General features: G+C 40.3%; 109 protein-coding genes, 1 tRNA gene, 6 pseudogenes and 3 riboswitches (2 of these 119 cut by a window edge). Of the genes and pseudogenes, 17 read left to right on the top strand and 99 right to left on the bottom strand.

Features of this window, described 5'->3' with window-relative positions; translation table 11 throughout:
• The 7 genes and pseudogenes from GT508_RS00275 to GT508_RS00305 all read right to left on the bottom strand — a co-directional run.
• A protein-coding gene (locus GT508_RS00275) for a YitT family protein (RefSeq protein WP_117596899.1) crosses the window boundary here: on the bottom strand, nt 1-9 show its 5' end (the start). It extends 867 nt beyond the left edge of the window; the window shows 9 of its 876 coding nt (coding positions 1-9); the start codon lies at nt 7-9; its stop codon lies off the left edge, out of view.
• 203 nt (nt 10-212) lie between these two features.
• Complete coding sequence (locus GT508_RS00280) at nt 213-1,400, bottom strand: Y-family DNA polymerase (RefSeq protein WP_161143312.1); 1,188 nt, start codon at nt 1,398-1,400, stop codon at nt 213-215.
• Entirely contained in the window at nt 1,391-3,985 is a 2,595-nt protein-coding gene (clpB, locus tag GT508_RS00285; RefSeq protein ID WP_161143313.1) for an ATP-dependent chaperone ClpB, read from the bottom strand. Before clpB ends, GT508_RS00280 begins: the two co-directional genes overlap by 10 nt.
• A gap of 338 nt (nt 3,986-4,323) precedes the next feature.
• Nucleotides 4,324-5,256, bottom strand: a complete 933-nt coding sequence (locus GT508_RS00290) for a hypothetical protein (protein WP_161143314.1) — start codon at nt 5,254-5,256, stop codon at nt 4,324-4,326.
• Nucleotides 5,249-5,494, bottom strand: a pseudogene (locus GT508_RS00295) (UDP-N-acetylglucosamine 2-epimerase); the annotation flags it as partial. The pseudogene GT508_RS00295 and the gene GT508_RS00290, both read right to left, overlap by 8 nt.
• Nucleotides 5,495-5,722: 228 nt before the next feature.
• Nucleotides 5,723-6,163 carry a hypothetical protein gene (locus GT508_RS00300; protein ID WP_161143315.1) on the bottom strand — a complete coding sequence of 147 codons (441 nt, stop codon included), beginning with the start codon at nt 6,161-6,163 and terminating at the stop codon, nt 5,723-5,725.
• Complete coding sequence (locus GT508_RS00305) at nt 6,141-6,539, bottom strand: response regulator (RefSeq protein ID WP_161143316.1); 399 nt, start codon at nt 6,537-6,539, stop codon at nt 6,141-6,143. Before GT508_RS00305 ends, GT508_RS00300 begins: the two co-directional genes overlap by 23 nt.
• 262 nt (nt 6,540-6,801) lie before the next feature.
• Between GT508_RS00305 and GT508_RS00310 the strand changes: the two genes are divergently transcribed.
• On the top strand, nt 6,802-7,518 hold the full coding sequence (locus tag GT508_RS00310; RefSeq protein WP_161143317.1) for a LytR/AlgR family response regulator transcription factor: 717 nt from the start codon (nt 6,802-6,804) through the stop codon (nt 7,516-7,518).
• A 547-nt stretch (nt 7,519-8,065) separates the two neighbouring features.
• A complete protein-coding gene (locus tag GT508_RS14530) occupies nt 8,066-8,839 on the top strand; it encodes an ATP-binding protein (protein ID WP_243144032.1) in 774 nt (257 codons plus the stop codon).
• Between the two features lie 4 nt (nt 8,840-8,843).
• On the opposite strand, the gene GT508_RS00320 is transcribed toward GT508_RS14530, so the two are convergent.
• The 4 genes from GT508_RS00320 to GT508_RS00335 form a co-directional block, all read right to left on the bottom strand.
• The gene (locus GT508_RS00320; RefSeq protein ID WP_138375479.1) at nt 8,844-9,599 is read right to left on the bottom strand and encodes a YibE/F family protein; all 756 of its coding nucleotides are present in this window, start codon (nt 9,597-9,599) and stop codon (nt 8,844-8,846) included.
• Entirely contained in the window at nt 9,593-10,729 is a 1,137-nt protein-coding gene (locus GT508_RS00325) for a YibE/F family protein (RefSeq protein WP_161143319.1), read from the bottom strand. Before GT508_RS00325 ends, GT508_RS00320 begins: the two co-directional genes overlap by 7 nt.
• 157 nt (nt 10,730-10,886) lie before the next feature.
• The gene (locus tag GT508_RS00330; RefSeq protein WP_161143320.1) at nt 10,887-11,537 is read right to left on the bottom strand and encodes a methylated-DNA--[protein]-cysteine S-methyltransferase; all 651 of its coding nucleotides are present in this window, start codon (nt 11,535-11,537) and stop codon (nt 10,887-10,889) included.
• A 56-nt stretch (nt 11,538-11,593) separates the two neighbouring features.
• Nucleotides 11,594-12,493, bottom strand: a complete 900-nt coding sequence (locus GT508_RS00335; RefSeq protein ID WP_055282425.1) for a LysR family transcriptional regulator — start codon at nt 12,491-12,493, stop codon at nt 11,594-11,596.
• A gap of 152 nt (nt 12,494-12,645) precedes the next feature.
• Between GT508_RS00335 and GT508_RS00340 the strand changes: the two genes are divergently transcribed.
• A complete protein-coding gene (locus GT508_RS00340) occupies nt 12,646-13,692 on the top strand; it encodes a YeiH family protein (protein ID WP_138375482.1) in 1,047 nt (348 codons plus the stop codon).
• Here the strand turns inward: GT508_RS00340 and GT508_RS00345 are convergent, their stop codons facing one another.
• The 7 genes from GT508_RS00345 to GT508_RS00375 all read right to left on the bottom strand — a co-directional run bounded on the left by GT508_RS00345 (nt 13,693) and on the right by GT508_RS00375 (nt 21,734).
• Entirely contained in the window at nt 13,693-14,712 is a 1,020-nt protein-coding gene (locus GT508_RS00345) for an alpha-hydroxy-acid oxidizing protein (RefSeq protein ID WP_118309230.1), read from the bottom strand.
• Nucleotides 14,713-14,736: 24 nt separating this feature from the next.
• Nucleotides 14,737-15,117, bottom strand: a complete 381-nt coding sequence (locus GT508_RS00350) for a hypothetical protein (RefSeq protein ID WP_118309229.1) — start codon at nt 15,115-15,117, stop codon at nt 14,737-14,739.
• A 1-nt stretch (nt 15,118) separates the two neighbouring features.
• The gene (locus GT508_RS00355) at nt 15,119-16,102 is read right to left on the bottom strand and encodes a Gfo/Idh/MocA family protein (protein WP_055282416.1); all 984 of its coding nucleotides are present in this window, start codon (nt 16,100-16,102) and stop codon (nt 15,119-15,121) included.
• Between the two features lie 130 nt (nt 16,103-16,232).
• Entirely contained in the window at nt 16,233-17,981 is a 1,749-nt protein-coding gene (locus tag GT508_RS00360; protein ID WP_161143321.1) for a S8 family peptidase, read from the bottom strand.
• 84 nt (nt 17,982-18,065) lie between these two features.
• Nucleotides 18,066-19,841 (bottom strand): hypothetical protein, encoded by a 1,776-nt coding sequence (locus GT508_RS00365; protein ID WP_192934759.1) that lies wholly within the window; start codon nt 19,839-19,841, stop codon nt 18,066-18,068.
• Between the two features lie 22 nt (nt 19,842-19,863).
• Complete coding sequence (locus GT508_RS00370) at nt 19,864-20,778, bottom strand: AAA family ATPase (protein ID WP_161143322.1); 915 nt, start codon at nt 20,776-20,778, stop codon at nt 19,864-19,866.
• Between the two features lie 86 nt (nt 20,779-20,864).
• Nucleotides 20,865-21,734 (bottom strand): LysR family transcriptional regulator, encoded by an 870-nt coding sequence (locus GT508_RS00375; RefSeq protein WP_055282372.1) that lies wholly within the window; start codon nt 21,732-21,734, stop codon nt 20,865-20,867.
• 150 nt (nt 21,735-21,884) lie between these two features.
• Between GT508_RS00375 and GT508_RS00380 the strand changes: the two genes are divergently transcribed.
• Nucleotides 21,885-22,787, top strand: coding sequence for a DMT family transporter (locus tag GT508_RS00380; RefSeq protein WP_055282371.1), 903 nt, complete (start codon nt 21,885-21,887; stop codon nt 22,785-22,787).
• Nucleotides 22,788-22,881: 94 nt separating this feature from the next.
• Here GT508_RS00380 and GT508_RS00385 read toward each other — a convergent pair whose 3' ends face one another.
• Nucleotides 22,882-23,505, bottom strand: coding sequence for a GDSL-type esterase/lipase family protein (locus tag GT508_RS00385; RefSeq protein WP_055282367.1), 624 nt, complete (start codon nt 23,503-23,505; stop codon nt 22,882-22,884).
• Nucleotides 23,506-23,690: 185 nt separating this feature from the next.
• Between GT508_RS00385 and GT508_RS00390 the strand changes: the two genes are divergently transcribed.
• Nucleotides 23,691-24,281 (top strand): HD domain-containing protein, encoded by a 591-nt coding sequence (locus GT508_RS00390; RefSeq protein WP_055282365.1) that lies wholly within the window; start codon nt 23,691-23,693, stop codon nt 24,279-24,281.
• A gap of 131 nt (nt 24,282-24,412) precedes the next feature.
• On the opposite strand, the gene GT508_RS00395 is transcribed toward GT508_RS00390, so the two are convergent.
• From GT508_RS00395 to GT508_RS00440, 10 genes are all read right to left on the bottom strand, one after another.
• On the bottom strand, nt 24,413-25,189 hold the full coding sequence (locus tag GT508_RS00395) for a sulfite exporter TauE/SafE family protein (RefSeq protein WP_055282363.1): 777 nt from the start codon (nt 25,187-25,189) through the stop codon (nt 24,413-24,415).
• Nucleotides 25,190-25,624: a MarR family winged helix-turn-helix transcriptional regulator gene (locus GT508_RS00400; protein WP_006426432.1), complete on the bottom strand. Its 435-nt coding sequence runs from the start codon at nt 25,622-25,624 to the stop codon at nt 25,190-25,192. It lies immediately after the preceding gene.
• A 186-nt stretch (nt 25,625-25,810) separates the two neighbouring features.
• Nucleotides 25,811-26,398 carry a thiamine phosphate synthase gene (locus tag GT508_RS00405; protein WP_330576862.1) on the bottom strand — a complete coding sequence of 196 codons (588 nt, stop codon included), beginning with the start codon at nt 26,396-26,398 and terminating at the stop codon, nt 25,811-25,813.
• A 53-nt stretch (nt 26,399-26,451) separates the two neighbouring features.
• Nucleotides 26,452-27,678: a 2-iminoacetate synthase ThiH gene (gene thiH / locus GT508_RS00410; protein ID WP_161143323.1), complete on the bottom strand. Its 1,227-nt coding sequence runs from the start codon at nt 27,676-27,678 to the stop codon at nt 26,452-26,454.
• Nucleotides 27,679-27,690: 12 nt separating this feature from the next.
• The gene (locus GT508_RS00415) at nt 27,691-28,479 is read right to left on the bottom strand and encodes a thiazole synthase (RefSeq protein WP_044924315.1); all 789 of its coding nucleotides are present in this window, start codon (nt 28,477-28,479) and stop codon (nt 27,691-27,693) included.
• Between the two features lie 44 nt (nt 28,480-28,523).
• On the bottom strand, nt 28,524-29,207 hold the full coding sequence (gene thiF, locus GT508_RS00420) for a sulfur carrier protein ThiS adenylyltransferase ThiF (protein ID WP_243144033.1): 684 nt from the start codon (nt 29,205-29,207) through the stop codon (nt 28,524-28,526).
• Nucleotides 29,208-29,212: 5 nt separating this feature from the next.
• Nucleotides 29,213-29,410 (bottom strand): sulfur carrier protein ThiS, encoded by a 198-nt coding sequence (gene thiS, locus GT508_RS00425; RefSeq protein ID WP_006426437.1) that lies wholly within the window; start codon nt 29,408-29,410, stop codon nt 29,213-29,215.
• Nucleotides 29,411-29,603: 193 nt separating this feature from the next.
• Nucleotides 29,604-29,709, bottom strand: a riboswitch (TPP riboswitch).
• A 90-nt stretch (nt 29,710-29,799) separates the two neighbouring features.
• Entirely contained in the window at nt 29,800-30,099 is a 300-nt protein-coding gene (locus GT508_RS00430) for a hypothetical protein (RefSeq protein ID WP_055194852.1), read from the bottom strand.
• A gap of 105 nt (nt 30,100-30,204) precedes the next feature.
• Nucleotides 30,205-30,561, bottom strand: coding sequence for a LysR substrate-binding domain-containing protein (locus GT508_RS00435; protein ID WP_161143324.1), 357 nt, complete (start codon nt 30,559-30,561; stop codon nt 30,205-30,207).
• A gap of 339 nt (nt 30,562-30,900) precedes the next feature.
• The gene (locus GT508_RS00440) at nt 30,901-32,019 is read right to left on the bottom strand and encodes a 5-methyltetrahydropteroyltriglutamate--homocysteine S-methyltransferase (RefSeq protein ID WP_161143325.1); all 1,119 of its coding nucleotides are present in this window, start codon (nt 32,017-32,019) and stop codon (nt 30,901-30,903) included.
• A 347-nt stretch (nt 32,020-32,366) separates the two neighbouring features.
• Between GT508_RS00440 and GT508_RS00445 the strand changes: the two genes are divergently transcribed.
• Both GT508_RS00445 and GT508_RS00450 read left to right on the top strand, forming a co-directional pair.
• Nucleotides 32,367-33,134 carry a DUF4866 domain-containing protein gene (locus tag GT508_RS00445; protein WP_161143326.1) on the top strand — a complete coding sequence of 256 codons (768 nt, stop codon included), beginning with the start codon at nt 32,367-32,369 and terminating at the stop codon, nt 33,132-33,134.
• The gene (locus tag GT508_RS00450; RefSeq protein WP_161143327.1) at nt 33,121-34,467 is read left to right on the top strand and encodes a threonine/serine ThrE exporter family protein; all 1,347 of its coding nucleotides are present in this window, start codon (nt 33,121-33,123) and stop codon (nt 34,465-34,467) included. The genes GT508_RS00445 and GT508_RS00450 overlap by 14 nt, the downstream gene beginning before the upstream one ends.
• Before the next feature lie 86 nt (nt 34,468-34,553).
• Here the strand turns inward: GT508_RS00450 and GT508_RS00455 are convergent, their stop codons facing one another.
• The 4 genes from GT508_RS00455 to GT508_RS00470 all read right to left on the bottom strand — a co-directional run bounded on the left by GT508_RS00455 (nt 34,554) and on the right by GT508_RS00470 (nt 38,771).
• Entirely contained in the window at nt 34,554-35,540 is a 987-nt protein-coding gene (locus GT508_RS00455) for a diaminopimelate dehydrogenase (protein WP_161143328.1), read from the bottom strand.
• Between the two features lie 235 nt (nt 35,541-35,775).
• A complete protein-coding gene (locus GT508_RS00460; protein WP_161143329.1) occupies nt 35,776-37,500 on the bottom strand; it encodes an ABC transporter ATP-binding protein in 1,725 nt (574 codons plus the stop codon).
• A gap of 105 nt (nt 37,501-37,605) precedes the next feature.
• Entirely contained in the window at nt 37,606-38,226 is a 621-nt protein-coding gene (locus GT508_RS00465; protein ID WP_161143330.1) for a DUF4317 family protein, read from the bottom strand.
• A gap of 17 nt (nt 38,227-38,243) precedes the next feature.
• On the bottom strand, nt 38,244-38,771 hold the full coding sequence (locus tag GT508_RS00470; RefSeq protein ID WP_161143331.1) for a 2'-5' RNA ligase family protein: 528 nt from the start codon (nt 38,769-38,771) through the stop codon (nt 38,244-38,246).
• A gap of 216 nt (nt 38,772-38,987) precedes the next feature.
• Here GT508_RS00470 and GT508_RS00475 point away from each other — a divergent pair, with 216 nt between their 5' ends.
• The 3 genes from GT508_RS00475 to GT508_RS00485 all read left to right on the top strand — a co-directional run bounded on the left by GT508_RS00475 (nt 38,988) and on the right by GT508_RS00485 (nt 40,628).
• Nucleotides 38,988-39,470: an RNA polymerase sigma factor gene (locus tag GT508_RS00475; RefSeq protein WP_161143332.1), complete on the top strand. Its 483-nt coding sequence runs from the start codon at nt 38,988-38,990 to the stop codon at nt 39,468-39,470.
• Nucleotides 39,460-40,053: a hypothetical protein gene (locus GT508_RS00480; protein WP_161143333.1), complete on the top strand. Its 594-nt coding sequence runs from the start codon at nt 39,460-39,462 to the stop codon at nt 40,051-40,053. Before GT508_RS00475 ends, GT508_RS00480 begins: the two co-directional genes overlap by 11 nt.
• A gap of 146 nt (nt 40,054-40,199) precedes the next feature.
• Nucleotides 40,200-40,628 carry an SseB family protein gene (locus tag GT508_RS00485; RefSeq protein WP_161143334.1) on the top strand — a complete coding sequence of 143 codons (429 nt, stop codon included), beginning with the start codon at nt 40,200-40,202 and terminating at the stop codon, nt 40,626-40,628.
• 268 nt (nt 40,629-40,896) lie between these two features.
• Here the strand turns inward: GT508_RS00485 and GT508_RS00490 are convergent, their stop codons facing one another.
• From GT508_RS00490 to GT508_RS00520, 7 genes are all read right to left on the bottom strand, one after another.
• Nucleotides 40,897-41,913, bottom strand: a complete 1,017-nt coding sequence (locus GT508_RS00490) for a glycosyltransferase family 2 protein (RefSeq protein WP_161143335.1) — start codon at nt 41,911-41,913, stop codon at nt 40,897-40,899.
• Between the two features lie 293 nt (nt 41,914-42,206).
• Nucleotides 42,207-44,135 carry a hypothetical protein gene (locus GT508_RS00495; RefSeq protein ID WP_161143336.1) on the bottom strand — a complete coding sequence of 643 codons (1,929 nt, stop codon included), beginning with the start codon at nt 44,133-44,135 and terminating at the stop codon, nt 42,207-42,209.
• Complete coding sequence (locus tag GT508_RS00500) at nt 44,120-45,640, bottom strand: hypothetical protein (protein WP_161143337.1); 1,521 nt, start codon at nt 45,638-45,640, stop codon at nt 44,120-44,122. Before GT508_RS00500 ends, GT508_RS00495 begins: the two co-directional genes overlap by 16 nt.
• Nucleotides 45,641-45,919: 279 nt before the next feature.
• Nucleotides 45,920-47,167 (bottom strand): 6-phosphofructokinase, encoded by a 1,248-nt coding sequence (locus GT508_RS00505; RefSeq protein ID WP_055282344.1) that lies wholly within the window; start codon nt 47,165-47,167, stop codon nt 45,920-45,922.
• 195 nt (nt 47,168-47,362) lie between these two features.
• Nucleotides 47,363-47,935 (bottom strand): hypothetical protein, encoded by a 573-nt coding sequence (locus GT508_RS00510; RefSeq protein ID WP_028086118.1) that lies wholly within the window; start codon nt 47,933-47,935, stop codon nt 47,363-47,365.
• A 23-nt stretch (nt 47,936-47,958) separates the two neighbouring features.
• Nucleotides 47,959-49,164, bottom strand: a complete 1,206-nt coding sequence (locus tag GT508_RS00515) for a sirohydrochlorin cobaltochelatase (RefSeq protein ID WP_028086117.1) — start codon at nt 49,162-49,164, stop codon at nt 47,959-47,961.
• Between the two features lie 209 nt (nt 49,165-49,373).
• A riboswitch (cobalamin riboswitch) is annotated at nt 49,374-49,546 on the bottom strand.
• A 205-nt stretch (nt 49,547-49,751) separates the two neighbouring features.
• Nucleotides 49,752-49,825: transfer RNA gene (locus tag GT508_RS00520), tRNA-Arg, on the bottom strand.
• A gap of 213 nt (nt 49,826-50,038) precedes the next feature.
• Here GT508_RS00520 and GT508_RS00525 point away from each other — a divergent pair.
• Entirely contained in the window at nt 50,039-50,890 is an 852-nt protein-coding gene (locus GT508_RS00525; protein WP_055282466.1) for a pyridoxamine kinase, read from the top strand.
• Between the two features lie 105 nt (nt 50,891-50,995).
• Here GT508_RS00525 and GT508_RS00530 read toward each other — a convergent pair whose 3' ends face one another.
• The 7 genes and pseudogenes from GT508_RS00530 to GT508_RS00555 form a co-directional block, all read right to left on the bottom strand.
• Complete coding sequence (locus GT508_RS00530; protein WP_243144034.1) at nt 50,996-52,294, bottom strand: glycoside hydrolase family 32 protein; 1,299 nt, start codon at nt 52,292-52,294, stop codon at nt 50,996-50,998.
• A complete protein-coding gene (locus GT508_RS14535; RefSeq protein ID WP_243144035.1) occupies nt 52,287-52,430 on the bottom strand; it encodes a hypothetical protein in 144 nt (47 codons plus the stop codon). The genes GT508_RS00530 and GT508_RS14535 overlap by 8 nt, the downstream gene beginning before the upstream one ends.
• A gap of 26 nt (nt 52,431-52,456) precedes the next feature.
• Nucleotides 52,457-54,017, bottom strand: a pseudogene (locus tag GT508_RS00535) (glucose PTS transporter subunit IIA).
• Between the two features lie 203 nt (nt 54,018-54,220).
• Nucleotides 54,221-55,270: a LacI family DNA-binding transcriptional regulator gene (locus tag GT508_RS00540; RefSeq protein ID WP_161143338.1), complete on the bottom strand. Its 1,050-nt coding sequence runs from the start codon at nt 55,268-55,270 to the stop codon at nt 54,221-54,223.
• 19 nt (nt 55,271-55,289) lie between these two features.
• Nucleotides 55,290-56,648, bottom strand: a complete 1,359-nt coding sequence (locus GT508_RS00545) for a GH1 family beta-glucosidase (RefSeq protein WP_161143339.1) — start codon at nt 56,646-56,648, stop codon at nt 55,290-55,292.
• Nucleotides 56,649-56,770: 122 nt separating this feature from the next.
• Nucleotides 56,771-58,477, bottom strand: a complete 1,707-nt coding sequence (locus tag GT508_RS00550; protein WP_161143340.1) for an ABC transporter ATP-binding protein — start codon at nt 58,475-58,477, stop codon at nt 56,771-56,773.
• The gene (locus GT508_RS00555) at nt 58,477-60,249 is read right to left on the bottom strand and encodes an ABC transporter ATP-binding protein (RefSeq protein WP_161143341.1); all 1,773 of its coding nucleotides are present in this window, start codon (nt 60,247-60,249) and stop codon (nt 58,477-58,479) included. The genes GT508_RS00550 and GT508_RS00555 overlap by 1 nt, the downstream gene beginning before the upstream one ends.
• Nucleotides 60,250-60,415: 166 nt before the next feature.
• Here GT508_RS00555 and GT508_RS00560 point away from each other — a divergent pair, with 166 nt between their 5' ends.
• Nucleotides 60,416-61,258, top strand: coding sequence for a LysR family transcriptional regulator (locus GT508_RS00560; RefSeq protein WP_161143342.1), 843 nt, complete (start codon nt 60,416-60,418; stop codon nt 61,256-61,258).
• Between the two features lie 4 nt (nt 61,259-61,262).
• Here the strand turns inward: GT508_RS00560 and GT508_RS00565 are convergent, their stop codons facing one another.
• From GT508_RS00565 to GT508_RS00615, 11 genes are all read right to left on the bottom strand, one after another.
• Complete coding sequence (locus GT508_RS00565) at nt 61,263-61,631, bottom strand: hypothetical protein (RefSeq protein ID WP_161143343.1); 369 nt, start codon at nt 61,629-61,631, stop codon at nt 61,263-61,265.
• 28 nt (nt 61,632-61,659) lie between these two features.
• A complete protein-coding gene (locus tag GT508_RS00570) occupies nt 61,660-62,247 on the bottom strand; it encodes a DUF2975 domain-containing protein (protein ID WP_022415222.1) in 588 nt (195 codons plus the stop codon).
• A 1-nt stretch (nt 62,248) separates the two neighbouring features.
• A complete protein-coding gene (locus GT508_RS00575) occupies nt 62,249-62,476 on the bottom strand; it encodes a helix-turn-helix domain-containing protein (protein WP_006427828.1) in 228 nt (75 codons plus the stop codon).
• Between the two features lie 282 nt (nt 62,477-62,758).
• Nucleotides 62,759-64,162, bottom strand: coding sequence for a uracil-xanthine permease family protein (locus GT508_RS00580; RefSeq protein ID WP_161143344.1), 1,404 nt, complete (start codon nt 64,160-64,162; stop codon nt 62,759-62,761).
• A 93-nt stretch (nt 64,163-64,255) separates the two neighbouring features.
• On the bottom strand, nt 64,256-64,972 hold the full coding sequence (locus GT508_RS00585) for a helix-turn-helix domain-containing protein (protein WP_161143345.1): 717 nt from the start codon (nt 64,970-64,972) through the stop codon (nt 64,256-64,258).
• A 181-nt stretch (nt 64,973-65,153) separates the two neighbouring features.
• Complete coding sequence (locus tag GT508_RS00590) at nt 65,154-66,104, bottom strand: hypothetical protein (RefSeq protein WP_161143346.1); 951 nt, start codon at nt 66,102-66,104, stop codon at nt 65,154-65,156.
• A 421-nt stretch (nt 66,105-66,525) separates the two neighbouring features.
• A complete protein-coding gene (locus GT508_RS00595; protein ID WP_117596791.1) occupies nt 66,526-66,768 on the bottom strand; it encodes an RDAC family protein in 243 nt (80 codons plus the stop codon).
• Nucleotides 66,769-66,773: 5 nt separating this feature from the next.
• Nucleotides 66,774-67,859 (bottom strand): MerR family transcriptional regulator, encoded by a 1,086-nt coding sequence (locus GT508_RS14780; protein ID WP_279283719.1) that lies wholly within the window; start codon nt 67,857-67,859, stop codon nt 66,774-66,776.
• Entirely contained in the window at nt 67,849-68,217 is a 369-nt protein-coding gene (locus GT508_RS00605) for a hypothetical protein (protein WP_161143348.1), read from the bottom strand. The genes GT508_RS14780 and GT508_RS00605 overlap by 11 nt, the downstream gene beginning before the upstream one ends.
• A gap of 121 nt (nt 68,218-68,338) precedes the next feature.
• Nucleotides 68,339-68,593 carry a hypothetical protein gene (locus GT508_RS00610; RefSeq protein ID WP_161143349.1) on the bottom strand — a complete coding sequence of 85 codons (255 nt, stop codon included), beginning with the start codon at nt 68,591-68,593 and terminating at the stop codon, nt 68,339-68,341.
• A complete protein-coding gene (locus tag GT508_RS00615) occupies nt 68,590-70,116 on the bottom strand; it encodes a Y-family DNA polymerase (protein WP_161143350.1) in 1,527 nt (508 codons plus the stop codon). Before GT508_RS00615 ends, GT508_RS00610 begins: the two co-directional genes overlap by 4 nt.
• Before the next feature lie 252 nt (nt 70,117-70,368).
• Between GT508_RS00615 and GT508_RS00620 the strand changes: the two genes are divergently transcribed.
• On the top strand, nt 70,369-70,695 hold the full coding sequence (locus tag GT508_RS00620) for a hypothetical protein (protein ID WP_161143351.1): 327 nt from the start codon (nt 70,369-70,371) through the stop codon (nt 70,693-70,695).
• A gap of 159 nt (nt 70,696-70,854) precedes the next feature.
• Here GT508_RS00620 and GT508_RS00625 read toward each other — a convergent pair whose 3' ends face one another.
• From GT508_RS00625 to GT508_RS00640, 4 genes are all read right to left on the bottom strand, one after another.
• Nucleotides 70,855-71,859 carry an ATPase P gene (locus GT508_RS00625; protein WP_161143352.1) on the bottom strand — a complete coding sequence of 335 codons (1,005 nt, stop codon included), beginning with the start codon at nt 71,857-71,859 and terminating at the stop codon, nt 70,855-70,857.
• A gap of 68 nt (nt 71,860-71,927) precedes the next feature.
• On the bottom strand, nt 71,928-72,482 hold the full coding sequence (locus GT508_RS00630; protein WP_442873219.1) for a carbon starvation CstA family protein: 555 nt from the start codon (nt 72,480-72,482) through the stop codon (nt 71,928-71,930).
• Nucleotides 72,483-72,536: 54 nt separating this feature from the next.
• Entirely contained in the window at nt 72,537-73,652 is a 1,116-nt protein-coding gene (ald, locus tag GT508_RS00635) for an alanine dehydrogenase (RefSeq protein ID WP_028086093.1), read from the bottom strand.
• 177 nt (nt 73,653-73,829) lie between these two features.
• Nucleotides 73,830-75,227, bottom strand: a complete 1,398-nt coding sequence (locus tag GT508_RS00640; RefSeq protein ID WP_028086092.1) for an alanine/glycine:cation symporter family protein — start codon at nt 75,225-75,227, stop codon at nt 73,830-73,832.
• A 348-nt stretch (nt 75,228-75,575) separates the two neighbouring features.
• On the opposite strand from GT508_RS00640, the gene GT508_RS00645 reads away from it, so the two are divergent.
• A complete protein-coding gene (locus GT508_RS00645; RefSeq protein WP_161143353.1) occupies nt 75,576-76,433 on the top strand; it encodes a MurR/RpiR family transcriptional regulator in 858 nt (285 codons plus the stop codon).
• Between the two features lie 43 nt (nt 76,434-76,476).
• Here GT508_RS00645 and GT508_RS00650 read toward each other — a convergent pair whose 3' ends face one another.
• The 22 genes and pseudogenes from GT508_RS00650 to GT508_RS14995 form a co-directional block, all read right to left on the bottom strand.
• Nucleotides 76,477-77,841: a diguanylate cyclase gene (locus GT508_RS00650; protein WP_161143354.1), complete on the bottom strand. Its 1,365-nt coding sequence runs from the start codon at nt 77,839-77,841 to the stop codon at nt 76,477-76,479.
• Nucleotides 77,842-77,915: 74 nt separating this feature from the next.
• Nucleotides 77,916-79,292 carry an MATE family efflux transporter gene (locus GT508_RS00655; protein WP_161143355.1) on the bottom strand — a complete coding sequence of 459 codons (1,377 nt, stop codon included), beginning with the start codon at nt 79,290-79,292 and terminating at the stop codon, nt 77,916-77,918.
• Nucleotides 79,293-79,461: 169 nt separating this feature from the next.
• Nucleotides 79,462-80,565, bottom strand: a complete 1,104-nt coding sequence (gene tnpB, locus GT508_RS00660) for an IS200/IS605 family element RNA-guided endonuclease TnpB (protein ID WP_028086089.1) — start codon at nt 80,563-80,565, stop codon at nt 79,462-79,464.
• A gap of 17 nt (nt 80,566-80,582) precedes the next feature.
• A pseudogene (tnpA, locus tag GT508_RS00665) lies at nt 80,583-80,989 on the bottom strand (IS200/IS605 family transposase).
• 80 nt (nt 80,990-81,069) lie between these two features.
• A complete protein-coding gene (locus GT508_RS00670; RefSeq protein ID WP_028086087.1) occupies nt 81,070-81,627 on the bottom strand; it encodes a chromate transporter in 558 nt (185 codons plus the stop codon).
• The gene (locus tag GT508_RS00675; RefSeq protein WP_028086086.1) at nt 81,624-82,190 is read right to left on the bottom strand and encodes a chromate transporter; all 567 of its coding nucleotides are present in this window, start codon (nt 82,188-82,190) and stop codon (nt 81,624-81,626) included. Before GT508_RS00675 ends, GT508_RS00670 begins: the two co-directional genes overlap by 4 nt.
• Before the next feature lie 528 nt (nt 82,191-82,718).
• Complete coding sequence (locus GT508_RS14855; protein WP_028086084.1) at nt 82,719-82,979, bottom strand: hypothetical protein; 261 nt, start codon at nt 82,977-82,979, stop codon at nt 82,719-82,721.
• Nucleotides 82,980-82,981: 2 nt separating this feature from the next.
• Entirely contained in the window at nt 82,982-83,404 is a 423-nt protein-coding gene (locus GT508_RS14860; RefSeq protein WP_028086083.1) for a hypothetical protein, read from the bottom strand.
• 9 nt (nt 83,405-83,413) lie between these two features.
• On the bottom strand, nt 83,414-83,854 hold the full coding sequence (locus tag GT508_RS00690) for a DUF4869 domain-containing protein (protein WP_028086082.1): 441 nt from the start codon (nt 83,852-83,854) through the stop codon (nt 83,414-83,416).
• Nucleotides 83,855-84,206: 352 nt separating this feature from the next.
• Nucleotides 84,207-85,631 (bottom strand): DUF4367 domain-containing protein, encoded by a 1,425-nt coding sequence (locus tag GT508_RS00695; protein WP_227097430.1) that lies wholly within the window; start codon nt 85,629-85,631, stop codon nt 84,207-84,209.
• Nucleotides 85,632-85,642: 11 nt separating this feature from the next.
• A complete protein-coding gene (locus GT508_RS00700) occupies nt 85,643-86,140 on the bottom strand; it encodes a sigma-70 family RNA polymerase sigma factor (RefSeq protein WP_117605803.1) in 498 nt (165 codons plus the stop codon).
• 912 nt (nt 86,141-87,052) lie between these two features.
• Nucleotides 87,053-87,694 carry a hypothetical protein gene (locus GT508_RS00705; RefSeq protein WP_118224236.1) on the bottom strand — a complete coding sequence of 214 codons (642 nt, stop codon included), beginning with the start codon at nt 87,692-87,694 and terminating at the stop codon, nt 87,053-87,055.
• 58 nt (nt 87,695-87,752) lie between these two features.
• Entirely contained in the window at nt 87,753-87,878 is a 126-nt protein-coding gene (locus GT508_RS14785) for a hypothetical protein (RefSeq protein ID WP_264292901.1), read from the bottom strand.
• A 26-nt stretch (nt 87,879-87,904) separates the two neighbouring features.
• Entirely contained in the window at nt 87,905-88,351 is a 447-nt protein-coding gene (locus GT508_RS00710; protein WP_264292902.1) for an ATP-binding protein, read from the bottom strand.
• A gap of 140 nt (nt 88,352-88,491) precedes the next feature.
• Nucleotides 88,492-89,124: an SdpI family protein gene (locus GT508_RS00715; protein WP_161143358.1), complete on the bottom strand. Its 633-nt coding sequence runs from the start codon at nt 89,122-89,124 to the stop codon at nt 88,492-88,494.
• A complete protein-coding gene (locus GT508_RS00720; protein ID WP_023923479.1) occupies nt 89,108-89,392 on the bottom strand; it encodes an autorepressor SdpR family transcription factor in 285 nt (94 codons plus the stop codon). Before GT508_RS00720 ends, GT508_RS00715 begins: the two co-directional genes overlap by 17 nt.
• Nucleotides 89,393-89,576: 184 nt before the next feature.
• Nucleotides 89,577-90,491: a C39 family peptidase gene (locus GT508_RS00725; protein WP_161143359.1), complete on the bottom strand. Its 915-nt coding sequence runs from the start codon at nt 90,489-90,491 to the stop codon at nt 89,577-89,579.
• 127 nt (nt 90,492-90,618) lie between these two features.
• Nucleotides 90,619-91,548 (bottom strand): hypothetical protein, encoded by a 930-nt coding sequence (locus GT508_RS00730; protein WP_161143360.1) that lies wholly within the window; start codon nt 91,546-91,548, stop codon nt 90,619-90,621.
• Nucleotides 91,526-92,947: an ATP-binding protein gene (locus tag GT508_RS00735; RefSeq protein WP_161143361.1), complete on the bottom strand. Its 1,422-nt coding sequence runs from the start codon at nt 92,945-92,947 to the stop codon at nt 91,526-91,528. The genes GT508_RS00730 and GT508_RS00735 overlap by 23 nt, the downstream gene beginning before the upstream one ends.
• Nucleotides 92,944-93,603 (bottom strand): response regulator transcription factor, encoded by a 660-nt coding sequence (locus GT508_RS00740; protein ID WP_023923471.1) that lies wholly within the window; start codon nt 93,601-93,603, stop codon nt 92,944-92,946. Before GT508_RS00740 ends, GT508_RS00735 begins: the two co-directional genes overlap by 4 nt.
• A 122-nt stretch (nt 93,604-93,725) precedes the next feature.
• Nucleotides 93,726-94,526: a CPBP family intramembrane glutamic endopeptidase gene (locus GT508_RS00745; protein WP_161143362.1), complete on the bottom strand. Its 801-nt coding sequence runs from the start codon at nt 94,524-94,526 to the stop codon at nt 93,726-93,728.
• Nucleotides 94,527-94,703: 177 nt separating this feature from the next.
• A pseudogene (locus GT508_RS14995) lies at nt 94,704-94,868 on the bottom strand (chromate transporter); the annotation flags it as partial.
• A 251-nt stretch (nt 94,869-95,119) separates the two neighbouring features.
• On the opposite strand from GT508_RS14995, the gene GT508_RS00755 reads away from it, so the two are divergent.
• On the top strand, nt 95,120-96,229 hold the full coding sequence (locus GT508_RS00755) for a methionine synthase (protein ID WP_161143363.1): 1,110 nt from the start codon (nt 95,120-95,122) through the stop codon (nt 96,227-96,229).
• A gap of 136 nt (nt 96,230-96,365) precedes the next feature.
• Here GT508_RS00755 and GT508_RS00760 read toward each other — a convergent pair whose 3' ends face one another.
• The 12 genes and pseudogenes from GT508_RS00760 to GT508_RS00815 form a co-directional block, all read right to left on the bottom strand.
• Entirely contained in the window at nt 96,366-96,542 is a 177-nt protein-coding gene (locus tag GT508_RS00760; protein ID WP_161143364.1) for a hypothetical protein, read from the bottom strand.
• A 73-nt stretch (nt 96,543-96,615) separates the two neighbouring features.
• On the bottom strand, nt 96,616-98,115 hold the full coding sequence (locus GT508_RS00765) for an HD domain-containing phosphohydrolase (RefSeq protein ID WP_055282277.1): 1,500 nt from the start codon (nt 98,113-98,115) through the stop codon (nt 96,616-96,618).
• A complete protein-coding gene (locus GT508_RS00770) occupies nt 98,108-98,296 on the bottom strand; it encodes a hypothetical protein (RefSeq protein WP_330576865.1) in 189 nt (62 codons plus the stop codon). The genes GT508_RS00765 and GT508_RS00770 overlap by 8 nt, the downstream gene beginning before the upstream one ends.
• Nucleotides 98,297-98,328: 32 nt before the next feature.
• A complete protein-coding gene (locus GT508_RS00775; RefSeq protein WP_161143365.1) occupies nt 98,329-100,389 on the bottom strand; it encodes an ATP-binding protein in 2,061 nt (686 codons plus the stop codon).
• Between the two features lie 30 nt (nt 100,390-100,419).
• Nucleotides 100,420-103,398 carry an ATP-binding protein gene (locus tag GT508_RS00780; RefSeq protein WP_161143366.1) on the bottom strand — a complete coding sequence of 993 codons (2,979 nt, stop codon included), beginning with the start codon at nt 103,396-103,398 and terminating at the stop codon, nt 100,420-100,422.
• Nucleotides 103,399-103,478: 80 nt separating this feature from the next.
• Nucleotides 103,479-103,814, bottom strand: coding sequence for a response regulator (locus GT508_RS14870; protein WP_117596764.1), 336 nt, complete (start codon nt 103,812-103,814; stop codon nt 103,479-103,481).
• A gap of 70 nt (nt 103,815-103,884) precedes the next feature.
• Nucleotides 103,885-106,752 carry a response regulator gene (locus GT508_RS00790; protein WP_161143367.1) on the bottom strand — a complete coding sequence of 956 codons (2,868 nt, stop codon included), beginning with the start codon at nt 106,750-106,752 and terminating at the stop codon, nt 103,885-103,887.
• A gap of 174 nt (nt 106,753-106,926) precedes the next feature.
• A riboswitch (cyclic di-GMP riboswitch) is annotated at nt 106,927-107,002 on the bottom strand.
• Between the two features lie 312 nt (nt 107,003-107,314).
• Nucleotides 107,315-108,115 (bottom strand): helix-turn-helix transcriptional regulator, encoded by an 801-nt coding sequence (locus GT508_RS00795; RefSeq protein WP_161143368.1) that lies wholly within the window; start codon nt 108,113-108,115, stop codon nt 107,315-107,317.
• A gap of 350 nt (nt 108,116-108,465) precedes the next feature.
• Nucleotides 108,466-109,695, bottom strand: a pseudogene (locus tag GT508_RS00800) (MFS transporter); the annotation flags it as partial.
• A 2-nt stretch (nt 109,696-109,697) separates the two neighbouring features.
• A pseudogene (locus GT508_RS15000) lies at nt 109,698-110,180 on the bottom strand (transposase); the annotation flags it as partial.
• The gene (locus GT508_RS00810; protein WP_161143369.1) at nt 110,159-110,305 is read right to left on the bottom strand and encodes a hypothetical protein; all 147 of its coding nucleotides are present in this window, start codon (nt 110,303-110,305) and stop codon (nt 110,159-110,161) included. The pseudogene GT508_RS15000 and the gene GT508_RS00810, both read right to left, overlap by 22 nt.
• A 190-nt stretch (nt 110,306-110,495) precedes the next feature.
• Nucleotides 110,496-111,818, bottom strand: a complete 1,323-nt coding sequence (locus GT508_RS00815; RefSeq protein WP_243144036.1) for a sulfatase-like hydrolase/transferase — start codon at nt 111,816-111,818, stop codon at nt 110,496-110,498.
• A gap of 240 nt (nt 111,819-112,058) precedes the next feature.
• On the opposite strand from GT508_RS00815, the gene GT508_RS00820 reads away from it, so the two are divergent.
• Nucleotides 112,059-112,925 (top strand): AraC family transcriptional regulator, encoded by an 867-nt coding sequence (locus GT508_RS00820; RefSeq protein ID WP_028087953.1) that lies wholly within the window; start codon nt 112,059-112,061, stop codon nt 112,923-112,925.
• Nucleotides 112,926-112,965: 40 nt separating this feature from the next.
• On the opposite strand, the gene GT508_RS00825 is transcribed toward GT508_RS00820, so the two are convergent.
• Genes GT508_RS00825 through GT508_RS00835 form a run of 3 tightly spaced genes read right to left on the bottom strand, consistent with a single transcriptional unit; the run spans nt 112,966 to nt 115,213 of the window.
• Nucleotides 112,966-114,078: an anaerobic sulfatase maturase gene (locus GT508_RS00825; protein WP_028087952.1), complete on the bottom strand. Its 1,113-nt coding sequence runs from the start codon at nt 114,076-114,078 to the stop codon at nt 112,966-112,968.
• Between the two features lies 1 nt (nt 114,079).
• On the bottom strand, nt 114,080-114,643 hold the full coding sequence (locus GT508_RS00830; RefSeq protein WP_028087951.1) for a chromate transporter: 564 nt from the start codon (nt 114,641-114,643) through the stop codon (nt 114,080-114,082).
• Nucleotides 114,644-115,213 carry a chromate transporter gene (locus tag GT508_RS00835; RefSeq protein WP_044925467.1) on the bottom strand — a complete coding sequence of 190 codons (570 nt, stop codon included), beginning with the start codon at nt 115,211-115,213 and terminating at the stop codon, nt 114,644-114,646.
• 117 nt (nt 115,214-115,330) lie between these two features.
• Here GT508_RS00835 and GT508_RS00840 point away from each other — a divergent pair, with 117 nt between their 5' ends.
• Nucleotides 115,331-115,343 carry the 5' portion of a LysR family transcriptional regulator gene (locus GT508_RS00840; protein WP_028087949.1) on the top strand. Its footprint extends 866 nt past the window's final position, so the window shows 13 of its 879 coding nt (coding positions 1-13); the start codon lies at nt 115,331-115,333; the stop codon falls past the right edge of the window.

The following is a 115,343-nucleotide window of genomic DNA, read 5'->3' on the forward strand; positions in this document are numbered from 1 at the left end:
ATTTTTCATTTCGATTCCTCCTGAATTTATTTATTTTTTTAATTTATATGAACATACAAAGAAAGCAGCCACAAATTATATGTAAATATAATTCGCAACTGCTCTTATGTTCATAACTGTAACAAAATTTCTTACACCTGTCAAGGGGTTTCCCCTTTACTCTATCTTTAATTTCGGCACACAAATACACTTTTAAGGACATATCAAAATTGTTACCATCCTTTTTTTACAATCCCGTCCCCATATTTTCCTTCTAATTTCTTCAACGCCTCTTTCAGATTCTTCTTTTTCTTCCTCGTCTCTTCGGATTCGAACTTCATATCGAACAGACTCAACTGCTCCGGTTCGCTTTCTTCCGATAATTTAGACGTCCGGATTCCAAGAAGTCTGATAGGTTCTCCGTTCCACAATTCACGGAATAATTCAATAGCGCTCCGGTAAATATCCTGATCCTGGTTCGATGCTTTCTCCATCTGCATCTGATGGGACACCTGATTAAAAGTGTGATACTTGATCTCCACACTGACCATTCCGGCTTTCTGCCTGGCTTTTCGCAATCGTTGACCCACGCTTGCAGCCAGATCTTTTAACACCGGCAATGCCTCTTTCTCTGTTGTCAGATCTTTTGGCAGTGTCGTAGAATTACCGACTCCTTTTGCTTCTGCCCGGACGCTTTCTACTTCCGAATCATCGAGCCCGTTGGCAAATTCCCATAACTTTCTTCCATGACTTTTCAGATGTAATTCAAGAATCGCCGGATCTGTATTCGCCAGATCTCCGATCGTATAGATTTCCAGCTTCTTCATCGTCTCTACACTGGAACGACCTGCCATAAATAACTCTCCGATCGGCAGCGGCCACATTTTCACCGGAACTTCTTCCGGGAACAGCGTGTGCACTTTATTCGGTTTTTCAAAGTCGGATGCCATCTTTGCCAGAACTTTTCTGGAAGATATCCCCACATTTACCGTGAATCCGAACCTTTTATACACCTCATCTTTAATTTCATTCGCACCTTCCACAGGAGATGTGAACCGGTCTGCGATTTCTGTAAAATCCATGTAACATTCATCCACACTGACCTGTTCTATATGTGTCGTGTAGGTACGAAGGAAATCCATAAGTCTCCGGCTGTATTCGCGGTACATCTGGTGATCCGGCGGATAACTTTTCAGATTCGGACACTTACGAAAGGCATTCGCAACAGGTTCCCCCGTACGAATGCCATATTTTTTTGCCGGAATGGATTTTGCCAGAACGATACCGTGGCGGGACTTCTGGTCGCCGCCAATGATCGCCGGTATCGTCCGGATATCCACTTTCGCTCCATTCTTTAGTTGTTCTACTGCAGTCCAGCTAAGATAAGCTGAATTGACATCTATGTGAAATATTATTCGCACACACTCTGACTCCTTGCCACAAGCTTACCGTCTTCCACATCTATGATGATCGTATCCTGTGCGCCTACGTCGCCCTGCAGCATCAGTTTTGCTGCCAGTGTATCGACGTGTTTCTGGAGGAATCGCTTCAGTGGTCTTGCACCATAATTCGGATCATATCCTCCGTCTACGACATATTTCTTCGCATCTTCGGTCAGGAAAATAGAAATCTCACGATCAGCCAGACGTTTGTTGACATCAGCTACTAATAAGTCAATAATGTCATAAATATTGTCTTTCGTCAATGGTTTGAACATGATCGTCTCATCCAGACGGTTCAGGAACTCTGGTCTGAAGTGTGCTCTTAAGTCTTCCATTACCGCATTCTGGCTCTCCTGGCTGATGTTGCCATTTTCGTCCATACCATCCAGCAGATACTGAGATCCAATATTGGATGTCATGATCAGGATCGTATTCTTAAAGTCCACGGTACGTCCCTGTGAATCGGTGATACGTCCATCGTCTAATACCTGTAACAGAATATTGAATACATCCGGATGTGCCTTTTCCACTTCATCAAACAATACGACAGAATATGGTCTTCTTCTGACTGCTTCTGTAAGCTGACCACCTTCATCGTATCCGACATATCCCGGAGGCGCTCCGATCAGACGGGACACGGAATATTTCTCCATATACTCACTCATATCGATACGTACCATGTTATTCTCATCATCAAACAGATTCTCTGCCAGTGCTTTTGCAAGCTCTGTCTTACCTACACCGGTAGGTCCAAGGAACAGGAACGAACCGATTGGTTTGGTCGGATCTTTGATTCCTGCTTTGGAACGGATGATGGCTTCTGTTACCAGTTCTACCGCTTCATCCTGTCCAATAACTCTCTTATGCAGTTCATCACCCAAATGTAAAGTCTTGCTTCTTTCGCTTTCATTTAATTTTGCAACAGGAATTCCAGTCCAACGGGATACGATTCTTCCGATCTCTTCATCATTGACACTTTCATGTACCAGTGAGAGATCTTCATCTTTTACTTTGGCTTCTTCATCCTCTAACTGTTTCTGGAGTTGTGGCAGTTTACCATACTGAAGTTCTGCAGCCTTTTCCAGATCATAAGAATGCTTTGCCTTTTCTATATCTTTATTAACCTGTTCAATCGCTTCACGGAGTTTCTGAACACGCTCGATACCGACTTTTTCATTATCCCATTGTGCTTTCTTTCCTGCAAATTCATCTCTGAGTTCTGCCAATTCCTGCTGTAAATGTTCCAGACGTTCTTTACTTAATCTGTCATCTTCTTTCTTCAATGCAGTTTCCTCAATCTCCATCTGCATAATCTTACGATTCAATTCATCCATCTCTGCCGGCATAGAATCCAGTTCTGTTTTAACCAGTGCACATGCCTCATCTACAAGGTCGATGGCCTTATCCGGAAGAAAACGGTCAGAAATGTAACGGTCAGATAAGGTTGCAGCTGCTACCAATGCACCGTCTGTAATCTTTACACCGTGGAACACTTCATAACGCTCTTTCAGTCCACGAAGGATTGAGATGGTATCTTCAACGGTTGGTTCTTCTACCATAACCGGCTGGAAACGTCTCTCAAGAGCTGCATCTTTTTCAATATACTGACGGTATTCATCCAGTGTCGTTGCGCCGATACAGTGCAATTCTCCTCTTGCCAGCATAGGTTTTAACATATTACCGGCATCCATAGCTCCGTCTGTCTTACCTGCTCCGACAATTGTGTGTAATTCATCAATGAACAGGATGATCCTTCCGTCACTGTTTTTCACTTCTTCCAGTACTGCTTTCAGACGTTCTTCGAATTCACCACGATATTTTGCACCGGCTACCAGTGCTCCCATATCCAGAGAGAAGATCGTCTTCTCTTTCAAGCCTTCCGGTACATCACCGCGCACAATACGCTGTGCAAGCCCTTCGACAACAGCAGTCTTACCTACACCAGGTTCTCCGATGAGGACTGGATTATTCTTTGTCTTACGGGAAAGGATTCTGATCACATTCCGGATCTCGGAATCACGTCCGATGACCGGGTCCATCTTCTGTTCTCTTGCTCTTTCTACCAGATCTGTACCATATTTATTCAATGTATCATAGGTATCTTCCGGGTTATCACTGGTCACTTTCTGATTACCTCTGACGGTTGAAAGTGCCTGTAAGAATCCTTCTCTTGAAATACCCATCTCACGGAAAAGTGCTTTTACTTCTTTGCCTGCATATTTCATAATAGAAAGGAAGAGATGCTCTACCGATACATATTCATCTCCCATTGCTTTGGCTTCATCTTCACCATGAATCAATGCTTTATTCAGATCCTGTCCGACATACTGCTGTCCGCCCTGAACTTTTGGCCGTTTCTGAATGGCTTCTTCTACTCTGTTAATGATGAGATTCTTATCCAGCCCCATCTTTTCCATCAATTTCGCAATCAAACTGTCATCCTGTGTCAGCAATGCATAGAGCAGGTGCTCCTGTGCAATCTCCTGGTTGCCATAGTCCATTGCAATACGTTCACAGTTCTGTACAGCCTGCAGTGATTTTTGTGTAAATTTATTTATATTCATATAGACAACCTCCTTTTTGCTCTTGTTCTATTTGCAATATAACATTACATCTTTTTGTTAGCACTGTCAAGAGGTGAGTGCTAATTATTTGTGAAGAATTTGTGAACGCTGTAAGCCATGCAAAATGGTGAAAAAAGACGCCCTTGCAAAGGCGTCTTTTTTGCTATTTTATAGGGCGACAGCCCTACAGCGAGGGAACTCTTTTCCGAGCTGTACATGGCATAACATTCTCTTTCGCACTCGATTTTCTTACCACATTTTACGACAACGACTTCTGGTTTATCTCACAGCAGTCACAGTTTCTGACAGGTTCATTTTAGACATCTGCGCCCCCGCAATCATGCACACAGTATAAATCCTGTTTTTATTTTTCTTTCATATAATCTATACAATTTCTCACATTCCATGCATATCCATCCCGCTTCGCCTGTGTAAAGCGGATATTTTCGATTCTCACAGTATTCTGTTTCATAATTTTCTATTAATTCCACAAGGTTATTGATATCTCCCATCTGCGCGGCAGCCATTCCTGTCATTGCCCACAAAAAGCCATTTCTTTTTTTATTCAATTTCTGCCACTGAAACTTTTCCGTAAACTGATCATATAATATCTTTTGCTTTTTCTTCTCTTTTACCGGAAATTCATAGATCAGCGGATAAATCTGAGCAACACCATCCGGATAAAATTCTATCTGATCATACAGATCACTGTTTCCAATAATTCTCCATCTTTGATTCGCATCATCCCAGAATATATTTTCTATCTGCGCCTGTATCTTTTTACGCATTTCACTGATTGCCTGTGTATCTTCCAGTCCTGCAAGTTCCAATTCGTGCAGACCTTTCCATACTTCCAGATTATCCATCAGATAAGCGGTTGTATTTTCTTCTGAGACCTGTGTGATTCCATCCCGCATCAGGCTTTGAATCTTTTTTAATGCAAGGCTGATTCCTTTTTTCCAGTATTCCGGCAAATCTGTATTTTCTGTCTTTTCCAGGTATTTTCCCATAAGGAAAAGATACATACCTAGATATCCGTCTTCGGAATCAACCTTTTCTTTATAAATAAGTTTTCCACTCTCTTTCCTGTAGATTCCCATTTTCCCATCTGTTTCCAGCCATTTCTGACGGGCATCTATTTCTTTTCTCAGATTCTGATAATAAGCATACAAAAATACAATCCCCACAGTTATGCAAAATATAATAAGTCCCACCACGTTCTTTCGATTTTTCACTTTTTTTTTGCATTGGTTTTGTTTATACTCATGCATTTATATCCTCCAGAATTTTTCTGATCTTGATACTTGCCGTCCCATCACCATAAGGATTTCTGGCCTTACTCATCTTTCTGTAAATCTCTGGTTCTGTAAGGAGCTGCCTGCATTCTCTGTATATATCATCCATCTTCGTGCCTGCAAGCTTTAAGGTTCCTGCTTCCACCCCTTCCGGACGTTCTGTTGTATCCCGCATGACCAGTACTGGTTTTCCCAACGCAGGCGCTTCTTCCTGATGTCTGGCTGTGTACAGAAGCATCAGAATAATAACAAAAATAATATAACCTTTCATAATAGCTACGAACAGTTCCAAATACAATGGAATACAACATGATTGCAAGAAGCGTCAAAAGCTTATAGATCACTCCCCTGTCTCCTATTATTCCGGTGACCATAACTGTCATAACAAAAAACATCACCCATATGCCAATTTCCTGAAGCATATATAATTTTGAATAAACGGTTAAAGTATACGGAAAATATTTTCTCCAAACACAAACCATAGACTGTTTATCAGATGAATTGCACTGCACAGAATCAGATATATAGCAAGAGGGCGACCCTTCCATGGAAGGCACGCCAGCAGAATGATTACTCCAAGAGAAATTCCTGTATTTATAAGGCTTATCTGTATTCCCGGATATACGGTTTCTGCACTGAGATAGCTGATTTTTCCAAACAGAGGATACGTTTCTGAGCGGATTCCAACATACATATGCGGTTCATATTTCTTTAAAACACCGGCACATATCTTACAGATCATCCTGGTCAGATCATCGATCTGAGTCCACATAAGCAGAAAGCCAAGCAGGATCAGTATGACAATATACAGAATACATTTCTTTTTATCTGCCTCAATTCTTCGATAGGTTCTGGTATAATCAATTACTTTCTTTTCTTTCATAGCCCCCTCCTTTTTTACATTCAAACCAGATGGAAAGACCTTCTTTTATTTTCTGCTCTTCCACAGGTTTCATAAAAAAATATTCTATCCGCAGCCTGAACGCATGAAGCGAAAAATCAAGATCACTGCACCAGATAATTCCACATTTCGGATACAGAGACCGAAGGTGTTCTGCTGCATTCAGGCCGGACACACCCGGTAATGCGAGAAACACCACTGTCGGTACTGTTTTCAATGTCTGTGCAAAAAATTGTTCCTGATTCTGATAAATTTCAATCAGTGGAAAGACTTGCTTCTCTGTACAGTAATTCCTGATATATTCCGCACTTTTTTGTCCTTCCTGTTCCTGGTTAGTCAATATGGCAATACAATACACGACACCACTCCCCTCCCTTTCCATTTAAGGTAGTTTCATTTGTTATTCTCATTATAAGAAAGGCAGAAATCATTTCAACAATTCTGTCACGAAGCGACAGAAAATAGCACGAATTGTAACTCCGTAATATTGTTTTGTGATATACTGTTACCAGAGCGTTTTTGAAATAACTACTCCACTTGCCTGTCTGCGGCTATAGATTACACAGATGAAAAAGTCTCAGCAAGCGGAATTTTATAAATATATATAAGGAAGATCTACTATGAAAATTGCAATTGTTGATGATATTTCAGACGAACGGACACTGCTGCGAAACAGACTGGAATCTCAGTTTTCCAGACGCAATGTCCATACAGATATATTTGAATATGAAAATGGAGAAACATTCCTCACTTCAGCGAAAGAATGCCCTTTCACTGTAGTGTTTCTGGATATTTATATGAATGGAGCCAATGGAATTGATATCGCAAAAGAACTTCGCAGATCAGACACAGACTGTCTGCTGATCTTTACAACAACTTCCACTGACCATGCTTTAGAGGGATTTCAGGTCCGGGCTCTGCACTATCTTGTAAAGCCCTACAGTGAAAATGATATTTCCGCACTGGCAGATGAAATCCTTTCCCGCATCCCGGATTCTGGAAAATACATAGATGTTAAGGTAAACGGCAGTAATATTCAGATTCCTTTCCAGAAAATAATCTACGCAGAGCATTTTTCTCACATGATCCACATCTACACTGCCGGTGAAAGGGAACTGGTCACCCGCCAGTCCTTTGATTCCTTCATAACCTCCCTGAAAATGGACGCACGTTTCTATCAGTGTAACCGGGGCGTTGTGATCAATCTGGAGCATGCCGTTGATTTTGACGGATCAGGTTTTTGCCTTGATAACGGAAGCAATGTCCCGGTCAGCCGGAAGCTGCTCAAAAACGCCAGACAGACATTTATGGAATTTCTGTTCCAAAGGAGGTCCTGAAATGACTGACATACTTCGCCCTGTACTTGAACTTTCCGTAATCATTCCCGGCATACTGCTGTCATATCTGCCTGTAAAAAGCTATCTGCGACAAACACCGCTTAAGCTGACAGCGTGGCTTCTTCCTCTTCTTCTGGGAATCTGTATTTTCGGAGGAGCAGTTTGCTGTGCCCTCCACTTTCCCACCAGATGGATCCTGTTTCCTCTGTTGCCTGTTATTATGCTTATTTATCATAAAACGTTAAAAATCTCTGTCTGGAAATCCGTCAGTATTTTTCTGGCAGTCTTTGCAGTTTTTGCATGTGTCAACAGTCTTTCCCGGGCAGTCAATGCACTTATAACTGCTGACCTGCATATTACAGAAAATGAGCTGTGGTTTCGTACCGGTGCCGGAATTTTCTATAACGTCATCTGCCTGCTGTTTGTTCTGGCAGCCTGGTATCCTGCCCGTCACTGTGTTCAGACAATGATCGCAGACGAAAACTTTGCCCAAACCTGGTATGTATTCTGGATCCTTCCGGTAATCTTCATCGGAGTGAATCTTTTTATGATTCCTAAATACCGCAGCACTTTATATACCGGGCGGGTTCTGCAGTGTTATATTGTTTTAAGTCTTGTACTGCTCATAATCCTGCTCCTGTTTTATGTCATGTTTCTCATGATGGCGGTCAGCCTGAACAGAAATGCCCGACTTCAGCAGGAGAACCATTTTCTTTCCCTTCAGCAGGAAAGATACGAGAATCTCTGTATGGCCATTGAAGAAGCAAAACAGGCGCGTCACGACATCCGCCATCATTTTGTCCAACTGTCCTCTCTGGCAGAGCAGGGTGACATGGAAAAGATTAAAAAATATCTATCCGCTACAACCGAAAAAATCTCTGACTATAACCTCCATTTCTGTGAAAATCAGGCTGTTGACAGTGTTTTCGGATATTATTCCACACTTGCCAAAAGAGAAAATATTCCTTTTCATGCTCTGGTTTCCCTGCCCACTGATCTTTCCATAGATGAGATTAATCTGTGCCTTGTATTTTCCAATCTGCTGGAAAATGCCATCCAGGCAAGTGTGAAAACAGAACCCGCCCGCAGAAAGATTAATGTGGAGGTTTATCCCCACCATAATCACCTGCTTCTGATTCATGTGGAGAATACCTTCGATGGTAAAATACAACAAGAAAACAATGTTTTCCAATCCTCCAAACGCTCCGGAAACGGCATAGGAATCGAATCCGTCCGCCACATTACCGACAAAAACGGTGGTGTCTGTGACTTTACCTATGAAGATGGTATTTTCTCTGCGAAAATAATGCTCCGGATATAATCAGTTAATGATTATACCCGGGCAAATGCCTTCCAACCAATACCGCCGCAACCGGCATCACCACTACACAGGCGATCGCACCAAATATCATTGATACACAATTCTGGAACAATATTTTCGAATTTAATAATGTTTCCAGTGTATAATCCTGCATCTTCAGATAAGAAAATAATAATAGTGATTCTCCAAGATACGCAAATAGCAATGTATTCACCGTTGTCCCGATTACTTCTCTTCCGATCTGCATTCCACTTTCTACAAGTTCTGTCAGTTTCATCTCCGGTTTGTGAATACTGACCTCGTAAACGGAAGTGGTAACCGTAAGTGCCATATCTAACACAGCACCTAACGTGCTGAGTATGATCACGGCTGTCGCAACATTTCTCATATTAATATCCAGATTCATATTGTAATATAATACATCATCTTCCGCAGCCTGGATTTCATTCAGTCCTCCTGCCTCACTTCTCCACACCACCATATAGATAAAGAAAAACAGGACCGTCATTGTAATCAATACTGCTGCAAATGCACTCTTCGTCTTTTCATTGGTACCATTTTGATAAAATAATGTTACACATGAAATGATGATTCCCATTCCGATCGTAACCAGAAGTACCGGTGCTCCCGCTGCCATCAGCCAGATAGCCAGGCTAAGCAACAACATATTTCCAACCAGTGCTATCAATGATATCACACCTCTGTCCCCGCCAATAATCATGATCAAAAATAACAGAATCAATCCCAGTATCATCAACATGTCTTCTTCACCTTCCTTATCGTTAATTTCATCATCACAGATGTGATCAGGATAGATACTGGTATTGCCAGTACAATTCCAATACTTTCTATGAAGAATCTACATAATTCACACGGAATATGTAATTTTATAATCGTCATAAACCGGACACTGTTATTCATCCTGATCACGCACATCGGAATCAAGCCACAGCCAAACACGAACAATAATACATTGATCATCGTTCCCATAATATCATATCCTATCTCTCTTCCGGATCGGAATAACTCCCGAAATGTAACTTCTGGCCGCTTCGTAACAATCTCGCTCAAAGCCGCAGAAATTGCCACTGCAACATCCATGATCGCTCCAAGCCCGGATAGCAGGATCTCCGCATGAAAAATCTCATCCGGATTATCAATACTCCCCAGATATTCCATTGTAGAATAATCCAATTCCGCAGTATGACTGATCACTGCATCAAATATCCCCATGATCATTGCCAGTATACATAATGTTGACAATAAGGCCGCCCACGTCTTCCTGTGAAGTCCGTTTAACCCGATCAATGTGACAACAGCAAAGAAAATCACCATTTTATTACAGATTGCTACAACATCCGCATCATCACCGCTTTTTAGGAATCCTGCTGTAAATATCACAATATTGATTCCCACTGTCACAATTGTAAGCAAGCCTTTCTTTCCCGCAATCATCATCAATACCAATATTAAAAGACCAAGCAAAATAACAAGTTCCGTATCTCTTTTTACACACTGTATACTGGATCCCACATTATTTTCAGACCCGTTCAGCAATACCTTATCCCCTTTGTGATATTTCTGCTTTAACATTCCTGTATAGGTATATTCATTAGAAAAATCAACGATTTTCCCTTTATTCGTTCCATTTAATATCACCCCCCGGATCTTTTGCTTATATTTGATTTCTTGTGTTCCACGGGTACTTTTGCTTTCTCCTGCCACGCTTGTCTCTACTTTTGTCAGCTTTGCAATTGGTGTCTGATACAGCCATGCGTCATTCATGACAAATATGACTGCAATCAAATATATCAGACCAAATACTCCATATAGCTTTGCTCTTTTACTTTTCTTTACATATTCTGTTATTTTCTTTGCAATCTGTTTCATTTTTATCTTCTTTTCTTTTTTATTTTATCTGCAGCTCCGAATCCACAAGGTGACAGTACAATGTATCGTCTCCCGGTTTCTTCGCTTCATACTATTCCACCTGGAATATAGAAAAAGTTATTTTCCCACACTCCCTCTGGTCTATCCTACATGGCGTTTAAATCTCTGGAAGTCTGCCACTGGCAGCTTTTATTCCGTATTTTTCTAGATTTACCCGGCCGTTTATCACTTCGACTCCATCCGCCCGAAGAAGTTCTGCCTGCACATCCTCTCCACCAAACGCAAATGCCCCGGCCAGTTTTCCTTTCGCATTGACCACACGAAAGCACGGAATATGCTCCGGATCCGGATTCTTATGCAGTGCATTGCCCACGGCTCTTGCCATTCTGGGGTCTCCCGCCATCTCTGCGATCTTCCCATAAGTTGCCACATGCCCTTTTGGAATACACTTCACTGCTTCGTAAATTCTCTTTGTCGGACTGTCCGTAACCAGATCATAGCTTTCTGCGATCATTCTTTTAATCTCTTTTTCCGGAACAGTCCCATCCAGAATGATCGTATTCCAGTGTTCTTTATTCAGATGATACCCGGCCGTCACTGACTCATACGTCGAGCGCCAGAAGTCTCTCCACTCCGGATTCACTTTGACATTCAGATTGATATAGCCTTCCCGTTCATAGATCCACAGAAATGTTTTTTTACTTCCTTTGATCCGCACCAGCTGCCAGTTTGGATCACGGAATGGCTTTTCTTCATATACATTGTCAAAAGACATTCCGTATGCTAATGCTTCTTCTCTTGTCATCATATGATTCCCATCCTTCCCGATTTGTACTTTCTTTCATTATCGATAAGTACAACTAATCAATATATGATATTCTCTTTTTTCAGAAGTTCCTCACATATTCCAATATATTTTTCTGTATAAATACTGCCCTTTTCCCAGATAAAATCAAAAGCATGCTGCATTTTAAAATCTGAAAGTCTGATTTCTTTCAATGTTCCATTCTTAAGTTCATCCGCTACTGCAATCTTATACATAAATGAAATTCCACAATCTCTTTTTAAAAGCCCGATAATTGTATGCATATTTTCCACTTCTGTATAATGGAGAAAATCTTTTATCCCCATTCCTCTTGCAAGAAGTAACTCCTCTAAAATATTTCTTGTCCCGGATCCCGGTTCACGTACAAGCAGGCGCTCCTTCACCAGTTCCTGCATTGTTTCTGGAAATTTTTCTTTGAATGTGTGATCTCTGGCACAAACTGCTATATACTCTTCCGTACTGTAATTTTTATGTTCATAATTTTCCTTCGGATAATTGCCCTCTACAAGCGCAAGATTAATCCTTCCTTCATCAAGCAATGTCAACAGCTGCGTTGTATTTCCATAATGTATATGCAGGTTTATCTCCGGATGGCTGATCAGGAAATCTGCTATTTTATCTACAATTGCATATTCTCCAATCGTCATCGTAACTCCTATGGAAAGTGATTCCATCTTATGGGATTCATTTCTTATCTCATTCATAATTGCCAGCTGATCATTTTTCATTGTCATCAGCCGTTTTCTAAGTATCTCTCCTGCCTGAGTCAGATACAACTGTTTATTACAATAAGAAAACAACTTGACATCGTATTCCTTTTCAAAGAAACGAATATGTTGCGAAACTGCCGGTTGCGTAATATGTAACCTTCTTGCCGCCTCTGTGAAATTCATTGTATCACATACTGCAAGGAATGTATCTGTTCTAAAATCCAGCATAATCTTTTTCCTTTCATTGTCAATTTGATTTTTTAATAATTTTTTATTATCATTCGATAATATTATATAATTATTTATTATTGTTATCCAGTGTTATAATCTCTAGTGGAAACCCGTATGAACCAATAAAAGAATGAGAAAGAGGAAAAAACATGAATTTTTTTAACAAAAACCTAAACGGTATACTGGTTTGTTTTGTGATTGCGATTCCATCATGGCTTCTTGGAAAGGCTTTCCCGGTTATCGGCGGACCTGTCATCGCGATCCTGGCCGGAATGCTGATTACACTAGTATGGACCAATAAAGGAAAAGCCGAACCAGGTATCAAATGGACTTCTAAGATTATTTTACAGACAGCTGTTGTACTGCTTGGATTTGGAATGAATCTTGGTGTTATTCTACAGACTGGAAAGCAATCCCTTCCGATCATCGTATGTACGATAAGTACTTCTCTGATCATTGCGTGGGTTCTCCGCAAGATCATGAATGTCCCATCCAATACTTCGATTCTCGTAGGGGTCGGCTCATCCATCTGCGGAGGATCTGCGATCGCTGCCACTGCACCGGTCATCGATGCAGATGATACTGAAGTTGCACAGGCAATCTCTGTAATCTTCTTCTTTAATGTTATCGCTGCCGTACTTTTCCCTGTACTTGGAAGTGCACTTGGCTTTGACACTACAAGTGGAAGCTCTTTCGGATTATTTGCCGGAACCGCTATTAATGATACTTCTTCGGTCACCGCTGCTGCCTCTACCTGGGACAGTATGTGGAAGCTCGGAAGTGAAACACTGAATACAGCCGTGACCGTAAAGCTTACACGTACACTGGCAATTATTCCGATTACACTGGTATTGTCCCTGATCCGTGCAAAATCTGCTGCAAAATCTGGAAATGCTGACTCAGCATCAAACAAATTCAGCTTAAAGAGAGCATTTCCTATGTTCATCTTATACTTCATCATTGCAGCTGTGATCACAACTGTATGTATGACTATGGGTGTCAGTGCAGATGTATTTGCTCCGTTAAAAGAATTGTCGAAATTCTTTATCATTATGGCTATGGCTGCGATCGGACTTAACAGCAATGTTGTGAAATTGATTAAATCCGGCGGAAAACCACTTATGCTCGGTGGATGCTGCTGGATCGGAATTACCATCGTAAGTCTCGGAATGCAGCATATCATGGGAATCTGGTAATTATTTCATCCAGACAGACGCTCTGGTGATCTCTTTGAGACTCGTTACCCCGCACATTTTCATCGTGTCTTCCAGCTCTGTTCCAATCTTATCTATATAAGACTTTACGCCTTCTTCCGCACCTCCATAAACGGCAGTCACAAATGGTCTTGCAATGATGACTGCATCTGCTCCGAGTGCCAGGGCCTTGAATACGTCTACACCACTCCGGATTCCGCCATCTACAAATATCTTCATAGAATCCCCTACTGCCCTGGCGATCTCTTCCAGCACCTCTGCTGTCGCCGGGCACTGATCCAGCACACGTCCTCCATGATTCGATACTACAATTGCAGATGCCCCGGCCTCTTTTGCCTTCAGGGCTCCTCTGACTGTCATAACACCTTTTACAATAAATGGTATTCCTGCAATCTTTGCGATCTCTCCAAGTTCCTCTACTGTCTTACTCCCTGCCGGCGGCTCCATGTTCTTAAGAAATGGAAGTCCTGCTGCATCGACATCCATTGCCACTGCAAATGCCTTTGATTCCTGAACCATCTTCATCTTTTCTGCAACGGTATCTATGTTCCATGGTTTCACAGTCGGGATTCCGATTCCGTCTGTTTTCCCGATTGCTTTTGTCGCAGCAACCATCACATTACTGTCGAGACCATCTCCTGTAAATGCGGCAATCCCGTATTTTGCACATGCTGACACAAGAATATCATTGTATCTCACATCATCCAGACAGTCGCCGTAATGTAATCCCACTGCACCAACCGGTCCTGCAAAAAATGGATATAAAAACTTCTTTCCGAAGAGCTCCAGGGATGTATCCACCGGTTTGTTTTCTGCAATTGTGTCCATCTGAACACGGATTTCTTTCCATTTATCATAATTACGGATAGCTGTATCTCCGATTCCCTTTGCCCCAGGTCCAGGCATCTGATTCTTGCAGGCGCGTCCATTACACTCCGGACAGGCCTTACAATAATTTCCAATACGTGTTCTTGCATTTTCTATACATTCTGAATAATTCATATTTTTCCTCTTTTCTTTCGCTTTCTAACATCTTCCACAGTTTCTGCAAGGATTACATCTTAATTTTTTCAGTTTTAAATTCCAGTCTTGAATTTCCGGTAACTTTTCCCCGGTTATCCACTTTTTCATCCCATAATGATCTGAAACCGTAACTTTATCCCCATTCCACTCAATCTCCAGTGGATATAGTGTAATATTTTCAGGATTCATACAGTTCTGATGAAGTCTTGGTGAATACACTTCTTCTCCCCAGGATACGGCCTGATCTATTGTCAGAATCCTTATATGCGTCTCACTGATACGTAAAATCTCCGGTTCCACTACACAATGATATCTTTCAGGTATTTCATTCTTGAAAACAGAAATAATTCCTAACGGCGTCCTGATCTTTTCATTCTTTTTCATCTTAATATCCGATTTCCTCCAGAATCCTCTCAACAAGTCTCGCATTTTTCAGCGAAAATTCTTCCGTAACCGCCGGAATCTCATTTTCATCGATGCATCTGCCGAATTGTTCTACCTCCAGGCGATAATTCTGTGGAACTTCTACCGTCTTTACTTCTTCCTGCCCCTCAGCCGTACGAATCGTATAGCTTAATTCTCCATCACCATTGAATGCAAATTTGGTTCCGGTAATACTTCCCTTCGTTCCATCTATCTCCAGACAGTCCAGTCTCCTGTCCTGATTCGTTGCAAGCGTCATGCCACAGGTAAATGCTGCTTTCTTTCCATCTGCGAATTCCATGACTACAGAAGTCAGCTTATCGATCTTTTCTTCCGAAAAGATTGCGGAAGCCTCGACTTTTTCTGGTTCTTCATTCAGAAGTCCTAACGTCAGGCTTGTGTTGTATACTCCAAGATCGTATGTACACCCTCCAAGAGTCTCCCGTCTCATCCGGATATTTTCCTTATTATAATCCGATGTGATAAATGCGGAATCTATATAACAAACTTCTCCTATCGTTCCATCTTCTATTTCTTTCTTAATTGCAGTGATATATGGACTGTGCTGATACGCAAAAGCTTCCATAAGATATACATGATTCTCTTTTGCTGTTTCAAATAATTCTTTCACCTGCTTTTCACACGGTGCAAGCGGCTTTTCACACAGTACATGTTTGCCGCTTTTCATAGCTTTCACGGCCCACTCATAATGTAAAGTATTTGGCAGTGCAATATATACCGCTTCCACTTCCGGGTCATCCAACAATTCTTTATAACTTCCATAAGCTTTTTCAAATCCGAATTTTTCTTTAAATTGTTCAGCTTTGTCTATGCTTCTTCCGGCAATTGCATATAATTCGCAGTTGTATGCCTGTATCATTCCCGGAATGGTACAACTTCTGGCAATTCCGGCAGTTCCTATAACGCCCCACTTGATTTTTTTCATTGTTTTACGCCTCGCTTTATGTATGATGATTTTATTTTAGCACTTTTGGAAACATTATCCCACTAAAAAAATGTACCTTTTATCCTTATTACTCGGGCACTGAAATTTACTTTTTCAGATCAGCCGTTTTTCATATTTGGGGGAGACTTTGTGCTGTACATAAGGCCCCATACCCCACTTCCTCATTCGGATACTCGTCAAATCCCGGTACTTTTTTCGCTCCACGTCTCAGATACGCCTTCACTTTTTCCCCATATAGATATGGATCGTTTCCTCTCACAATCCCCCATTCCATCAAAAGCGCTGCACTTCCTGTCACAAATGGCGTGGCAAAGGATGTTCCTGTAAATGCCGCATATCCTCCGCCCACTGTTGTTGTCATAACTTCCACTCCCGGTGCCACAAGATCCGGTTTCACCATATTTGTAAGTCTGGTAAATCCTCTTCCCGAAAAATCCGCATATGCAAATGTCCTTGCGTCATATGCTCCTACGGATATTGCACGGCTGGCAGAAGATGGAATTGTGAGCGTCGTAGCATCTGTTGGAAACAAGAATCCTGTTCCACGGTTCAATACATTGTCGCTTGGAAGCCACATTTCATATTGTCCTGTCACGATCTTCCCGGCACTTAGAACAATTCTCCATATTCCTTCTGTCAGATAACTTTCTACCGGAAGCAGATCTATATAGATTTCCTGGGAAATGCTGTAAGGACTTGGTTCCCCATAATAAAGCAGTATTTCTGTCTGACCAATTCGGAAGCGATGTGGTCCCAATATCTCCGGTACCGGTCCGACCCGCACTCCCGATGGATTGATGATCGAAATCTCTATTTGATCCGTATATTCTTTCCATATCTGGATACTGATCGATGACTGTCTGCTCTGAATTGCAAGCTGGATTGTCTCTTCTCCTTCTGAAATAATTCTACCGGAAGTATGCCCGGCACTTGCCGCTTCATTTCCGGTTCCGATGCAAAATACACTCTTCCATATATTGGACACATCATCGATATACCGCTCCAGAAGTGTCGTCCCGTCATGTCCGCCGTATGTATTTCCAAAACTGATATTCACAGCTACAGGCATCCGAAGCTCCAGTGCCTTTCTTATTATATAATCGATCCCCATCATTAGCTCTGTCGTTCTTGGGAATCCTTCCTGTATGGGATTACCAAGTTTTACAACGATCAATTCACTCTGCATGGCAACTCCGGCATAACGTCCTCCACTGTTTCTTCCATTTCCTGCTGCTACTCCCGCCACTGCCGTACCGTGTCCGGAAATGTCCTGGCTTCTCACAAGCCTTCTCTGTTCTGATACAGTTTGTGCATTTAATGCTTCATCTATTTGTCCTTTCGTATACTCCACACCGATGCTGTATCCAACCGGTGCTGTTTCCCCATCTGCCGGATTCAGAGACTGATCCCACAGATACCGAATCCTCGTGCTTCCGTCTGCATTTCGAAAATCTATATTCGCATAATCGATTCCCGAATCTATGATTGCAACCAATATTCCCTGTCCATACAGAGAAAGGCGTGTATCCTGTACCGCATTGATACAAGACACACGCCTTCCTTCTGCCGCCTGAAAGAACAGCCGTTTTGGTTTTTCTACATATTCAACTTCCGGAATTCCCGATAAGATGTCGATTCTGGATTCTGTAATTCGGATGACTGCATATTCATTTTGAAGTTCTGTTACTTTGGATGCTATCTTCCTGACTCGGTCCAGATTTACGGAATATTTGATGATCAGATCCCATTCCCGGTCAAGCGGATCATATCCAACATTTAAATTCAAGGATTTTTCCCGCTCATCTTCCGCGGAATTCAGTGCAAGATTTAAAAGATTTTCTAGTTTCTGACTGGTCATACATTAACTCCAGATGCTTTTGTTATTAATATATGTGCTTTGTAAGCCATAGGGGACACTGAAAAAGCCACTTTTTCACGTCCCCTATGGCGTCATCACTTCTCCCAGCACTCGCCCCACTGCCCCGGCAAAATCATTAATATTCTGAATCTGTACCAGTTCTCGGTCGAATATCTCTCTTGCTACCTCTCTGGATTTTGCACTTCCCATGAAGATTCCTATGACCTGGATTCCTTTTTGCTTTAACCTCTGAACTTCCCTTGCTGTATCCTCTATTGCCGGCTGGTCAGTATATTCCTTGTTCGTATAAAAAGCTCCCTCACCGATATTCTGGTCGTCCATAGGGTTTGCATCCGTCAGTACAAGTAAAATTCTTTTTGCTTTCTTACTTGCTTCCATCAAATATCCTGCTGCACGCAGAGCCAGTCCGTCCCGGTTATTTCCTGCCGCAACATATCCGAATAATTCATTTCCAACCTTTTCTTCTTCATAATCTTTAAAGATCCGCATCACCGTAAAGCCCCGGATACTGCAATAGGAATATATCTGTGCCGGTATTCCACACTCTTCCAGACTTTCTGCCAGGACATATGCCTGCGCCGCAATCTGTTCCTGCATCTGCTTTCTGGAAGACGATGCATCGATCAGCATATCGACTGAAAATCCCGGAATCTCCACTTCTTCTTTCCGTTCGAATACTCTTGGATTATCCAGATAAACTGCTTTCCATACTTCTCTCGGATGGATCTTCCCGTGCGTTGCCATTTCTGGAAATGTCTCGTCCTGCGTCTCCAGACAGATGCGTAATTTCTCTGTAAGTTTTCTTATACTGTTTCTGTATATTGCACGATTCTTCTCATAATACTGTTTATTTTTCTCATATTGCTGGGCAGATTCTTTTTGAAATTCCAGGATTTCCTGTCTTTCTCGTTTTCTTTCTATTTCCGAAAGTTCTTTTAATTTTGTTTTGCTCTTCTGCTTTTCTTTCCATCCTGATCTTCCTCTTGTAAAGAGTACATGACAATTCTTATGTTTATCCACACATATCTCCCGCTCTATTCTTTCCTGCTCAGTCTGCGGGTACATATTCTTGCCAAAGCAGGCTTCTACATATATTCTTGCCTCCCCCGGATCATTTTTTAATGAGAACTGCACCAGATAATGCTTTGACCGCTCTATAACTCCTGTTTTTTCCTCACTGCCAACATCTTTATCTTCATAATGCTTCGCCCGTACATATGTGGCACTCACTTTTCCAACAGAATGGAATGCTCCGGCAACTTTCTGAAGAAAGTAAACACCTTTTTTTTTCGCAGCTTTTGACGGACAATAAGAAAAATATTTCCACAGATTCTCTCGTGTCTGTTCCAGAATCTCATCCGTTGTCATCTCTTCCGTATAGGAAAATGCATGCAGAAGTTCTTCCTCTTCTGTAATTAGTTCGGATGGCTGTCCCAAAATTTCTCTGCAATGTGCATTCCGGATTTGTTCTATCCTTGCATATTCTTTATAATTCCTGTAACGGTTCAGATTATCCAGCGCATACTCCCTTCGCAGTTCTTCCATTACTGATCTTATTTTTCTTTCTTTTTGGTACAATGCATTCTCAAGTCCGATCCAAAGAAGACCTTCATACAGTTCCCGGTCTTTTCCTCCCAGCTGATTAAAAAAATCATCTATTTTCTCCTGATCGTACCATTTGTAAGTCAGACCGATAATCAGATTCAGATACATATCTGCCGTTCCGTTCGATGCAAATGCAAGGAAAAGTGGTTCAAGTTCATAATTTTCTGCCGCCGCCCATATAAAATTGCATGCTCTTTTTGCTTCTCTTAATTCTTGTTCTTCTATTTCCGCCATGCTATAACACACTACTTTCCTGCTACTTCACAAACAAATCTTTCTTCACCGTTTTCTTCGAGATTCTTGTACGGATCGTATCACGAATCAGGGTCTGTTCATAGGCATCAAATGTTTTATTGGTAATTCCCATATCCAGTGCCGTAAATATATCAAGTCCTTTTTCCATCAGACCGACTGCTCCTAAAAGACCACGCAGATCCAGAGCCTTGGAAGATATCTCTCCATTTTCACATTTCTTATGTAATTCCAGAAACATAAATGTCAGTTCTCCTGCTCCTTCTTCCCTGATGTCCGGATAATGCTTTCTTATTAATTTAATCAGACTTTCCTTTGAAATCATCGGCATCTGGATTACGACAAATCTGGATACCAGTGCTTCATTCAGTTCTTTTGTACCCGCATATCCGTAGTTCATCGTTGCAATGAATCTTGTCGCCGGATGTAATTCCATACGTTCGTATCCTGGAACATCAATCGTCCGCCGGAAGTCCAGTGTCGCATGAAGTACTGCCATTGCTTCACTTTTTGCCATGTTGATCTCATCTAATATGGCAAATCCACCGGCTTTTGCCGCTGTATACACCGGCCCCGGTCTGAAAGATACCTCTCCCCCACGGAATGTATCCATACCAATCAATGAAGCTGCATCCATATTCACATGAAACGACACATCCCACCGTGGTCTTGTAAATACTCCCGCCAGATTCTCTGCAAACAGACTCTTTCCCGTTGCTTTCGGACCTGCCAACAGAATATTTTCTCCACACAAAATTGCGGTAATTGCCTGCTCCCAGACTTCTTTTCCATAGTAAAATTGTTCCAGTTTCGGAATTCTTGAACCATATTCTTGTTCTACCGGGTATGTTTCCCTATATTCTGTTATCTCACGGATCAGCTCATCTCTGATTCCAAGTTCTCTTAATTTTTCCAGCAATTTCTAAGGCTCCCTTTCTGAAATGTTGTTATTTATAGATATACACTATCCACTTCTCCATATTTTATTACTTAAAAATACACGAATCAAGGATTTTCCCTTTTTCTTACAAACTGCAGGAATTTCTTCACCGCTACCGAAGCATTCTTCTCATTCTTTACCGCGATCACAATCTCCCGGTGCAGCTCCGGTTTCAGACTTCTTGTTACGATATGATAATCGCATCTTTTCATCACCAGTTCCGACAGTATCCCGATTCCCAGCTCGTTTTCCACCATAGACATCACTGCATAATCGTCCCCGGAATAATAAGAAATGTGCGGTGCGATCTTATTCTTTTTGAAATGTTCTTCGATTTCCTGCTTGCCGCCTTCCTGAAGCAGTACAACTGACTCATCCTCAAATGCTTTTAATGGAATCTCTGTTTTTTCTGTCATTGGATGCTTTTCTGGAAGAACGGCCAGCATTTCATCCGTCATAATGTCAATGGTATCATAGTCCGTCCGCACCGGCCGGATCAGGAATCCGAAATCTACCAGCCCCTCAGCAATCCACTGCTCGATTTTGGAATAATCTCCCGTATGCAGTTCAAAATCAATTCCCGGATATAATTTTCGGAATTCTTTCATCACCCCCGGCAGATAGTGACACGCAATACTGCTGAATACCCCGATCCGGATCAGTCCCCGGTCCATTCCTGTGATTTCTCCGGCTTTTTCCCACATTCTTTCTTCTGCCATTGCCAGTTCCCATATATAGGGGATGAGCTGTTCTCCGTCTGAAGTCAGACACACTCCTGCGTGACTTCGTTTTAATAATGTCATCTGAAGTTCCGTTTCCAGAGACTTCACAATCTGTGTGACTGCTGACTGAGAGTATTTATAAAAATCTGCTGTTTTTGAAAAGCTCTCTAATTCCACTACTTTTAAGAAAATTGTATATTTTGAATATCTCATGATTCTACATTCTCCTTATGTCTTTTTTGATTATTTTTCAAAATATTTTGTTTTCTTATTCTCATCATGATAAATATGAATTTTACTTATATTCTATTCTACTATATAATAAAAAACAAGAAAACTATTACATAGGAGGAATCGCCGATTATGTCGACAAAAAAAGCCAATCTGATTCTTACAACCTGCTCTATGGCATGGGGAACTTCTTATATATTTATGAAACTTGGAATTGAGGGACTTTCCCCTCTGATGCTGATGGCTCTGCGTACAGGAATCGCATTTCTGATTCTGGTACTTATATTTTTCAAAAGGTTACTGAAAGTTAATAAAAGACTTTTACTCTACAGTGCCATCACCGGCTTTCTGCTTTTTACAAACCTTACGCCAATCCTTTACGGATTAAATACAATCACTGCTTCTCAGAGTGGATTCATCCTCAGCACCACCGTTGTGCTTGTTCCGGTCATTCATGCAGTTATTTCCCGGAGACTTCCGGAGCATCATGTCAGGCTTGGAATCATTATCGTATTAATCGGAATGGTACTGATCAACGGCGGTGATATATTTGCTGTCAAGCCCGGAACGTTGCTTTGTATGCTTTCGGCTTTCAGTTATTCAATCAATATTGTATTAAACAGCTATTTTACCAGACAGGTAGATCCACTTGCACTCGGAGTCTACCAGCAGGGCTTTACCTGTCTTTATTCCATAATCGGTCTGCTGGTGTTCGGATCCCCGATATTTCCGAGCACCGCGTTGGACTGGATCTCCGTTCTTGGACTTGCTCTCTTGTCCTCAGCTTACGGATTCGTTGTACAAACTGTTGTGCAGCAATATACAACACCGGAGAATACCGGATTCCTGTTCTCCCTGGAACCGATCTTTGCAGCGATTTTTTCCTTCATCTTCTTGCATGAGAAGCTCACGGAGATGGGATATCTCGGGGCCATTTTCATTCTTGCAGGAGTGTTTACCGCTATCGATGCCAAAAGTACGGTAATGGAATTAATCACCGGGAAATCCGTTGCAGAAGTTACATCCAAAAGATAGCAGAAAATCCGTTGTCTTATCCTGATATGTTCCCTTTACCGGAACTCCAGTAAAACAGGACATACCATTGACTGACAACGGATTTTTATCTTTTCTATAAAATCTCTGCTTCTAATTTTCTATAAATCGCATCTGCAAGAATCTTATGACTCTGTCCATCCATATGCTCCTGATCTGCTTCCGACGGACTCGCATAATCTGCTGCCCGCATGAATCGTTTGCCATACTTTCCGGCCACTTTTTCATATACCAGTTCTAATTTCTTTGATACTTCTACGGATTCTGGCGAAAATTCCTGATCATATCCGTCCTGCCATACCTTTTTTCCCAGATAGATCGGAGATATCACAAGAACCTTCATCTTATCTGCATACTGATTAATCTGTTCAAGTAGCCTGGCAATTCCTTTTCCGATGATTTCTGCTGACGCTCCGAATATGGTTTTGCAGTCATTCGTTCCAAGCATCAATACGACTGCATCCGGCGTGTGCGTCTCCAATAATGTCGGAAGCAATTCTGTTCCCCGTCTTCCCAGGCGAAGCGGATCTTCAAATATGGTCGTTCTTCCACACAGACCTTCCTCAACAATTCTAATATCCCGGTCCGCCAGTTTTTCCTGTAAGATTCCGGTCCATCGTTCTTCCCACGGAAAACGCTTTCCGGTCTCTCCATCTAATCCCCACGTATTCGAATCCCCAAAGCATAATATCTGTTTCATTACTTCCTGCACCTGCCTTCTGAGCTTTTATCTTTTAATAACTGGAGTTTAACACCATTTTCCTATTAAGTCAATATGTTTTATATGTTTTATATGTTTTCTATGTTTTTGCTTTTCATTATGCTTTCTTTTATGTTATACTATCTTATAGTTTATTCGTACTGAACGCACAAGGAGGAATTATCATGGAGGAAAGATTAAAACAACAACTTGATTTCATTCTCGAAATTGATAAAGAAAAGAATATATTACGACAGACCCACCTCTCCGGACACGGAAGGCGCGAAAATGATGCAGAGCATGCCTGGCATATGGCAATCATGGCATACCTGTTAAAAGATTATGCCAATGAACCCGTCGATATCGCAAAAGTTATGATCATGTGCCTGATCCATGACATTGTGGAAATTGACGCCGGAGATACTTATGCCTACGATACAGAAGGATTAAAGACGCAGAAAGCACGTGAAGATGCTGCCAAAGAACGGATTTTCTCACTGTTACCAGAAGATCAGAAAAAAGAACTGACTGCACTCTTTGATGAATTCGAAAATTACCAGACACCGGAATCCAAATTTGCACATTCCCTGGATAACCTGCAGCCATTGCTTCTCAATAACAGTAACGGCGGTGGCGACTGGCGTGAGCATCAGGTTACTTCCGAACAGGTATACGGAAGACAACGGAAAACGCAGCTGGGATCTGAGACTTTATATAAAGTAACAGACCAAATACTCAAAGAAAATATAGAAAAAGGAAATATTAAAGAATCATAAGCAATGTTTTTCTTTCTGCAGGACCTGCCACCGGCAGTCCCTGTAGAATGCATAATAAACAAAACATCATATTATTTTTCTATTAATACCTTTTATTCTCTCCTATAATATTAATTTCTTCCTGCTCTCTATTAATTTAAAATAGAAAACGCCATAACCACAATCCCAAGAACCACTAATATCACACCCGTCGCCCGGTTCAATGTCTTCGGTGTTGCCTTATTCGCAAATACTGCCGCAATCCTTGCCCACAACAGTGTGAACACAATACATAAGATCCACACCGCTATATTCGGCATTCCCCCGATTGCAAAATGCGAAACTGCACCGGTAAAGGCAGTAAATGTCATGATGAACACACTCGTTCCGACCGCCGTCTTAAGCTCATAGCCCAGGACAGAGGTCAGGATCAAAAGCATCATCATACCGCCTCCGGCACCGATAAATCCACAGATTAATCCGATCATGACACCACAGATTAACGACTGCACCGCACGTTTCTTCGGCGATACTTTTTCCATGGCTTCTTTTGTTGTCATGACAGGTTTTACGATGAACTTAATGCCGAGCAAGAATGTCATAAATACCGAGAAATTTCCCATCGTTGTAGATGGTACCAGACTGGACACATAACTTCCCACAACGGTAAAGGTAAGTACGCTGACCATCATGATCAGACCATTCTTCACATCCAGATTCTTATTCTTTCCATATGTATAGGCAGATACTGCGCTTGCAAGTACATCTGATGAAAGTGCAATTCCGACTGCCATATATGGATCCATTCCAAGAAATGTGATCAGCATCGGACTGATCACTGCCGCCGCACTCATTCCTGCAAATCCGGTTCCGAGTCCGGCTCCCATCCCCGCGAAAAATGTTACGATAATCATTAATATTGTATTCATCTAGTTCTTTTCCTCCAACATCTTCTCTATATTCGCTTCCATATGCGCCATTCCTTTTTGAAGTGCTTTTCTTGTATCTTCATCCATTCCTTCAAATAGTTTTTCAACGAACGACTGCTGAAGTTTCTGTCCTTCTTGGATAATCTCTTTTGACTTTTCTGTACAGATCAGATTGACTTTTCTTCGGTCACCTTCTACACTTTTCCGCTCCAGATAGCCTTCATTCACAAGTTTATCCACATTTACCGATACAAGATTGGCTTTAATTTTTCGTATTTCTACGATGTCTCTGGCAGTTTTGTATTCTGGGTTGTTCGCCAGGAAAAGTAAGATGTCAAATGCGGTCTGTGGAATATTCAGTTCATGACATAACGGTTTGCAGGTCTCACTGTATGCCTTTGACAGCTTTTCTGCAAATTCGATTCCTGTGTTCATATATGTAGCTCTCCTTTTTATTTCAATTTTGAACTATTCATTTTTGTATTAATATAGCACTTAGAAATAATTTTGTAAAGTACTATCTGATATGCACTTATATGCCAGTGCAAAGCAAAAGCCTTCCGAGTACCGACTCAGAAGGCTTTCCTGCTCTTTTAAAAATGAGCTGTTTTATTTCGATTACTATATTTCCATCATTCCGGACATAACACATCCACCAACTGCTCCACATTTTTTCATATCATTCCACTGTTCTTCATCGAACTTTATTCCGCCGATTCCATATACCGGAATATTAACTTCCTTACACACTTCTTCTAAAAATTCCAGTCCTCTTGGCAGTAATCCCTTTTTACAGTCCGTTGCATAAATATGTCCTGCAGTAAGATAAGATGCGCCTAATCGCTCTGCTTCTTTCGCTTCTTCTACAGAATGTATAGAAATTCCAATCTTTGTAAATTTTTTCTTTTCTTCATCAGTTATTTTTTGCAAAATCGGAAGTGGCAGATGTACAGATGTACATCCCAGTTCTAGTGCAGTCTTCCAGAAATTATGAAGAATACAAGACACATGATAACGGCTGCAAATATTCATTACTTCTTTTGCCAATGTCCCATATTCCTCTTCTGTCAGATCTTTTTCTCTTAAGATCACAGCTTCCGGATGTATCTTGCAGACTCTTTCTATCTGCTCTAAAAACGGGCGGTTACATAATTTCCGATTGCTGACTGCAATGATTTTAAAGTCCTGATTGTTTACAGATTTTATCACTGACAACTCCTTTCAGCTGTATTCGGCATGTTTTTAACACAAGATACTCCCTGTTACACATAGATATAATCACTCATCACCGGTTGAAGATTGTGTTTCAGAAGTGCCTGATAGACCTCATCCACCGAACGTCCATCCGAGATTTCAAACTGATCGTCACCCTTGTCTTCGATATCTTCTACATGACTTCCGATACCGGTACTTACACCAGCAGATATCTTCGTTGCTGCAATACTTACCAGATTATCGCGGACTCTTTCACACTCTCGTGTCGAAACCGTAATGCTTGCAAATGGCATAAACAGGCGGTATGCACACACTACCTGCAGAAGCTGTGGCTCATGCACATCCATCGGATTGATCCGGTCATTATTGATGATCGGACGAAGTCTCGGACAGGAGAATGCGATCTCTGCATGTGGATATTTTCTCTGTAATAAGTAAGCATGATATCCGGTCGCAAATGCATCTTTTCTGAAATCATCCAACCCCAGAAGTGCTCCGAATCCGACTCCGCGCATGTCGCCTTTCAATGCTCTTTCCTGCGCATTTACACGATATGGATAGATTCTCTTATGTCCGGCAAGATGAAGTGTCTCATATTTATCTGAGTTATATGTCTCCTGAAATACCGTTACATAATCTGCCCCACATTCATGCAGATATGCGTATTCGTCTGAATTTACCGGATAAACCTCCAGACCAATAACTTTAAAATATTTTCTGGCGATCTTACATGCTTCACCGATGTATTCTACTGTAGATTTGTTACGGCTTTCTCCTGTCAGAATCAGGATTTCCTGCAGACCTGTCTCAGCGATCGCCACCATCTCTTTTTCGATCTCTTCCGCATTTAACTGTGCACGGTTGATTTTGTTATGGCAATTAAAACCACAGTAAATGCAATAGTTCTCGCAATAATTTGCGATATAGATTGGTGTGAACATATAGACACTGTTACCAAAATGTTTTCTCGTCTCGATCTGCGCTGCCTGCGCTATTTCCTCCAGAAATGGCAGTGCTGCCGGTGACAATAACGCCTGAAAATCTTCCGGTGTGCGCTCTGCATGTGCCAGTGCACGTTTTACATCTTCTGCTGTATATGTATTATAATCATAAGCCTCCATGGCTGCCACGACCTGGTCGAGTATTTCTGATCCGATATCCTCCATGCCTGGAAGATAGGTCATGTGATCGATCCGGTTCTTCTTCTGGTCTTCCAGAATCTCCTCGCTTAAAATACTTTCATTAATATGTGTATCTTCATGATTTGTTCCCATTTGTCGTGCCTCCTAATCCTGCAGAAATCCGGTCAGCGGTGAAGATGCACTTGCACCACGCTCAATCGTTCTTCCAAGTCCGGAAAGGTACGCACTTCTGCCTGCTTCGATTGCTTTCTTAAATGCTTCTGCCATCGCCGGTACATCTCCCGCAGTCGCAATTGCTGTATTTGCCATAACTGCGGCTGCTCCCATCTCCATTGCCTCGCATGCCTGGGACGGACGTCCGATTCCGGCATCTACGATGATTGGCAGATCGATCTCATCGATCAGGATCTGAATAAAGTCTTTTGTGCTAAGCCCTTTATTTGATCCGATCGGTGCGCCAAGCGGCATGATACATGCTGCACCGGCATTTGCAAGATCTCTTGCAGCATTCAGATCTGGATACATGTACGGCATAACCACGAATCCTTCTTTTGCAAGAATTTCTGTAGCTTTGATCGTCTCATAATTATCCGGAAGGAGATATTTCGAATCTCTTACCACTTCCACTTTGACGAAATTTCCACATCCGACTTCTCTGGAAAGTCTGGCAATACGTACCGCTTCTTCTGCATTTCTGGCTCCTGATGTATTCGGAAGAAGTGTCACATCTTCCGGAATATAATCCAAAATATTTGCCAGACCGCCTTCATTTGCACGACGGAGTGCCAGTGTGATAATCTGTGCCCCTGCTTTTTCCACACATGCTTTCACCAAATCCAGTGAAAATTTTCCTGAACCAAGTATAAAACGGGACGTAAATTCTTTTCCTCCAAGGGTAAATGTATCCGCTTTCTTTATTTCTGTGTTGTCCATAATCCAATCCTTCTTTCTTATTATTTGTCTTTTCTATATGTTTTTTACACATCTTCTTCCCCAAGAATCAGACGTGTGATCATATTTGCTTCATGCGCTGCACAGATGGCCACTCTCGGTGCCATCAGGCCATTTCCATACGTTGGTGCCGTCTCGCGGTCTCCGCACAGGTAAAAGTTCTTCATTAACTTCTGTGTGCGAATCGTATTACTGCTTCCGTATCCTGCCATACCGGTTGCCGATACCAGTTTCTTTTCCGGAAAATGTTCCAGTATTCCATTTACCAGCATTGCTTTCGCTTCTGGATTATCGAATGCTTCACACACAATCGGTTCGTCACAAAATAATTTCGTAAGATTTTCTTCTGTGACTTTTACGCAATCTGTATCGATATCCAGATATGGATTGATCTTTAACAATAATGATTTCAGCGCATCTGTCTTATACATCCCGATATGCTCCATAAAATACTGCTGCCGGTTCAGATTCGTGATATCCACCACATCAAAATCAATCAAATGCAGATGGCCGACTCCGATTCTTGCAAGTGCATATGCCACGTTTGATCCCAATCCGCCAAGCCCGGCGATTGCAACCCTCCCCGCTGACAGAAGTTTCTGTTTCTCCGGAGAATGTCTCTCATTTAATGCTGCCACAATCTCCTCTTTACTAAGTACTTTTTCTTTCTTTGTATTCTCCGTCATATTTTCTAATCCGGCTTCTTCCATGAATGTTAGCCTCCTCCCACGAATGTCACAACTTCCAGACGGTCGCCGTCTTTTAACATGGTATCGGAATAGCTGTATTTCGGAAGAATATCTCCATTTAACTCTACAGCGATTCTTTTTACCTGATACTGATTCTGTTCCAGATATTCTGCAACCGTCGTATCCTCTGTCAAATTAATTTCTTTTCCATTTACGATAATCATGCGTTCTCCTTTCCCGGATCATACTTTCAAAAGTACTTGTCAGATAAAAAAGAGTTCACGAAGTAAATACACCCGTGGTGGTGCACCCCTTCGTGAACTCCCGTTCACTCTCAACTTATCCGATATTCTATTGTTCCTGATTTACGTCACATAGCAACAAAAAAGAGAGATACCAACTAAATGCATCTCTCCTAAAATCTACGTTATACATTCCTACGTTGGCATTATCCAAATCAGGTATATGGGTCGAAGTTCTTAACTTCCTCTCAGCCTGTACACAAGCTCCCCGTGTTTTATCTACATGTTTAAGTATAGAAACACCTGCACGAAATGTCAACTCATTTTTTCTGATTTCTGACTTTTTTTCGAAACAACTATTTTTATTCATTCTATTTATTATCAAAAGTAATATTCCGTACCATATTTCTGTTAATCAGCTGTGTTCCCTTCTTGGTATCAACCTTTACCCACTGTATATCTGCGTCCATGAGTTTTCCTTTGATTGCTCCTACTTCGTTGAACAGACTTACCGTACAATCTTTTCCCATATACTGATCTAACATTGAACCATCCATATCTTCTTCCATCCTTTCTCCATTTACGATCGTGATTACATTATTTGCCGCCTGTACTGCCATCACTGTAACCATATTCAGGTTATTAATCGCTACCATCGTTGCAACATCCATGTAGTCCACCTCCATCTTTTTTGCAGGTCTTGTTATCAGTATATCATACTTCCAGATGATAGAACGATTTTTATTGTCTCCATAACGAATTGTGCGTTTATGGCATCATACCTTCTGTTCTGATAAATTCCAGAAATTTTCCTGCCACCGGTGACAGACTCTTCTCCCAGCAAGCCCGATTTCGATCAGCTCTGCCGGTACAAGTTTCCGGTGGCATACACCCTCATAATCCGGCAGACTGTTGATCTGATTCGTAATGCTCACACCCATTCCCGCTGCCGCCATCGCATATGTTGCCTGAATATCCATTGTCGAAAACTGTACATTCGGCTTAATCCCATGCTTATCCAGATAACGTGTTCCATCAATATCTAATCCTGGACATGTTACAATATAGGCTTCCGTCTCTGCAAATTTTGCCGAAAATGTCTTTCTTTTTGCCAGCTTGTGTCCCTCCGGCAATAATGCTTGTACAAGGTACGATCTGCGCTGTAACCCTGTACTTCAGTGCACCCGTTACCGTAAAAGCAATGTTAGGAAATGTCGCTTCCCACCCTGTCATGGCAAAAAGCGGCATCATATACCTGCAACTTATATCATTTTTCTATCCTTTGTGTTATACCGGCGGAACCTTCACCGGTACTTATAACGGACTTTGGAAAATGGTTCTGACGTTAGCCGGAAGTACGCTCCAGATTGCACTTCGCGTAATCTTAACCTGGTTCTTCTTCCCTCATTTCGGGCTGGCAGCCCCTGCCATTGCTACCAGTATCGGCTGGCTTATGGCCAATCTGTTCTGGCTTATCTGTCTGACCAGACTTCGTCGGCAATCTCTTTTACAAGCTTAAGCTTTGCCCACTGTTCTTCTTCTGTCAGCTTATTACCGATCTCGCAGGATGCAAATCCGCACTGCGGGCTTAAGTATAAGCGGTCAAGCGGAACATATTTTGCTGCTTTGTGGATTCTTGCGATTACTTTTTCTTTGTCTTCCAGTTCCGGTGTCTTGGTTGTTATAAGTCCAAGTACGACCTTCTTATCGCCGGATACCTTTGCAAGTGGTGCAAATCCGCCGGATCTCTTGTCGTCATATTCCAGATAATATGCATTTACATTTTCTTCTCCGAATAACAAATCCGCTACGGAATCATATGCTCCGGAACTGAAGAATGTAGAATGATAATTTTCACGGCATACATGTGTATTGATCACCAGATCTTCCGATGCCTGTGCTACTACCTGGTTATTCAGTTCCAGAAGGAGTTTCTTGTAATCTTCCAGTCTCTGTCCTGTTCTTCCGGTCAGTGCAACTGCCATCTTCGCATCTACCATTCCGCCCCATACGCAGTCATCAAACTGAAGGTTACGGCAGCCTGCTGCATAGATTTCCTGCACGAATTCACCGTATGCCTTAATCACATCCTCGGCAAATGCTTCTTCCGATCCATAGATTTCTAATGTTGTATTCAGAAGCTGTGCCCCGGTAAAGTATGCATAGAACTGTCCCGGTGACGGGATAGTCTGTTTTGCGACAGTATTTTCATCTTCTAATGCTTTGATGAATTTGAAATGCTCTACGAAAGGATGATTCTTTACTGAAATCTTTCCCGTCATGTATGTATCATCAATCATTGCAGCTTCTGCATCAAATGTTGTATTCCCCTCTACTGTCTTCTGATGCTCGATTCCTTCAAATCCCCACATGAAATCCAGATGCCATGTCGATCTTCTGAATTCTCCGTCTGTGATCACATGATATCCAAGTTCCTTAATCTTTGCCACCAGTTCCAGAATGCATTCATCTTCTACTGCGGTCAGTTTTTCCTGTGAGATTGTCCCTTCTTCGAAATTCTTTCTTGCGTCTTTTAATTTCTGTGGGCGTAAAAAACTTCCTACAAAGTCGTAACGAAATGGTGTGTTCATGATTATTTCCTCCTTGCCGGCAGGGACTTAGGTTTTCTGTCTTTCTTGTTGTCCCTGATGGCTTTCTTTTATATTTTTCATATTCTTGATGATGTTCTCAATCGATGGATTTATTATAATTTGTATTGATAAACTTGTATAATACAAAAAAATGTGTATTTGTCATAGTTTTAAACTATATCAAATATCCCTTTCAAATCATCAACCGACTATCTACAGAAGCTGCCACCGATAACTTCTCCGGCATACCATAATCATATATCTATTATATCAATTATAGTTTTCACTTATCTTTATCACAGTTGTATAATTTATTCGGATGAAAATATGAAAGGAAGCGCTTTATTATGGAGGAAAAAACACTTTTTCCCAGAGAAGAAAAATCAGACATCTTATTTAAGAAAATATCCGAAGATAAATGGGCATGTGAAAAACTGATGGAAACATTCTGCAGTTATTTATTCAGTAACGATGGGGTAGACCTTCCCGATTCTCCGTCATCTACAGAATTCGCACAGGCTCTTTTTAATTCTTATCGCAATCGGGATTTATCTGCGTTTCTGATGGCTATCTGTCAGAATACAGTCTTTGATCTTTTAAGAAATGCATTCCTGATTCCCTATCGGTTCAATGCGGACGGAAAACAGAATCCGATGATCATGACAGATGAAAACGGAATGTTACTTTCTGAATATAAGAGATCGATTCATGAACGGGAATACCGTCATTTCCATGAGGTATATACAGATCTCGGAGCTCCAAAGAATATTTTTCTGGCACAGGCATACCGCTACAGCCATTCTTATACATCTGACGATATGGAACCGGAACAAAACATTCTGGAAAAGAATAACGGTGTACTGTTGATCCGTGAATTACCGGATACCGTAAAATTAAAAGAAACCGAAGCAGAAGCTTATTCTGCTATTCTGGATATTGTCATAAAACTTCAGAAAGAGCTTCCTATGTCCTATGTATTCTATGGACAGGATTCTCTTGTTGAAGATAATACCCGTTATGATGAGATCGGAGTTTTCCTTCCGAATTCACATTTCTTAAAAAATCTGGAACGCCACGTTTCCAAAGCAGAGGCGATCATTTATGCAGACAACTAATTCTGACTTTATTGATATTATGGAAAAAAATCATATGGAGATTCCATGGCATGACTACGCCAATGATGACAGTAATGTGTTGATTGCAGAAGCCGGACTGATCGAGAAAGCTTCCGTCATCGGCCGTGTTGGGTTAATCATGCTCTCCTGTGGAACCGGTGCATGGCGTGTACGGACTTCCATGAACCGGCTTTCCAAAGAGCTTGGTGTAACCTGTACGGTAGACGTGGGATTGATGTCCATTGTATTTAACTGTTTCGATGGAAACGATTGTGTTTCCCAGTCATTGAATATTGCCAATACGGGAGTGAATACCTCCAAGCTTTACCGCATGGAACAGTTTGTAGATCATTTTCCGGAAGAAGAAGCGCATATGACCGGTGAAGATATCCATAAACGATTGGATGAAATCGAAGAAATCCATGCTCTTTATTCTCCTGTCAAACTGGGACTCGCTGCGGCTCTTGCCTGCTGTGGTTTTACTTTTTTACTCGGGGGTGGACCGATTGAGATGGCGCTTGCATTCATCGCCGCCGGTATCGGTAATCTCATCCGCACCAAACTGATCAAACATCATTATACATTGTTCCTGAATATTGCAGTATCCGTGTCTGCGGCATGCTTTACTTATGCGGTCTTTCTGAAACTTGCAGAACTGATCTTTCACATTCCGGAGCTTCACGAAGCCGGTTATATCTGCTCGATGCTGTTCATTATTCCCGGATTTCCATTTATTACAAGCGGGATCGACCTTGCAAAGCTGGATCTGCGTTCGGGACTGGAGCGGCTTACTTATGCAATCATTATCGTTATGGTTGCCACTTTATTTGCATGGATCATGGCTTTACTTCTGCATCTGGAACCGGCCGATTTTACGGCACTGCATCTAAGTGCCGCTGCCCGTCTGATTTTCCGTGTGATTGCAAGCTTTTGCGGAGTATTCGGTTTCTCGATCATGTTTAACAGTTCTCATTCGATGGCGGCAACGGCTGCATTTATTGGTGCCATTGCCAATACACTCCGGCTTGAACTTGTTGATTTCACACATATGCCTCCGGCCGCCGCCGCATTTATCGGGGCTCTGATTGCCGGATTGCTTGCTTCTTTTATTAAAAAGAGTAATGGATATCCAAGAATCTCGCTTACCGTGCCTTCTATCGTGATCATGGTTCCAGGACTTTACCTGTACCGTGCGATTTATAATTTCGGGATTATGTCCCTGACGGATGCGGTTTCATGGTTTACTTCTGCGATTATGATTATTGTGATGTTGCCGCTTGGACTGATATTTGCGAGAATTCTGACCGATCGTACGTTTCGGTATTGTACGTAAAAGTTCTCATTTTATAGAATTTATTTACGCTCTTCTTAAAGCCAACAGGGACAGGAAAAAAACCATTTTTCCTGTCCCTGTTGGTATTACAGCATATGTGCTCTTAACTCTTCCGGTGTCATCTGAGACAACATAGCCGGTGCGATATCGAATACGCTTCTTGCTCCTGATTCACCTTTCTTTGAAAGTCTGTGTGCTGCACGTGCATAAGCCACCAGAACACTTCCTGTGAATTCCGGATTGGAATCCAGTCTCAGAGAATATTCGATCACATGCTTGTTGCCTTCACATCCAGTCTCTCCTGTACGGATCACGAATCCACCGTGAGGCATCTTGCTGTGATTTGCCTTTAACTCTTCTTCTGTGATAAATGTTACGGTTGTGTCATACTCATCGAAGTAGTTTGGCATTGTCTTGATAGCTTCTTCGATTGCTGCTTTGTCTGCGCCTTCTTCTGCAACTACATAACACTCTCTTAAATGTTTCTGTCTTGTTGTCAGTTCCGGTTCGCTTCCGCTTCTTACCTGATCAACAGCTGCCTCGATCGGTACCGTATACTGGATGCCGTTCTTTACACCTTCGATACGGCGGATTGCATCAGAATGTCCCTGGCTGACACCTTTGCCCCAGAACGTATAAGTGCTTCCCTGTACCAGGATAGACTCTGCATACAGACGATTCAGAGAGAACATTCCCGGATCCCAGCCTACTGAGATAATACTTACATTCTTTCCTTCTTTTGCTGCTTTATCTACATTTGCAAAATACTCAGGGATCTTAGCATGTGTATCAAAGCTGTCAATGGTATTGAATGATGCTGCTACCTTCGGTCCGATTACCGGAAGGTCTGTTGCTGATCCACCGCAGAGGATCATTACATCGATATCATCTTTCATAGCTTCCATATCATCAAAGTGCTTTACTTCTGCCCCTTCTGTCTGGATCTTTACACTTGCAGGATCTCTTCTTGTAAATACTGCTTTTAATTCCATATCATCATTACGCTTGATAGACTGCTCTACTCCGCGTCCGATGTTACCGTATCCAACGATACCAATTCTGATTTTTCCCATAATTCTACCTCTGTTTCTTATGATTTGCCGCCTTATTCTGTGGCCGTTTTTATTCACTGATATCAATCATTTCTACTGTTCCTTTACAGTTTTGCACTGTCTTTTCTGCCGCTGATATCTTTGTAAATTATATCATATATTCTTTTCACGACAATCTTTTTCTTTTGCAAATTTCTTTATTGATAATTTTTATGTTTCTACTCACAGAGCAGCTTCCGTTTTTCTTATCTTCTGCCTATCCCATCTCATTATAATGCGCATAGATTCCGCCCTGTTTTAACAGTTCTTCATGTGTTCCACGCTCTGCGATTCCATTATCTGCCACTACAAGGATCTCATCCGCATTGCGGATTGTTGATAATCGATGCGCGATCGTAATCGTTGTCCGGTTCTTTGCAAGCTCTTCCAGACTCTTCTGGATCCAGCGTTCGCTCTCATTATCCAGTGCACTTGTCGCCTCATCTAGAATCAGGATTGACGGATTCTTAAGAAATACTCTTGCAATCGAGATTCTCTGTTTCTGTCCGCCGGAAAGTCTTGTTCCACGTTCACCAACAAATGTATCATATCCGTCCGGCAGTTCCATAATAAAATCATGAATGTTCGCTTTCCTTGCTGCGTCTTCAATCTCTTCCATAGATGCTCCCGGCTTCCCATATGCGATATTCTCTTTAATACTTCCACAGAACAGATACACATCCTGCTGTACCAGTCCGATCTGATTACGCAGACTTTCCAGTGTCAGATCCCGGACATCTTTTCCGTCAATCGTAACACGTCCGCCTGTTACATCATAGAATCTCGGAAGCAGAGAGCAGATCGTCGTCTTACCACTTCCCGAAGGTCCGACTAAAGCCACGGATTTTCCTGCCGGAATGTCGAATGTAACATTAGAAAGCACCGGTGTATCATCGTCGCTATAATGAAACGATACATTTTCATAAGAAACGTGTCCGTTTACTTCATCTATTGATTCTGCGTCCAGTGCATTCACGATCTCCGGCTCGGTCTCTACCACATCCAGAAATCTGCGGAATCCGGACAGTCCTTTCTGCATCATCTCAGTAAGCTCGACCAGAATCTGAATCGGACTGATAAAGATACCGATATAAAGCGCATACATCGCAAGATCCGCTGCCTCCATCTTCCCATGTGCGATCAGCCATCCTCCGAATACCAGCGTTACCAGATACATCATCCCCTGAAAAAACAGGTTGCCGCTCATAAAACTTCCCATGCATTTATAGTTTGCATCCTTGGAAATCAAGAATCCCTGATTACTCTTTTTAAACTTCTCCCGCTCAATCTCTTCATTTGCAAAAGACTGTACGACACGGATTCCTGCCAGTGTATCCTGAAGACTGGAATTGACATCCCCGATCTTCCGCCGGTTATCCATGAATGTCGCCTGCATTCTCTTGTTCTGTCCATAGGAGAAAACCAACATGAACACTACAAGAACTAAAAGTGGAATCGCAAGTCTCCAGTTGATCAGGAACAAAAATACAAACGATCCGATAATCTTGATCAGTGAAATAAATAAGTTCTCCGGTCCATGATGTGCAAACTCCGAGATATCGAAAAGATCCGATACCAGCTTACTCATCATCTGCCCCGAATTATTCTGGTCATAATATGAGAATGACAATTTTTCATAGTGATCAAAAAGCTGCTGCCTCATATCGCGTTCCATATTGGCTCCCATCATATGTCCCTGATAGCTTACATAATATTTACAAAGCGCCTGTAATATATAAATTACAAGCAATCCTGCCCCTATCGGAAGCAAGGCATGCAGTATGTGATCTGCTGATTCTGTAAACAACGTCTTCGTAAGCGTACGTAAAATCTGTGGAAATGCGAGATCCACCAGACTTATGACTGCCGCACAGATCAGATCCAGAAAGAATACCGCCTTATACGGGGCATAATACCGAATGAATTTTTTCATTGTATGCATTGTATATTCCTACCTTTTCCTCTAAACTCAATCCTTTATATTATAAGATATCCCAGATGAATTTGAAACCATTAAACACCTTTATAAGAAATTTTCTCTATCTCATCATACTCCAAGTAATTTCAAAAGCTCTGTATACGGATATTCCTGATTCTTCTGATATACATCCACATAATTCATGGCCGCCCCGCCGTCCATATATGCCGGAAATAAGAATCCACATTCCGGTTCTCCCGGTTCGTAATCTCCACTTACCGGACAGATGGCACAGATTAAGTATTCAAACATTTCTTCAGATTCACCCTGACGGACATGATCTTTCCCTTTTGCCGGAATATCGTATCGGTCATGAAATACGAAAATGGCATAGTCTCCCTCTGACTGATATCGTTCACCAACAATTTCATAAAAAGTCTCCATCAGTGCATCATTTTTCAGACCGCACGCACGCATTCCCATTAACAGTTTCCACATACTGTCGCCTTTCGTCTTCTCATCGGAAAATGCATATTCTTTCAGATTTTTATTCGTATCTGCAAATGGAATGGATTTTGCTATCTGTAAATTTTTTTCTTTCTCGTCCGGACTCAATTTCAAAAATCCGGTATTAAATGTTCCGTCTATATATCCATCCCGGTCCAGATATCCTCCGGCAATTCTTGTCATGGATGTTCTCTTTACTGTCATTCTTCTGGTCAGTGCCAGCATGTCTTCTCTATTAATCATTTTATTTTCCACCTCAATTAATCATTTAATTTTACTCTTATAAGATCCTGATGTGGATTGGTCTTCGCCAGCCCGATCTCCGATACCGTAACTTCCATCGGTACGAATTGTTCCTGCATAACTGCAAATGCTTCCTGCATCTGCTCTTTGGAAAGCTTCTTTCCCAGTGTGATATGAGGAAGCCACTGCATTGGCTGATAATACCGGCTCATCCTGACTTCCGGAATATTCTTTACCATATCATGTACCTGTTCGATCATATCTTCCAGATACAGATTCAGAACCGGTGTCACATACAGTACATATGGCAATAACACTCCGACAGAGACCAGCTGGATCTGTCCTTTTGTCAGATATCTCTCCAACTTTCCCATCACCTCTGTCAATTTATCTTCCTCCCTTGCCTCCACTGACATTATCGTCAGATGAGGAGGAACATGATTGTCCGTCATAAAAGTATTTCCTGTCTTTTGTGCAATCTTATTAATATAATCGGAAATTATTTTATTGCTTTTATCATCAAAATACACCGATACCAGATACATTTTATCTTTCACCTCTTATTTCGAAGTTATTTTTTCATAATATAGTTTACAACGTATATTTTAAAATGTAAAATGCTTATGCTCGATAGTAAGATATAGTTAAAACATATATTCTTACCTCCATTTGTAACCTTTCCGTATTTTCATTTGTATTATAAGTGAAAGGCCTTAAGAAATGAACATCTGTTTTCCCACTAGCACCAAAAAGGAGTACTCATGAAACCAGCAACACAAGTTTTAATCGAACGATATCAAAAGCATCTGTATGCGATTGCATTTAATATATGCAGGAACCAACAAGATGCAGAAGATGTCGTTCAGGATACATTTATTCAGTATCACACATATAAAAAAGAGTTTGATACAGAAGAACATATCCGTGCCTGGCTGATCCGGGTTGCGATCAATAAAGCAAAGAATATCACCCGCTCATTCTGGCACAGAAATAAATGCAACTTAGAAGAATATATGGAAACATTAACCTTCGAAACACTGGAATCAGAAACTCTGTTTGATACAGTAATGAAACTTCCTGAAAAATACCGAATTGTCCTGCATCTCTTTTACTATGAAGATTATACAACACAAGAGATCAGTGATATCCTGCATCTTTCTGTCAGCAATGTAAAGACCCGACTTTCCCGCGGACGTGCTCTTCTCAAAGAAACCTTAAAGGAGGAATGGAACGATGACGAATAAAGAAAAATACAAGCAGGCTTTTGATACACTTTCCGCCTCCGACAATTTTTCCCTGGAGGTAGATAAAATGAGTATCTTAAATAGAAAGCACAAATTAAAAACAATTGCCGCCACAGTTGCCACATGCCTGATCGTAACAGCCGGAACCGGAACAGCCTACGCATCCGATCTTGGCGGAATTCAACGTAAAGTCCAGCTCTGGATCCACGGAGATCAGACAACTGCTACTTTAACAATCAATTCTGACGGTTCTTATACCGGAACTTATGCAGATAAAGATGGAAAAAATAAAGAATTTGGCGGAGGCGGCATTGCATTTAACCAGGATGGCTCCGAACGCAGCCTTACACAAGAAGAAATTATGGAAGAACTAAATGCTCCGGATATAGAATACGAAAAAGATGGTTCCGTCATCCTGTATTACAAAAATCAGTCCATCGATATCACACACAAATTCAACAAAGATAATATCTGCTATGTGAAACTGGTTGATGGTGATGACTCTTTATATGTCACAGTGAAATATAACAATGGATATGCTTCATCTCCAAATAAATATATTTCTCCATGGGAGTTCAATTAGCTTGCTCTTCCAACTGAAATACTTTATATTAATATACGGATGGCTCTCCTGCTGTCCGTATATTTTTATACAAAAATATGCAAGCGAGGCTGTCATTGACAGGTTCTCTGTATCCATTATCTATCTAGAAAGGATTTTGCACAATTATGAATGACCATACACATACCGATAAAACTTTACAGGGCAATAACAAGATTGAATCTGCCATTGCAGCTCTTCAACAGGAACCATCTCAGGAAATGCTTGCTCACGTCCTGACCGTCATCCGCAGACGCATGAATGAACATGGCGAACTGATCATTGCAGTAGATTCCTCTTCCGCTGCCTCCGGCCTCCAGATACAGGCAATCCAGACCGATGATGGCCGCAAATGGTGGGCGGCATTTACCAGCTTCGATGAAGAACTCAAAGGTTCCGGAAGCGTAATGTCTACATTTCTTACCGATATGAAACAGTTATTTAATTCTGCTATTACAACTGATAACATTCAGGGCATCATCATCAACCCCTGGAACCGGACGATTATGTTGGATAAAGTACTATTGAGAATTATTTTAGGGGAGATTTCTATTTAATTCACTAAGCCAAATCCCCGAACCGTAATAAAAGGTTCTATCCTGTGCATACGGACTCATGGTTGGTAATTCTTAAGTAAAAAAGTTGACCGTTTGCTCACAAAAAATCCACTGTCTGAGACGAATGTCGAGTTTGGATTTTTTGTGAGCTCGTTTTTAGGTCAACTTTTTTGCTTTAGAATTTCCCCATGTTGGAGTCAGCACAGGATAGGACCTTGTAAGTTTATTCCGATCGATGATAGCCGCCATAATGCATTAAATAAAAAAATTAATTAAACCCGATCAGACGTCTTGCAACTGTATACGCCAGCGATGATATCTTACGTCCTGATTTTCCCGGAATATTCATAGTCTGTCCGAGAATTCCATAGCGGATCTTTATAAAACTGCGCAGATCTTTCTTCTTCAGATACTGCCATAATTCCTTTTTCTTCTCCAGATTTTCTTTATTCTTGGAACGGATACAAAGAATAGAAGAAACTGTCATCATGATTGCCAGATAATTCAACATATACTGTCTTAATTTCTTACTTCCGATGTTTTTCAGCTGATACATATCGATCATTGTCTTTGTGACAAATATCTGCTGATCCAGCCTTTTGATCATTACTTTCTCATTAACCGACTGATCCTCGCGTCCGATAAAATATCTGTAAAAATCTACATCCATATAGTAAATCTTTCGCACATGTGGAAGTGGATAATATACATAAATATTGTCCACATAGAATGTATGCTTCGGCAGATGAAGCTGGATTAATTTCAACATATCGGTGCGATAGATAACTGAATGCATCAGAATATACTGATCCAGATGAAAATGTCCCATATCATCCCAACGGAAAATCTCATCCTGCGGCAATACATTACGGTAATGGATTACTTTCTTGTGTGCTGCTCCAACTTTCTCATATACGTAGTTGGCAATCAGCATATCTAATTCCATGGCATCTTCTTCCATATGACGCAATACTTCCAGAATTTTATGAAGTGCATCTTCATCCACCCAGTCATCACTGTCTACAACCTTAAAATATTTGCCGGTGGCATGTGTCAGTCCGGAGTTTACAGCATCTCCATGTCCACCATTTTCCTTGTCTACTACTTTAACGATTGTAGGATATTTTTCCATATATTCGTGAGCAATCTCTGATGTTCTGTCTTTTGATCCGTCATTTACGATAATAATTTCAACGTCTTCTCCACCCGGAAGAATACTTTCTATCGCATGAGCCATATAATCCTGTGAATTGTAACACGGAATGGCAAAAGAAATATATTTCATTCTTCTTTTCTCCTCTTTCTTCAAAATTGACTTCTATTAGTATAATCTATTTTCCTCTGTTTTCCAACAAAATCTTTGTAAAATCCCGTGTTCACAATTTGTTCATTTATCCTTCAAAATTCTTTCACTACTTTAACATTCTTTCTTCACAGGTCTTTTTTATACTATAATCATCAAAGAAATACACAAGACATTATCTAGTATGTAAATACTATTTGGAATAAACTTTTTCATAATACATGCCGGGAATCGCGAAAGCGGTTACCCGGCATCCTCCCTTTTATGGAAAAATTCTACTTGTTTTTGTTGTCTGGCTGCATTTTTTTCAATATATTCCCCAATCTTTCTCTTTTCCAGAAGCCAATTCCTGTTAACATACCTGTGAGCATAATACCTGAACACAATATACTTTTACCATTTCTTTTGTTCATCTGTTCTTCTTTTAACTGCTCTTCTTTTTTTACCGCTTTCTCATTTCCATAAAAAATATATTTCTTTACAGGCTCTGTTATCTTCTGTAATAATGTTTTTTCCTGCTCTATCTGAAATCCAATCCGTGAGATCTGTTCATTGCCCGCAAAATCTTTTGCCTTTACTTCAACTTCATATGCTTTTGCTTCATCTACTTTACATTCATAAAGTCCCTTTTGCTTTTCACTCTTTTGCTTCGCTCCATTAATCTTAATGTATTCAATCTGATCTTCCGGATTTTCCGTTCGGATATAAAATTTTCTTTCCTTTTCATAGCTTTCTCCTTCTCTGATATTTTCAAATCTGATCACCGGCGGGGTATGATCAATTGTAAACCTTGCCTTTGCATCACTCTTATTGCCTGCAGAATCTACCGCTTCCACAACCAGTGTATGCATGCCTTCTTTCTCGATCTTCTCTCCCGGACGGTATACTGTATCATCTAATTTCATGGTGTACGTATAACTGGTAAAATCTTTGACCGATTCTCCGGCCGAATAATCCCATCGGAAGTATTTTAAATATTTTCCATCGAGTTCATCCACATGAACAATCACTGGATTTTCTTTGTCAATAATCACCTGTCGCTCCACCCGATTTTCATGTCCTGCCATATCAGCTACACTCATTCTCAGTTTATATATTCCGTCTTCTGTAAGTGTCTGACTGCTTTCTTTTCTCATCTTTCCTGACTCATCCGACTTTCCTATCCGCCACTCTGTGATCTCTGTTTCTTCTTTTCTTCCGATGATATCTTCCTTCGAAATATGTGCCTGCACAACCTGAAATATATTTTCCTCTTCTGCCAGATAGTTCACTTTAATCGGTTTACTGGTGATCATATAATCCTGCACTCCTTGTATAGCTGCCTCCGGAACATTCCTATCAATATAGACCTTATCTGTCACTATCGTCTTATTTCCTGCAACATCTTTTACAATAAAAGTTACAGGAATTCCTTCACCATTCTTCGATTCTTCTTCCATTCGAAATATTTCTGTTTCTTTATTGCTTTTTCCAATTACTTTTTCTCCTGTTTTACAGATAATTTCCGCAATATGACTTCCATTTAGCCCATCGGAAGATTCTACCCGGACTTCCGCAATATCTTTGTGCCATATCTCCGAACCTCCTGTTATTTCATAATGTACTACAGGTTTACTGCTATCCAGCCAGAATTCTTTTTGACTTTCTGAATTTTCTACCCGGTGTCCTTTTTCATCTTCCATCCATATCTTCAATTCATTTCCGCCGTCTGTAAAATTCAATTGTTTCAACAGGAAGCTTTCATTTTGTCTGTCCAATATTCCTTCCTGCTGTTCATTATTTCCATTTTTGAAGAGATATCTTGTTGTCCCTCTTTTGCTCATATGCGTAATTCTTCCATCCGGACGATGAATATAGTATCCGTTTTCCCCATCTGGTTCGTTATATACAATCTGATAAGGTTTTATCGCTTCTTTTTCAGAGTCTTCTTCCGGATCTTTATCCTCTTTTTCAGAGTCTTTATCCGGATCCTTATTCTCATCCTTGTCTTCTTCCGGATCCTTGTCTTCTTCCGGATCCTTGTCTTCTTCCGGATTTTTATTCTCATCTTTGTCTTCTTCCGGATCCGTTTCTTTTTCTGCTTCTCTGTGATCTCCAGCCTCTGCCTGTACAATGCTTCCAACTGCTGACATATCTGCAAATTGTGAGCCTATGACCATTCCTGCTATTACAACCGTGATTGCTTTTTTTATCTTCCTACCCATACCTCTTCTCCTTCCATCTTGATTGCATATTCTTTCTGCAGCTTTTTAAATTCCTCCTGATCCGGCAGTTGTCCGTCATCTCTTACATACTCTTTGATCTTCATGGAACATTCTTCCCTGCTGACGGACGGATCTGCACACATGAATCGGATATGCATCAGTTTTAACTCCTGAGATTCCTTCAATTCTCCGATTCCCTGAATACAGATATCCATTGCCATATCGCACCTGCCTGCTGCTTCATATAATTGTGCAATTTTTTTATACAACATTTCTCTGTTTCCGTCCTCCTGCTCCATCTCCATTAGCTCTGTATATATCTTTGCCGCTTCCTCCTCCGTCTTCTTTTTTTCACAGGCGGCCGCCTGGTATTCTAACATTTCTTTTTTTACCGGATCATTCAGATAATCCGTCTGCATCCCCCTCTTTACCAGTTCTAATACCTTTTCTACACTGTCCTCGTCATCCAGAAGTCCATATCCTCTGATCAGGCACTGGATTTCCTGTTTTTGCTTCTCCTCGGATATCTTGCTCCTTTTTTTCCATACCTTTTCCAGATATGCAAGACTCTTTTTATATTTTCTTACATCTTCCGGACATTCCTGTTTTTCATATGCGCCGATCAACATTTTCAGATTCTCCGCAAGTTCTTTATTGGTCAGTTCATTCAGACAAATACGGCTTTTCTCCACATTCCCGACATTTAAGAAATACGCAAGTGCCAGTTCCAGATATTCTTCGTCCCGTTTCTCGTTCTCCTGACTGTCTGTGCGTAATTCTGTATTGGCATTACTGGTTGCTTTCTGTTGTTCCTTTATTATTCTGTCAGGTACATTTTTTCTTTGCTGTATCAACATGTACCCTGCCGCCACCACTGCGAAAAATAATGCGATATATATCTTCCACCTGCGTTTTCCTTTGTCTCCCGAACTTTCTTTATTAACTTTTTCTTTCCATTTTGGGATTTGTTTTTGAATTTCTGAAACGCTTTGATAATAAGACCCTTTTGTTCCCATTGTTTTTGAAATGATACTCTGAAGTCTGTGTTCTTCCCACCGGTTCAGATGCGGTTCTGTTTCTGACGAAGCGAGAATATATTGAAATGTCTTTCCCAATCCATATATGTCCAGCTCTTTACTGGCATTTTGATAATAATTCTCTTCCGGAGGGAGAAAATATTCCCGCATGTCCCTCCTTTGCATAAATACTACCTGTTTCCTGTTTGTCTCGGCTTTCATATCCAGAAAATAAACCCTGCCGTCCTCCGCCAGAATAATACTGTATGGATTCACATACTGATAGCATGGATTCCCTCTGCATCTGTGGATCAGTTCCAGCTGTTCTGCAATTGCCTTTAACAACAGGAACATTTTCTTCTTCTCCATTACCGGATGATACTTCAAATATCTGGCAAGTGTTCTTCCCTGCACATTTTCAGAACTGATATAGCAGATCTGTCCATGTTCGATCAGACGCAGTACATCATAGCTTTCCTTTTGCTGCAATGCATTCCACCTCAATTCTATTCTTCAGTTTTTTTACAAATGGTAATTTTTTGAACCCTCACACAGGTTATAGAATCTTTATAGATTGATTAACCGAATCTATCTTGAAAATATAGATTAAGCATATACTACCTGATTATTTTCAAAATTTCAAGACTTTTTTTACTTTTCATGCACTTTTTTATCGCAGAAGATCAGACGTCCCGATAAAAAAACGTCCTGACATGAGATATCCTCATGACAAGACGTTCTTTTATCTTCTCTCTGATTTTAAATGGATTATCTGTGGCTGAGTTCTTTCGGTGTATACAGATGTCTTGGAATTCCATCTACCATAACCGGTGATACATCTCCCTGGATCAACGGACGTACATATGAAATAAACTCATTTGTTACATAAGTGCCTTCTTTGTTTACCCAGCTTCTTGGAACCAGCTTCTCATCATTGGCAATCTTATGTACATCTTTCACTTCCGTTCCGCACTGATACGGATCATCGGACAGACGTTTTAAGACAACCATCTTTCCGGTATCTCCTTCGTCTGCTGCTTTTACTGCAGCTCCTCCAACCTGATATGCCTCCAGAATATCTACTCTTGAAGCCGCATGCGATGCAGCTCTCTGCAATGTACTTAATTCAATCGCACGTGTCTTACATCCGATCTCACCTGCAATATAACTCGCCAGATAAGATGCAGTTCCTGATAACTGTTTGTGTCCGAATGCATCCACAAAATCAATACTGTTGCCAAGTTCACATACATATGTACCATCTGCTGTACGGATCCCTTCTGATACCGCAACTACGATGGATGTCTTTTCCTGTAATAACTGCCTGATCTTTTCCCCGAATAACTGAAGATCAAACGGCAGCTCCGGCAGATAAATAAGATCCGGACCTTCACAATCCTCTCCCTGTGACAGTGCTGTGGAACCTGTCAGCCATCCTGCATTTCTTCCCATGATCTCTACAATAGATACTACGCCCTTTTCATATTCCAGGCAGAAGCTGTCACGGATAATCTCTTTCATCGATGTTCCGATATATTTTGCCGCACTTCCGTATCCCGGTGTATGATCTGTCAACGCAAGATCATTATCAATTGTCTTCGGACATCCTATAAACCGGATGGAATGTCCAAACACAATTGCATAATCCGATAACTTTTTAATCGTGTCCATAGAATCATTTCCGCCGATATAAATAAATGCTTCAATATCCAGTTTATCCAAAATTTCAAAAATCTTATCATAAACTTCCCGGTTCTCATGTATCTCCGGAAGTTTATACCGGCAGGAACCTAAGAATGCAGCCGGTGTTCTCTTTAATAACTCTGCATCCAGCTCTGTCTTGATGTGATCTGACAGATCAATATATTTTTCCTTTAATAATCCCTGAATTCCATGAAGCATTCCGTACACTTTATTCGCTCCACGGTCTTTTGCTGTCCGGTATACACCGGCAAGACTCGCATTAATCGCTGCAGTTGGTCCCCCAGATTGTCCTACTATTACATTTCCTTTCATTCGCTTGTTTCCTTCCTGTTTTTATTACATTTTGCTGTTGATTTAATATTAGTATATTTTAACATAAAAGTCTAGTAAATATTATATTTTTTATGCATTTTCACCATTACAAATGAATAAAAAAATCTCTTATCCTTCACATATACACTTTGTATAATAATATGAAAGACAAGAGATTTTATGATCAATTGATATTTATTCAGCTTTTACAGGATTGGAAACACTTACTTTATGATTATACCACTTTCCTTTTGTTCCGATCAGTGCCAGATCAAATTCTTTGTCCAGTGCCGGCACCGGAACATCAAAACCGTATACTTCTTTCGGCTTACCCTCTATATCTGTTACGACATTACCATTTTCATCTGTTATAGTATCTGTCGTCGGCTGCAAAAGTTTTGCTCCCTTTTTCTTGGCATCTTTTATTGTACCAGGAAACAGATTTACAATATTTTTTGATACAAGACTGATATGAATCGTCATCTTTCCGTCTTTTACCGTCAATGTCCCCTTATCATCATATGCATCATTTACATGAAACATGGAACTGTCCGTTTTAAACTCTGCTGTATAGGTTCCATCTTCAATCGGAGCTTTTGTCTCTTCCTTTTCTGCTGCTTTCTCTTTTTTCGCATCAGACTTCTGCTGTTCTGTCTTTTTGCTCTCTGACCTAGATGTCTTACTGTCATCTTTACTGCCACATCCTGTAAATACAGACACGGTCATCACTACCGCTAATGCAAGCGTCATCAGTCTTTTTCTTAACATTGTTCTCTCCCTTTAATATTTTTTTACTGTGCATCCATGGCTGCTTTTGTATGAGCTGCATATAACTGCTGGATTGCATCGATTTCTCCAAGACCTGCGATCTGTGTCTTCACACTGTCAAAGTTCTTAGATGCCTCGAACTGGCTCAGCCATGAATCATCATCATCTCCGGCCATGTCATTGTTCGCATGATCACCTGCCACAACCATCAGTGGACGAAGAATGACATTCTTATATCCAGCATCTTTTACTTTTGCGATAACAGATTCACACGAAGTTTCCTCCGGTTCTCCTTCTACTGTTCCGATAAATACATTCTTATATCCCAACTTTTCCATCTGTGTCTGCATCTGGGAATAGCTGATCTTTGCTTCATCTGATGTTCCGTGTCCCATGAATACAAATGCTGTACTGTCTGCTGCGGCTGCATCAAGGCTGTCATATTCTGCTGTCTTAACAGCTTCTGCTGTAATTGCTTCTGCTACTGCTGCTTTATCTGCATTGATCACTGTCGCATCCGATCCGACTTCTCCGAGAAGCGGTTCTGCGATCTTGACAGATTCAAATTTATCTTTGTAACTCTCCACTGCTTCTGTTAACTCTTTATATTCTGCACCATGCATTAAGTGTGTTGGCTGTATAATCAGTTGCTTGACACCGTTTTTTACGGCACGCTCTAAAGCCTGATCCACATTATCAATCTTCTCGCCATCTCTTGCCTGTACATGGTTGATGATGATCTGAGCTGTAAATGCTCTTCTTACAGACCAGTCCGGATTTGCTGCCTGGAGTGCTTTCTCTACTCCACCGATATCGGCTGCACGGCTCGCATTAAAAGAAGTACCGAAACTTACTACCAGAAGTTCCTTTTCTCCAATATCATCTCCATTTAACGGGTCATCCTGGGAAGCATCTCCTGTATCTCTTCCGAAGTAATCCGGATCTGCATTGTCTCCTTCTACCAGTTCTTTCTGCGCATCTGTCAATTTATCCCACGCTTCTTTTGCTGCTTTACACTGTTCATCCGTCTTGTCTGTTCTTTCCTGAACGTAGATCGCATCAATCTTTTTTGCAACTGCATCTGCTGCTTTCTGATCTTCCTTTTTTGAAGAAGTCTCTGTCTTCTTGTTACTGCTGCTGTCTGAGCTGTCTGATTTTGCTCCACATCCGCCAAATGCCGCTACACACATAGCTGCTGATAATAATACTACTACCAGTTTCTTTTTCATTTCTTTCTACCTCCTGTTTTTTGATTGTCAATACATGAGATACAAGATCTCTGCCACCGGCGGTTCCTTCCGGACACATAATATCAAAAAAAGCCTCCGCCAGGAAACGAAGACAACGAAAATAAAACTGTATTACATAATATCTACATATCACATACAGTTCTGTGACTTATTTCGTACTGCCAATTCCTCGTGGCCTGAACTTTTACGTTCCTGTACTGCGAAAGGCAGGTCTCCCGGCTTATTGCTCTGGTGCTTCAGCTCCCTTCCCGGTCATCCCAGTGGGTATGCAGCTTCCGCTCGCAAAATACGGTGACGAGTTCGTACAGGATTCTCACCTGTTTCCCTTTTCACCAGTCAGATCATTCTTTCTATAAAATAATTCCCATAAATTATCCTTGATATCCTGACTGACACCTCACACAATCATGATTTAATTTACCTTGTAACCTTACCACAGTTGCCCAATCTATGTCAATACTGCCCGGTCTGCCGTGTACGAAACCATGTATAAAAAATATGACTCACCGGACATGTAACAGCAAAAAACCCTCGTCTGACTTTATATCAAACAAGGGTTTCTCCTACGTGCGCGAGAAGATTCGAACTCCCGACCTTCTGGTCCGTAGCCAGACGCTCTATCCAGCTGAGCTACGCGCACATATTCATTTTATTGTTTCCGAAGTTTTTGTACCTCAGCAACGAAATTAAGTATAGCGCAATGTATTCCATCTGTCAACAACTTTTTCAAACTTTTTTATTATTTTTTACCCGGAAGATTTCTTTCTTCTTTTGTTAAGGCAAAAAAACCCAACTATGATATAATCAATACATGTTTGTAAATATATTAGGAAACGAGGATTTCTTTATGACAATGACAAAAAAAGTTGCTGTAATCAATGATCTGTCCGGTCTTGGACGATGCTCCCTGACTGCCGCCATCTCTGTATTATCTGCGATGGGCATCCAGACATGTCCACTCCCGACAGCCATCTTAAGTTCTCAAACAGAATATCCAAGCTACTACTGCTATGATTTTACCGATAAGATGGATTATTTCCGTCAGGAATGGAAGAAACTCGGCACTTGCTTTTCTGGGATCTACACCGGTTACATTGCCAGTGTACCTCAGATTGAAGAGATTTTTCATTTTCTGGATACGTTCCAGACACCAGATACTTTTCTTCTGGTTGATCCTGTAATGGGTGATGACGGCATGACCTATGATATGTATACTTCCGAATTCCTGTCTGCCATGAAGGAACTGACCGCACGTGCAGATGTTATCACTCCAAATATTACAGAGTTCTGTCTGCTGACAGATATGGATTACAATACCCTGCAGAACTCCTCTTTGTCCCTGCATCAGCTCATTTCATGCCTCAAAGATGCAAGCCATACATTAACAGCAGAACGTGCGAAAAAGATCCTTATCACAGGAATTCGCTTTACTACAGATGATGGAATCCCTAAGATTGGGAATCTCCTGTTAGACGGCTCTTCGCATTTTCTGTCGGCATTTCCCTGCTGCGATGGAAGCTATTCCGGTACCGGCGATCTCTTTGCCTCCTGTATCACAGGTGGACTTGCCCGCGGAACTTCCCTTACAGAAATGATGCAGACTGCCGGATCTTTTCTCGAAAAAGCATTAGCTGATTCCGTAAAAGAACAGGTCCCTGTAAACGAAGGAGTTAACTTTGAAAAATATTTATATCTCTTACATTAAGAAAAATCACCATATATCCCGATAAAATTTCTCTACTGAAATTTTTCCTTTTGATATATGGTGATTTTCTTTCTATAATGATTCGTATCTTAAATTCATATTTCGTTACATAATTTCTGACAATCTAATCTGTGCTTCCACAGCTTCTGCCAGTAATTTATGATTTTCCGGATAATATCTTGTCGAAAATACATACTCTCCATCATTCACAAATACTTCTACCGATGATCTATCAGCCAGAATCTTCAGATCCTTCACTTCATCCACTTCCACATAACGCATGCTTCGTCCTGCAGATACAGAAGTCTTGTCCTGACTTATAAAATGCATCCGGAATCTTCCGTCTTCATAATCCAGGATCAGTTCATTCGACAGGATGACTTTAAAATGGTTTTCTGCAATATTCAAAATCTCCAGTTCATACACCGAATAACCGTCACTGGACAGCATACCTTTTACATCACTTACCAAATGTTTCTTCTCATCCAGTTCGCGAATCGGGCGCTGACAGATCTTTCCATTTTTCTCGAAGATTTCTCTCGGAAATGTAAAGCAGTGCTGCCATCCCGTCTGAATCGTCGGATTTGTATACTCTTCACAGTCCGGCATTCCCATCCAGCTGATGTGAATTCTTCGTCCGTCTTCTGTCTCAAAGCTCTGCGGTGCATAATAATCAAATCCATAATCCCATAAGTGATATTCTGACAGCTTATATTCTCCAAGAATATCTCCTTCTATCTCAAAATATCCGGACTGATATACATTGCAGTCATCCCAGATACCGCCTTCCAGCCCCTGGACCGATGTAGAAAGAAGCTTCTTCGTACCAATCTCAAAGTAATCCGGACACTCCCACATATAACCGAATGGATTTTCCGATTCTACCCGGTTTCTGAATTTCCAGTTTATCTTGTCTTCTGATTCGAATACCAGCACCTGTCCAACGTCTTCATTGGTTCTTGCTCCCTGTACCATATAATAGATATCATTTTCTTTCCATACCTTGGGGTCTCTCACATGACAGGTCAGATCGTCCGGATAATCGGAATTGCGCATCAGTTCTTTTTTCTTTCCAAATGTCTTTCCATCTTCTGTCATAACCAGAACCGTATTGCCCTCACGTCCGGTTCGAATGTAATCATATTCCCCGTCTTCTAATTTGACATTTCCGGTATAATACAGATACATTTTCCCATCTTCGATAAATGCGGATCCGGAATATACCCCGTGACAGTCAAACGGCTGATCCGGATAAAGTGCGGTACCCTGGTATTCCCAGTCAATCATGTTCGTGCTGGTGTAATGTCCCCACATCTTCACGCCGCCTTCCGCATCAAATGGTGAATACTGAAAAAATGCGTGATAGATACCCTGGAACTGGCAGAGTCCATTTGGATCATTCATTCAGCCAGCCGACCGGCGGCATCAGGTGTAGTTTTTCACGAAATTTTCTATCTGATACGGATAACTCTTCTCTGGTTTTCTGGCTTTGTTCTGCTGTCTCTACTAATTTCGCAAGATCTCTTGTTAATGCGTTCATAAATCAATCTTCTCCATCTATAAGCATTATTTTGTAAGTGTCATAACTTTACTTGTTGTTTTAACTTCAGCAGGTTCTGCCTTTGTTACATTTCCAAATTCATCTGTATTTGTCAGAATCATCATGGTTGTCGTCTGATATCCTGCATTCTTGATTTCCTCAAGATTTGCTTCTACTAGAATATCCCCTGCATGTACTTTGTCGCCATCAGAAACTTTCTTCGTAAATCCTTTTCCATCCATCTTCACGGTATCGATACCGATATGGATCAGGAGCTCACCTCCGGACTCTGTTGTGATACATACAGCATGACCTGTTTCGAAGATATTGGAAACTTCTCCGTCACATGGAGCTACAATCTTGCCATCTGCAGTCTCTACCGCAACGGTTGTTCCCAGCATTTCGGATGCAAATGTCTCATCCGCAACCTCAGATAATGAAATCTGTGTTCCATTTACCGGACTTGTCAATGTCTCTTCTGCTTTATTGTTGTCTGCTATTTCGATATTTTCTACTGTCTCTGTTGTTCCAGTTGTCTCTGTCACATCTGCCGTTACTGCCTTTGGTTCTGCATCCTTATAGATTACAAATGAGATTGCGAATGCAACACCAACTGCGATCACCATCTCGATCAGATACTGAAGTGGCTGATTCAGGCAGAGCAGGATACCGAAGATACCTGTCACACCGGTTCCCTTAGCTCCGAGATGTACCAGGGATGCATACAAAGCTCCACATCCTCCACCGATACATCCGGCGATGAACGGCTTGAAGAATCTTAAGTTTACACCGAAGATCGCCGGCTCTGTAATTCCCATAAATGCACTGAGTGATGACGGAAGTGCCAGAGATTTGATCTTCTTATCTTTGGATTTGATACCTACTGCTAATGCTGCTGCTCCCTGTGCTACGTTTGCTGCACTTGCAAGCGGAAGCCAGTATGTAACACCGTATTTTGCAATCTGTCCGATATCAATTGCTGTATACATCTGGTGGATACCGGTTACTACGGTTGGTGCGTACAGACTTCCCATGATCAGACTTCCGATTCCAAGAGGAAGTGTTAACATCCACTGGATTGCTCCGAGGATTGCATTTTCAGCCCATACAAAGATTGGCCCTACGATTGATAATGTAAGGTAACCTGTTACGAATACGCTGATCAGAGGAGTCACGAATAAGTCGAGCACTTCCGGAACAATCTTATGTAACTTCTTCTCAATCACTGCCAGGATCCATACGGCGATGATAACCGGAATGACATGTCCCTGATATCCGACCATGTCAATCTTGAACAGTCCGAAGAATACGCTCTGTGTCTGCTGTACACCTTCGGTTGCTACCGTATAAGCGTTCTGCAGTGACGGATGGATCATGATCATACCGATAACTGCGCCAAGATACTGGTTAGCACCAAACGCTTTCGCTGCTGAGAATGCAATCAGGATCTGCAGAAATGTATATGCAATGTTTCTTATTGTCTGCAATGACAAGACGCAGTCTCGTTGCACAATGTGCTGCAGATGCAATGTTCTTACTTCCACCGACATGATCCAGGATATCCTGTGCGGTCTTTCTGTAATCCATAATAACTCTCCTTCCTTGTTTTATGTGTAATCGTTTTCACATTTTGTAATTTTATAATAAGAAAAAAAATGCCATTTGTAAAGATGGCATTTTTACTGATATTTCATATTCATTTTTGTGCGTGTTGCACGAATTTAGTTGTTTTTGACCGATTTCGAATTTATTTACACATATTATACACTGATTTTCTACTCCGGCAGCTCTTATTCTTCTATATTTTCTTCCGGATCATCAATTTCAGCAAGCCGAAATCCAAGTTTGATCTCCATCGGAATATTTTCGCCCCGTTCTATCACATCCAATAAGAGTTCTGCACCCCTGATACCACTGGTTTTAAAACCGAAATGTACCGTTGGAATTCCACCGGTTACTGCCTTTAAAAGCTGATTATCACCAAATCCCGTAACCTGAATTGCTGTATTTTCCAATATATAACGGAATCTGGAACCCGTATCTTCCACATTCTTCGGTATCTGACTTCCTACATAAGTATGAATCGCTTCAATTGCTCCGGCCGCAATCGTATCTGTGGCGCACGATATGATATCGATGTCATTCTTTTCATTCAACAATTCCAGAACTTTCTCGTATCCGGACTCTGTAGTGAACTCCGCCACCTTATAATATCCGTCTTTTAATTCCCGTCCCGACCTTTTCAGACCTTCCCGGAATCCATCTTCTCTGGCTGCTCCGGCTGCCTTGTCTTCTCTTGAAACTCCGATATACGCAATCTCTTTCCTGCTCTTCGCCGCAACCGCACGTCCCATGGCCTCTCCTGCACCGTAATCATCATGATAAATGCAATTTGCATACTTTGTATGTTGTCCGATCACGACAACAGGAACCTTGGATTTTTTCAGAAATCTTCTGTGCTCTGCTGTGATCATCGTACCCACAAGAATAATCCCGTCTACCGGATAATTCTCAAACAGACGCATATATTCTATTTCCTTCACCGGTGTATTATCCGTTCCTGCAAGCAGCATCTGGTAATTACGCTCTGAAAGAACTTTTTCAATTCCAGCTGTGATCCGGCTGATTGATTCAGAGTTAATCTTCGGCACGACCACTCCGATCAGGCAGGCTTTCTTTGTCCGAAGCATACGTGCCTGTGCCGACGGCTGATATCCCGTCTCTTCGATCACTTTTTTAATCTGTTCTTTCTTCTCGTCACTTACATATCCACCATTCAGATATCTTGATACTGCTGCGCTGGATACCCCTGCCAGTTTGGCAATTTCTTTGATCGTCATCTGACATTTACTCCCCCTGTTATAATGTACTTCCATTCTCTTTAATTATTTTCTGATACCAGTAAGCGGAATCTTTCAAGATCCTCTTCTGTGTCGGATAGTCTACATATACCAGTCCGAATCTCTCAGAATAACCTTTTGCCCATTCAAAGTTATCCATCAGTGACCACTGGAAGTACCCTCTCAGATCAATCTCTCCTGCTGCCTTTTTTAATTCATGCAGGTATCTTGCCAGAAAATCAATTCTGTTCGGATCATGTACTTTTCCGTCCAGCGAGATCACATCGTGGCATGACAGACCATTCTCTGTAATATAGATTGGCTTCTGATAACGTTCATAAAGGAATTTCGGTCCCCAGTACAGACACTCTGGTGTTACCGGCCAGTCAATCGCTGTTTTTGGGAATCCTTCATAGCGGCTTACTGTTTCCGCCCTTCCGTCTTCTCCCATCCGCACACAATATCCATTATATATATTCTGTCCATATATATCGATCGGCTGTGAGATCAGGCGCATATCTTCTTCTGTGATCTTAGGAAGATATGGCTCATACTTTGCCAGACCTTCTTCCGGATATTTTCCAAGAAGGACCGGATCTGACCACCAGGTCACATTCCAGTGCCAGTTTGAGAACTCATCCGGCAGAGCAAAGAAACTCTTCTTTGCCGCTTCGATATCTTCTGCTTTTTCCGTTGCCGGATAGCATACAGAAGCTGTCGGTGCATATCCGATCACAAGTGGCTGCTTCCCATGTGTTCTTAACATCTGCACAGCTCTTCCATGCGCTTTCATAACGTTATGTGCCATCTCAAAAGTATCCCGGATCGGTGCTTTTATCCCCGGCGCATGTTCCCCATTTACAAAACCGAGTCCGACAAAGCACTGTGGTTCATTCAACGTAAAGAAATGTGTGACTCTGTCACTGAATCGTTCCGCCAGAAGCTTTGCATATTCTCCGAACCACTCCACGATCTTTGGATTCATCCATCCACCGCGTTTATACAATTCATATGGAAGTTCCCAGTGATACATGGTAATATATGGTTCAATATCATTTTTTAATAATTCATCGATCAGATCATTGTAGAATGCAATGCCGGCTTCGTTCACCCTGCCAGCTCCTTCCGGCATAACCCTGGACCAGTCTATCGAAAAACGATATCCTTTCAGTCCAATCTCTTTCATAATCCGAACGTCTTCTTTATATCTGTGATAATGATCACATGCTACTTCTCCCGTATGTCCTTCGAATATCTTCCCCGGTTCCTTTGTATATACATCCCATATATGCTCACCTTTTCCGTCTTCTTTCACGGCACCTTCTATCTGATATGCACTTGTTGCTGCTCCCCATACAAAATCTTTTCTAAAATCCATGCTTATTCTCCCTGTTTTCATTATACTGTAATTGTATTATACCGCAAAAATTCATACTGTGCATTATAAGTGAGGCCGGAGATTTCAAAAACCTCCGGCCTCACTTATGTTACATTGATATATTAACTTTCAAACTGGCTGTGATACAGTTTATGGTAAAATCCACCTTTTTTCAGCAGTTCTTCATGATTGCCCTGCTCGATGATCTTACCGTCTTTCATAACTAAGATTAACGAAGCATTCCGTATCGTGGAAAGTCTGTGTGCTACGATAAAGCTTGTTCTGCCCTTCATCAGTTTATCAAATGCTTCCTGTACCTGCAGTTCGGTACGGGTATCAATACTTGATGTCGCCTCGTCTAAGATCAGCATCGGCGGCAGACAAAGCATGACTCTTGTGATACACAGAAGCTGTTTCTGTCCCTGGCTGATGCTGTCTTCATGGAGCACCGTGTCCAGACCTTTCGGAAGTCTCCGGATGAATTCCCAGCTTCTTGCTTCCTTCGCTGCACGAATGATCTCTTCATCGGTTGCTTCCGGCTTTCCAAAACAGATGTTGTCTCTTACGGTTCCGCTCTTGATCCAGGTATCCTGCAGTACCATGCCAAAGCTGCTTCTGAGCGCATGTCTGGATACTTCCCGGATGTCTTTTTCATCCACCAGGATCTTTCCTTCATCTACGTCATAGAAACGCATCAGCAGATTAATAAATGTCGTCTTACCGCATCCGGTCGGACCAACGATTGCGATACGCATACCTGGTTTTACATCCAGCTTGAAATTCTTAATCAGTTCTTTTTCTTTATCATAACTGAATGCCACATCATCAATTGTAACATTGCCATCGACTGTAGCAAATACTCCTTCTGCATCCGGTGTCTCTTCTTTCTGCTCCAACAGGTCAAAGATACGGTCCGCACATGCCAGCGCATTCTGCATCTCTGTAATTACCGAACTGATATCATTGAACGGCTTCATATACTGGTTCGCATAGGATAACAGTACAGAAAGTCCTCCAACCGTCAGCGTTCCGCCCGGTATCAGAAAAGCTCCGAGTAGCGCTACTCCGGCGTAAATGATATTGTTGACAAATCGTGTAGATGGGTTCGTTAAACTGCTGTAAAATACCGCTTTCTGGCTGTATGTCTGCAGTTCTTTATTGATCTCATTAAATCTTCTGGATGATTCTTTCTCGTAACCGAATGCTTTGACTACCTTCTGTCCGCCGATCATTTCTTCGATCAGTGCAGTCTGGCGTCCTCGGGTCTCGCTCTGCTTCCGGAACATCGTATAAGATCTGGAAGAAATGAATTTCGCTACTACGAAACTAAATGGTGTCAGAACGATCACTAAAAGCGTTACCCACACATTCTTGGAGAACATGAAGATCAGCGTCACAACGATCGTCACAATTCCGGAAAACAGCTGTGTAAATCCAAGCAGCAGACCATCGGATAAGATATCTGTATCTGCAATGACACGGCTTACGATATCTCCGGTACTATGCTGATCCAGATAAGATAACGGCAATACCTGGATATGCCGGATTGCCTGTGACCGGATATCCTGTACAATACGATAGGTCATACGATTATTCAAAAGATTCATGAACCAGGTAGCAAGTGCCGATATCACGATGAATACCAGAATCTGTCTCAGATAATACCACATCATATCAAAGTTCACCTGATGTGCTGCCACGACTTCATCGATCGCATCTCCGAATAAGACTGGCACATACAACTGCAATACTACAGAGATCGCAGCAAAGATGACACTGAATCCAAGGAAAATCTTATATTTCCCTATGAGCTTTAATAATTTCTTCATTACTCTGCCGCTCCTTTCTCTGTCTTCTCCGAAGTCTTCATTACAACCGGACGTTCTTCCGGGAACTGTGAATAATAGATTTCCTGATAAGTCTCGCAGGTTTTCATCAGTTCTTCATGTGTCCCCTGACCTGCCAGTTCACCGTCGTCCATAACCAGGATCTTGTCCGCCTGCCGGATGCCGGAAATTCTCTGGGATACCAGGAATGTTGTCACATTGCCTTCCAGTTCACCGATTGCTTTACGAAGCGCTGCGTCTGTCGCAAAATCCAGTGCACTTAAACTGTCATCCAGTATCAGGATATCCGGCTTGCTGACCAGTGCACGCGCGATCGTAAGACGCTGTTTCTGTCCTCCGGACAGGTTGCGTCCGTTCTGTTCCACTTCAAAATCAAGCTTTCCAGGCTTAGCTTCTACAACATCTTTTGCCTGAGCGATTGTGATCGCTTTCCACAAATCTTCATCTGAAGCCTGATCATTGCCCCACTTTAGATTATCACGGATACTTCCTTTGAACAGGATGGAACGCTGCTGAACCACTCCGATCTCACGGCAAAGTTCTCCCTGCGGATAGTCCTTTGCATTGATGCCATTTACCTTTACCGTACCTTCCTGTGGATCATAGAATCTCGGAATCAGGCTGACCAGTGTACTCTTACCACTTCCGGTTCCTCCGATGATTCCAATCGTCTGTCCTTTCTTCGCCCGGAAGGTGATGTCTGATAAGCTGGATGCTCCGGCACCTTCGTAGGTGAAGGTGACGTGATTGAACTCAACAGCCATATTATCATCAGCTTTATCATTTCCAGCCACTGCTTTGTATTCCATACTGGACTTCACATCCAGGATACCGGCCACACGGTCTGCACAAGCCATTGATTTATTCAACGTAATGATCAGAGAGGCTAATTTGATCAGCTCTACAATGATCTGTGCCATATAGTTATACAGTGCTACCACCTGTCCCTGCTGCAGATTCCCGATATTCACCTGCACTCCGGCACGCGCGATCAGTAACACAGTTGCCACGTTGATCAGTACATACGTGAGCGGATTCAGAAGAGCAGAAATTCTTCCTACGAATTCATTCAGTCTCGTAAGCTCACGGTTTCCTTCTTCGAATTCCTCCACCGACTGTTCTTCCCTGCAGAACGCACGGATGACACGGACACCTGTCAGATTCTCTCTTGTAAGTCCTGTCACACGGTCCAGTCCTGCCTGTACTTTCTTGAACAGCGGAATACTGATCAGCATAATGGAAAATACAACTACAAACAGGATTGGCACTGTCACGACAAAGATCAGTGCGCAGCGCACATTGATGGTAAATGCCATCACCATCGCACCGATCACGACAAACGGACTTCTCAGCAACAGACGCAGTCCCATGTTAATTCCGTTCTGTACCTGGTTCACATCGTCCGTCAGTCTTGTGATCAGCGTATCCGTTCCGAGCGTATCCAGTTCTGTAAATGACAGTCTCTGGATATGGTCGAACATTGCCTGTCTGACACTGGTCGCAAATCCGACACTTGCCTTTGCAGCAAAGAACTGTGCGGTAAAGCTGCACAACAGTCCGACTGCTGCCATGAGTAGTAATACGAAGAACATTTCCACAATATATCCACGGTCATTCTTCGCAACGCCCACATCAATGATCTGAGCTACCACAACCGGAACCATAAGATCGAATACCACTTCCAGCAATTTAAAAAGCGGTGCCAGGATACTTTCCCTGCGGTATGGTCTCAGAAATTTCTCAAGACGCTTCATTTCTTTCACTCCATTCCTTTTTCTATCCGATAACTAATAAATCATCTGTTATCTACTTATTCATAATGTCCCTTGACTGTTTTATTATAGTCCGTTATCATTGATATGAATAATATTGTTTTTATAGCTTTGCAATACAAAAAATATATAAGGCAGGTAATCCAACATGGAACTCAGACAGTTAGAATATTTCCGCGAGATTGCATCCACCGGCAGCATCAACGAAGCTGCAAGACACTTAAATATGTCCCAGCCGCCGCTCAGCTATCAGATCCGCCAGCTGGAAAATGAATTAAATGTAAAACTTTTCGACCGCACCAGCAAGGGTGTTACCCTGACTGAAGCCGGCAAGCTTCTCTACGACCGCTCCGGTAACCTGCTGGAATACGCAAAGTCTACCGAACTGGAAGTCTCAAAAACCGGTAAAAAACGTATCCTACGTATCGGCCTGACTCCGACAACGGTAGATACCATCATGCCTTATATTTCCCAGTTTTCAAAAAAAAATCCCGACGTGAACTTTGAAGTCCACGACGGGATCACTTATTCGCTTTATCAGTATCTTCTGGACGGGATCATCGATATCTCCGTTGCCAGAACACCACTGCGTCTTGACGAGGTGTCTTATATGGAATTGTGTTCTGAGCCGATGATCGCGGTATCTGCGCCAGAAAATACTGCCTCTTCCTTAAAACTCGCTGATCTTCTACACAGACCATTAATCTTATACCGAAGATACGAAGAACTCATCATGAATACCTTTCATGCCCAGAATATGAATCCGGACATCTTCTGTGTCTGCGACGATCCGAGAGGTGCAATGCTCTGGGCAAAGGACAATCTTGCAACTGCCATCTTTCCACAGTCCATGGCAAGCTTGTGTGATGGCCTTTGTATACAAGAATTGGATGAGCCGGATCTTGTAACCAAGATTCTTCTGATCTGGGCGAAAGGAAAGAAACCAGTGCCGCTGGTGCAGGAATTTCTGGATGTGTGTGGTGAGCATTAGCACATTAGAGCTTACGGTTCACCCACCATATACCAATTATAAGATATACCGCCATCATTCCTAATATGGCAGATGTTGCAACCAGTTGATTCATATTTTCCAAAGCAACTACTAACAGCAGAAGTACAATTTCGCCACACCAATAGGACCAGATACATTTCCTTTTTCCGTAATCAGTAATCCAGGTTTTGGAATCCACGATCCAGAGTAAATTGATGAATATTCCAAAACCAATAGATACAATTAGAGAAGTGGCCGCTTCCGCTGACATATTTATCATTCCATTTTTTACAAATACAATACATAACACCAATAAATCATACGCCAATAACAATATGCCATTTCTTTTCAATGATTTGATACTTTTCTGCATATCCATCTCTCCTCTCCAAATAGAAATCTTAGATAAACCCATCTACTTCTTCCTGCAGATTTACTCCATAAGAGAATACATAGGCTAAACATAAAACAATAATTCCAAAAATGAATCCTCTCACTTCAAAATTGATATCTTTCAGTCCATTCATTTTAATCAATACTCCGCAAATATAAACGACCACATTCTGAATCGTCGGCATTACTATACTGTAAATTCCTATTTTCTTTACTCTTTCTACATTTTCTGCTGTAAACGGTGTGCCCATTTCTGGTTGTTCCTTTGTGCCTTCCAGTGACTTCAGTATTTTATGAACGTTGCGAAAAATCAGGGCCAGTAATATAGATGTTGCTCCCAACAGCAGAAGCCACACGGATACCAGATGCATCCGCATATTTCCCTTTGCATCAATCAGTGTAAAGAACATCCCGTAGGCATTCATCATGGTATCCTGTTTGATGCCGAATATAGCCCCGTTAATGTGCACGCTGTGCATAGGTATAGCCGATCCCGCCCAAAGTAATACGATACCATCGAACCAATGTAAGATTTCCAGAAATCTCATCAGACTGGTCAGTGGTTTCCGGAATTTTTCAAAACTTTTCATCTTCATATTATTCACCCTCCTCTTCATCCAGATTTCCATCAAATTTTAAAATATCACCTACATCACATTGAAGGAAATAACAGATACGATTCATCGTATGCAAACGGATACCTTTGGCTTTTCCGCTTCGGAGTACCGACAGATTAGCCTCGGTAATACCGACTTGTCTGCATAATTCTTTTGAAGTCATTCCCTTCTTTTTCAGGACTTCATCCAGGCATATACGAATTCCCATATTTCCTCCTTTCTTTGTTTGAAAATTATTGTTTTTCGATAATTTATAATTTTATTATAGCAAGGAATTATCGTTTGTCAATAATTTTTACCACGCAATATTCCAACCGTTTTTTTTGTAATTATGTGATTTTTCCAACTTTTCTTATATTTTTAACTCTAAAGAATCTTCTTTCGGCAACTACTTATAAACGCATGGCCCCAAAAAAAGATTATCCGGATACTTCCCTTTCTCCAGATAATCTTTTCTTCTATGATTCACTATGTTGTTTTATATTCTCGCTTACTCCACCTTCGTCTTCTTCGGCAAAAACAGACTCAAAAGTAACGATACCACAAACACTCCTGCCACCGCATTTCCATTAAATACATCTCCTACCGCACTTGGAAATGCTGCAAAGAAGTTCCCAGATGTCTGTGTCAGACCAACTCCGATACTAAATGACAGTGACACGATGATCATTGTTCTGTCATCGAATTTGCATTCTTTCAGCATCTTGATTCCTTCATACATGATCGATCCAAACATCATAACCGTACATCCGCCAAGCACTGCCTGTGGAAGTGAATTGAAGAATGCTCCAAGCGGCGGGAATAAAGATGCAAGGATCAGAATCAATGCCCCCATCAGGATTGTAAAACGGTTGATCACCTGTGTCATCGTCACCAGTCCGATATTCTGGCTGAAAGAAGTCAGCGGCAGACATCCGAAACATCCGGAGATTGCACTGGAAAATCCATCAACTGCCAGTGAACCGCGAAGTTCTTTCATCTTAAGATCACGTCCAAGTGCTCCCGTACAGACTGCCGTCGTTGCACCTGTCGTCTCTGCTGCCGATACCAGGAATACGATTGCGATCGTAAAAAATGCTCCCAGATTGAATACCGGCTTATGACTGGTCAGGAACACAAGCTTCGGGATACTGAACACACCAACCTCTTGAATCGTCTTATGAATACCGGAAAAGTCAACCATCGGTGCGATTCCCGCTACAGTAAATATAATTGCAAGTGCATAGCCAAATACCAGTCCGACCAGCACATTTAAATTCTTATATACGCCTTTCAATACTTCTCTGGATACCAGACATACGATCAATGTAAATGCACCTACTACCAGATGATACCATGAACCGAAGTCTTTCACTCCGCTTCCGCCGCCCCAGGAATCCATACCTACCGGCAGAAGTGATAATCCAATCGCGATAACTACACAAGCCGATACAACCGGAGTCAGATATTTTCTCCAGTACTTGGCACTCAGTCCGACAAAACCTTCAAAAATACCACCCAGAATAACTGCACCAACCATACCTTCATATCCAAGATTCGGATTCGTTGCAATTACCAACAGACTTCCAAGAAACGTAAAACTGACTCCCATAATAATCGGAAGTCCTGATCCGATCACTCCAATCGGATATAACTGTAAACAGGTTCCGATTCCGGCTACAAACATCGCACACTGCAATAACTGTGTAATCTCCGCCGAACTTAAATGCGCCCCATTACTTCTAAGTACTGCCGCACTACACACGATCAGTACCGGAGCCAGATTCGATACGAACATCGCCAGTACATGCTGTAAGCCAAACGGAATGGCTTTTCTAAGTGGAACCCTGCCGTTCAGCTTATAGATATTCTCTTCACTGACCGTCTTTATCTTTTCTTCTTTGTTGCTTTCCATGACTTTTCCTCATTCTCTCTGTAAAATTTTATTTATTATAAGTTTAACTTATATTTTTCAAGAAAGCAACACGAGAATTAATAAATGCATTTATTACTTTAATACAATCCGAAAATATTCTACTGTCGTTGAAAGAAGAAATATTCCACACACTGCCATTTGCAGATATTTTTTCTTAATTACACTTTCAATAAAATCTTTTAAAAATATAAAATCAATCACACTACCAATAAGAATGCTCCCCACATCCATGATACTGTTTATTGCTTTTATCGAAAACAACTGGAACATCCATATCAGACTGGCTGCCCCCAGACACCAGATAAGTGAAAAATAAAATTCCCTTTTTTCACGAATTTCCCAATATTGCCGTAAAAGAACCACACATGTAGTACATCCTATGATACAGCCATAAAATGCAATCGAAGAAAACACTTTTGTTGACTGTGTAACCATTACACCTAATACTGCCATTACAAAGCTAATTCCACTGATTAACCATTTCATTTTCTTTGCCGCATGATACTCCGATATCTCTGCCGTTGATTTCATAATCTCTACTACCTTCTTCCGATCTACAGCAGTTTCTCTTCTTTCTGTATTGATTTCCGATCTCATAAGCTCCACCACTTCTATCCCGAGTGCATCTGCCAATGGTTCTAACGTATTAATGTCTGGAAAACCAAGTCCTCTTTCCCATCTGCTGACTGCCTTATCCGTTACATTTATCTTTTCTGCCAGTTCCGCCTGTGTCATACCCAGCTGCTTTCTCCGCTCCATGATAAATTTTCCAAATACTTTTGCATCCATGTAATTCACTTCCTTTTTCCACTCTTTGAAGCCGAATGAACTTCTTTGTTTAATTACATCATATACATTTTTTGTTAAATACGTCAATCGACGAATCCTTTACTTTTTGAATTTTAAGGTAAAAAGCTCTGAATCGTAAAAGAAGACTATTGCAGACGCAACAGCCTTCCTGATCATATACTTATTTTTCTTTTTTTATTTCTTCTATAATTCGTTGAATTGTAGTTACTTCTTCTTCCAATTCATCCGCAATTTGTTCTATAGACTTTCCTTTTTTCAACTTCTTTCTAATCTGATTTTTCAGAAGACTCCGTTCTCCAAGTTCAATTCCAGCTTCTACTCCAGCCTCCACACCAGCTTCATACTCCGTTTTCCGTAATTTTTTCTCTTCAAATTCTTTATCATACTCATAGATGCTCACTTTGATCACCTCTGCCTTATTCTTCACCAAAAATTCTGCCAGAATTCCTTCCTCTATGCATTCATCTACCGCTCGCGTAACTGCCTCTTCCAGAGGAATATTCTGCGTCACATATTTTCTTACCCTCGCAACATATTTGGCATATTCCTTTAATGTTCTGCAGTGTTCCATCAGTTCTAGGTTATGACCATCATTTACATTCAACATAGTCACCTTTAATTCCAGATCCGGATCATCCGTCGGATTCTCATAAGCTGAAGATAATCGGAATTCATTATAATCGTCTACCTTTTTCGTTCCATTATCAAATACAATAAATCTTGGTGTCGGTATCTTTTGTATTACCGTGGAATATAAAGATTTCCGAACTACTAATCTTTGATATTCATCCGCAATATAGAATAAATTTCTAAGCGGAATATTCGGGTTATACGTCGACTGGTACTCATACAAATATAAATTCATATCCATAATAAACGCCAGATCATTTTTCATTCCCATATAAATTGCATTTTCTAATGTGACAATCTGCAAATCTTCTACATTAGTATAATTCCGACCATTCACTGCATTATACAATGATAGCAGATTTTCTTTATCATGATACAACATTCGAAAAATCGTATCTTTGTATGGCCGTTTTGCCTTTAACTGACGGTTGCTTACCTGATACTTTTTGTTACGTCTCTTCTGACTTTTTCTTCTCGCCATATTTAATTCCTCCTATGTGCAGGAGGATATCTTACTTACACGTTCAGTCCTCTCCTGCTTTTTACAATTGATTGGTATAAAAAACATAGATTCCTGAAATGCAATTAGAATGTAGATAGTATATGATTCAATATACCTTAGATTTCTTTTGAAGTATGCTTTTATATAGATTAACATATAAATAAATATTATTCAATATATTTTCAAACAAATTTTGTTGCTGTTTATTACATGAAGCGGTCATTCCGTGGGTATCGCATGCTGTAATGATTCAACAGCGGAACCATAACTGCTGTGATACCGGAAGTGTACAAAAAAAGCCGGAAAGTCAAGGCTTCCGCCACAACTTTTCGGCCATACACAGGTTACAATTCCGCTATTGAATTCAGTATCATGGACCGGGGTAAGCCACAATACTGTATTAAACAGCAAAAAAATTCAACTTCGTCTCATCAAACTCTATCTTCTGCCCTTTACTTCTAAAATACTCCTCCACAACCTGATACATCTCCTCATACCGTCCTTCGCATGCACAATTTCCTAACGGTTCAATCCAGCAGGACTGTTTTCCACAGGCATCTCTCAAGTGAACCTTAAAATTCAGCCCTTTCTCCTCCAGCAATCCGTTCACTTCAATCATCTCATTAAATGTAATATAATTCATATCCGCTATCTCCTCCAGTTCTTTCCACTATAGTATCCGGCTGCATTGAATATCGTTGCGAATACATTGATCATCTTGTTCGACGTATACACTGCATGATACCGGTTATATTTTCCCCAGTCTGCATTCGCCAGTGTCCATGTTCCGGATACTGCGATTAGATAAATAACCGTACACAGGAATCCGACAATAAGTTCACCGGTTGCCATCAAATGGCCATACTTCTGATTCAGCATCTGCGCTATCACTCCTGCCATGATCAGGCTTGCAAGCATACTGATCCAGAGTTTGTTCAGGATATAACGGTTCAGCTTTGAGCCCATCCACAATATAATTGCAAGAATAAATGCCCCGCCATACAGGTAGATTACATACTGTTTCAGTACCGCCGTATCACGACACACAATATATCCTCTTCCCATCAATGTTCCGATTGTAAAAAGTCCGACAGGCTGTACAACCGCCCCCAAAAGTAACAACGCCAAATGCACTTTCATATTCGCTGAACATGCTCCTATGATCAACAGACCAACCACAGCTGCAAGTGAAATCAGCCCGACATAAAGATGTGTTCCGATATAATCCTTCGGGAGCAGCCATATAGATATCACACTTAAGATCGTTCCTGCAATAAAAAAGCATGCAATCTCATTGTTCATCTCATCCCTGCTTAATTTTTTCTGTACAATATCCTCTTTCAAAAGAATTGCCAGACGTACCTGCCACTCTTCTTTTTCTTCCTCAATCTCAAGCTGATCGATCGATGTAATGTCAAGCTTACTTTTCAATGCCTTCTGACAGGTCAATTTTGTCTCTTTTAATGTTCGTTCTTCTTTTTCGATCTCATCTAATCTGTGAGATAATGCTTCCTGTAAAGTCAATCTGTTTTCATAGATATCTTTGATCTCCTGTACCGGAATACCGATCAGACGCAGCTTTTTAATTTCCTGAAGCTGTTCTACATCTGTTTCTGAATACTCCCGGTAATTATTTTCCTGATTACGTGCCGGATGGATCAGTCCTTCTTCTTCATAAAATCTTATATTCGCCTTGGAAATCCCAACCTGTTTTTCTACATCTTTAATCTTCATAAAGTGACACCTTCTTTCCATTCTTCCAGTCTGCCTCTGTAATGATCTCTTTGCGGTGTTTTATCGTCTTGTATTTTACTTTACCAAATAAACCTTTCTGCTCTTTACAATAAATGATATGAACTGCCATATGAAACTTCTGGTTCTCGTCTTCCAACTCATGACTGTATTCCAGATGAGTCGCACTGTAACGAAGCAGAAGCACTTCACCGGCTCCCACCGGTACATTCCCACCATCCACAGACATAACCTGAAATGTAATGGTTCCCGGTATTTCGCTTTCTTTTAATTCAACCTGTTCTTTTATTACTGTCTGAAGTTCAGAAATGATTTTGTTTCTTTCTTCACTTTTTTCCATACTGTCACCTTCCCTCATTCCGGATATCTACATCCTTCTCCCTCTTTGTTAAGATGATTATATTCCTTCAAGCCGCTTGAAGGTCAAGAGATTCACCATATTTTTCTTCCATTTTTTGCCTTTACTCGTATTCCCTCTCGATTTTTTTCTCTGCCAGCCGCTCTGTCTCTTCTATTGCTTCTTTATAGCCGGTCAGTGCCGCAAATGGTGCAAACTGAGCCGCTCGGTCTGCTATCGGCATCGGCGGATGTGTCTCCGATACATGATGCGGAAGGTTCAGAATATCTCCATACTTTTGCTGCACTTCGATCACCGATTTCTGTAATTTTCCCGAAACCTGTGTAACATTTTCTTTCAAAACATTATCATTTTTCACGCTTTATGTCCTCCGATCTGCCGGTTCCGTTCCATCGCAGTTCCATCCTCCTGCAGATTCATTCCTTTTAAGATTGCATTCTTTCCATATTTTTTCTTAATATCTAGCATCGCTTTCTGCATCTTCTTTTCCCGTTCCAGCTTCTCATTCTTCTCTTCTTTTTCCTTCTTTGCAGTGCCAAAATCTGTAAAAAGATTCATCTGTTCATACTGCTGTTCTTCCCGAACCTTTTTTTCACTGATCACATGATTCGCCGCCATCGTAATCCTGCGGATCAGAAGATTCTGATTCACAATTTCATTATACAGCTTTACAACCGCCTGTGTCATCAGCCTCGATGAAGAAGTATGCTGCTTCAGATTAGCGGTTCCGTGTGCATGTTTCGGCAGCTTCCTGCCATACCAGTCCGTCGTGATCTCTCCTACATTTTTCTTCATTCCTTGTTCCAGATTCTTGATGTCATATCCGATCGTCAGAACGATCTGATCTGTCACAAGACATTTATCTACCAGATCCAGCGCCAGCTGGTCAATCATTTCCTTTACCACGATCTTTGTCTGTTCGAAATCATATGGACAGTGCAGTACCTGTCCCGCACCCATACTGTTATTCTCAGGCTTATACGCCTTCACATCTGTGATCGTGCAAGGCTCCCATCCCCATGCATGATCGATCAGAAGTTCTGCATTGATGCCAAACAACCGGTACAGCAGATCTTCATTATAATAATCTCCTGTTTTCCCAAGCGAGCATCTTGCCACATCTCCCATGGTGAATAATCCGACTTCCGCAAGCTTCTTCGCATACCCCGGGCCCACACGCCAGAAATCCGTGATCGGCTGGTGCACCCACAAAAGCTTCCTATAAGAAATTTCTGTAAGTTCTGCGATCCTCACCCCATTCTGATCCGGTTCAATATGCTTCGCCACAATATCCATGGCAACTTTACACAGATACAGATTCGTTCCGATTCCGGCCGTTGCCGCAATCGACGTCTCCTGCTGGATCTCTCGAATAATCTTTCCAGCCAGCTCTCTTGCCGTCATCCGGTAAGTATTCAGGTAATCGGTCACATCCATGAATACCTCGTCAATGGAATAGACATGGATATCCTCCGGTGCAACGTATTTCAGATAAATGTTATAGATCTCTGTACTGTATTTCATATATAATGCCATCCTCGGAACTGCTGTAATATAAGCCAGTTCCAATTCCGGATGTGCTTTTAATTCTTCGTTATCTGTGGAAGTTCCTGCAAACTTCTTTCCGGGTGCCATGCAGATCCGTCTTTTATTCACTTCTTTTACCTTCTGCACGACCTCGAAGAGTCGGGCACGGCCCGGTATCCCGTAGGATTTCAAGGAAGGAGACACTGCCAGACAGATAGTCTTTTCCGTACGGCTTTTGTCCGCTACTACCAGATTGGTCGTCATCGGATCCAGTTCTCTTTCTTTGCATTCTACCGATGCGTAAAATGATTTCAGGTCGATTGCGATATAGCTTCTCTGTCCTTTGTCTGCCATGCCTGTTCTCCTCCTTCCTTTACTCACAAATTCATTCACAAAGTTGTCTTTTCTCATTTCGAATGTATGTTCTCATTATACCAACATTCTGATTTGTCCACAATACAGAAACAGTTACAAATTATTTTTTCTAAAACTATTGACTTTCAAGTTACTTGATGGTTTATATTATAGACAACAAAAGAGAAGAAACAAAAAATTGATAAGAATGCCGGCTATTACCAAATTCTCTTAAAGAAAGGGGACATTAAAATGAAGAACGGAACAAGAAACGAAAAAGTTGTCTTTGATATTATTTTTAACTTAATATGCATGATATACATAATCTACAGTTGGATGTCAATTACAAATGTTGGAGTCGTAACTGCACTGACACATAATAATGGTGATGCTATGCTACTGATCTTCGGTGCTGCAATTGTTCTAATCGTCTTTCTTATAATCGATATCATTTCTTTAATATTAGGCAAAAAGCAAAAAGGATATTTGCTGCCGGGGTATGTCGGAGTGTCTATTGGTGTGAAATGTATCGCAATACTATTCCTGGTTTTAGCATATACATTGAAGCTTAAAATCTAAGTACCCGCCACCGGTGGCTTCTTTCAAACACATAGCGCTACAAAGAACCTCCCGCTGGTATCTTCTCTTGTATACTTTGATATGTCAAAAATATGGCCGGCAATATATTCTTACTCATAATCTCAGAATATATGCCGACCGCATTTTCTATCTGCCAAATTATTTATAATCCATCACCAGAAACATCGGTTTGATCGCCACCACTTCGTCATACTCTTCTTTCTCGACGACTACGCTGGAATTCAACGCTTTCAGATCTTTTTTCAAAACCTGCAATGCTTCCGGAATATTTCTCGCACGCCCTTCTTTCATAATCTCCTGCATTCTCTTTAGCACAATCGGATGTGCATAGTGAGCCGGTACCGGAAAATCCGGATACACTCTGATATACTCTTCCATCTGACTGATCGATTCCGTCAGCCGCTTCTCAATATAATTCTTATTATTCTTCGAAGTCGGAAGTACATTCGCTCCGGCAAATAAGAAGATTGCAGCCAGACCAAACAAAAGGAAATACATTCCAAATCCTGCATGGGTCGTCAATGCATAGATACCATAGACGAATGCCGCACCGCCCATCAGTACGATTGCAAGAGCTACCCATTTATACGCCGGATTACTTCTGTCATAAGTACGCTTTTTCTTCGCCGACTGACTCAAGTCCATATAGATATCCGATTGCTTTTTCAGATACTGTTCTGCCTGTTCCAGCTTCACGAGACATCTTTTTGTTTCTTCCGATACATTTCTTTCTCTTTGCTTTTCTGCCAGCCATCTTTCCTTCTCTGCCAGCTTTCGCTCAGCCTCAAGACTGTGTACCGGAATATCCGGATATTTTTCTTCTATGTATGCAACAAATCTGTCCACATCTTCTTCATGTTTGAAATTACATTGCTTTTCTTTTCCGTCCTCATATACGATCACAAGATAGGATAATGTACCGAATACTCCTTTTCCTGTAAATCCACCCTTACTCATGGCGATTCTTTTGAAGATCCTTTTTACAGAACTGATCGGTATGTAATACCTTCTGTCAATATAAAAGCTGCTAAGATACACCGCCTTTTTTCCAATTCCGCAAGGTCCGATCTTCTTACATTCTTTTCTGTCTTTTATCAATTCTTCATCCGGAATCGATACATTACCCAGTCTTTGTGGTTTCATCTTTTCATCATCTCATTTCTGTCAATTCATTCTGCCTTTTTATGTATTCAAATTACGCTGTCTTACAACTATGCTTTCATTGGTTTCTTTGTAGCATGGATAAAGATTCCAAGGAATGCTGCTGCCAGAATAATTCCTACCGGATAAGCAACCTTCGTAGAAAGTCCCAGACACTCTTCTGCACAGAAGAAATATGTCATGGAAACTGCACTCATGAATGTTGCCGGTACCGCTGTGATCCAGTAATTCTTCTTCTCGCGGAACAGATACATACTTGCTGTCCACAGAACGATCATAGCAAGTGTCTGGTTTGTCCAGCTGAAGTATCTCCATACGATTGCATAATCCAGATGTCCAACAAATGCTCCGACTGCCAGAAGCGGAACACATAACATCAGACGTTTCTGCATCTTATTCTGATCAACTTTGAACCAGTCTGCCAGTACCAGACGGGCACTACGGAATGCAGTATCTCCGGAAGTGATCGGGCATACGATAACTCCGATCATTAGATCTGTGTGCATTTTCCACAATGCTATCATCTCGGGAACTGCATGCTTATAGCCCAATACAGAAAACTCAAAAGAAAAATGCCGGCACCCCAAGATACCGGCATTTTCCACTCATAGGAATCAATCATTTAGTTTTAGTTTCTTCTTATTACAATAGCGATTCAATTAACATACAGTTCTGATATCTGTGTATTCATAGCAGTCAAAACTGTCTGCTACGTTCTTGCATGTTAATTTTCCATCGTATGTATTTACAGCTGAATAGATAACTTCGTTATCTTTGCATGCCTGCTCAAGTCCTTTTCCTGCAATCTGCAGTCCATAAGACAGTGTAGCATTTGTCAGTGCAATTGTAGATGTTCTTGGAACTGCTCCAGGCATATTTCCTACACAGTAGTGAACAACACCATCTTCGATGAAGATCGGATCATCGTGGTATGTAACTTTTGTTGTCTCACCACATCCGCCCTGATCAACAGCTACGTCTACAAATACAGCACCTGGTTTCATCTCTTTGAGATATTTTTTCTTGAAGATCTTAGGAGCTGATTTTCCTGGAATCAGAACACATCCAATTACAAGGTCTGCTTCTTTTACAGCTTTTTCGATATTTGCATCATTAGAAACAAGTGTCTGGATACGTGCTCCGAAGATATCATCCAGATAAGCAAGTCTCTGAAGGTTGATGTCCATGATTGTTACATTAGCACCCATTCCTACAGCGATCTTACAAGCGTTTGTTCCTACAGATCCGCCTCCGAGGATTACGATGTTAGCCTTTGGTGTTCCAGGAACTCCTGCTAAGAGAACACCTTCTCCTCCAAATCTCTTCTCAAGATATTTTGCACCTTCCTGAATACTCAGACGTCCTGCGATCTGGCTCATTGGAGCAAGCAGAGGAATACTTCCGTTTCTTTCGATCAGTGTCTCATAAGCAACACCTTTTACCTTTGCTCCGAGAAGAGCATCTGTCTGCGGCTTGTCTGCTGCAAGGTGAAGATATGTATAAAGGATCAGTCCTTCATGGAATAATGGATATTCTTCCGGAAGCGGCTCTTTTACTTTGATCATCATCTCTACAGTATCCCATACTTCTTTTGCTGTATCAATCATCTTAGCCCCAGCTGCCACATATTCGGCATCTAAGAATCCTGATCCTTCTCCGGCACCTTTTTCGATATAAACATCGTGTCCTGCGTTCACATAGCTCTTAACATTGTCAGGTGTCATACCTACACGGAACTCGTTGTTTTTAATCTCTTTTACACATCCTACTTTCATTTTGAAAAACCTCCTAAAAAATTTTAATCCGTTTGTTTTTTGAAGTGAAGATTATTTTTCTTATTGTTATTTTGTTGAAGAATATTCTTCATTTCTGTCTGAACTTATACTAACACACTCAAGTTGTTAATGCAATAAAAGTTATTTTTTTCACTAGTAAGTTATTTTTTTGTCTTTCTAATTCTTTTTCTCTTGTTTTGCAAAGTAATCTTTTACCAGTTTTGCCACTGTTCCTGACAACAGGAATAATGCGATCAAGTTAGGGATAGACATCAGACCATTACAGGTATCTGCAATTCCCCAGATGATACCAAGATCCACTGTTGCACCAAGGATTGCGACCAACGCATACACGATCATAAATGGTTTCACAACCTTTGTTGTAAATACAAACTCGACACATCTTGCTCCGTAAAGTCCCCATCCAAGAATCGTTGAGAATGCGAAACAGCACATTGCAATTGCAGTAAAGATCGTCACCCAGCTTCCATACGTTGTTACGAATCCTGAGATGGTAAGCTCCGCACCTGCTGCCACGCCGTACTGGATTCCTTCGCCGCCACAAAGGATAACCAGTGCTGTCAGTGTACAGATCACGATTGTATCTGCAAATACTTCAAAGATACCAAACATACCCTGTTTTACAGGTTCATCTGTATCTGCACATGCATGTGCGATCGATCCGGTACCGATTCCGGCTTCATTTGAGAAGATACCTCTGGAAACACCACGTCTCATAGTCATAAACATGCTTCCAACCACACCGCCGGTAAATGCGGACGGGTTAAATGCTCCTACAAAGATCATCTCAAATACATGTGGAACTTTGTCTGCATTCAGTGCAACTACTCCGATTGCAAGGATGATATAGAATACTGCCATGAATGGAACCAGCTTCTCTGTTACGGTACCGATACGTTTTACTCCGCCAAGTAAAACAACCGCTACCAGTGCTGCAATCACAATTCCGATCACCAGATTCACCATACTTATCTGTGCGTCATCAATCACATTGTAGCTTATAAGTGCTGAATCGATGGATGTCGTAATGGTATTTACCTGTGTTGCATTTCCTGTTCCGAGTACTGTCAAACTTCCAAGGATCGCATAGACCGAAGCCATCCAGTACCATTTCTTGCCAAGACCGTTCTTGATATAATACATCGGGCCCCCAACATAATCTCCCTCTGCATTCTTCTCTCTGTAATGAACTGCAAGTGTAACTTCTGAGAACTTCGTACACATTCCAAGCAATGCGGACACCCACATCCAGAACACTGCTCCTGCTCCTCCGATTGCAATCGCACCGGCAACTCCGGCAATATTTCCTGTTCCTACCGTTGCCGCAAGCGCCGTACACACTGCCTGGAATGGAGTGATACTACCTTCTTTCGCTTCTGACTTTGTGAAGATACGTCCGATAGAATTCTTAATGGCATACCCAAATTTTCGGAACTGTATAAATCCTGTACGAGCTGAAAGTACAAGCCCTACACCGATGATACAGACCATTGCCGGAACCCCCCAGACGAAATTGTTAACGGCCGCATTCACGTTTTCAATTGTTTGTAACATTTCTTTTCCTCTCTTTCGTCGTTCGTTGGTTTGATAATAACATACCATTATTTTTTTGTACACAATTATTTTTGCACTTTATCCATATGCGTTATTATTTTCACACATATTTTTGTGCAATATACACATAGTTTTCTTCTTTTTTTACGATTTTCATTCAAAAAGATTGGAGTATACTTCATTTGTGTGATATATAAATAACGAGAAAAAATCATCATTATCTATAAGTTCTATCTTCTTTTCCCCATATCCACACGTTTTTTTCTTTTTTCATGCTCTCCGTCTTGCAACTTTCCAAGATTCATGTTTTAATCTAATTATCAATATCACTTTCGGAGGAACTATATTATGAAAGATATGAAGGAATTACTCCATTCTGCACATCTTACCAAGACGCAGAGGATCATTGCGGAATATGTTCTGGATAATGCTTCGGAAGCCTGTTTTATGACATCTACGGAGATTGCTTTAAAGCTCGGGGTGAGCGAGTCTTCCGTAATCCGTTTCAGCCGTACGATCGGATTTGACGGCTTTATGGATTTTCAGAAGGCACTGCGGAAAGATTATCAGGACAAAGTACTCAGCATTTCCAGCAGTATCACGATCCCATCCCAGCGGATTGCAAAGCAGGCAAAATTAGACAACTCTTCTGATTACATCAACCGGCATTTTAAGAATGCTGCTCATAACCTTGAAGAGATATTTATCCAAAACTCCATTGAGACCTTTGAGAAGGCTGCGGATCTTATTGTTTCCAGTAAACACAAATACATTGCTGCAACGAGAGGCAATATCTGTCTTGCAGATTTCTTTCTCCTGTATTTAAAGCAGATGGTTCCGCATGTAACCATGACAACCACAACTTCCATGAGCCCGATTGATCATATGTGCAATATCTCGCAGACCGACTGTCTGGTATTATTTAGTTTTCCAAGATATTCTTCTCAGGACAAAGTGACCGCCGAGATGGCACGCGATGCTGGAGCTTCCATAATCGTGATCACCGATAAGCCAAGTTCCCTGCTTGCACAATATGCCGACATTCTTCTCACAGTCCCGGTAGACAGTAATACATTCTTCAACTCTATGATCGCTCCGCAGTTCGTAACAGAGTCTTTGCTGGAAATCATCAGCCATAAGGCCAAAGGAATTGAAAAAAGACTTAATACGATTGACAAATATCTGAATAAACTCGGAAATTATTAACAAAGAAAACCTGCCGCAGATTTTCTCCAAGTCTCATCAATGATTATGACTTGTCGGAAATCTGTGACAGGTTTTCTCTCTCTTCTATCTGCGCTGTCAGGATTTTTACCAGTCTGCGCTGTTTTGCATATAATTTGATCATGTTAAATACCCGTTGATATACGATCCGCATATCAAACGGACGCCTAATATAATCCACTGCACCGGCTTCGTAAGCTCTCCAGATAGATTCTTCCGAATCCTCTCCTGATATTACAATTACCGGAATGTCATCTATCCACTGTTCCTGATTCATATATTCCAGTACTGCAAATCCATCCATCTTCGGCATCACAATATCCAGAAGTATCAATGCTATATCATTTCCATATTTCTCCAGCTTCTCCACACATTCGTTCCCGTTTTCCGCTTCTATGATCTGGTACTTATCCTGCAGAATTTCTGTCAGAAGTTCTCGGTTGATCTTAGAATCATCTACAATAAGAATCCGTGGCTTTAGAATATCCGTATGCTCATCATGATCCTCCTCCGCTATTTTCTGATCCATTCCCTCTACCATTGCAGTATTTTTATACATTTTAGCAAGGTACATCCGTTTATCCGCTCTCTGGACAGCCTCTTCCACTGTCTCTTCTGTCGCTGACACACCTCCGATGCTGACTGATAACTTAATCCGCTCATATCCTGGGACACTCGTTTCAGCAATTTTTTTCTTAATCTTATTCAGCTTCCGCGCAAAGTTCTCACTGTCGATCTCCGGCAGTAAAAGCAGAAATTCATCCCCTCCGTATCTGATCAGTTTATCTGTCTTTCTGATATATTGCCGTATTACTTCTACCACTGTAATCAGTGCCATATCTCCTGCGTGATGACCACGCATATCATTATATAACTTAAAATCATCTACATCAAGAATCGCAACCCCTGCTTTTCCCTTTACATGCTTAATCTCATCTTCATAGTATCTCCGATTATAAGCCCCTGTCAGCGCATCTCTGTAAAGCTTGTCATTATAAACAGAAAGCTTCTGGACCATCTTCCCATATCCAACCGCATCAATCAATGTGTCTTCATCCAGCTTCTTCAACATCTCCATTACGTACGGTTTTCCATCAATCTCCACATATCTTGAAAACACCTGAAAAATATCCGAATCCAGAAATTCCAGCTTCGCTGCCTGTTTTTTTTCTCTCAGCGATTTCATAGATATGCAATTCTCACACGGCTTTGCCTTATTCCAGAATGAATAGCACTGACACATCTCCATTACATCTGCATCCGCACTGTGCTCCGCTCTCTTCTCCAGCATCTCACCATCAACCAGGCGTACAATTGAGAACACTTCTCTTAGGCACTCCATCTTCTGTTCTGCCTGCTCCATTGTCATACAGTCCTTCTTATCCGTCATCGCACACCTCATTCTTTCTGTCCTTTCCTGCTACTCTTTTCTCCAAACATACTGTCTATATTTTAACATATAATCTATGATTTTTGAAGATGAGATCCATATGTACTCATTCTTCTTTTCTTCCGCCAGAAATAGTACGGGATCAGACAAAGTAACGTTGCCCCCCATGCCAGCGGATAACTGATCAGCAGAATCTCCACCTTATGATGAATCTTCGTAAGAATTATGATCCACGGAAGCCTTACAAAGAACAGACCTCCGAATGTAAATATGGTCGGCCAGAGGACATCTCCCAGACCACGCAGTCCTCCAGACAGATTCTCAAGCAGCACACTCAACAGATAACTCGGAATCAGGAAACGTAACATATATACTCCTATCCCGATGACCTTTGGATCTGTCGTGAACATATGGTATAACGGTTCGCAGAATGCAAACAGGACTATAATAATAGCTCCTGTAAATATATAAGAGATCACTACATTCACCCGGATACTTTTATATACCCTGTCCATCTTTCCCGCCCCGTAGTTCTGTCCGGCGAATGTGGTCACGGCCGCACCAAGCGCGCTCGATACTGTCCAGAAGATCATATCAAGCTTTCCGTAAGCTGCCCATCCTGCAGCGGTATCTGTACCAAAACTGTTGACGGATGCCTGGATCACTACATTCGTCACACCGTAGGCACATGCCTGAAGTGCCCCAGGAACACCGATTTTCAATTCTTTTCTCAACACTCTGGTATCCATCCGGAGTTCCCGGAACTTTAATTTCATAGCATCATATGCCCTGGTCAACGACCAGGTAACCAGAACTGCACTGACACATTGTGAAATAACCGTTGCGAGTGCTGCCCCCGCAATTCCCATCTTCATTCCTACCACCATGACAATGTCCAGTATGATATTCATCACACAGCAGATCAACAGATAGAGAAGTGGTCTTCTGGAATCTCCGACCGCCCTCATGATTGCCGATCCCATATTGTAGACCAGCGTAAACAGAATTCCCATAAAGTAAATTCTGAGATAAGTTATAGAATCTGCCATCATATCCTGTGGTGTATTCATGATTTTAAGCAGCCATGGTGTCAATACTGTACCGGTCAGTGATACGATCAGACTGATCACGACAGAGAACAGATATGCCGTATGTACCCCCACATGCAGGCTCTTCCTGTCCTTTGCACCATAATATTGTGCGATAATAACTGCCGCCCCATTCGCCAGACCATTGAAGAAGGTAACAACGATCGTCGATAATACGGCTGCCGGTCCTCCGACACTTGCAAGTGCCGCTTTTCCCACGAAGCGGCCTACAATGATCGTATCCACCGTTGTATATAACTGCTGGATCAACGTTCCAAGCATGATTGGGAAAAAGAAGATCAACAGTTGTTTCCAGATAACGCCTTCCGTGATCGCATTTTTCTCAATTGTTTTTTTCCCCATTTTTTTGTCCCTCTCCTGCTTTTTCCACATTTTTTGTTTTTTCCCTATGTAATTTCCCCTTTAGTGAACTACCCATTGTCTTAAGCCAATGGGCTTCCTGCTTCATCGACCTCGTAACCTACTATCTCCACAGGCGTTAATTTGGGCAGTCCCTGCCCTATATATTTCTTTATGCTATTTGTCTTAATCCTTCTGTCAGTATATTTTTCGCAGCATTGATATCCCTGTCATGTTCTGCTCCGCATTTCGGACATATCCATGTCCTCACTGACAAATCTTTTGTATCTGGATTCTGATACCCACAAACAGAACATAATTGACTACTAGCATAAAATGTATCTATTTTGATGTATTTCCTGCCATTCCATTTTGCCTTATACTCTAACTGTCTTGTCAGCTCATACCATGATACATCACTTATGGCTTTTGCCAGATGATGATTTTTTACCATGTTTTTTATCTGTAAATTTTCTGAAACTATCACTTGGTTTTCGCTGATAATCTCATGTGAAACTTTATGTAGATAATCTTTTCTTATATTCCTTATTTTCTCATGGCATAATGCTATCTTTTTCTTTGTTTTATAATAGTTCTTACTTCTCTTTCCTTTATGTGACAGTTGCCTTTGCAGCTTTACAAGCTGTTTCTCGTATTTTTTTATGATTTTTAGACTCTCATATACCTTCCCATCGGAAGTAATACATAAATCTTTAATTCCTAAATCGATTCCTATGTTATGATTTGTATGTGCCAGTTCCTTATGCTCCGTTTTTACAAGTATGGACACATAGTATTTTCCACTGGAAACCTGCGAAATGGTCGCTGACTTAATCTGCCCACTATATTCCCTGTGTAACCTTGCTTTTACCGTTTTTAATTTTGGCAATTTTATCTTCCCTGTCTCAAAATCTACCGCAATATTTCCATTTGTGAAGTTTGTTGTGTATGATTTATGGTTATCGTGTTTGCTCTTGAATTTCGGATATCCTGCATGCTCCTTAAAGAATTTTTGATATGAAGCGTCCATGTTATAGATTGCGTTGGTCAGAGCAAATTTATCTATTTCTTTTAACCATTCATAGTCTTTCTTTAATTCTCTGTTACAATAATTATTACAATCCGTTTTACTAACTGACTTTTTCTCTTTCTCGTATATTTCTTTCCGATATGCCAATGTCTGATTGTAAACAAAACGGCAACAGCCAAATGTTTTTGCAATCTGAATTCTTTGTTCGCTATTAGGATATATCCTGTATTTATATGCTTTTAACACCCACTGTCGCCACCTTCCTACCCTTGATTTTCTATATATTTTCTCAACATCTCTTCTGAAACATTTCCTACACTGCAGACAAAATATCCGTCCGTCCAAAAAGTATGTTCTTTCCAGAAATGTTTTCGTAGATAATCCGGATATCTTTTCCAAATATGATATGTTGTATAATTCTTCATCAGATTTACTATTTTACTGATAGACATTGTTGGTTCTGTTTCTATCATGTAATGAATATGATCTTTATCTGTCTCCATATATCTGATAATGACTTTATGCTTTTGACATATCTCATAAGAAAACTGCTTTATATCATCTGATATTTGTTTTGACATCAGCAATTTCTTTCTATACTCTTGCATACGGAAATAATATGATACTGTAACAAATATTTGTGTCTGTTTTTTGATTTCCACGTTCCCATAACGCAAGTGTAGCACAAACCTCCGCTTCCGGCTACCTTACCCCACCGTCTAAAGCCAGTGGGATTGCGGTAGCCCGATTTCAAATGAGTGACATTCCCACTTTCATCACTCCGGCCATAACCATCACCCATATTGGATTCATTTTCACTTTCCGAAGTAATATCATGCAGACTGCAAAAATCACTACCAGACTCCACTTCGTCCCCGCAAGTGCGATCTGATCCCTGCTTCCCCAGAATGCCGTGATCATGATTGCGATCCCTGCTGATGCGATCATCGCCACAACGGCAGGTCTTAAAGACCCCAGCACGCCTTGCAGTACCTCCATACTGCGATATTTTAAATAGAGTTTTGCAATGACAGTTACGATAATACATGAGGGCAGAATGCATCCAAATGTTGCCGCCAGCGCACCCGGTATTCCCGCAATCTTGATTCCGACAAAGGTTGCCGAATTTACCGCGATCGGTCCCGGTGTCATCTGGGAGATTGTAATAAGATCCGTAAATTCCGACATACTAAGCCAATGATGTCCCGTCACAACCTGTCCCTGTATCAAAGGCATCGCCGCATAACCGCCGCCAAAGCTGAACATCCCAACCTGTAAAAAACTAAAAAAAAGCTGCAGATATATCATTTGCCTGCCCCTTTCCTGTTCATACATGTGCGTAAAACCCCCAGCAATCCACATATGATCACAATATACACAACATTTACCTCAAATACACAGGATGCTACAAATGCCCCTGCCATGATCAGCAGTGAGATTCCGTCCTTTTCCTTCACTATGCCTGCTCCCATCTCATACGTCACCGATGCAATCACCGCTCCGACTCCCGCCTGCATGCCTTCCAGCATCTGACTTACCAGTTCATTACTACGAAATGTATTATAACAAACCGAAAGTAACGATATAATAACAAATGGCGGAATAATTGTTCCAATGATCGATACCAGTACACCGGTAATTCCCGCAAGCTTATATCCTACGACAATCGATCCGTTTATCGCAATCGCCCCGGGTGAAGACTGTGCGATCGCAACCAGATCCAGCATTTCTTTCTCTTCGATCCAGTGAAGCTCATCTACGAATTTCTTCTTCATCAAACTCACGATCACGTAGCCACCGCCGAATGTAAATGCGCTTAAATATAATGTTGAAATGAATATCTTCCATAAGACTTTTTTTCTGCTGTTCATATTCGATTTCCTTTTTCTCCTGTGATTTCAACTCTAATGTAACACATGTCATAACTGATCTTTTTTGCTACTCTTCCTTATTACCTTTATGTGTTGTAATGATTAATGATATTAATTCAATAGTTGAACCAATACTACAGGTAACACCAATGAGCATAATAAAACTAAAATAATGATTTATATACACATATCCAGATACCAGCATCGTTATAATACTACAAAATAATAGCCATATATATTTTTTCATTAATTGCTTATAACTCATAACCATTCCTTCCTATAATGTCAAGCCCTAAATCATTGATTTTATGGGCTTTTCTTTAAATATTTTCCTCATAAAACAGAGCTAAATTCCCCGGCAGTCTACTTCTTCGATATTCAGTTATTCTGTTGGAAACATTGCTGTCTCCAGCTTGTTTCTTTCGGTTTCAGACAGCTCATACGTCCCGGAATCGAACCTTTTCGACACTGCGCAAACGCCCATAGAAAGGAGGTTTGCGCCATATCTGCTTCATTTGTACAATTTTTTCATAGGATTTCTCTGACACTGCTTAGAATCATTCTTTTATTCTTTTCATGCAGATAAACTGGATTTAGCTTACTTTTCTGGTACTTCATATATGTTCCATCAGTCTTCTCTATCAATAGATTGGTGAAAAATCTTTCCCAGCTAAAATATTTTTGACTTTCTATATATTTTTCTGGTTCTTTTAGAATCTCCATAATTTCTTTTTCTTGAACCACACCTGCATTCAATATCATCCATTCAAATGATTCCGGTAAATACATTTTTATATTCTTTTTGTATTCTGATATTTTCCAGATGAATGCAGTCCGTAGATTTCTTCTACGCTATATGGCAGATTATACAAATTTTCTCTCGTAATCAAAACAAAATAATTATCTGATTCTCGAACAGCCTTGGCAAATTGCTCTGTTTTTATGAATGCATTTTCTTCATCTATAAATATAATATTTCCTGAAATATTGTGTAAAATGATCTGCCAGTCAATTCCTTCCAATACTCTGCATGGCACATCACACACTAACTCTATCCCACTGGAATTCCCAAGGTTGGTAAACTGACGGATCATATTAATCAACGTTGTTTTTCCCGTTGCACTGTCACCTTTTATAATTGTAATATTCCTTTTTATTTCAAATTCATAATGCAATCTGTTATTTTTTATAACAACTTTATGTTTTCCCTTCATGCCTATCCCCTATACATATTGTCCGGCAATTTTTATAAAATCCAGCATATCATGAACTACTTCCCCTGTATTTAATATTTTTGCCTCAAATGAATCCTCTCCAAAATTCATGATATGATTTAAATTAATCGTCAGGTCTTTTCCTTGTCCAATTTTCAAAATCCACTTTGCACAATTATCCCCACATGCAGATGCATTAAATACTTTGTCTTGATCTGCAAAAGCCATTAACATCAATGTCTTAACTCCCCCAGACAAGTCTTTCGGCGATATCGGACCCAGAACAGGACTTTCTATCAAATGTACCCCCAGCACATCTGACTTATCTATATCACGAATCATTTCTATCGACAATGGATCTGTAATCCATTCGTCTTCATACACATTATCAAAGTATGTCGGCGGATGATAAATTGCATCCTTCATCTCTCCTAAAAAAATATTTAACATCGTATCGTTCCATCCTTGAATTTATATTTCTCGTAAGTTCCATTTCCGGATTCATTGTCAGTAAATATTTCGACATTCCTACTGGAACTTTTATGGTTACAGATTCCATTGTTAGCATAGACCTACAACCGTTCTTCTTATCTTTACTCACAAATTTTCTTACTCATATTATAGCTATAATTTATATTTTCTACAACCTGGATCATACAACTATATTTTTCGTGCTTTCAATCATCTCTCTTAATAGGGGCTGACCCTTTCAGTCTTGCATACCGACTTATATAAGTTATGAATCTTCAGAAAGTAGAAAAAAGCCGACACTTTGCATTCTTCGCAAAGTGTCGGCTTTTTTCTACTTTCTGATATCCACAACTCCTGCTTCCAGCATACCTTCGTTAAAATCATAGGCACCGCCTTCGCCGTCCAGATTCAGGTACATATCCGCCAGATTATCTTCATTGACGATCCATGCCATGTTGACTTGAATGCTCTCGCCCGGTTTCAGAGACGAAATATAATTACCACCATTCCCATAATCTTCTTGCACACTACTGTAGGTCATTTCTGCAGTATGCGCCACGCCGTCCCAACTCACACGGTCATATCCGTTACCGGACTGTTCCATTGCATTATAAATATGGTATTCCCCGTTTTCATGATAAATCAATGCCAGATTTCCGATATACAACATGTGCTTGATTTCCTGATCTGAATTATTTGTATACGTGACTGTTGCATAAACAAGTTTCTGATTTACATTTTCTGTCTTTACGACCTGATCTACTGTATTGACTCCATCGCCGGATTTGATACAAGAAACTTTATTCTTTACAAGTTTTCCGTTGGAATCGATCACATTTTCCCATTCTTCCGGTAAGTCTGCACCGTTAAGTAACTTCAGATTATCCGCTGTCTGAACCGAATCTACGTGGGCAGAAATTTTATCATTTACGATATTGTTTCCGTCTTTATCTTCTCCTGATGCAGATAATGTAAAATCTTCGCCAATCTTGTACACCTTTAATTTATCCTCAGATACAGACGTTACCATTTCATCGCCGGTCTCAACGTTCGGGTTGATCTCATCGCTCCAGGTATACATCTTCGCTGTTTCCATCATCTTGTCATTTTCTGTAATCTCAAGATTTTCTGCTACTTTCACAGCATCATCTTTCGATACATCATCTCCGATATAGATTGTGATCACACGGTATTTATCCGGGCATAAGAGATAGATTCTTTGGTCAAATGCACCTTTTTCAGTCTTTAAATTGTTATATTTCAGATATACACCTTCGTATTTGCCAAATGTTCTCTCCTCGGACTCGACAACATTTTTATTTTCCAGTGCCTGATTCAGATCATCATTGTCCAAAAGTACGGACGCAAAACTAAATCCACCCATACGTTTGCTTTGCGGATATTCCAGATGTGACTCGTCTACCCATTTCATGCCATCCGGAATATATCCGGTCTTGAAATCAATATCGTGAATCTGCGCCGGAAGATCTTCTAATTTATTTTCTGATGTTATCCCCGTCTTCACACTGTAATCGCCCTGTTTTTCCACATACATGCGGTACATTTTCACACCCGCATAAGCTACTGTGGAAGTTGCCAGCACGCAGACCATTGCTGCCGCTGCCACTCTTGCACCGTTCCATTTCTTCCTTTTCTTCGGAATCTGTATAATTGTGGTTCCCTGAAGCTGTCTGTCTACTTCATTTTGTATCATTACATGGATAAACTCCGGAGTCTCCGGAATATTGTTTTTCATATCCTCAAACCTCATATCGCCGCCTCACTTTCTCGCAGATTGCATCTAAGTTTTCCTCTTGCCCTGGCAAGTCGTTTCTGTACTGCACCTTCTGTAATATCCAGAATCTGTGCGATTTCCCGGATATTAAAATCCTCAATATAATACAAAATTACCGGAAGTCGCAATTCTTCTTTTAATGCATTGATTGCCTGGTACAATTCACTGTAATCAGCCTTTTCCTTTGTCATCATTATTTTTTCTGCCTTCGTCTGCTCATCCATCACATCCAACGAAGTCAGTTTACTGGATTTTCGCAAAATGGTATAACATTCATTGATCAGGATCCGAATCAGCCATGTTTTTGCATATTTGTCATTTTTCAATGTTTGAATCTTGGAAAATGCCTTTACAATCGTATCTTGAATGGCATCAGCACAGTCCTGATCACTGTATAAGATTGTCTTGGCTGTAGAATATAACTGCCTCTCGCAGTCGAGAATCAGTACTCCCAATTGCTCTTTTGTCACTTTAACACCACCTTTATATCGGCCGATTTATTTTTCTTACATAGATTAGACGCATATAGATAAAAAATGTCCCGAAAAATATGAAAAAAAAGCTGCCCTGTATCGTAAATATTGTAAGCACTTAAATTTTAGACATGGATATAAAAATCCCCGGCTGCATTTTTGCGGCCGGAGTACCTTGACAATTCACATATGATTGATTATTGATTTGAGTCGTTTACACGACGTTCGATTTCGGCTTTGACATCTTTGTTCCATATTTGCAAATAATATAATTGCCAAACTCAGCGTTAATATTCCAGATATAATTTTCTTCATAGCTGGTCTCCTCAAATGCTATGAAATCCTCCTGAACTAATGGAATAGTTAAAAGCGAGAACGAAAAGATTATGCACTATCATAAAAACATAAATAATAGATGCAATTATAGAAAATTCACAGCCATTTTTTGCAAAACATATTACACTATTTACTAAATTAAAAATTAAAAATATCGTAAATAGAAGGGTAAATGTAAAATTGTAAATACAATAATAATCTGCAATTGCGTAAATTCCTGTAGAAATAAACAATACAATGTAAATGCATTTTTTTCCCATATTCCATCTCCTTTCTTTTATTGTTTCAAATATAAACGCCTAAACATTTATTGTTAAGCAATATTAATTATTTTCACCTTCTCTCCTGATTTACATATAGCTATTATGTACTTTTTTTCTTAATAGGGTCTGACCACTTCAGTGAATATTCATATATACTCAGTAATACTAATCCTTTGACACTTCCGATGAAACCGCCTATTTCGTTAATAATTGATGCATAAATATAATACTTTTTTCATCTAAATATTTATCGGTATATAATTGTTTTTCTATTTCTTTTAAATTCATTGTCATTTTCTCTGTATTTCATTTAAAAATAAAATGGTCTTTCTGGCAATTTCTCAATTTTATATTTTGCAATTTTTTTTCTATAATTGTCTTCTAATATTTCATGATTGCCCGCCTTTTTTTCCAGTTCTAATATCCAATTTTGAAATCCTCCAGCCTGTACAAAATATCTTTCTTCAGGCCATGCTTTTAGTTCATTATAAACCGTATTTAATGCGGTCTCAAAAAATAACTTATTTCTTGTCCAACTACTGATATACACATAGTCCTCATATTCCACAATTGTTCCCTTATTTGGATTTTTAAAATATCTTTCATACCCATTTTTTATATTCTCAAATGTCACTTCACCTTGTAACGGAATATAAGCTTTTTCAATCAATTGCTGCGCAACTTGCTCGCTATAAGCTTCGTGTGTCTGCATATCCATTGTTCGACCTTCTATTTCCAAACTAGAAGGTAATACACTATAATGGCTATATAGATTTTCCACTTTATATAACGGCATATAAATCGTCCCGTCTCCTATTACTTGTAAATAGAAGCCGATTACTAACGGTCCTACTCTATTATCTATATCAAGCATACGCAATTTTCTTAATTCAGGACAATACTTCTGCCAATCATTTGTTATTTTAGTTTTATTTATTTTTGGTCGTCCCATATTTACCTCTTTTCTAAGCTATTGCAACATATTGGTTGCAATAGCTTAAATAAATTATTTAATTTGGATTAATCTCTATAATATCCTCGTTACCTAATCCTAATGGGCCTTCTTTCTTTATTTTTTCAATCTGCCTTTTTGAAAGACCCTTACCGGGATTCTTTACAAATTTGTAATCGTACACTATATTGGTATCTTTGTTATAGATGTCTAATCTCGTACTTCCTTTCTCATTGTTATTGATTCTAACTCTGCATTTTCAAGAATAAATTTTGCTATTTCCATATTCAGTTCATTATCTTCTACCAAAAGCACTTTCAGACCGGAAAGGCTTTTTGAAAAATCAACATTTTCCAGAGCATATGCTTCTTTATAATTAGAATCAAGTTCAAATGGAATTGTAACTGTAAATGTTGTTCCGACATCTAACTCACTTTCTACAGCAATATTGCCTTCCATCATTTCTGTAAGCTGTTTAGCAATCGCCATTCCGAGTCCCGTACCCATATAGCTGGTTCTTGCACAGGAATCCTCTTGTGCAAATGGTTCAAATACATGGGAAATAAAATCTTTACTCATACCACGCCCTGTATCAGAACATCTGAATTTATACGTTGCCTTCGTCCTATCGGATGAAAAAGTGCAGATTTCGTCCAGTACTTATGAAATTGTTCATTCAGGCTATATTCCTGATCATTAATCACCTGATACATATTTCCCGGTACAATATCTTTCGTTAAATTGATACTATAATATGCCCTTATTGCAGCTACAAAGGCATGTTCCAAAAGTGTACATCATATTCCTTTTTTAAATAAGAAAAAAGAATATGCATATGGGATAACGATCAACACTGCCATGATGAAAAATAACAGTATCTTAGAGTCCAGAAATCCATTGGCGATCATAGCCAGGCCACAAAAGATAAACAGTCTGGAGCTGACACGGTGTGTGCGATTCCAGTTTTCTTCACTGGACAGTGTCCATGGAATCCGAATGCCAGCACTATAGTTCTGTTTTGTTTTTGACAGATAATTGCCAATTACCAAAAGCATGAGTCCAATGATCAGATAAGTGAGCAGAGTAATATTCACATTTATTCCAAGAGCAATAGCATAGCTAGAGCACACAACAATCGGGGAAAGTGCAGCCATGAACCACACAAGTGCCCGGATCAGCTTCGGACTGATGTTCTGGCGTTTTGGATCAACATGGGTGAAAAGAAAGCAAAACCACATCATTGCAAACATAAAAAGCGGAAGTCCGAAAACGGTAATTGCCTTGCTGCTCCAGCCATCTGGAGTATTTCCAGTGGAAAAATGGGTAGGGAGCTTTGTCGGAAGCTGATTCCACAAAAGCAATCCGATCAAGATTGGGCTTAAAGAAAGAAGGCTGCCAAGTAACAAAGACCATTTATATTTTTTCATCATGAGATTCGTCTCCTTTCAAGTCTTTTAACCATAGAAGTAATTCTTCTACAACGGAAGTATTCAAATCATAGTAAATAAAATTCTTTTCTTTTGTTTCCCATATCAGATCAGCCTTTTTCAAAATCTTTAGATGATAGGAAACAGTAGCACCGGTCATATGAAAATGACTACCAATTTCTCCGGCGGACATTCGGCCATTCTTTAATAACTGTAAGATTTCTCGGCGTGCAGGATCGGACAAGGCCTTAAAAGTATCTGCAAAAGCCATAGCATCACTTCTTTCAAAAGTATTTAGAAATATTTCTAAATATAATATATTCTGACGAAGCAGAATTGTCAACAACTATTTAGAAAAATATCTAAATTCTAAAATCCTTGTGTTTCAATCGCTGCTATATGAAAAATATGGTAGTATCACTGTTCAAAAGCTGTTCAACATCTGGCTTTTCCCTTCAGTTATACATGGCCCATAGATTCCGCATCTGTCTGCTCAACTGCTCATATGACCATCTTTTTTTACTGTTTGTGCGACTGTTGCTGTCATTGATGATAAAACCGTCCCTGTCATATCCGATTATCGTTATAAAATGGCCGGAATCTGTAAAATCTCCGGGTCCTACATTGATGATGATCAGACATCCCTCATCCAGTTTTGCCTTTATTCTGTCCTCATCCATCGGCACTTCCTCAGCATGAATCCCATAATGTTCACAACCTTCACTAATCAGTGTCCAGCTGCTACCTGATCCCGGCACACTGTATCCGGCACTCTCTGCGTATTCTGCTACAGATGCCGGTGTAACCGTTTTATCTCCGGTCAGATACAAAACGACCATTGCCAGATTCGTCGGTCCGCAGCCGGTGTAGCCGAGGAGACCTCCACTGTACGGCATATACCCCCAGCGTTCATCCCACTGCAATAGAAGCGGTACTGTATCGTTTTTGGCTTCTTGTGACAGATCAATCGTTTGCTTTTTATCCTTCATTTCCGGATAATCATAGACAAAATCTATTGTCTCATTATTTTTTTCTGCCAATTCCTTAAGCTGGTCAGGATACTCATCACTTTCTTCTATACTATGCAGCTTGTCTTCCTGTGTCAGCACATCTGCTTTTCCGAATACTCCCCATGTTTTTTCCGTATTTGTCCGTGTCTTTCCTCCCTGTCCACTGTATGACTGTTCTGCATCCTCCATCCTGTCACTGTCATCCACCCGAAGCAGATCTGCTGTTTTCTGCACAGCAAACAGAACCAGAAAACACAGTACTGCCATGCGAAGAGCGACTCTTATACATTGTTTTCTTCTTTTTCGTTTTTTTATCCTGTAAAGTTGTTTTCTCCTTGCATCTGTCATTGGTTCTTTCATAAAAAATGCCTCCTGCTATACCGTATATCCACAGTATAGCAGGAGGTTATCTCCATCCTGTCGCAAAGTTGTGTCTGAGTTGTCAAATCGCAGTGGAGCCGTACCAGACTCCATAAAATGTACAGCTCTATTCCCCGTAAAAGCATATATATATTTCACCATATACATCTCGGGAGGTTTTACTTTTCGCATACCCGGTATCTTCGCTATAGTACTGATACTCCATATGCAGCGCATTGTCCTGCGTTACACAAGAAAAACCATACGCATATTCAAAGTCCATCTTTCCTGCCTGACGCATCATGTCTCCGGCATAAGGCTCGTACAACATCTCGGGTGTTCCAAACTTCAAATCTATTCCATATACTTTTTCAAGCACTGCTGCTGTGGCTTCACACCAGGTCTCATCAGGCTCTATACCTGCTATGCCAAACTGTACGGTAACCGGCAGCCCAGTCACAGCATCAATGGTGATCTCCACAAACTGATCATAGATATAACCTGAGTCCACCCATACAGACAATTGCTGATCCTCCGGCGACACCATAAAATCCGGTGGCTCCATCTGAATATAGGTACAGTCTCTCTCCAACTGTGCGTCCCCACTTTCTGTCAGCCTGTCCTGATACTGCAGATTCCCATCATTTCCTGAACCGAACACCGGCGCGTCCGTATCATTACGCTCCACCGTACTCAAAAGTCCGTATTCTTCCAGCATATCCGCATATGCTATCAGAAATTTCTTTATCGTCCTCTGAGCCTGTTCGCAGGAAAGCTCCGTGTCAAGAGGATCACGTACGTTTATATACATATCTGCACCACTTATAAATATCTGCTCTACCAGCTTTTCTACTCTGGCAATCCGGGTCTTTGTATCCATCGTATAGGTATATGGCGATACATCTCCATTATCCATTCTCCCTGTGGCAGTTGCCAGTTTCTTTGCCTTTGTATTCAGAAGAAGCTTGGGGACGAACATTCCCGTCAGTGCAATCAAAAACGCCAGTGTCACGGTAAGAAGGATATACCGTACTTTAATCCTCCTCTTCTTCATCATCCGCCTCCTTTGCTAACATAAACGATACACAGGTTCCCTGTCCGGCCACACTCTCATAAACAAGCTCTGTCTGATGCAGCTTTGCGATTTTTACTGCCAGTGCAAGGCCAAGACCTGCGCCGTGTTCCTTCCGCGAGCGTGATTTGTCCACCATATAAAAAGCCTCAGTGATCTTTTGCAGATCTTCTTTCGGGATTCCCCGTCCGTAATCACGAATGGAAATCATATACTGTTCTTTTTCACAGCTTCCCTGTATATTTATCCGGTCCGTACCCGATTTTAAGGCATTATCCATCAGATTCAATAAAAGTGTCTTAAAAAGATCATATTCCAGACGTACCCAGGCTGATTCTGTCTGAAGCTGCACCCGAACATTTCTTTTTTCTGCTGTCGGTTGGATCGTTTCCACAGCATCTGCAATAACCTCATCAATCCTGGCTTCTTCCAGCTGAAAATTAGATTGCGACAGCGTAACAAGCTCCATCAGCTTAAAGGAAAGCGCCTCCAGACGCATGCCTTCATTCATAATGATTCCGGCCAGTTGATGTACTTCCTCCGGCGACAGAGTCTTCTGATACAACGTATCGGCATATCCTATGATTGACGTCATCGGTGTTTTCAGCTCATGGGCAAAGTTTGCTGTAAACTCCTCCTGTCTTCTGACCGCATCCTTCAGCTCTTCCATCTTGCTTTCTATCGTCTTTGCCATATAATTAAATGTTTTTGACAGATCCCCTATTTCGTCCCGGCTACTGATCTCTGCTCGTACATCATACTCTCCTTTAGCAAATCTCCGGGTTGTGCCTTGCAGTCTGTGCAATGGCTTTGTTAAGGTAAAGGTAATCACAAGCACCAAAAATGAACCGGTAGCAAGAATGCACCAGTAAAAGAATTCACAGCGCCTGCGCAGTGTATCCGCATCCTGAAACAGTTCTTTTACATTTTTCTCTGTAACCAGCACAAAGCTGTTGGTATCGAGTGTAAAACTGCTTCTAACCTGCAGATATCTGTCTTTTTCTGTTTCCCGTATCTCGTATTCCAGTATTCCCGTCGCCGGTATTCTGTCCGAAGGATTGATCTTACAGGAATTATAATACACTGTCTCATCTCTCCCTGACTGGCTGTTCTGACTGGCAAAAAACAAACCACTTTGAGCACCAAGAGGCGTTTCTGCCGATTTTGCGATATTTTCCATATTGGACGTTGTGTAATCGTCCGTAATGCCAAGTAGCACTGTCTGGATCGAATATTTGGCCATCTGATGTTGGGAGAGTGCGGTATTTTCTTCCCGCTGCAATGCATGCTCCAGACTGTACGATACCGTCAGGTACTCTATGGTTGCCAAAGATACCGTCAGCACCAGCAGCATGCTTAAAAATATCTTATAGAAAAATTTCACTGATGAACCTCCAGCCGGTATCCGATGCGAAATACTGTCACAATCCGGTCATTCCAATCCAGTTTTTTACGCAGACGCTGGATATGAGAATCCAGCGTTCTGGTCTCACCACTGTATTCTTCCTCCCAGACTGCTTCGTACAGTCTGGCACGGCTCAAAGCCACATTTTTGTTCCCAACCAACTCCATCAGAAGATCAAATTCTTTCACAGTCAGATTGATCTGATGCCCATCTTTAAATACCTGGCGGGATACCGGATCAAGCGTCACATCATCTATCGTAATCTTATCCTGTATCCGCTTTGTACGGCGAAGTACCGTCTCTACACGTGCCAAAAGCTCTCCAATCTGAAACGGCTTACTTAAATAATCATCCGCACCCATACGAAGTCCCCGGATGCGGTCTTTGACCTGTCCCATAGCAGAAATAATGATGACCGGTGTTCCGACAGTTACGATATATTCCAGCAGTTCGTAGCCGCTAATTTGGGGCAGCATCAAATCCAGAAGAATCAAATCATATACTTTTTCCTCAATACAGTCAGCTCCGATCTGCCCATCAAGTGCACATTCACAGTGATAGCCTTCTGCGGTCAGCGTTGACTCGATCAGACGGCTAATCTGGGTATCATCTTCTATAACCAATACAGAGATCATTTATTTTCTTTCTCCTTATCGTTTTCTTATCTTTTACATATGGTAATAATTTTATCACAAAGTTGTGTCAGACTTGTTTCCTGCTTACAACTTCCTTTATTCATTCTCTTCTCCAAAGTAAATTAGGATTTATATATTTTACCATTTTTCTTATTTGCCATTATAAATCCAACCATAAAAATCAAATTCATAAGAAGTACAATTATGCTACCTTCAATTTTACAACTACCACCAGACAGAATTGAATTACCACTAATTACCATGTTAAATAAATGTGGATAATCTTCTGCCAAAGATACTCCTCCCAAAATAATTGCACCAACACCATTCCATAAAAAATGAATTACAATCGGAGCAATTAAGGAATCTGTATATTCCAAAACTGCCGTCACAAAAAGACTCATTGTTATGACATTAAGCACTGGAAGAATTCCCGCCTCAAAAGCACCACCATGTGCAAATGTAAATAAGCCAGTAGATACAATAACAGCAATACCTATATTGCAGTTGCTTTTTAACATCTGATATAAATAACCACGAACCAACATTTCTTGCATAACAGTATTGAGAAAAGCCGATATCATCCACAACCATAGCATAGAGATTTGATTTCTACCATCTATATGTACAACTCCTATTATAGCTAATATTCCAACAGATACGCCTAACCAAACTGCTCCTGTTACACATCCTAATATGATATTATTAACCAGTTTTCCAGTCAAATGTAAGCGTGTCTTTCTTTTATCTATCAGCCAAAAGATAAGCGTTAGCGCAATAATAGATACAAGCGGTATTAATTCTGCCCAAAATCTCCAGATTACCGCACTAGCTGTATTCGGTATAGGTATAACTGATACACATATTGCCCAACCAACAAAAAAGATAATCGTTTTTATTGATACTGATACTAATTTCTTCATGTAATAACCTCCCTGTAAAGTCCCGATGTCTCAGTTTCAAAAACTGAAATTTGCTTAACTATTATTTAGAATAAATCATATATGTTCAACGCACAAGAAAAAAGTATGCAAGACTTTCACATCTCCACATACCCTTTTCCGCACTGTACCCTTAATAGGGTCTGACCCAGTGAATACGATCGCAACCAAATCCAGCATTTCTTTCTCTTCGATCCAGTGAAGCTCATCTACGAATTTCTTCTTCATAAAACTTACGATCACGTAGCCACCGCCGAATGTAAATGCCCTTAAATATAATGTTGAAATGAATATCTTCCATAAGACTTTTTTTCTGCTGTTCATATTCGATTTCCTTTTTCTCCTGTGATTTCAACTCTAATGTAACACATGTCATATTTATATTATACACTTTTTAAGATAATAAAAATTTTTAAATATCCACAAACAGCAATTTTGATCTTCTTTTTCATATGATATAGTTTAAACCTATACCAAACCCACAATTTTAAGTATTATGCAAAAACTATTACATCTGGCATAATAAAATCATCAACTAAGCAAAGACAAATAATCAAAAAATCGGAGGTTTTCATATGATAAAAGACACATTAACTTATGACATCGTAGGTTCTTTTTTACGGCCTGCAGAAATTAAAGAAGCACGTAAAGCTTATAAAGACGGTAAGATTTCAAAAGAAGAATTAACACAAGCCGAAGATCTTGCAATCGCATCACTGGTAGAAAAGGAAGTGGCACACGGTTTGAAATATGTAACAGACGGAGAATTCCGCCGCAGGTGGTGGCATTTGGACTGGCTCAAAGAATTTGATGGATTCGATACCATTCATTTCACAAAAGAAATCAATGGAACCAGTAATGAAATTGAGCTTGGAACCGTTACCGGTAAGTTCTTCTATGATAAGACCAAGGCACACCCGGAGCTTCGTGCGTGGGACTATCTTCATTCTCTGGCACAAAAATATGACGGTATTACGGCTAAAAAATGTATTTCCGGTCCGAATATGATCCTGATTGATCACTTCCTTCAGCTTGGTAATAAAGAGACACCTTATTACGGAATAGAGATCCATGCACTGATCGATGATATTGCAAAAGCTTATCAGGATGCAATTTTAGATTTCTATGACCATGGCTGCCGTTATCTTCAGATTGATGATACATCATGGACTTATCTCATCGATGAGAACTTCCAGAAAAAGATAACTGCTCTTGGATATACAAAAGGACAGATTCTGAACTGGTTCCAGCTTGTATCAACAAAAGCTCTAGAACACAAACCGGAAGATTTCTTTATTGCAACACATTTCTGTAAAGGAAACTTCAAGGGAAATCCACTGTTCCATGGATTTTACGATTCCGTTGCCCCGGTAATCGCTGAAATTCCGTATGACGCATTCTTCGTAGAATACGACGATGCCCGTTCCGGTTCCTTTGCTCCATGGTCTGTCCTGAAAGATAAGGATGCTATCTTTGTCGCAGGATTAATCTCTACCAAGAACCCGCTTCTGGAAGATCATGATTTTCTTAAAAAACGTTATGCCGAAGCCCGCTCCGTAGTCGGAGAGCAGATCGCACTTTCTCCGCAATGTGGCTTTGCTTCCGTTGAAGAGGGCAACTGTATTGATGAAGAGACACAGTGGAAGAAGATTGATCTTCTGGTATCTTGTCAGGATTTTCTGTAAAAACGCAAGAGAAGCTGCCAGTGGCAGCTTCTTTCAAATGCATGGCAATCAAAAGCAGTGCTTCTTTACTTCTTTACATAGTAAGAAGCCAGCTATTCATAACTTCCTTCTATATTCCCGCATTTCATACTATTTTTCAAATGGAATACAATTCCGCATCTTTATTATCAAAATGACAATATATAGCCTTTTTACCATCAACCTCACAGTCATACCAATTATATTCAATTCCATTTTCCCTCAGGAAATTTTCAAAATCCTTAACCTTCCCGCTGTTAACGATCCCTTGCAATACTGATTTATTCATTTTCATTTTATTCTTTCCTATAAAACAAAGGTTTGCCATAACAGAATATGCCGCATTCCCTCCACTGCTTTGCATTTTTCTATTTTACAGTGTCAAAATATCCAACAATTCCTATATATCCATCTTTCTTTAAAGGCGACCACAACGTATGCAGTTTCAGATGATACATCTGACTGTCGTTCTTCACCTTCGCTTTTATCTGCAATGTGATTTCATTATTTTGTACAGATGTCTGATTTAACAAAAATCTAATGTGTTGAATGTCTTCCATGCTCACTTCGAACACATTGAATATATCAAATTTAGGATCATCTCTCTGACAAAGTATCTGTTGCTCCTCGTTTATTATGATTAGCTGCCCTGAAATTGCATTATACTCGATAGAATTTTTGCCACTGTGCGATCTGAAAAAATCTATCTTTTCCTGCATAATTTTAACGACATTCTGCGAATAGTTTTTGTTCGGCAAAGATTTTTCACTGAGTATTTCATTCGAAAGTCTCTGCGCCTCATAATAATATTTATTACTATCCATCTCTTTGCTGAGCATTTTTGAAAACTGAAGGCTCAATTCTTCCAAACACTTGAGAAGGATCGGATTAAACTGTCCGCATTGCCCGTCCAGGATCATCTTGATTGCCGTATCATGATCAAATGCTTTCTTATAACATCTTTCACTGGTAAGAGCATCATAAACATCCACAATAGACACCACCTGTGCAGAGATTGGTATTTCTTCTCCTTTCAGGCCATCCGGATATCCATTTCCATCCCATCTTTCATGATGCCATCTGCAGATTTCCCATGCGGTATGCACCAGTGGATGATTTTGCAAAAAATGCATGTCCCGGATCATGGATGCTCCAATCTCACTATGGGTTTTCATAATTTTAAATTCTTCATCGGTCAGTCTTCCGGGTTTATTCAGTATTTCTTCCGGAATGCGTATTTTACCAATATCATGAAGCGAAGATGCAGTTGTAATTATAGCAATATCAGTCTCCGTCAGATGATATGCATCCGTTGTTTTTACCAGTTGCCTCAGCATCATTTCCGTCGCAGTACGGATATGTAAAATATGTTCGCTACTCTCACTGTTGCGTGATCCTAATACATTGCTCAGAATCCTGATCATAATATTATTATTTTCTTCTTTTTCATAAACCTGATCAACGACCACATTGATCAGGCGCTTTTGATTTGCATATAGCCCCAAAGTATTTTGAACTCTCTTTTTTACGATAACAGAGTCAAATGGCCGTGTAATATAATCTGTGATTCCCATCTCATATGCTTTACGCATAGTCTCAACAGATTCTTCCGAAGATATCATAATTACAGGAGTTTCTTCAATGCATTGGCTTAGTTTCATCCATTTCAGGACTTCAAATCCATCCATCTGTGGCATGTTGATGTCTAAAAGCATCAGATCGATTCCCGGATTCTCTTCCATAATCTGGACTGCCTGATTTCCATTTTCAGCTTCCAGATAATCATAGGTTTCTCCAAGAAATTCTTTCAATATATCCCTGTTGAACTTTGCATCATCGACAATCAGTATTTTTTGTCTTTTATTCATATTTTCTGTTTCCTTTATATTTCTTGCATAACTGTTTATTTTTATACATATAAGCATCTGCATCATCCAATAACATCTGCATTGTACACGACATATCATCGGAGGATAATGCCCATCCGCATGCATAGTCGATTGGTATTTGATTTTCATAACTATTTAATCTATCTTTTTCTCTGTACAAGGATTTCAATATTTCCTTAATTTCCGCCTATATTAGGAACAAATACTTTTAATAGTCTTTTTCATCTTTTCAATATCCAAAGGTTTCGCCAAATGAGCGTTCATACCCACGGCAATGCACTTTTCAGCATCTTCCCGGAATGCATTTGCTGTCATAGCTATAATCGGTACTGTTTTTGCATCTGAACGTTCTAATTCCCTGATTTTTCTCGTAGCTGTATATCCATCCATAACAGGCATCATCAGATCCATCAAAATTACATCAAATGTTCCTGCCGGTTTCTCTTTAAATAGTTCCAGTGCCTGCTGTCCATTCTCCGCTCTGGTAATTAACGCTCCGACATCTTCGAGAACTGTCTTTGCTATTTCCGCATTCAGCTCATTATCTTCTACAAGGAGAATTCTTTTCCCTTTTATTGTATGAATTGCAGATGACTCTATAGTATCCTCACTTCCATATACCTCTTCTTTCAATGCTATGTCAAAAGAAAGATCTATCGTAAATTTTGTTCCAATACCCTGTCTGCTTTCTACCTGAATACTTCCACCCATCAGCTCTATCATAGATTTGATAATAGGAAGTCCCAACCCGGTTCCCGGCACTTTGTTTTCTGTGGTACTATGTTCTCTGGAAAATTCTTCATAGATATGTGGAAGATATTCTTCACTCATACCAATGCCCGTATCTTCACATGAAAAAATATAGCGTATCTTTGAAGGATTCTCTGATACCGCCTCATGTACTTCTACATAGATTGAATGTCCCTCCGGGGTATACTTTATAGCATTACTGATAATATTCAGCATGATCTCCTGTAACTTTGTCTGATCACAGACAACATAATGATGTCTTACATCTAAAACAGCATGATACTGCAGGTTCTTCTTTCTGACATCCTCTTCAAACACTGTATTTACTCTGTGAAATAATGCATCCATATCTTCAGCTTTTAACTGCAATACCGCAGTACCACTTTCAATCCGGGCCATCTCCAGAACCTGATTGATGATTCTCAGCAAAAGATTACTGGAAGACTGTATCTTTTCCAGATATTCTTTTGCCTTTCTTTCATTTTGCAGATTCTTCTCCAACAAACCGGAAAAACCTACAATTGCATTCATCGGAGTCCGGATATCATGACTCATGTTAAATAAAAATCTTGTTTTTGCCTCATTGGCATTTTTCGCCTGCTCAGCAGCTTTTTCCAGTTCTGCTTCATATTGTCTTTCCCTGTGTTTTTTACTGGATATTAAATAAAATACTGTAGCAATCAATAATGAGAATACATAAGAAATGACAATACACATAATCCAGTAAGAACGTGGACTCCATCCCTCTGAGGGTATAATATCAAAATACCATGTGTTATTGGGAACTGCACATTCTACTGTCAGAATATTATCCGACATATTATCCTGGCTCTCTGCTAAAATAATCTTGTCGCTGCTGCCTCTGTCATATGTCCAAATTCTGTAACAGAAATCTGCATCGCTTAAATAATCAAGATTTATCTCTCCAATGAAACGATCCCAGTCAATCACCAGAATCACAAAGCCCCAGAACTCATCCTGTTCTGAATTATTGTCCTGATAAACCGGATTAAAAAGCAATGCTCCTGTCCCTCCCTGCTTTAACTGGTATGGTCCTCCAAGCGTATATTTCCCGCTATCCCTTGCCAGAATTGCATCCTTTTTCCGTTCATGTTCCTGCAGCATATCCAGTCCAAAAGCCCCCTCATTTCCCTGTTTCGGATAAATGTCTGTAACAATCCCTTCAGGTGCCAGTTCAAATGCCTTTATCACTCCATCTTCATTAGGAATCTTTTCTGCCAGTTCAGAAAATGTATTCTCATCCAGATTCTCTCCTGCACTGATATAATTTCCCAAAAGAGCAGAGAGCATGCTATACTGATCCAGTCTTGCCCTGACTCTTTTCTCAGTAATCTGCGCCATATATTTTCCGGTTGTCTTTTCATCCTTTTCCAAATTATGAAGCAGAAAAACGCCAACAATCAATGCTGTCAGAAAAGCAATCAATCCAACAATATAGCAATGTACTCTTATTTTTTTATATAGTTCGCTGTCCTTTTTCATTCTGCTATCCCTCTGTTATTCTCTTCTCGGTCACTGACATATCTGCTTATCAGCACAGAATTTTCGGATTGTATCCATCAGTTCCTGTACATTTAAAGGTTTTGACAGGTGTGCATCCATCCCTGCCTCCATCGTCTTTCTTTTATCTTCAGCAAAAGCATTGGCTGTTATGGCAATGATTGGAATCATTTCTGCATCTTTCTTTCCACTGCCACGAATCGCCCTGGCTGCCTGATATCCGTCCATCACAGGCATCATGATATCCATTAGAACCGCATCGTAATATCCTTCCGGCATTTTTAGGAAACATTCCACTGCCTGCTGTCCATCATCCGCCTCTGTGACGGAAATTCCCTCATCTTTCAGAAGGAATGCCGCAATTTCCCTGTTAAGCTCGTTATCCTCTGCCAATAGAATACGGCACCCGGACAGATTTTCCTTTGGTAATTCAGACATTTCCTGTACAACTGCAGGTTCTTCTGCTATTTCAAAAGGTATGACCACATGTATGAAAGTGCCCTGATTTTCCACACTGTCAATCTGAATGGTTCCATCCATACGATCAAGCAGCTCTTTTACAATCGCCATTCCAAGTCCGGTACCTTTATAGTGTGATCTGGCGCCCTGATCAGCCTGAACAAATGGCTGAAATATATTCTTCAGGAAATCCTCTGACATTCCGATTCCCGTATCTTTTATAGTCACATCTACCAACACTCTATTATCGGATTGCTTCTCTTCTTTCAAGAAGCAATCCACTGAGCCATTTTTACGGTTGTATTTAATACTGTTTGTAATCAGATTTAAAAATATCTGTTTTACACGCAGGGAGCTTCCGGTAAGATTCGGATATGGAATCGAATAAGGATCATCCATAAAATGAATCGTAATACACTCTTTATCTGCCATCATCTGTGCAATGGTTTCCACCTCATGAAGCAGATCCGGCAGATAAAAATCTTCTTTCGAAATTTTTGTTTCTTCATTTTCCAGTTTACTCATTTCCAGTGTGTCATTGATCAGCGACAACAGATGGTCTGCCGCTACTCTTGCCTTAAGACGGCTGGAATCCACCAGTGTTCTGTCCTCCGGGTGCTTCATGCAGATATCCATAAGCCCGATAATTCCATTCAATGGTGTCCGCATATCATGGGACATTCTGGAGAGGAAATCTGATTTACTCTGGTTTGCTTTTTTTTCGCTCTCCAGGGCAATGGTTTTTTCCACCAGTTCATTTTGGTCCAGAATCAGATTCCAGTGTTCGATCATTCCATCCGGTTTGCGGATTTTGTGTCCCCTGTCCTCAATATATTTCCAGGATCCATTTTTGCATTTCATTCGGTATGTGATTTCATAATGATCCGCTTTACTATACTGCTCCAACGCCTGTGCAATTCCATGTTCCAGATCGTCCGGATGCGCCAGGTCAACAATCGTCCCTCCAGAAGCTTCCATCAATTCCTCCGGAGTATCATATCCCAGCATCTGTGCAAAATGCTCTGAAACATACTTAAAAGAATATTCCGGATCATCATTGCTGATTTTCACACCACCCGGCAGTGCAGATGTGATCATGTCCAGCTGATGCTTAAGTTCCTGGTTTACTTTTTGCAAAGAATCTTTATAAAAACGCTCTTTCTGTACGATCTCATCTATACTTCGGAAACCAAGGAACGCAAAATGGCTGCCTTCCTCGTACTCTTTTACAATATGTGCCTGAAAACAGGACAAACCTGCTGCATTTGGTGACGTCTCAAAAGAAAAATGATATTCGTCTTCTGTTTCAAAATGCTTTTTAATCACATTACTGTCCAGTTCCCGACGCATTACGTCACGAAATTCCGGAAGTGCAAATGCAGAAGCATAGGCATCCACATAATCTGAAAATGCTTTGAACTCTTCATGTTTCTGAGCATGATTTGTCTCCTGATTAAATACAAACTCATACTCATCCGTATCCAGATTCAAAACAAAAGCTGTCGTATAATCACGGCTCAGTCCTGACAAAATCCTGTTCTTTTTTATCAGTTCCTGCTTATAAGTAATTTCAACCTGTTTTTCTTTATCAATCTGCCGGACAACATACAGAACATTTGTAACCTTACCAGATGGGTTCCGTTTTTTTACAATAAATCTTGCCAGATGCCAGGATCCACTTTGTGCCCGGTATTCGACCGCAATACTTTCCGTGTCTTTCAGCCTGTCAGCCAGAGTCGATGTATCAAGGAACTTTTTCATCATTTCCTGATGCTCCCCATCAACAATTGTATTGATAGCATGCTGGAAAGCTTCTTCCGTTTTTCCATGCTTGCCTGTAAGTTTATGCATCTCGTTGCCGGCAGATATTTCTTCATAAGTTCCTGTTTCCAGATTCATTCGGTAGATCAGCCAGTATAATTTACTGATGGAATCAATGATTTCTCCATTCAGATTTGCAGTTTCCAGTGCATCCTCAAGTGCCTTCATCATTCTCAGGTTTTCACGGACACTTCCCATATGGCACCCCACATCAGATAACAGATTCATGGACACCATATTCTGATTCAGATCCGGGTTATCCAATCCAATGAAGCCTATAAATTTATGATTTGTATAAATCGGCACAGCAATCAGAGCATGAATATTCTGAGGCTTTAAAATTTCATATTCCTGTGGGGTTTCTTCTGCTATTTCTTCCAGGTCATAAATGATGATATTTTTCTTCTGGATAAATGTTTCCACCCAGTTCTGCATCAGGCAGACGGGAACTTTCTGCAGATTCTGTATCTGCGGTTCGATTCCCGAGGCACACCATTCAAATGTATTTTTAAAACTTTCTTTTTTTTCTGAACTCCATTCAAAAATATACGCTCTGTCTGCTGCTGTATATTTTCCAACGCTCTTCAGTATAGATGGCGTAATGTCATCCAGTTGTTTTTCATTCTCTGCCTGACTCATGGAAGAAATCTTATGAAGGATTTCATCCATGTAATACAATTTACTTTTTTTATCATCTCTGTATTCTTCCATATCACTTTTCCTCAGTTTATAATTATTAGCCGCCTGTCTTCTTGCTACTTACGTATGCTCCAATTGAGAAACAACAACTTCTATACACCAAACACCTGGTCAAAAACAGCAAGTATTGTATTTATATCAATTGGTTTTGCAATATGAGCATTCATACCTGCTTTAAATGCCTTCTTTTTATCTTCTTCGAATGCGTTTGCGGTCATGGCAACGATTGGAATATTTGCTTTCCTGTTATTCCTCAGAGTACGGATTTCCCTGGTTGTCATATAACCATCCATGGCAAAGAAACCGACTTTGACAGTTTCATGCTGCGAACTGTCCTCGGCCGCATATGCAGTCAGGGGAGAAAATATCATACACACGCATACAAAAACCAGTAACACTGCCACATATTTCTTTGCTCTCGAAATCATATTAAATCTCCTGTCTGTCAAATATATTTCTCTATACGTCTCCTTGTCAACCTCCTGGTTTAATAAATTTTCACCTGTCCCTACTGCTTCTCAATTCTTCGCATATAGTCTGCTTGATTGTTTTATCATCTAATGGCTTTGCAAGATGTGCGTTCATTCCTGCTTCCATACACTTTTCTGCATCTTCCCTAAATGCATTTGCAGTCATAGCAATAATAGGGATTGTTTTTGCATCCTGCCGTTCCAGGGATCTTATTGTTTTTGTGGCAGTAAGCCCATCCATCACCGGCATCATGACATCCATTAAAATAACATCGTATGTTCCCGGTTCGGAAGCTTCAAAATGCTGAACAGCTTCTAACCCATTTTTCACTGTTTCTACTTTAGCCCCATTTTCCGTCAGTATAAATTCTGCTATTTCCGCATTCAGCTTATTATCTTCAACCAATAATATCCGGACACCTGATATATCTGCATCAAAATCTTCTTTTTCTTCCGGCCGTGCATTCGTATCAATTTTAAATGGAAGTATTACAGTAAAACAGCTTCCTTCACCCAGCTTACTTTCAACTGTTATGGTTCCGCCCATCTTTTCTACAAGTTGTTTCACAATAGGCATTCCCAGACCTGTCCCATTATAATCAGAACGTGGGGAATTATCTGCCTGTACAAATGGAGTAAACAATTCATTTTTTATAAATTCTTCTGACATTCCAATTCCATTATCTTTTATTTTAAATTCACATGTCATGTAATCTTCTGATCTTTCAATCGTTCTCATACTCATGTAAATAGAACCATTCACCTTATTGTACTTCATACTGTTTGTAAACAGATTCATCAATACTTTTTTCAGATGAACTGCATTGCTCCAAACATATATACCACTGTAATCATCATGTTCTCCTATAACATGAAGTCCTTTTTCTTCTGCCTGAAAAGATAGTGACTCCGTGATTTCCTGACATACCTGATCCAGATTGATGGATTCATCACTAAAAACCACGGTATCCGATTCTAACTTTGCCATATCCAAAACATCATTTACCAATGATAATAGCAGTTTCGAAGACTCATTTATTTTATTCAGGCAATCTTTTGCCCGCTCACCATCACTTCCGCTTTTTTCAAGAATTGTAAGCATGCCCATAATACCATTGATCGGTGTCCTGATGTCATGAGACATGTTATTTAAAAAGGAAGTCTTAGCCTTATTGGCACTCTGTGCTTCTACAAGTGCATTTTGTAATTCCTGCTGTTTTTCTTCAAGCTCCTGATTCAGCTTCAATGCTTGCTCAGCAGACTTCTTGGATTTTTCTTCCGCACGTTTTGATTTTTTCAAAGAATCAAGAATTATACACAGAACAACAAAAATAGAGATTCCAACTATGAGTGAGACAGCCAGTAAATTGTCCTGAATAAAATCCTTCGCTGTAACTTTTCGTGAAGAAGCATTATACGAAACTACTGCCCCCGAGAATTGAGCTGCAGGCATAGATGTCAGTGTTTTATTCAGAATGGACAAAAAAACCGGTTCTCCCTGCCGAACAGCAAATGAAACATCGGCTTCTTTTGTCAGGAAAACACTATGAAGCTTATTATTTTTCAAATAGTCAGAAACAGTACCTGAATTGCTTACAATGCAATCTGCCTCCCCTTTCTGCATCGCTTTTACTGCTGCATCTGATGTCCCATATTCTATAATCTCCCATTTTGGATAATTGTATGAAAGATATGCCTTCAATGAAAAATTATCTTTTTCAACGGCAACTGTATTCTCTTTATTTTCATCAAAAGAATCCTTTGCCGTAATTGCTGCCATATTGAGAGTCAATAGCGTATCCGACAAAGCAAATCCATTTGTTTCTGCGAAGTATGGATTCTGGTTTGCATGAAAAATCAGGTCTATATTTCCATCCTGCAATGCCTGAAGCAGTTCACTTCTTGTATCATATCCATTTAGTTCAAATTCCAGAGTCTGACCTTGCAGACAATTTTCTGCAAGATCCACATAATCTGTGATAACACCTGTCAGTTTACCTGTTGATGGATCTACACTGCTGATACCTCCATCCTGATTCAGATACCCTATCCGGATTGCACCATGCTGCCCGATCCACTCCCTTTCTTCTTTTGAAAGAAATGAACTGCTCTGTGCAGAAAGATAACGCCTGTAGAGATCATCTGTGTAAAATGGGTTGTCATCCTTGATTCTTCGCATAGCACTATCCAGTGCTTCTTTGATATCCGGACGTTCTGGATTTATAGCGAAATAGATTTCTGTCTCTCCAATACTTGTAATCGGCGAAATCTCCAATTCTTCCCAACGGGGTTCTTCTACCGAAACGAAGCAGTCAATTTCATGTTTCGACAATTTGTCCATAACTTCTGCGGTATTAGAAACATTGACATGCTGCGTATGCAGACCATACTTTAACTCCCATTCGTTAAGCACATCCTCCGTTATATTATCTTTAAACACACCAATATTTTTTCCCTCAAAAGAATCCAAATTTCCTGCTGTAAGATCCATATTGGATGCATCCGTATAGATGTAATATTTCTCTTCCCCCATAGGCATATCGGAAAAAAGCATATTTTCAGCACGTTCGTCTGTATAGGAAATACCACCAAGAATGTCAATCTCTCCATTTTCCAACTGTGTAAAGCAGTTTTTCCAATCACTTGTTATGTATTTATATGTCCAACCTGCATAACCTGCAATATCTTGAAGATACTCATAACCATAGCCGCTTCTTTCTCCCTTTTCATTGACGGTATTATAAGTTTCTTCAAAAGATCCTACCCGGATAACATTGTCAGAGTTTTCTTTGGCAAATGTAGGAACGGCTAAAACAATAAAACATATAATTGTGCAAAATATAATGTAACAAAATTTGAAATTCATTATATTCTGTACTAATTTGCACTTCTTCATCTTTCTCCCCTCCTCTAGGCTACAGTTGCTTGCTTGCAGATTTTAATTTTACATTCATTAATTATCAATAACCTCCCCGCTATTTTTCACAATATTTTTCCAAACAGCTTCTGTATTACTTATTCAAGTGCTCTACCATAAAAAAGCACTGCCAAACAGACAGTGTACCTCATTTCATGCAACTGGCTGCCATTTTACAGGCCCTGTAGCTTTGCGTCCCAGACTTTCATCTGGTTTGCCGATTTCCATATTATAGCTTTAATACTTATGCAAAAAACTGGTTTTATTATACTATAGCACTCTACTGTACACAAGAAAACATTACCGTTTTAACGCCAAAAAATAAAAAAAGAACAGCCGATACATATACTCGAACTGTTCTTCTACTTCCGAAGCCCTTAACTGCTGTATTTACTTCTTTTTCTGAAGTAGTTCTCCGTTTGTTTCTTCCCCATTCATACATGACATAATAATTAACCACTACCCCATATTATAAATAACACCCAGAGATACTTATTTCAGACTGATAATCAGATTTTTATTGAATTTATTAATCTATATGTTATGACAACATCTCTTTCACACAAGTACTCCGATAATCACTCGGTGATATTTTATATCTTTCTTTAAATACTCGGTTAAATGTTCTCTGACTTTCAAATCCACTATCCAGACAAATGTTTGTAATAGAATCACTCGTATTTTCCAAACGCTGGCATGCATAGTTCAGCCTTACATCGTTAAGATATTGATTAAAGTTTCTATGGAATGTTTTGGAAAAGAGTCTGGATAAAACATATTTGCTCACCCCCAGATCTTTTGCCATCTCTTCCAGCGAAAATTTCTTCTTAAAATTTGCTGATATATAGGAAACTGTCTGGTAAATAAGATCGTTGCTCCCCACATTACTCTTTTCTACCAAATTTAATTTTCCTATGCAGCGTGCCAACACAATTTGAAGATATGCCTGTGCAACAGTAATATCCGACTGTTCTGTCTCTAAAATTGCATTTATAACCCTATATACCTCCGGTTCAACCTTTTCCGCTTTGATGATTGGGTATTCAGGAGCCATGGATTGCATGATATCTGCAAATTTGGCTATCGTAAATGGCGATGCCATCAGATAAGTCGCTTTATTTACACCGGGTGTCAGTACCTGATAGTGATGAATAACATCTGGAAATACAAAGCCTATATCTCCTTTTTCCATATGGTATAGTTCCTGTCCGACACCAAGTTCTAATGCTCCACTTGTTACACAAACGATCTCCAGTGCATTATGAAGATGTGGTTCAATATGTTTTGACTTTCTATTTATTGCTATGATCTCCTCTTTTGTGTCAACATATTTTAACTGCATGAAATACTCCCCTTTGCAACATTTGTCTATATCTTCTTTCGATTTGGCAAGCAATCCTTTTACACCTATCTTATAATCAACTTGTAAATAAGGAAAGGAGGAATTGCAAATGAGCAACCTAAAAAAATATCTGAATGACCTTTTAGTATTCTACATTGAATATTTTGAGCATCCTTACCATGTATAAATACTAAAAGGACTATTTTGTGAAAACTGAATATTTTCTTAAGACCATTTCACAAAAATGAAGTGGTCCTTTTTTATTTTCAAAATACAGTTCAATCACTTTATATATAGAAAAAGCACTGTCTCATCGAGCAATGACCAGACAACGCTTTCTCCTGTCAATTCTAATTTATGTCTGATGCATCTGTTACTTCATCTGCAGCAATTCCTTTTTCTGCTTTCAGTTTTTTATTTGCATCTTCTACATTCATTCTTGAAAGTACAAACATAATCAATACATCAAAGATTAACGGAAGCCAAAGATACATAAACTGCATCATATCAAGTGCAGACTGCGGCTGAGTTGCATTTGTTCCGATATATCCACTGAACTCAAGCAGCCATCCAACAACAGCGGTTCCAATACCTCCACCGATTTTTACGCCAAGAGAAGTACAAGAGTACATCGTTCCGTCAATTCTCTTTCCCTGTGTAAGATAAGTGTACTCAGAGCAGGATGCGATAACTGCATTCATATCTCCCTGCCATGGTCCCTGACCTAAGGCTGCAAGAGCTGTAAATGCCATCATCAGCGGAACACTGCCCATATATCCTGCAACAACAACAAGTGCTCTACCGATGACTGCTAAGACATAACCTCTTAAGTTCAGTTTATACATACCTTTCCACTTACCAACTAATGTCGGTGTGAAAATCAGGGCAATGATCAGTGGAATATTTACTGCCCATGCAAATTGTCCAAACAAATTCTTATTTTTCAGTACCCATGTCATGTAATAAATGCCAGCTCCAATCATGGCACCATATAACTGCTGTAAAATATATGTTCCACAAATCATCATGTAATATTTGTTTTTAACAAGAAGCTTGAATGCCTGTACCATTCCGTACTTTTCATTATCATCCTTTACTTCTCCTTCGTTAAGTTCTTCCTCAGGAAGTTCCTTAACAGAAAGTGCTGAAATCGTATTTATGACAAGACCAATGATTGCATAGATAATAGCAACCGTTCTCCATGCTGCAGCATCTCCACCACATTTATCTACAAATCCAACTGTAATTGCCTGAATCAGAAGACTTGTTGAAAACGCAAAAATAAAACGGTAAGATCCCATCTGCACACGCTCTTTGCTGTTCTTTGTAATCAGTGACGTAAGTGCTGAATAAGCAATATTGTTTGCTGTATAAAACACACCATTTAACAGTGTGTAAGAGATAAAGAACCATGCATATTTAGCCGTTGTTCCCAAGCTGACTGGTACTGCAAAACAGCAGACCAGCGTAATGGCACAACCAATATATCCATATAGCATCCAGGGTTTCGCTTTTCCCATTTTACTGTGTGTTTTGTCAATCATTGATCCAAAAAATATATCCGTAAAACCATCAAATAGTTATTTTCGAACGTTCCTTTGTTCTCTAAGATCAAATCACTTATGAAAGAAGACATGCCTTTAGCCATGATCACAAAACTATAACCACATTCGTCTAAATAGCGTATATTTCCACGGCTGAAATATCCCCTGTCCAAAATGAAACCGATTTTTTTATAGCCATACCCAGTGATTTTACCAAGCATGGTCCTAAGCTGTGATACGTCGTTAATACTTCCAGGATAGGCTTCATAAAAGAGTGGTTCTTTATTCTTAAGATCATATCCAACCGAATAGTTGATGATAGCTGAACCGATATCTGTCTTGGCATGACCGAATTCAGCCAGTTCAATCTCTCCGGCCTGACAGTTCTTATTCGTAGAATCATAGGAAATATAAATACGCTCCCTTCGATTTCTCTTTGCATTCCATTCATTCAGAAAGCCTGTACTCTTATCCTTGGTGATGCTCTTAAAGAAATCACTTACCGACGCATCACTACTTTTCCTTTTGCTGTTGTGCTGAGGATTGGGAAGTGAAGTGTCTGCTGTTCATTATCCAGATCATTTTCAATCGTTACCTGTTCACCATTGCAGCTCAATGTTTCAAATGCTATTGTTCTACTTTTCACTGCCAGAACAGTCACTGTCAATTTTTTATGAGTTGAATTGCAAAAAAAGGAAAGGGTCAGTGCCCTTTCCCTAGAAACCTGTATTCAGATTTTTATTCTTTTTGAAGACCATGACTCCACCGCCAAGCAGGAGAATCACTGCAAATCTGTAATATATTTTCCATTATAATGATAATTCAGATATGCTGTATTAACCGGTTGTATCATTCATATGTTGAATTAATTTATCATGCAACGCATTGCGCTCCTCCACATAATTTTCATCATCAATTAAATTATTTATCTCATATGGATCTTTCTCCATATCATAAAATTCGTCTGAATCCAACAAATGAATTACCAGTTTATACCGTTTGGATATAGCAGCCCTCATAATCTGTAATCCACCAAATCCATCGTGATCAATTTCATATCTTGTGAACTCCGTAAAGATCACATCGTTAATTTCTTTTTCTGGATTCTCAATCTGTGAAAGCATACTCTTTCCTTCCATAAGTTTAGGAATTGGAATATCAAAATAGTCCAATATCGTCGGTGCAATGTCTATATGAGATGCCATTGCTTCTTCTACATACCCCTTGGCTCCACCTTTGATAATCAACGGAATATTTGCAACCTCTTTGTACGCTGCAGCATTTTTAGAAAACAATCGATGTGCCCCAAGCATATCTCCATGGTCTGATGTAAAAATTACAAGTGCATCTGGTGCAACTTCCCGTATTTTATCCAATACTCTTCCGATTTCATAATCTACATATGAATTGCATCCTAAAAACAGTGATAATCCATCTGTCGGTCGATTAATTTCATCTTCTGTTGCATGTAAATTCTTACCAGACCAAAGTCTTTGCATAAATGGTTTTTTAGAAAGATCATCCTGAAAATTAGGACAACTATCAAATTTAAATCCATCATACATATGATTATAAGGTTTCGGGCAAAGTGATGGTCCATGCGGTTCGTCATAAGATACACTTAAGAAAAAATCATTATTTTGATGCTTTTCTAAATATTTGATTGCTCGATTAGAACAACGATGTGCGTATGTAAACTCTTCCGAAAAGTCATCCTTATAACATTCTTTAGGGTTTCTGGATTTTACTTTTTCTTCGTCAGTTAATTCGTTTAAATAAGTTTTCATGTCATACCAGTATTCTGGGTCCCAACCTTCTGGACAACGCCCATTTCCAAAATAATCAGATCCATCCAAGTGCCATTTTCCTATATAACCACATTGGATTCCATGATCATATAACCTCTGTCCTATTGTTTTTACATTATCACCCAATGCAATGCTATTCGTTACCATTCCATTGGTATGCGGGAATGTACCAGTAAAGATTGCACTTCTTGCCGGACCACACACTGGCTGACATGTATATGCATTTTCATATCGGATTCCTTCTTCTGCTAGGCGATCCAAATTTGGAGTTTTCATTTTAGGATATCCATAACATCCAACCATGTCTTTTCTGGTTGTATCAGTCATCAGAAATATTACTTGCTTTCTCATATTCTATCCTCCTTGATTTTCGTAATATACTTAATTCTGCTTTTGCTCATCTGCTTGACCTAGTATATTCCTATATTTTCGCCATTTCTATGTCAAATTATGCGTTTAACATGGATAATTCTGCTTTTCTCAATCATTTTTTTCTAATGCTTGCTCTTTAAACAACATTTGATTATGATGATAGATAAGGCATACTGTATTGTTTTTTTGTCGCCTCTAGCTGGCAGAATGGAGATTTTTATGATAAATGTATCAGGACATCTTAGAAACGAACGAAGAGCCACTGGATTTGAAGATCTTTCTACAGCACTCACTGTAAACTGTTGTGGTATGCAGATTTTCAAAACAAAGGACTATAAACAAAATCGAGCAGCAGGACGAGTAGACTATCAACTAATTTATATTTATAAGGGTGCCGGACACTATTACATTCATGGAAAGTGGAAATCTCTCAGTGCCGGAAATGTCCTTCTGTTTCGCCCAAAGGAAGCACAAACCTATTCTTATTTTTTTAAGGAGCATCCTGAAATCTATTGGATTCACTTTACTGGTTACAATTGTGAAAAAATAATCCAAAAATACAATCTACATAATTGTTACATCGGCGAACATAGTTTACTGAAAACTTTTTTCCAAGAGGTTATCATTGAATTACAATTAAAAAAACCTTTTTTTGAAGATATGGTATTAAGCAATTTTTGGCAGATTCTTGCCACAATTGCACGATCCCATCAACAGATTCTTTCCCCATTTGGAAATGATTTTTCTATAAACCGTCTTGTAATTCAACTAAATCAGACGTATATGGATGATTGGAATGTCGAATCCATGGCTGAATACTGTAAATTAAGTGTAGGATATTTCTCGCACCTATTTAAAAAAAGAATCGGGAGTTCTCCCATGAAGTATTTAACAGAGCTTCGTATCGAAAAAGCCAAAGAGTTAATTGCTACTAATTCCATGAGTTTGTCTAACATTGCACAAATGACCGGATTTAATGATCCTTTATACTTTAGCCGAGTATTCAAAAAGACTACCGGAATCCCTCCAAAGGAATTCCAGCAGTCTTTACTCACAATAAATACACCAAACTGGTGGGATGAATAAACTTCACTCCACCTTTTTAATTAATTAAACGTTGCCCATTTTATCTATAATTTACTCTATCACCTAGTTTCAGAATCTCTTCATAACAATGTTCAAAAAAGATTTGATAGCCTTCACAAAAATAATTCAAATATTCCTTATCTCCTAGTTCTCGGTTTCGCATACACCCTCCCCTGCACAATCTGTAATATGTACAATTTTTACATTTTTGATTCACTCTTTCTGAGCATTCTATAAATCCCACTTCCTTACGCTTCTCATCTATTTTCGATATAATATCTGTATTTAAATTTCCAAGATAAAATTTATCCATCACAAAAAAATCGCAAGGATATACACTTCCGTCTGCTTCTACCACATATTGAACTCCACATTTTCCCCGCTGTTCACAAGATTCAGCCATATATCCCGCTGCTAATCCCACATAATTTTCAAATTGTCTTATATATGGATGACATCCTTCTTGCAAATCTTTATACCATAATTTAAATAATTCTACTAAAAATTTTCCATATTGTTCTGGCAGGATAGAGTAAGACATTTTCCCGTGTTCTTCACCATATGGATCCAGACAAGCAATATATTGTTGGTAATGCCACCCTCGTTGTTTATAAAATGCATAAATGGATTTTATATTCTTAGCAACTTTTGGAGTTACTACAGTCAAAATATTATATTCTACGTTATATTTATCTAGCAATTTTATATTTTTATTAATCTGTTCAAATGTTCCATCTCCAATTTTATTATGCCGTATCGAATCATGTATTTCTGGAAGGCCATCTACAGATACACCAACAAGGAACTTGTTTTCTTTAAAAAACATGCACCAATCATCAGTTATACCATAACCATTTGTCTGAAATGCATTAATAACCTGCAAGTGATTTCGATTGTATTTTTTTTGCAAATAAAGCGCCTTACGAAAAAAATCTAGTCCGCGAAGTGTTGGTTCTCCACCTTGCCAGGTATAACTTACACTTCCTTCCGAATGAAGCATTGTTCTCCTAATCATATTCTTCAATGTTTCTTCGCTCATCATTCCATAAAATTTTTGTTCTCTTTTTGCAGCTTCATCACAATAAAAGCAATAATCACATGTCATATTACATGCACCTGATGCCGGTTTAATTAGTACGCTTATATTTTTCATCCTATCCTCCAATAAATGATATTCCAACCTTCATAATGCCTGCCAAAGCCATAACCCCGATTGGATTCATTTTTACCTTCTGTAATAATACAACACATATCATAAAAATTACAACAAGAGTCCATTTTGTTCCAACCAGCGATATCATTCCTGTATTCCCCCAAAAAGCTGTAATCAGAATTGATATGCCAGCCGCTGCAATCATCGCCACCACTGCTGGTCTTAGAGAATTCAATATTCCTTGCAAAGCAGCCATATTCCGATATTTCAAATACAGTCTAGCAATTACTGTAACAATAATGCACGATGGTAAAATACATCCAAATGTTGCAACTAACGCTCCTAGAGTTCCAGCAATCTTTGTTCCAACAAATGTTGCCGAATTCACGGCAATCGGTCCTGGTGTCATCTGGGAAATTGTTATCAAATCTGTAAATTCTGACATACTAAGCCAATGATGCACCGTTACAACCTGCCCTCTAATCAACGGCATTGCCGCATATCCTCCTCCAAAACTAAATAAACCAACTTGCAAAAAGCTTAGGAATAATTCCCAATAAATCATTTACATCCTCTCCTTCCCGATAACGCATGTCCGAATAATTCCAATTATTCCAGATATAATCACAATGAAAATTACATTAATATTAAAAATACAAGCTGCTATAAATGCACCTATCATAATCAATACAGATACCACATCTTTTTTCGAAATTATTCCAGCTCCCATTTCATAACTAACAGAAGCAATCACAGCACCAACTCCTGCCTGCATTCCTTCTAGCATCTGACTTACAAAGTAGTTACTACGAAATGCATTATAACAAAACGATATTATGGAAATAATTAGAAATGGTGGAATCACTGTCCCGATAATTGCAACTATAGTTCCTAATATTCCTGCTAATTTGTACCCCACTACTATTGCTCCATTTACCGCAATTGCTCCAGGTGATGACTGTGCAATTGCCACTAAATCAAGCATTTCATTTTCCTCAATCCAATGATAGTCATCCACAAACTTCTTTTTCATCAACGTAACAATTACATAACCACCACCAAAAGTAAAAGCACTCAGATATAATGTTGAAATAAATATCTTCCACAGCATCTTCTTCTTATTTTTTTTCTCCATCTTCTTTCCCTTTCCTTTCATCGCTTTTTAGTATATTCTTGCTTGACACTTATGTAAAATACTATTATTATATACAAAATATAATGATTTTATTATATATTTTTAAGGAGGAAAATTATGACATTACGAC

The sequence above is a fragment of the Dorea sp. BIOML-A1 genome, assembly GCF_009875615.1.
GTDB classification, from domain to species: Bacteria; Bacillota; Clostridia; order Lachnospirales; family Lachnospiraceae; genus Dorea_A; species Dorea_A amylophila.

Bases quoted from the DNA above. Each gene is read 5' to 3' on its own strand.
- GT508_RS00365 (WP_192934759.1), bottom strand. From the start codon at position 19,841: ATGGCGGAAATAGAAGAACAAGAATTAAGAGAAGCAAAAAGAGCATGC.
- GT508_RS00300 (WP_161143315.1), bottom strand. From the start codon at position 6,163: ATGAAAGAAAAGAAAGTAATTGATTATACCAGAACCTATCGAAGAATT.
- GT508_RS00790 (WP_161143367.1), bottom strand. From the start codon at position 106,752: ATGAAGAAGTGCAAATTAGTACAGAATATAATGAATTTCAAATTTTGT.
- GT508_RS14855 (WP_028086084.1), bottom strand. From the start codon at position 82,979: ATGTATTTACCGGAATCATTTGAATGGATGATATTGAATGCAGGTGTG.
- GT508_RS00795 (WP_161143368.1), bottom strand. From the start codon at position 108,115: ATGCAGTTAAAATATGTTGACACAAAAGAGGAGATCATAGCAATAAAT.
- GT508_RS00345 (WP_118309230.1), bottom strand. From the start codon at position 14,712: ATGAATTATTCAGAATGTATAGAAAATGCAAGAACACGTATTGGAAAT.
- GT508_RS00460 (WP_161143329.1), bottom strand. From the start codon at position 37,500: ATGCATACAATGAAAAAATTCATTCGGTATTATGCCCCGTATAAGGCG.
- clpB (WP_161143313.1), bottom strand. From the start codon at position 3,985: ATGAATATAAATAAATTTACACAAAAATCACTGCAGGCTGTACAGAAC.
- GT508_RS00455 (WP_161143328.1), bottom strand. From the start codon at position 35,540: ATGGGAAAAATCAGAATTGGTATCGTTGGATACGGTAACATCGGACGC.
- GT508_RS00650 (WP_161143354.1), bottom strand. From the start codon at position 77,841: ATGACGGATAAGAAGGACTGTATGACAATGGAGCAGGCAGAACAGAAG.
- GT508_RS00580 (WP_161143344.1), bottom strand. From the start codon at position 64,162: ATGGAAAGCAACAAAGAAGAAAAGATAAAGACGGTCAGTGAAGAGAAT.
- GT508_RS00355 (WP_055282416.1), bottom strand. From the start codon at position 16,102: ATGAAAAAAATCAAGTGGGGCGTTATAGGAACTGCCGGAATTGCCAGA.
- GT508_RS00325 (WP_161143319.1), bottom strand. From the start codon at position 10,729: ATGAAACAGATTGCAAAGAAAATAACAGAATATGTAAAGAAAAGTAAA.
- GT508_RS00695 (WP_227097430.1), bottom strand. From the start codon at position 85,631: ATGAAAAACAATATTCCGGAGACTCCGGAGTTTATCCATGTAATGATA.
- GT508_RS00775 (WP_161143365.1), bottom strand. From the start codon at position 100,389: ATGAAAAAGGACAGCGAACTATATAAAAAAATAAGAGTACATTGCTAT.
- GT508_RS14780 (WP_279283719.1), bottom strand. From the start codon at position 67,859: ATGAAGATTAAAGATGTAGAAAAACAGGTTGGGATTTCCAAGGCGAAT.
- GT508_RS00730 (WP_161143360.1), bottom strand. From the start codon at position 91,548: ATGATGAAGAAGAGGAGGATTAAAGTACGGTATATCCTTCTTACCGTG.
- GT508_RS00715 (WP_161143358.1), bottom strand. From the start codon at position 89,124: ATGATGAAAAAATATAAATGGTCTTTGTTACTTGGCAGCCTTCTTTCT.
- GT508_RS14535 (WP_243144035.1), bottom strand. From the start codon at position 52,430: ATGAACGCATTAACAAGAGATCTTGCGAAATTAGTAGAGACAGCAGAA.
- GT508_RS00550 (WP_161143340.1), bottom strand. From the start codon at position 58,477: ATGAAGAAATTATTAAAGCTCATAGGGAAATATAAGATTTTCCTTGGA.
- GT508_RS00820 (WP_028087953.1), top strand. From the start codon at position 112,059: ATGATAAATGTATCAGGACATCTTAGAAACGAACGAAGAGCCACTGGA.
- GT508_RS00330 (WP_161143320.1), bottom strand. From the start codon at position 11,537: ATGATGACAAGAGAAGAAGCATTAGCATACGGAATGTCTTTTGACAAT.
- GT508_RS00475 (WP_161143332.1), top strand. From the start codon at position 38,988: ATGAAACCAGCAACACAAGTTTTAATCGAACGATATCAAAAGCATCTG.
- GT508_RS00450 (WP_161143327.1), top strand. From the start codon at position 33,121: ATGCAGACAACTAATTCTGACTTTATTGATATTATGGAAAAAAATCAT.
- ald (WP_028086093.1), bottom strand. From the start codon at position 73,652: ATGAAAGTAGGATGTGTAAAAGAGATTAAAAACAACGAGTTCCGTGTA.
- GT508_RS00440 (WP_161143325.1), bottom strand. From the start codon at position 32,019: ATGAACACACCATTTCGTTACGACTTTGTAGGAAGTTTTTTACGCCCA.
- GT508_RS00835 (WP_044925467.1), bottom strand. From the start codon at position 115,213: ATGGAGAAAAAAAATAAGAAGAAGATGCTGTGGAAGATATTTATTTCA.
- GT508_RS00765 (WP_055282277.1), bottom strand. From the start codon at position 98,115: ATGAATAAAAGACAAAAAATACTGATTGTCGATGATGCAAAGTTCAAC.
- GT508_RS00575 (WP_006427828.1), bottom strand. From the start codon at position 62,476: ATGGGAATTCGTATATGCCTGGATGAAGTCCTGAAAAAGAAGGGAATG.
- GT508_RS00480 (WP_161143333.1), top strand. From the start codon at position 39,460: ATGACGAATAAAGAAAAATACAAGCAGGCTTTTGATACACTTTCCGCC.
- thiF (WP_243144033.1), bottom strand. From the start codon at position 29,207: ATGGAAGAAGCCGGATTAGAAAATATGACGGAGAATACAAAGAAAGAA.
- GT508_RS00815 (WP_243144036.1), bottom strand. From the start codon at position 111,818: ATGAGAAAGCAAGTAATATTTCTGATGACTGATACAACCAGAAAAGAC.
- GT508_RS00725 (WP_161143359.1), bottom strand. From the start codon at position 90,491: ATGAAAGAACCAATGACAGATGCAAGGAGAAAACAACTTTACAGGATA.
- thiH (WP_161143323.1), bottom strand. From the start codon at position 27,678: ATGGGAACAAATCATGAAGATACACATATTAATGAAAGTATTTTAAGC.
- GT508_RS00505 (WP_055282344.1), bottom strand. From the start codon at position 47,167: ATGAAAGGAAATGTAATAGTAGGACAATCTGGGGGACCAACTGCAGCG.
- GT508_RS00395 (WP_055282363.1), bottom strand. From the start codon at position 25,189: ATGAATACAATATTAATGATTATCGTAACATTTTTCGCGGGGATGGGA.
- GT508_RS00755 (WP_161143363.1), top strand. From the start codon at position 95,120: ATGATAAAAGACACATTAACTTATGACATCGTAGGTTCTTTTTTACGG.
- GT508_RS00655 (WP_161143355.1), bottom strand. From the start codon at position 79,292: ATGGGGAAAAAAACAATTGAGAAAAATGCGATCACGGAAGGCGTTATC.
- GT508_RS00620 (WP_161143351.1), top strand. From the start codon at position 70,369: ATGAAGAACGGAACAAGAAACGAAAAAGTTGTCTTTGATATTATTTTT.
- GT508_RS00495 (WP_161143336.1), bottom strand. From the start codon at position 44,135: ATGGGTAGGAAGATAAAAAAAGCAATCACGGTTGTAATAGCAGGAATG.
- GT508_RS00640 (WP_028086092.1), bottom strand. From the start codon at position 75,227: ATGTTACAAACAATTGAAAACGTGAATGCGGCCGTTAACAATTTCGTC.
- GT508_RS14860 (WP_028086083.1), bottom strand. From the start codon at position 83,404: ATGAAGGGAAAACATAAAGTTGTTATAAAAAATAACAGATTGCATTAT.
- GT508_RS00590 (WP_161143346.1), bottom strand. From the start codon at position 66,104: ATGGCGAGAAGAAAAAGTCAGAAGAGACGTAACAAAAAGTATCAGGTA.
- GT508_RS00515 (WP_028086117.1), bottom strand. From the start codon at position 49,164: ATGAAAAAGAAACTGGTAGTAGTATTATTATCAGCAGCTATGTGTGTA.
- GT508_RS00720 (WP_023923479.1), bottom strand. From the start codon at position 89,392: ATGGCTTTTGCAGATACTTTTAAGGCCTTGTCCGATCCTGCACGCCGA.
- GT508_RS00745 (WP_161143362.1), bottom strand. From the start codon at position 94,526: ATGAAGAAATTAGTATCAGTATCAATAAAAACGATTATCTTTTTTGTT.
- GT508_RS00430 (WP_055194852.1), bottom strand. From the start codon at position 30,099: ATGGATGTTGCAACGATGGTAGCGATTAATAACCTGAATATGGTTACA.
- thiS (WP_006426437.1), bottom strand. From the start codon at position 29,410: ATGATTATCGTAAATGGAAAAGAAATTAATTTGACAGAGGATACGACG.
- GT508_RS00825 (WP_028087952.1), bottom strand. From the start codon at position 114,078: ATGAAAAATATAAGCGTACTAATTAAACCGGCATCAGGTGCATGTAAT.
- GT508_RS00605 (WP_161143348.1), bottom strand. From the start codon at position 68,217: ATGGAAAAAAGTGAAGAAAGAAACAAAATCATTTCTGAACTTCAGACA.
- GT508_RS00485 (WP_161143334.1), top strand. From the start codon at position 40,200: ATGAATGACCATACACATACCGATAAAACTTTACAGGGCAATAACAAG.
- GT508_RS00445 (WP_161143326.1), top strand. From the start codon at position 32,367: ATGGAGGAAAAAACACTTTTTCCCAGAGAAGAAAAATCAGACATCTTA.
- GT508_RS00320 (WP_138375479.1), bottom strand. From the start codon at position 9,599: ATGTTGATGATACTGGGATTGATTCTGTTATTTTTGATCATGATTATT.
- GT508_RS14870 (WP_117596764.1), bottom strand. From the start codon at position 103,814: ATGATTTCGAGAGCAAAGAAATATGTGGCAGTGTTACTGGTTTTTGTA.
- GT508_RS00585 (WP_161143345.1), bottom strand. From the start codon at position 64,972: ATGGATGCAAAAGTATTTGGAAAATTTATCATGGAGCGGAGAAAGCAG.
- GT508_RS00350 (WP_118309229.1), bottom strand. From the start codon at position 15,117: ATGAAAAAGAATGAAAAGATCAGGACGCCGTTAGGAATTATTTCTGTT.
- GT508_RS00740 (WP_023923471.1), bottom strand. From the start codon at position 93,603: ATGATCTCTGTATTGGTTATAGAAGATGATACCCAGATTAGCCGTCTG.
- GT508_RS00705 (WP_118224236.1), bottom strand. From the start codon at position 87,694: ATGGGACGACCAAAAATAAATAAAACTAAAATAACAAATGATTGGCAG.
- GT508_RS00595 (WP_117596791.1), bottom strand. From the start codon at position 66,768: ATGAATTATATTACATTTAATGAGATGATTGAAGTGAACGGATTGCTG.
- GT508_RS00540 (WP_161143338.1), bottom strand. From the start codon at position 55,270: ATGACGATCAAAGAAATTGCCAAACTGGCAGGGGTATCCAGCGCAGCA.
- GT508_RS00525 (WP_055282466.1), top strand. From the start codon at position 50,039: ATGACAAAAAAAGTTGCTGTAATCAATGATCTGTCCGGTCTTGGACGA.
- GT508_RS14530 (WP_243144032.1), top strand. From the start codon at position 8,066: ATGATTCCTAAATACCGCAGCACTTTATATACCGGGCGGGTTCTGCAG.
- GT508_RS00645 (WP_161143353.1), top strand. From the start codon at position 75,576: ATGAAAGATATGAAGGAATTACTCCATTCTGCACATCTTACCAAGACG.
- GT508_RS00625 (WP_161143352.1), bottom strand. From the start codon at position 71,859: ATGAAACCACAAAGACTGGGTAATGTATCGATTCCGGATGAAGAATTG.
- GT508_RS00290 (WP_161143314.1), bottom strand. From the start codon at position 5,256: ATGCATGAGTATAAACAAAACCAATGCAAAAAAAAAGTGAAAAATCGA.
- GT508_RS00675 (WP_028086086.1), bottom strand. From the start codon at position 82,190: ATGAACAGCAGAAAAAAAGTCTTATGGAAGATATTCATTTCAACATTA.
- GT508_RS00390 (WP_055282365.1), top strand. From the start codon at position 23,691: ATGGAGGAAAGATTAAAACAACAACTTGATTTCATTCTCGAAATTGAT.
- GT508_RS00375 (WP_055282372.1), bottom strand. From the start codon at position 21,734: ATGAGATATTCAAAATATACAATTTTCTTAAAAGTAGTGGAATTAGAG.
- GT508_RS00470 (WP_161143331.1), bottom strand. From the start codon at position 38,771: ATGTATCTGGTATCGGTGTATTTTGATGATAAAAGCAATAAAATAATT.
- GT508_RS00415 (WP_044924315.1), bottom strand. From the start codon at position 28,479: ATGGACAACACAGAAATAAAGAAAGCGGATACATTTACCCTTGGAGGA.
- GT508_RS00545 (WP_161143339.1), bottom strand. From the start codon at position 56,648: ATGGATTTTAGAAAAGATTTTGTATGGGGAGCAGCAACAAGTGCATAT.
- GT508_RS00555 (WP_161143341.1), bottom strand. From the start codon at position 60,249: ATGAAGCGTCTTGAGAAATTTCTGAGACCATACCGCAGGGAAAGTATC.
- GT508_RS00830 (WP_028087951.1), bottom strand. From the start codon at position 114,643: ATGATTTATTGGGAATTATTCCTAAGCTTTTTGCAAGTTGGTTTATTT.
- GT508_RS00780 (WP_161143366.1), bottom strand. From the start codon at position 103,398: ATGGAAGAATACAGAGATGATAAAAAAAGTAAATTGTATTACATGGAT.
- GT508_RS00465 (WP_161143330.1), bottom strand. From the start codon at position 38,226: ATGATTAATAGAGAAGACATGCTGGCACTGACCAGAAGAATGACAGTA.
- GT508_RS00760 (WP_161143364.1), bottom strand. From the start codon at position 96,542: ATGAAAATGAATAAATCAGTATTGCAAGGGATCGTTAACAGCGGGAAG.
- GT508_RS00335 (WP_055282425.1), bottom strand. From the start codon at position 12,493: ATGCTGGATTTTAGAACAGATACATTCCTTGCAGTATGTGATACAATG.
- GT508_RS00570 (WP_022415222.1), bottom strand. From the start codon at position 62,247: ATGAAGATGAAAAGTTTTGAAAAATTCCGGAAACCACTGACCAGTCTG.
- GT508_RS00510 (WP_028086118.1), bottom strand. From the start codon at position 47,935: ATGTTAAGAAAAAGACTGATGACGCTTGCATTAGCGGTAGTGATGACC.
- GT508_RS00490 (WP_161143335.1), bottom strand. From the start codon at position 41,913: ATGAAATATATTTCTTTTGCCATTCCGTGTTACAATTCACAGGATTAT.
- GT508_RS00400 (WP_006426432.1), bottom strand. From the start codon at position 25,624: ATGAACACAGGAATCGAATTTGCAGAAAAGCTGTCAAAGGCATACAGT.
- GT508_RS00310 (WP_161143317.1), top strand. From the start codon at position 6,802: ATGAAAATTGCAATTGTTGATGATATTTCAGACGAACGGACACTGCTG.
- GT508_RS00690 (WP_028086082.1), bottom strand. From the start codon at position 83,854: ATGTTAAATATTTTTTTAGGAGAGATGAAGGATGCAATTTATCATCCG.
- GT508_RS00385 (WP_055282367.1), bottom strand. From the start codon at position 23,505: ATGAAACAGATATTATGCTTTGGGGATTCGAATACGTGGGGATTAGAT.
- GT508_RS00380 (WP_055282371.1), top strand. From the start codon at position 21,885: ATGTCGACAAAAAAAGCCAATCTGATTCTTACAACCTGCTCTATGGCA.
- GT508_RS00530 (WP_243144034.1), bottom strand. From the start codon at position 52,294: ATGAATGATCCAAATGGACTCTGCCAGTTCCAGGGTATCTATCACGCA.
- GT508_RS00340 (WP_138375482.1), top strand. From the start codon at position 12,646: ATGAATTTTTTTAACAAAAACCTAAACGGTATACTGGTTTGTTTTGTG.
- GT508_RS00565 (WP_161143343.1), bottom strand. From the start codon at position 61,631: ATGCAGAAAAGTATCAAATCATTGAAAAGAAATGGCATATTGTTATTG.
- GT508_RS00615 (WP_161143350.1), bottom strand. From the start codon at position 70,116: ATGGCAGACAAAGGACAGAGAAGCTATATCGCAATCGACCTGAAATCA.
- GT508_RS00560 (WP_161143342.1), top strand. From the start codon at position 60,416: ATGGAACTCAGACAGTTAGAATATTTCCGCGAGATTGCATCCACCGGC.
- GT508_RS00360 (WP_161143321.1), bottom strand. From the start codon at position 17,981: ATGACCAGTCAGAAACTAGAAAATCTTTTAAATCTTGCACTGAATTCC.
- GT508_RS00670 (WP_028086087.1), bottom strand. From the start codon at position 81,627: ATGATATATCTGCAGCTTTTTTTTAGTTTTTTACAGGTTGGGATGTTC.